Consider the following 115,343-nt stretch of genomic DNA (forward strand, 5'->3'; position numbering starts at 1 on the left):
TGAAAGCCCTACTGGTTGCACAATAGTCGATAAGTTCGTCGGTAAGCAGGTTTGGCTCGATGCTGCTGATACGAAAACGCTGTATACCCTCAACCTGATCGAGTGCCTTAACAAGGTCGATAAAGCGCTCGTTGCCTTCGCCCTTAAACTCACCTATGTTCACACCAGTTAGTACAATCTCTTTTCCGCCCTCGCTGGCTGCGTCTTGTGCTTGCTGAACCAGCGATGAAATGGAGGGGTTTCGAGAAAAGCCACGTGCGAAAGGGATGGTGCAATAGGTACAAAAATAATCGCATCCGTCTTGCACTTTAAGGAAATATCGGGTTCGGTTGCCACGACTACAACTGGGGGCAAAGGTCTTGATATCTTTCGTTTTCACCGAGAAATGGCGGTGTAAAGCACTGCCACGTTGTCCGTCTGCCCATGCATCGTTGAGATATTGTATGAGGTTGGCTTTTTCGTTGCTGCCCAAAACGAGGTCGACACCTTCGATGGCGCTAACCCTTTCGGATTCGAGTTGAGCGTAACATCCTGTTACTACAACAAAAGCTCCTGGGTTTTTGCGCACCATACGGTGAATAATCTGCCTACATTTGTGGTCGGCTACCTCAGTAACTGAACAAGTGTTGATGAGGCAGATGTCTGCGGGCTCACCTTCGTTAGCGGTTCTAACACCCATATCTTGGAGCATTTGTCCGAAAGTAGAGGTTTCCGAAAAGTTTAGTTTGCAACCTAATGTGTAGTAAGCAGCTGTTTTACCCTGAAAAGCTGAACTGTCTATCATATAATATAAGTGAGAGAATGCACCACGGTGGGGTTTTCTCTGCGGTGTTGTTAAAATAGTGTTAATGAATAGAGATATACCACAGATGCTGGTATAGCCATGAATGAAGAGTCGAAACGGTCGAGCATTCCACCATGGCCAGGTAGAATGTTGCCGCTGTCTTTGATGCCGAGTGTACGTTTGAAAAGCGACTCTACAAGGTCGCCCCATGTGCCGAACACCACCACTACAAGGCCTAAGCCTAACCATTGGGGGATGGTGAGGTTGATGGGGGCATCTGATTGGCTTTCAAGATAGCCAATCAGGACTGCAACAAGCAACACAAGAATACCTCCTCCAATGCTCCCTTCCCAACTTTTGGCGGGTGAAACGCGCGGAAAAAGCTTGTGTTTGCCAAAGAGCGAGCCAGAGCAATAGGCCCCAGTGTCGTTGGTCCAAAGGAAGATAAATACGCTAAGGGGAAGCAGATAGTAAAAGTATATCTGGTTATCGGCTTGTCTGAATGCCAGCACATTTATCATTGAGAGGGGTAGGGCGATGTACATTTGCCCAAACATAGTGTATGCCCAGTTGTTGATTGGGTCTTTGGCCTTGGTGTAAAGTTCGCTAACGAAGAGATAGACAATGGTAAGCAGGTAGGGTACGAACACGGCATTGGTGGCAATAAAGCCACTATTAACACCTGCAACGGCCAAGAAGAAGTATGTGCCTGCAACGGTTGATATGAAGCGATTTACGCTAGTGCCCTTGTTCTCGTTAACAAGCCCTGTGTATTCCCAAAGGCTGAGCGACGTTATAAGTGCGAAAACAAACACCATACCCACAGGGCGTAAGAAACAAGTAACCATGATGGCCACGAAAAGAACACCTGTTATGGTTCGCGTAATCAAATTCTTAATCTTTGGAGTCATTGTCTTCTCTTTTTTCGTCGTTATGTAATGGCAACTTTTGAAGTTGTGTTAAGTAATCCTATTCGTTGTATTAGCACTATGGAGCTTACCTTGTTTATTTATGTGAAGAGGAAAAATGCAACAATGTATCGCCATTCATCTGTCTCGCAAGCAAGATAGACGAATGGCGACTGTCATGTTATTGTTCTAGTTCACGCAGTCTGCGATGTTCTTCCTCGGCTGCTTTCACCTCGTCGGGCATGTCTTCCAGCTTCGGTGTGTTGTCTTCTATGATCTCTTCTGACCGACTAACCCATGGTCGTTTGCCGAAAATCTCTTCAACGTCTTCGGCGAAAATCACTTCACGAGAGATAAGCAGGTCGGCCAGCTTGTTATGTCCGTAGCTGTTTTCTTGAAGTATTTTCTTCGCGCGGTCGTATTGTTCGTTCACCATCTTCATCACCTCATCGTCGATAACCTTCGCCGTTGTTTCTGAATATGGTTTTTGGAACTGGTACTCTTGGTTGTTATAGAAGCTGATATTTGGCAATTTGTCGCTCATACCAGCGTATGCCACCATGCCGTATGCACTTTTTGTGGCTCGTTCCAAGTCGTTCATCGCACCTGTTGAGATATGTCCTGTGAACAATTCTTCTGCAGCACGCCCGCCCATCAATGCGCACATCTCGTCAAGCATTTGTTCTTTGGTGGTTATTTGGCGCTCTTCGGGTAGATACCATGCCGCGCCCAAGGCTCGCCCACGTGGCACGATGGATACCTTTACCAAGGGGTCGGCATGTTGGCAGAACCAAGACACGGTGGCGTGTCCTGCTTCGTGCAAAGCGATTGTGCGCTTTTCGGCGACGGTCATTATCTTCGTCTTTTTCTCTAAGCCACCGATGATTCGGTCTACGGCGTCAAGGAAGTCTTGCTTACCCACCGTTCGGCTGTTATGACGTGCTGCGATCAAGGCTGCCTCATTGCAAACATTGGCGATGTCGGCCCCTGAAAAGCCTGGCGTTTGACGCGAAAGGAAGTCGATATCAACGGTAGAGTCCACCTTAACGGGGCGGAGATGAACCTGAAAGATTTCCTTACGCTCGGGTAGGTCGGGTAGATCTACGCTTATTTGTCGGTCGAAACGTCCGGCCCTAAGCAGTGCGCTGTCGAGCATATCGGCACGGTTGGTTGCCGCAAGGATGATAACACCGCTGTTAGTGCCAAATCCGTCCATCTCTGTAAGCAGCGCGTTGAGGGTGTTTTCTCGCTCGTCGTTTCCACCCATTGAGGGGTTTTTGCTCCTGGCACGGCCAACGGCATCGATTTCGTCGATGAAAATGATGCAGGGCGATTTTTCTTTGGCTTGGTGGAAGAGGTCGCGAACACGGCTCGCACCTACACCCACAAACATCTCAACGAAGTCAGAGCCGCTCATGGAGAAGAAAGGTACGCCTGCTTCGCCTGCAACAGCTTTAGCCAAAAGTGTTTTACCCGTTCCTGGAGGTCCAACGAGTAATGCACCCTTGGGGATTTTACCACCAAGGTCGGTATATTTCTGTGGACTTTTAAGGAAATCTACAATCTCTTGAACCTCTTGTTTGGCTCCTTCTTGTCCTGCAACGTCTTTGAAGGTGATGCCTATTTCATTTCCCTTTTCGTACATCTTGGCCTTGCTTTTGCCTACGCTAAACACGCCCGAGCCACCACCAGCTCCGCCACTACCCATTCTGCGCATGATGAAAATCCAAATGGCGATGAGGGCAATGAATGGAACGATTTGGATAAGGATGTCGGTGAAATGTCCACCTTTATCGTTATCGAAAGCAAAGTCTTTGATTTTGCCAGCTTTTTGAACCTCGGTAAGGTATTTTTCGAGCTCGTCGGTCGAGCCGAACTGCACACTAACGTATGGTTTCTCGCCCAATTGCTTCGGATCTTTGCCAAAAACGTCGCGCACGTTAGCAGGCTTAACAAACATCTTAATTGTTCGCTGCTCACTGTTTACCACCACGTTGTTGGCGTAACCCTTGTTCACATACTCCTTAAATTTGGTGTATGTAGCTTCTTGCTTGGCACTTCCAGCCATCATGTTGCCTCCTCCTGTGAAGAAGAGTAAACCCAATGAAAGGATTATCAGTCCGTAAATCCAGTTCATGTTGAAGCGGGGCATCTTAGGCTGCTTATTGTTGTATGGTTGTTTGTTACTCATAATTGAATTGTTGGTGACACGAACATTCCATCAAACGCTGTGCCAATTTTAATCAATGTCAGTGAGGTGAGTTAGTTTTGCATCGGCCCAAAGGTGCTCCAGATCGTAAAAGGATCGCATTTCGGGCATGAAAACGTGCACGATAACATCTACAAAGTCTATTGCTACCCATTGGTTTAGTCCCAGCCCTACGGCACTTGTGGGCTTATCTTTGAGTTCTTTGCGCACGGTTTCGCCAATAGATTCGGCAATGGCCTCTACCTGTGTTGGCGAGTTTCCTTGGCATATAACGAAATAATTGGTTATTGCACCCTCTATTTCCTTTAAGTCGGCTACAACGATATTGCTACCTTTTTTCTCTTGTATTCCTTTAATAATGGTGTTTACCAAATTGTTTGTTCTTGTCATTCTTATGTTGATGTAATAGCTTTTAAGCTACAAAGTTAAGGTTTTTTATTTGATTAGGCGTGTGTTTGCCCTTATATTTGACTTGAAAACGCAAGAATAGAAAAACTTTGGGATAAGCTTTCATCCTTTTTGAGTAAGGTTAGGGTGTAGTAGTTTCGCTTAAAAAAGGATGAAATTTTACCCTAAACTGATGTGCGTATGTTTGTGAAAGTTTAAGCAAATAGCTTGGAGGCGCTTGTGGAGAAAGTCTGGTGAATCACACGGTTACCCCAACCCTGCTGCCATTCTTTCGAGCATAGGTATAATAATGCGACCCCGTTTGAGTTCAATTAGACCTTGTGTTTGCATGTGATTGAGAACTCGCGAGATATTTAGGCGACTGTCGTTCATCTCGTTTGCAAGTTTTTCCATCTTGATTTGCACAAGTTTTGGACCTGCGGGGTGTATGCAATGTGAAGTGAAGAAACGGGCGATGCGGTGTTCAAGGCCATTATAGCAATGACGCCATGGTAAACGTGCTGCCTTTTGAGCTTGTGTGGAGATGGTGTTGAGCAGATTAAATTTAAAGATAATAAAGTCGTCGGCTAGCCTTAAAACTTCTGATTTACTGAGTAGCAGTAGGCTACATGTAGTTTTAGCAACGAAGGTGCGGGTGTAGCGGGGCGATATGCCGAAAAGATTTTCGGGCTGAAGGATGAATGGGGCGCCTATCTCTTCGATGAAGATGTAGCTGTTGTCATCGGCTTGCGATCTCACTTCCATTTGTCCACTGAGCAAGAAACTCAGATGAGCGCATTCGTCTCCCGCGTTTACAATCGTTTCACCTGCCTCCTTTTGTGCAAAGTTGAATCGTGTTTGGCCAATCACGGCCATGAGATCGTCTTTGCTCATGCCTTGAAACATGGGCAATTCCATTAGCTTGCTATATAGTGGAATGTGTTGCATGTTTTATATATTGCTACTATAAGGCTTTTTCTTGCTACATATAGGAATGGCTTGTAGTGAGAGCTTTAGTTTTGTATCTTGTCTTTTAGTGAGGGTGAAAACCACACAGCGTTTTTCCCATTCTTGTCGGAATAGATAAAATAGGCCATAAGTTCAGGATGCCGTTCAAGTACTTTTTGGGCCTTTTCGAGTCCTAATACCATGAAGGCAGTGGCGTATGCATCGGCTTCGGCGCAGTTGTTGGCTAACACAGTCGATGAAAGGATGTTGTGTTGAACGGGATAACCCGTCAGGGGATCGATGGTGTGGGCATATTTTTTACCATTCTTATAATAGAACTTTCGGTAATTTCCGCTCGTTGCCATTGCCTTATTGGTTACATTCAGGATAGTTTGCAGTTCTTGGTTCACATTCAATGAGTCATCCGTAGGTTTTGTTACACCCACTTTCCAAGGTAAGCGCTTTTCGCTGATACCGCGTGTGACGATTTCTCCACCAATCTCTACCATAAAGTTTTCTATGCCTTTGCGTTTTAGTAGGTTAGCAACTACGTCGCTGCCATAACCTTTGGCGATGGCACTAAAGTCGAGCATCAGGCGTGGGTCTTGCTTCTTGATGCGTCCATTAGTGTAGGCTACCTTTTGGTAGCCGCTGAATTGTTTCAAGCTGTCTATGACTTGTGGAGTGGGGAAAGTTCCATTTTTAAAGCCGAAGCCCCACGCGTTGACCAGCGGAGCAACGGTTACATCGAACGCCCCCTGCGTTTCTGTGGATACTTTATTTGCTAGTTGAAAGACGTCGATAAACATCTCGTCGGGTTGCACCTGTTCGTTGAGATTGATTTTGGAGATGATGGAGCCTTTATTATAGGTAGACATAGACTGATCTATGGCGTTAAGGGCGGCCATAATTTCCTTGTTCAGGTTCTCGTTGCTTTGGTAAATGATGCTGTATGTTGTGCCGAAGACTGTTCCGCGATCGTGTTGGTAGGGCGCATCTTGCTGTTGCTTGATGATGTAGATTGTTCCTGTAATCAGGAACAACAGAAAAGGAATCTGCCAAAGAAGGCGCCGTTTTCTACTTGGAGTGGTCATTTGCATTTTTGTTTAGTGCTTATTCTCTTATCTGCCATATTAATATATAGGCGTTATTATGGCGTATCTTGTAGGACTGAAGATGGCAAGCGTGTGACGTAGTTTCTTACCCTTTTATATTGCCAAGAGATGAAATTAGCCTACAAGTTAATGATAATGTTGAACGTCCCACCCAATCGGGAGTTACCTGTTTTACCGAAACCGGGCACATACCATACGTTTCCAGCTTCGCCATCGTTGTGTGTAATACGTCGTCTGTAGCGTGCCGACCATCCCAAATGTATTGGTCCCCATATCTTGGCGTCCACGGCGAACACCAATTCTGCCCAATGGCACGTGGCTGAAGCATTGTTAATCTCAATGTCGGCAGGGTCTTGCCATACGGGGTCGGTCAATGTAGGATTAGCCGCATCGTACTTGAACGAGGTATAGGCATACCTTGCACCTACATAAACGCGATAAATGTCGTGCTTATTCTTCAAGATGTTGAAGTCCATTCCCACCTTGCCGTATGGTGCGGAGGTTTTATAAACCACGTGAGTAACGGGATCGTCTTCATGATTGGCTTTACCATAGCCCAGCTCAAAGATCGGAAAATACTTGTCTTTGAGGTTAATGCGCAGTGCGGCTTCGTACTGCCCATAGTCGCTTACGGCCAGTTGTATCGGTCCGACAGCATCAACCATGACCTGTAAGCCACGGAAAAAGCGTGTAGTGTCGGCATGTTCGGTTTGCGGTTTCAACCCTTGTGCACTGGTCGACAACGCGGCAAAGGCGAGTAAGGCACTAATGACCGCTCTTGAAATAGATGCGGAAATGTGGCGATGAAGTGTCATACGTAACGTTTGGATTGATGAGAACAACGGAGTCGATGGCGTGATGCGACGTGCTAACGGCCGTTATCGTGTGGAAATAAGACATGGCACAATCCACCGATTCGAAGTGTGGGGTGTTCGTTTTGCTTACCCTGATAGTATCGCGAACAGTGCGTCCAAGAGTGTCTTTCAGCAGAATGAACAGTGCGTCTTGGTCGCGCGTATAACTCATGGGTAGGCTGAAGCTCGTTGTTTTTACTCCTTTATTATATATAATGGTGTCTTGTCCGTCGCGTCGGGCCGTAAGAATGGTCAACGTGTCGGTGAGATTGTCGGGTTTAAGGCCTCCACCTTTCATCAATACGTATTGAGAATATACCGTATTATTGAATGGACAGTCTATCGACGAGCATGCTGCCAGCACCGCCAAGACAAATATGAATATGGGAATTAGTCGCCGCATCTTATCTCCTCCTCTATTTGGTAGTCGTTTCTTCCTTGCGAATTGCGGCTGATAAGGTCGCCCAAGAAGCCTGCAAGGAAGAGTTGCGTGCCTATGATCATCGTTGTTAGCGATAGATAGAAGTAGGGCGAATCGGTTATCAGTCGTTGAGGGATGCCTTGGGTAAGGCAATATAGCTTGTCGGCACCCAATAGGCAAGTGGCGATGAAGCCCAAAAGGAACATCAGTGAGCCTAGCAAGCCGAATACGTGCATGGGCTTTTTACCGAAATTGCTAAGGAACCAGAGGGTGATGAGGTCTAGATAACCGTTGAAAAAACGGTTCAGTCCAAACTTGGAACTACCATACTTGCGAGCTTGATGTTGCACCACTTTCTCGCCAATACGGCCGAAGCCGGCATTCTTGGCTAGGTAGGGTATATAGCGGTGCATCTCTCCATACACCTCGATGTTCTTCACCACAGCCTTGCGATAGGCTTTTAGTCCACAGTTAAAATCGTGCAGGTTTTTTATCCCACTTATTTTTCTTGCCGTTGCATTGAATAATTTGGTGGGAATAGTTTTGGAAAGCGGATCGTAGCGTTTCTGTTTGTAGCCCGAAACGAGGTCGTATTTCTCCTCGGTAATCATGCGATAGAGTTCGGGAATTTCATCGGGCGAGTCTTGTAGGTCGGCATCCATGGTGATAACCACGTCGCCTTTTGCCTCCTTGAAACCGCAATAGAGGGCAGGACTTTTACCATAGTTACGTCTGAACTTTATGCCCCGAACATGTTCGGACTGTTTGCTCAGTTCATTTATCACCTCCCACGAGCGGTCGGTAGAGCCATCGTTGATGAAAATCACTTCGAAACTGAAATGGTTGTCGTTCATCACCCGCTTAATCCAAGTATAGAGTTCGGGTAGAGATTCGTCTTCGTTGTATAGGGGTATAACTACAGAAATGTCCATTGTTGCTTGTGTTGTCTTATCTGTTATATTACTTAATCGTTAATTTAGGTGGAAGTGGGGTGTTGAGCTTTTTCTGGCTTTCTTTGCGTAAGCTTTTCTTTCGCTAGCTGTTTTTGTCCTGTAGCAGCTTCCACTTCGTTGCTGATAGACTTAATTTATTGCCTTCGTTTCATTCCAAATGCAGCAATGATGAGACTTAGGAAAAAACCTATCAAGACATTTTGGGTAAAGAAAAGGAATACTAACTCGATGGGCTGAAGTGTGCCAAGAAGTTTTACCGACTCTTGCATCTGGGCTTCATTCATGCCCATTTGCTGATAAGTGGTGCCAAATGATTGTATCGAGTCGCGCATCATGTTAATGAGCGATACAGGGTCGTAGAAACGAATGTAGAGGTATTGAACCAAGGCGAAGATCAGTGAGGCGTAAACGAAGGTGTGCCATGAGTATGCCAGCGCACGTCGATAAGATATTTCACCGTCGAGAGCATTGTTACGGAACGCGCGCAACCGCCACGCCACAACGAATGGCGTGGAAAGTGTAAGGACGTTTCCTACCATGGACTGGGGTAGCTTCATGGTGAACAAGAAGGATACAATCCATACTAATGCCAAGATGGCACCATCTTGGCGCGCAAACGCCTTGAGTTGTTTCAATGATTCTAGAAAGTTCATGTCGTGCAAAATTACGTATTTTTTATTATATATTGCGCGCTACGCGCGGAAAACTAACAAATCTCTTCAAAGTATAATGTTACTCTGCATCATCAAAAAGGCAGGCTGATGTCGCATCAGCCTGCCTTTCATTAAGCTATGAAGTATTATTGATTGATAAAAACGAGTTCATTTCAGTTAAGGTGTCAGTCACCAATGAAAGGTATGCACCCCCATTTCTTTTCGCCATCAGGATGTATGCTTACAACTTAAAGGTGTTTGTAGATAGTAGCCTGTGGTGGAAAATTGCAAGGCTATTCTTTTTTCGACTTCCTTGATTTCTATAAAAATGTTTCAACCTCGCAGCAACAATGTTGGCGTGTCTTCATGCTTATCTGCTGGTTGATGTTTTTATTTCTGTGATTTGTGTCCACAAATGGATAAGAGAGTTGTTAATGACCTTCTCGGAAGCGTATGGCGTGATTGCATCCGCTGATTGATTATATAGTTATGGTTGTTAATGACTAGTTGGGTGATGCGCTCATGATTTTGCTGTGTGAGTTAACGCCCCGTTGGATGGGGATCAAAACGCCTCGTTTATAAACGTAGCGTTTTGAGTTACCCATCTCGAGGCTTCAGGCTAATTTGTTTTCCCCATCATAGTGATGTGAACTAACGTTGTGTATGTCCATGGCATATTAAGGCGTCTTTGCGCTAATGCGCTTCAAGGATGTGTAATGGTATTTTGACGTCGGATAGGTCAAACACATAGGTTGGGAAACATTGCCTTGGTTTTCATGGTTTCGATATATTTATATGGTATTTAGAAATATAAATGTCTTTCTTGTGGGTTTAGTTAATATTAATAAAAGAGGATGGTGAAATAACGTCGAACCTTATAAAGGAGCGTTTCTTAAACTACACCATTTGGGGACGAACAATTTGTTGTCGATTAGCACATTTGCATGTGCCTAACACCTTGTTTACATTTCATCATTTCTCTTTTCATTGGCTTCCAATTTAATTGTTTGATTAAACAATATTCAAAATTCTTTCACGTCCACAGAAATAATTCTGTTTCACTTCGCAAAATTAAACATAATATTTGAACTGTCAAATAAAAAGGACGAAAAATATTAAAAAAAATATTGTTGCATACATGTTTGTCTTCTGTAATCTTATAGGAAATGTTTGTTTTTGACCAATATCGCGATAATGATAAACATAAAATGTGAGGTGTGAGGTTAATAAATGTATGAGAAGTAAAGGGGATTATAAGACGAATTATGCATAAATGGAGGCTGGTTGATGGTTTAGCTGTACTTTTATATCAAGTTTACACATTATTATATATAGGTATGTTTTTAAATAATAGCGCATTGTTGGACAAGATTCTTTTTGTGGGAAACATTCTTCGTTGGCTTTTTCCCTTTATCTAATTAGTTCTCTTTATCTTTCATCTTTCAGAGAGCGTGCCTTCCCGTCATGGCAATGTTGAGGCAAGAAAAACCTTGCTTACTTGCCTTAGCGAAAACATATCCTTTTATTTGGATGCTTCATTGTGTTCTTTTAAAAACTAAGTGAGGTCTGCTTAGATAAAGACTAAGGTCTATTGAATGTCATTAGTAGCACTCAGCTGTGGTGTTTCATCTGGCCTATATAATTTAAGGAGTAGCTCGTAACAATGATACATTTTACACGATCTTTTGCTACAGCACCCTCACTGTATGTCCTCACATAATTGGTACAATTGCCTTTCTACATGTCAGAAATGTAGAATAGTCCGCAATAAATTAAAAAAATCATTGTTCATTCTTTCAAAATCGTTATCTTTGCAGTAACCAATTTTGGAAGAACAATGACAAAAGCTATTATCAGATATCTGTTCCTACTGTTTGTGGCCTTTCTTTGCACCACTGCTGTGGCGCAAAACCTGAAGTGGCGCGACATGTACCAAGTGAAGAAAAAAGACACGATTTTCGGTATCGCGAAGAACTACGGCCTCACGGTGGACGAACTAATCAATGCCAATCCGGAGATGAAAGTGGCAGGATATGAGCTGAAAAAAGGCGACTATATCTTTATTCCATATCCAGCGAATACGGATCCAAAGGCTGCCACGACTAAGGCTGCCACCACCCCGCAACCCCAAACCGTAGCTAAGACTACGCAGAGTCAGCCCACTAAGACTATTAAAGTGGGTGTCGTACTGCCTTTGCACGATGTGGATGGCGATGGGAAACGGATGACCGAATACTATCGTGGCTTTCTTATGGGATGCGATAGCCTGAAGCAACAAGGCTATTCTATCGACGTTCACGCATGGAACGTACCAGCAGACGCAGATATTCGCCCTACGCTTCAAGATGCCAGCATACGCAATTGCGATGTTATCTTTGGCCCGCTGTACACCAAACAGGTGAAGCCACTATCTGATTTTTGTAAAGGAGCGGGCATAAAGCTGGTTATTCCCTTTTCTATCTGGGGCGATGAGGTTAGCCGCAACTCTGAAATATTCCAAGTGTACCAATCGTTAGACGAATTAAACAACGCCTCGATAGATGCTTTTATCAGTCGATTTGGTAACCAGCATCCCGTATTTATCGATTGCAACGACTCCACAAGTAAAAAGGGTATCTTTACCTTTGGACTTCGCAACAGGCTAAACGCTCGTGGTGTAAAGTATAGCATCACAAACTTGAAGTCGAACGAAGAACTTTTTTCCAAAGCGTTCAGTCGCACACAACCCAATGTTGTTGTGTTGAACACGGGGCGTTCGCCAGAGCTGACGGTGGCTATAGCGAAACTTAAGGCACTTGTAGCAAGCAATCCTGGTGTGGTGGTTTCACTTTTCGGCTATACCGAATGGTTGATGTACACCCGAAACAACCTCGACAACTTCTACATGTTTAACACCCATATTCCCTCCACATTCTATTATAATCCGCTTTCGGCGAAAACACAGCATCTGGAAAATGGCTATCGTCGCTGGTTTGGTTTGGAAACGCTCTACGCCTTACCTAAGTTTGCGCTGATGGGCTACGATCATGCCCAATTCTTCATACGCGGGCTATATAAATATGGTAAGGCTTTCAATGGCACTAAGCCCCAAAACGTATACACACCTTTGCAAACACCACTCGACTTCAAGCGTGTTGGCAGTGGTGGAATGCAAAATCGTGCATTCATGTTGGTGCGTTACACCAACGACAAGAAGATAGAATTAATCAATTATTGACGCATGAGAATAAGAGCATTGGCGATTATTGCCACGTGTTTGGCTACCTCCTTAATGTGCAAGGCTCAAATAGGGGCATACCGCAACAATTTCTCAATTGGCTTCAATGGTGGTTATGTGCTGAGCAACGTGGGGTTTAATCCGCGCGTAGACCAAGGCTATCATGGTGGCATTACAGGTGGTTTGTCTTTTCGTTACGTGTCGGAGAAGTACTTCAACACCATTTGCTCCATCTATGCCGAGGTAAACTACGCCTCGCTCGGATGGAAACAAGACATAAGAGACTTGCATGACAACTCCGTAGTGAATGCCACCACGAACTTGCCCGAGGAATATAGTCGCACGATAAACTATGTGCAGGTACCTATTTTTGCACATCTAGCATGGGGTAGGGAAGCGCGCGGCGCTCAGTTTTTCTTCCAGGTGGGCCCACAGATGGGCTTTTACCTCAGTGAAAGTACTAAAACAAATTACGACCCATCTACCCGTAACCTCACCGATAGGGCCAATAAGGTTACCGAACAAGAGTCGATGTCCGTGGAACGGAAGTTCGACTACGGTATAGCTGCAGGTCTAGGAATGGAATATAGCATTCCTCGCGTGGGGCACTTCCTCTTGGGAGCACGTTATTATTACGGACTTGGCAACATCTATGGCGATAGTAAGCGCGACTATTTTGGTCGTTCTAACTTTGGCAATATTGTTGTGAAGATGGCTTATTTGTTCGACTTAACACGCACAGTCAAGTAATGTGCGGCCTAAACATCCCACTGGCCGAGGTTGGATCAATACTCACTTTCCTAGGAAAATACAACAACTAGAATATCATTCATTAAAAACTAAAAATTAACGATTATGTTTGAAGGTCAACCGAAAGGACTTTATGCATTGGCATTAGCCAATACGGGCGAGCGCTTTGGTTATTACACGATGCTTGCCATCTTCACCCTCTTCTTGCAAGCCAAGTTTGGTTACACGGCCACAGAGACGTCTACCATCTTCGCTAGCTTCCTCGGGTTCGTCTATTTCATGCCACTTATTGGCGGTATTTTAGCCGATAAGTTTGGTTATGGCAAGATGGTCACCTCGGGTATCGTCATTATGTTTTTGGGTTACGTGCTGTTAGCCATCCCCACAGGTGCCGATTTCTCTGGTAAAGCTATGATGTTTGGTGCATTGGCACTGATATCGTGTGGTACGGGCTTGTTTAAAGGCAACTTGCAAGTAATTGTTGGTAACCTCTACGACAATCCCCAGCTGAGTTCCAAACGTGACACCGCCTTTAGCCTTTTCTACATGGCCATCAACATTGGTGCACTTTTCGCTCCTACGGCAGCTACCAAAATCACCAACTACGTGTTGGCTGGCTCTAATTTTACCTACGAGCCGCAAATACCTTCATTGGCACACCAGTTCTTGGATGGAACAATCAAGCCCGACGGTAGTGTATTGCTCGAACAATTGAAGGCAGCACAAGGCTATGCTGGCGATATGGCTAGCTTCTGTACCACCTACATCACGGAGCTTTCTCGCGCCTACAACTATGGATTTGGTGTGGCTTGTATCTCGCTTATCGTGTCGATGGCCATTTACATCGTGTTCCGTTCCACCTTCAAGCATGCTGATGTGAACAACAAGCAAAAGGCTGCCAAGGCCGAGAATGGTGCTGCTGCCGAACCCGAATTGAGCCCTGCAGAAACCAAGCAGCGCATCGTTGCCCTGCTGTTGGTGTTCGCTGTGGTTATATTCTTCTGGATGGCTTTCCACCAGAACGGACTTACCATGACCTTCTTTGCCCGCGACTACACCGCCAAGTCGGTTGTTGGACTTAACCGTTTGGGCTTCGATATTCTTAACTTGGTGCTCATTGTGGTGTCTGTTTATAGCGCATTCTCGCTCTTCCAGTCTAAAACTTCCAAGGGTAAGACCATTGCAGCGTTGGTGTTGGTTGGCGCTATTATTGGCATAGTGACTAACTACTCATCGTTAGAGGCCGAAATCAAGATCTTACCTCAGATATTCCAGCAGTTCAATCCTTTCTTCGTTGTGGCTCTCACGCCAGTGTCTTTGGCTGTGTTTGGCTATTTGGCGCGCAAGGGTAAAGAGCCTTCTGCTCCCCGAAAGATTGGTTACGGTATGCTTATCGCAGCTTGTGGCTTCCTTGTTTTGGCCATTGCCTCATTTGGTTTGCCCACTCCAACCGAAGTTAAAAACTCGGGTATCAGCGACAGTCAGCTTGTTTCTCCCGACTGGCTTATATCTACCTACCTTGTACTAACGTTTGCCGAGCTGCTACTTTCGCCAATGGGTATCTCTTTTGTGTCGAAGGTTGCGCCTCCCAAGTATAAGGGCATGATGATGGGTGGCTGGTTCGTAGCTACGGCTATAGGTAACTATCTTGTTGCTATTATTGGCTACCTGTGGGGCGATATGCAACTGTGGATGGTGTGGAGCGTACTTATCGTCTGCTGTGTACTCTCTGCACTGTTTATCTTCTCAATTCTCAAACGTTTGGAGAAGGTTTGCTAAGGTTTTATGCCATATAAATATAGAAAGGGGTGCACCATTTGGTTGCACCCCTTTTTGTTTAGGTATGGTGGCAAACTTAATGTTATTCTCAAACACGAAGGGGCTTACGAATGGTGTAGTAATATATCTCCTGTAATGCACTTCGCGGCCAATTGGCTTACAACATTTCATCCTAGTTTCGCTATTTTCTTTTTTCTAAGCCAGTACAAAGGCCTCTGTAGGGTGACTACAAGCCTTTTGTAGTGCCACTACAGTTTGTTTGTAGTGCCGCTACAACTTGTTTGTAGCCTCCGTACAACTTGTTTGTAGCCACCGTACAGCTGTTTTTGTACTGATACGAATAGTAATACCTATTGACACAATGTGTTTCCGATTATAACATGAACGCTTTCTATACGCTGCTCTTAAACCTTGTTTTCCGCCTTTCTTCGTTAAATATCCTCAAATGCAGAGCGTTTTGAAAGCGGACAGTTATTTGTTGGCTTTTTTTTACTACATTTGCAAATAAACATTTAGCGAAGTATAAGATGAGAGTCGGTTTATTTGTTCCTTGCTATGTAAACGCCTTATATCCTGAGGCAGCGGTGGCAACATACAAGTTGTTAAGGCATCTTGGGGTAGACGTTACTTATCCCTTGAAGCAGACTTGTTGCGGTCAGCCCATGGCCAATGCTGGCTTTGATAAGAAGGCCATACCACTGGCCGAAAAATACGAGAATATGTTTAAGGAGTTCGATTACGTTGTTGCTCCGTCAGCGTCGTGTGCAGCATTCGTAAGAACACATTATCCCCGTTTGCTTAGTGGTGAAAGCCACGCCTGCGAAACGTCTACAAAGACGATGGATATTGTGGAGTTTCTACACGACATCCTTAAAGTAGAGGCGCTTCCTGGACGCTTCCCCTTTGTGGTGAGCGTGCATAACAGCTGCCATGGTGTTAGGGAATTGGGGCTTTCTGCACCGTCTGAATTGAATATTCCCACCTATAACAAGATTGTAGACCTGCTCCATTTGGTAGAGGGAGTTACTGTAAAAGAGCCCGAACGCAAGGACGAATGTTGTGGATTTGGTGGTATGTTCGCCATAGAAGAGCCCGAAGTGTCGGTGAAAATGGCGCACGACAAGATACAACGGCACATTGACACTGGGGCGCAATACGTAACGGGACCCGACAGCTCGTGCTTGATGAACATGGAGGGGGTAGCTAGAAGAGAGAAAAGCCCCATTAAGTTTATTCACATTGCACAAATTTTAGCCGCAGGATTATGAGTACCTTACATTCTAGAAAAGCCGCTTCTGCATTGAAGAACGTGGAAAAGATAACGCGACATGACCAAACTTTTTGGTTGATGCGCGGCAAACGCGACCTCATGGAGTACAAATTGCCCGAATGGGAGAGCCTTAGAGAGCATGCAAGCGAAATAAAACGGCATACGGCTACACATCTGGACCTGTATTTGGAGCAGTTTTCTAAGAACCTAGAAAACAATGGCGTGATTGTGCATTGGGCCGAAGATGCGCGAGAGTTTAATCAAATCGTGCTAGAAATATTAGAGAAACACGGGGCGAAGAAACTGGTGAAAAGCAAGTCGATGCTTACAGAAGAATGCGAGTTGAACCCTTATTTGGAGGCTCAGGGCATCCATGTGGTTGAAACAGATTTGGGCGAACGCATCTTACAATTGCTTGATGAAAAGCCTAGTCATATCGTGGTGCCGGCCATTCACGTTACGCGTGAGGAGGTGGGAGAATTGTTTGAGCGTGAGGGCATAAGCAAAGAGATTGGCAATTACGACCCCACTTACCTCACACAGTGTGCTAGGCACAGCCTGCGTAACGACTTTTTGGATGCCGATGCCGGTTTGACGGGCTGTAACTTTGGTGTTGCCGAAACGGGCGATATTGTGGTTTGTACCAACGAAGGCAATGCCGATATGAGCACATCTATGCCTAAATTGCATATTGCCGTAATGGGATTAGAGAAGGTTATACCCGATTATCGTTCGTTGGCCGTGTTCCAACGTCTGCTATGTCGTAGTGCAACAGGGCAACCTTCAACTACTTACACCTCGCATTTTAGGAAGGCACGTCCAGGAGGAGAAATGCACGTGGTGATTGTTGATAATGGAAGGAGCGACATGATTGCCAACGACGAGCATTGGCAAACATTGAAATGCATCAGGTGTGGTGCCTGTATGAACACGTGCCCAGTGTATCGACGCTCCACAGGTTACTCTTATTCTTACTTCATCCCTGGTCCGATAGGCATCAATTTGGGCATGTTTAAAAGCCCACAACAACATAGTGGTAACCTTTCGGCCTGTTCGCTCTGCCTGTCGTGCGACAACGTGTGTCCCACGAAGGTTGCTCCTGGTTCGCAGGTGTACACTTGGCGGCAGTCGTTAAGTGACTTGGGACTTGCTAGCTCTACCAAAAAGCTTATTTCTAAGGGCATGTGCGTGGTGTATTACAATCCTTCGCTGTTCAGTACATCACTTAAATTTGCCCCCATCGTTAACCATTTGCCGCGTTTTTTGGTATATCACGGGCTGAATGATTGGGGAAAGGGCCGAGAAATGCCCGTGTTTGCCAGCGAGTCGTTTGAACAAATGTGGAAGAAAGGAAAGGTGAAATGAAGAAGGAAGACTTGTTTGAGAAGTTAAAACGCAATACGCATGTGCATTGCGATATGCCCGACATGAACATGACAGGTATTGTTTACGACGACCCCTTAGCACAATTTTGTGAGACGGTGGTCGCTGTTGGCGGTAAGGTTGCCATGTTGGCGGATGGCGAAGATGTGAACGAAGCCATCAAACGGCTATATCCCGATGCCAAGGTTTTTGCCTCTAATTTATCCGAAATAACCATTGCCACGCTAAATCCCGATACCGTAGCCGAGGCACAAGACCTTAATGGTACGGATGTGGGCATACTTCGGGGTGAACTGGGTGTGGCTGAAAATGCTTGTGTTTGGGTTCCGCAAACGATGAAAGAAAAGGCGGTGATGTTTATTAGCGAAGAGTTGGTGTTGTTGCTCGACCGAAAGAAGCTTGTGAACAATATGCACGAGGCCTATACGAAGATAGCGATGAACGACTATGGTTACGGCTGTTTTATTAGCGGACCATCTAAAACGGCCGACATCGAACAAGCTTTGGTGATGGGTGCACAAGCGGCACGTGGCGTGACAGTGTTGTTGACATAGGGTACACTGCCATCTGCTGTACCCTTATAATAAGGTGTTTTCCCTGCGAAGGCGATGGTGTGCGACTCGGCCACATGCTAAATGACTTTTAAAGCACTTGTTTACGTCACGCCATTAGGCACTGAACAAGAAAATCTGGCAGCAAGTTTGGCCTTAACCAAACCGCTGCCAGATTTTATATTTGATAGATGTATGCGGCAAACCGCACACCTATATTATATCAGGTATTGTGAAGAAATACTCTGGTTTGACTCAACTCGGCGAATGGTTTCAGCAAACATATCGGCTACCGACAGCTGTTTTACTTTCGCACAGTTGTTGTTGTAGGGAATAGAATCCGTGAAAACGATTTCTTCTAGTGTTGAGTTTTGCACTCTTTCAGAGGCAGGTCCGCTCATCACGCAGTGCGAAGCGCAGGCTCTAACACTCTTAGCACCAGCGGCAATCATCACGTCGGCAGCCTTTGCAATCGTTCCTGCGGTGTCTACCATGTCGTCGATAAGCACCACGTTTTTGCCTTCTACTTCACCGATAATCTGCATGCTCTCCACCTCGTTGGCGCGTGCGCGGGTCTTGTTACATAGCACCAAGGGACAACCTAGGTACTTAGCATAGGTGTTAGCACGCTTACTGCCGCCCACATCGGGTGAAGCAATAACCAAATTATCGAGTTTAAGGCTTTCCAAATAGGGCAGGATTACGGCCGAAGCGTAAAGGTGGTCGACGGGAATGTCGAAGAAACCCTGAATCTGGTCTGCGTGGAGGTCCATCGTGATCAAACGATTGATACCGGCAACGCGCAGCAAGTCGGCAATAAGCTTAGCCCCAATGCTAACGCGGGGTTTGTCTTTGCGGTCTTGTCTTGCCCATCCGAAGTAGGGGATAACGGCGTTAATGGTTCTTGCCGAAGCCCTCTTGGCAGCGTCAATCATAAGGAGCAACTCCATAAGATTGTCTGAATTGGGGAACGTGCTTTGCACCAAGAACACGTCTCTGCCACGTACTGTCTCTTCGTAAGATACTGCAAACTCGCCGTCTGAGAAGTGTGTCACCACCAGTTTGCCCAAGGGACAACCAAGACTAGCGCATATCTTTTCGGCAAGATACATGCTTTTCGTGCCTGAAAAAATTAAAAAAGAGTTTTCTTCACTCATTTCTTTAATGGTTTTATATGTGATTGATTGTTATCTCTTTGCCTTAATAAATAAGTAAAAGCTATCCTACAACCTTTTGGTAGTTTCGGAAAAGGGCGAGCAAATCGCGAAAGTCGGTGCCATTGTGTATGTCGAAGCGTTTCCAAAGGTCGCTGCATACCACCACACCACCAAAACCCAGTTCCTTAGCCATCCGCACATTGTCGATGTCTATCCCACCTAGGGCATATACTCGCTTGTCTATAAGTCCCTTGTCGGCTGCTTCTTCCAACTGCTTAACCGAGAAACTGGAAGGCTTGTCGGCATCACCCGTACAGCTGAATATACGGCGTAAGAAGACGTAATTGCTGCTTTTCTTCATGTCTTTTAGCAAGCTGAGGTCTTCGCAGGTTCTACTTACTTTCCCCCTGATGCCGTTTGGCACAAATTCCGTTGGTCTATTGAGGTGTATTCCAGCCAAGTCGTATTCGTTTTTTAGCCTAAAATGCTCGTGTACCACAATCTTATCGTGGTATCCTTCGGGTACTAACGATAGTAGCCTTTCCGAGAAAACGAGTTGTGAACCAGGCTTATATAGGTGCAACTTGTCCATTCCCTCGTCGAAAAGGGCAGTAAGTATCTTGTCTTCCTCTACAAAGAATGTAGATTTTGTCATAATTACGAGCTTCATTGCAGCCATTTATTTCACATGCAAAAGTAGGAATTTTATGGCAAACCTGCAATTTAAACAATATAAAAGTTAACTTTGCATTCGCAAATCATTGAGATATGAGAATAAACTTAGATACTTTCGAAGAAGTACGCAGCCCTATGTACATAGTGGAGGAAGCCAAATTGAGGCGCAATTTACAGCTAATTGCCTCGGTGGCGACAAGGGCCGATGTGGAAATTATACTTGCTTTCAAGGCTTTTGCCTTGTGGAAGACCTTCCCCATCTTTAAAGAGTATATCCGTTCTACCACTGCCAGCTCCCTGTCTGAGGCCAAATTGGCCTTCGAAGAGTTTGGTTCGAGGGCGCATACCTATTCTCCGGCATACACCGATGATGAGATTGGAGAGATAGCCAACTGCTCCAGCCATCTCACTTTCAACTCACTGACGCAATATGAACGGTATGCCAAACTGGCAAAAGAACGTAATGAAGATCTGTCTTTTGGTTTGCGCGTCAACCCTGAGTATTCCGAAGTAGAAACAGACTTGTATAACCCGTGTGCTCCAGGTACGAGATTTGGGCTTTCGGCAGAGCGATTGCCAAGCCAATTGCCTGCCGACATCGAGGGCTTTCATTGTCATTGTCATTGCGAAAGCGGTGCCAATGTGTTCGCTAGAACCTTAATGCACATCGAAAGCAAATTTTCTGGGTGGTTTCCTGCATTAAAATGGATTAACTTTGGTGGTGGCCACCTGATGACACGTAAGGATTATGACGTTGAATTGCTTATCAATACGTTGCGTTCGTTTAAGGAACGTTATCCCCATTTGCAGGTAATACTCGAACCCGGCAGTGCTTTCGCATGGCAAACGGGGCCACTTGTGGCACAAGTAGTAGACGTTGTTGAAGATAAGGACATACAAACGGCCATCTTAAACGTAAGCTTTACCTGCCACATGCCCGATTGTTTGGAGATGCCTTACCAACCTGCGGTTCGCAATGCGAGGTCGCTTGAATTGGAGGCAGCTGTGAATGGCTCTTCGAAAAACATTTACCGACTGGGTGGCAACAGTTGCTTGTCGGGCGATTTTATGGGCTCGTGGCAGTTCGACCATGCTTTGGCTATTGGTGAGAATGTGATATTTGAAGACATGATACACTATACCACGGTGAAAACCAATATGTTTAATGGTATTTCTCATCCGTCATTAGCCATTGTTCGTACGTCGGGCGAACTCGAAATACTGCGCACTTACGGCTACAAAGATTATAAAGCACGGATGGATTAAGGTATGTCCTGCACATTTCCAATTGCATTTCAGATATGGATTACCGATTAGGCCTTCGCTAATTCTTGCTTTTATTTGTTGTCTTTTGCGACACTTATTCTATTCCAAAGAGATGTGTATTCCTGTCATGTCAATGCTTTAGAATCGGCTAAAATAGTTTTGTGCACATTGATGTGCATATACCACAACACCCCACTTTAACCCGATAACGGATAAAGTGGGGCGTTGCAGTCGATGTATATAGAATGAGCGGGGTGTACTTGGAATATTCGTTAATGGTGGTTAGACCATTATGGGAGCTCCCTTTACAAACTTAAGCTTCCTCTTCTTTCACCACAACCTTGTCTACAGATACCTGTCTGTCGATAAGAGCGTTAAATGAGATGATGGTTTCGCTACCCGAAAGGCCCAGTGGTTGTAGCTTGTCGTGGATGATTGACATCAAGTGGCGGTTATTGGTGGCATACAACTTGATGAAGAGGTCGTAGTGACCAGTGGGCACATGACATTCAACCACCTCGGGAATTTTCTCTAATGCCTCGGCCACCTTGTCAGAACTGCTGGGATCTTTGAGGTGAAGTCCTACGTAGGCGCACGTTTCGTAACCCACCTTTTCGGGTTCGAGAATAAACCGTGAACCTTTTAACACTCCTTGGTTGAAGAGCTTTTGAATGCGCTGATGTATCGCTGCGCTACTAACTTTGCAGATACGCGCCACTTCTAAGAAAGGAATGCGTGCGTCGGCCGAGATAAGTTGAAGTATTTTCTTATCTAAAAGATCTAAACTATGATGCGACATATTTATTCAATTTATTTGCAAAGGTAATATATAAAAATGAATTTGGCAAATAACGAGTTAATCAGAAAAGTTTTTTTTACTTTTTGTTTAGTTCTATTCAATGTTAATTTTGTTATCCAAATAGCTGTAAGACAGGGGCGTGTACCAATTCGCCCTGTTGTCGATCTTGTTGTGTTAGGCTGCAAAATAGCCTGAAACCACTTCATGCGGAACGAGAGAAAAGAATGCCAAAAGGTATCGGTCGCTGGTAGATATGACGTTTGACGAAACCTTTAACGCTTTTCCTTACTCTGTGTTGCTGTAAAGCTCACGTTATATACTTTGGCCTCGCGTAAGGCTTGTTTCACTTCTGCGATGGTTTTCATCTTTGTGTCTTTGTCCGCTTTTATCGATGCCGTGAGCTCTTTTGCTTCCTCAGGTGTGCACGAGGCACGTTCGGCTGCAACATATTTTCTCAACTCAGATAGGGGAATAACTTTGTCGTTAAACTGCACGATTGTGGCTTGCGTTTTGTCGGCGCGTTGTTTCTCTATCGGTTTACCTATATATATATGCATCGTTGTTGACTTCTTGGCCAGTCTATTCAATTCCTTTCCCTGCGGTACTTGGTAGCGTACCTTCACCGTAACGTTACGCATGTGGGTAACGATCATGAAGAAAAACAACACCGTAAATATCAAGTCGGGCAGCGACGAGGTGTTGAGAGCGGGTATTTCGCGACTTCTTCTGCTTCGGCGTATCATAATTCTGGCGCGTTAGATTTCTTGTTGTCGAACGATTCCACCAAGCGTTGGGGCATCAGTCGGTTTACTTCGTCCTTCTCTTCGGCTGAACATAGTGTGTAAGGATGTCGGTACATCTTTACGGCCAGCTGATTTTTAAGCAGGTTAAAAGTAGATACGATGACGTCTTGAACATGAAAATAAGTGTCGTAATTAGCGTTTTCGCTTGCTTGAAGTTGTATCAGGTGATTTCTTCCCCTGCGTGCCACAAAGCTTTTTAGTTTACTTTTCAGTTCTTCGAGTGTGCTAGGAACATCGTCTACAACAATCTTATTGTCGCCCGTAATGTACACCTTAATGATGTTCTCCTTGTTCACAATGCTTTCTTCTTGCTTATCTTTCTCCATGGGTGGTAGCTTCCGAGCCAACCCCTTGTCAAGATCCATCGATGTGGTAACAAGGAAGAAGATGAGCAACATAAATGAAATGTCGGCCGTTGAGGTGGCATTGAGTTGCGGAACAGTTCTTTTTCGTCGGGCAAACATGGGCTTATCCTCCTTTTATCTTTTGCGATAATAACGCGTGAACCCAAATACAACAGCGGCAAAAGCTACGAAGAGCAAAATGCCGATGGTGTAGATAAACATGTCTGAAAGTTTGAGCATGAGTTTGTTAGAGAACAACGACCCATTGACAACCAACTCGGCAGACGACCCGAAGAGCAAAGTAAGCAACAGAATGACAGCCGTACCCGCGAAAACGGCATAGGAAATGGCACGACTAGGGACGTTATTCACGGTTCCATCGCTTTTTCCTACGGCTTTCACACCCTTAAATGCGCTCCAAAGAGCGCATGTCACAGCTAGAAAGAGAAGCACATACATGGTGTCAATCACCACGCCTGTGAACATGGGTGCATTGAGATCGGGGTTGTAAATGTAAGGTATATCGTAGCCCACCACATAAAACAACCCGAAAACAACGACGCACAAACCCACCAACACGTAGAAAACGCGTTGCGAGAGCCGTTCGGCAGGGATGTTACTGAGGTTTAACTTTCTCATTTCGACAGTTTATGTTTCATGATCGAGTCGAGTAATGTGATAGACGACTCTTCCATCTGGGCCACCAAATGCTCTATTTTAGAGAGTATGTAATTGTAGAACACTTGTAGCACTAATGCCACAATGATACCAAAGATAGTGGTGATAAGGGCTACCTTCATACCGGCAGCCACCACGGGTGCACTGATGTCGCCCGCTTGTTCTATCTGGTCGAAGGCCATTACCATACCGATAACCGTGCCAAGGAAGCCCAGTGAGGGGGCCATCACAATGAAGAGCGTTATCCAAGAGCATCCTTTTTCGAGATTAGCCGATTGAACGGTGCCATAAGAAACGATTGAACGCTCGATGTTGTCTATCGTTTCGCTAATGCGTGCCAATCCTTGGTAGCATATCGAAGCCACAGGTCCGCGTGTATTTCGACATTGTTCCTTAGCTGCTTCGATGTCGCCAGCACTTATCTTGGCGTCAAGGTCGGCCATAAAACGCTTGGCGTTAATCTCCGAAAGACTTAGATAAATGATGCGTTCGATGCAGAAAGCCAGACCCAACACCAACGCCAAGGCCACGAGCGACATAAAGCCAGCGTTACCTTCGATGAATTTCACCTTGAGTGATTGGTGCAATCCCATGCCTTCTTCTGTGTCAGCAAGGTTTAAGTCGGTGCTGGGCAATGGAGCGACAAGCGTGTCTGGCATTGCCTTTGCCGTATCTTTGGCCTGCGCTTGTGTGCTAACAGTATCGGCTGTCTTTGCCGAGCGCGATGGAGGTGCTTGGGTTTTGGCTTGCGCTTGCAGCTCTCCTGTTATCGCAAAGAGCAGCATGGCCGTGAGTAATAAATAGCTTAACTTGTGTTTCATTGATGCTGTCGTTGTTGGTGCGTCATGTCTGGGCACCGTCTTTCTTCTCTTAATGGGGTTTAAATTTATTTGCAAATGTAGTGATTTAAAAGCAATTATTGCTTGTTTCGCCTCGTGTTTCACTTGTTTTTAGCAAGTATTAATCTTTCGTCTTGTGCAAAGGTGTGATGTCGTAGACGAACGAACGGGGCGCAATGGGTTCGTAGCAAAAGACGTTCACTTTTGCGTCATTCGTCTGTTTTGGGTGTCTCTTGCTGATTGTTTTTGACCTTTCTTGGTAGGCCATCTAGGCGAACCTTCCATGTTTCGCCTTGTTTCACCAGTTGCAAGGGGAATGTGGCGCTTTCTTTCAGTCTGCCAGGCTTGCCAATAGAATCGAGGATGAAGAAGTTTTCTACATTCAACGCCACTTCGGCAGCAATGCCTTTCGAATCGCCTTGGGTTATTTCGTAGGAATAAGTGAAGTTCTGGGGCAGGTCTTTCATCTGTTCCAAGTCTTCGGGTTGCACCTGACTGGCTGCGAATTGTAGCCATTTCTTCGAGTCGGGTGTGCAAAAATGGGCGGCTTTGTCGAGTCGCCAATTGAAGAAATAAACGGCGAACGAATCTACACAACCGTTAAATTGGGGCGAAAAGGCAACCTTGCGCACGTCGCAACCAACGAGTAGGGTGGGGAGGAGCAATGCGCACAGGGCGAGGATCTTTTTCATGAGTCTGTCATTTTAGTAAAGACAAAGGTAGGAAAAACTTTGGTTATATCGTGCTTTTTCCCTAATTTTGTGGAAAACTTTAAACACAGGATGTTGAACTTCATTTCGTTGGGCAGCGGTAGCAGCGGCAATTGCTATTACTTATATACAGAAACAGAGGGACTTCTCATAGATGCAGGCGTTGGTATTCGCACCTTAAAGAAACATTTTCGTGAATACGGTCTTTCGCTTGCTCATATACAAAACGTTCTAATCACACACGACCATGCCGACCATGTTAAGTCTGTTGGCAGCCTTAGTCGTGATTATGGGTTGCCAATCTATGCCACCCATCGCGTGCACGTGGGTATTGAGAAGAACTATTGTGTGCGCTGCAAGGTGAGTCCCGAGCGGTTGAAGTTGGTTGAGAAAGGTGTAACGTTCCGTTTGGGCAGCTTCACCATCACGCCGTTTAACGTTCCGCACGATAGTTTAGACAATGTGGGTTACGAAGTGCGTTATGATGACATTGTGTTTTGCCTACTTACCGATGTGGGAGAAGTAACCGACGAGATGAAACCTTTTATCAATGCGGCCAACTATTTGGTGATTGAAGCCAACCATGATGTGGAAATGCTTTCCGATGGACCTTATCCACGTCACCTTAAAGAACGTATCTTGGGCAAAACGGGCCATCTTAGCAATATAGAATGCGCTGAAACCTTGGCGCAAAACGCATCGGAAAAGCTTCGCCACGTTTGGCTTTGCCACCTGAGTGAAGAAAACAACCATCCCGAATTGGCAAAGAAAACTGTGGAACAAACCTTACGCAGCTATGGTATTGTGGCTGGTAAGGACTTCGAATTGGAAGTGTTGAAGCGTAAAAGTCCAACAGGCGTGTATGAGTTAAAATAAAGCCGAGTTCGCTTTGTTATTGTTTTCTTACCTTTGCTACATTATTTGGACACTCTTCGCGCGCGCGTATTAATTAATGAGTAGCTGAGTTTGGTAGAATGGCTAACCGGTTCTCTTTGTGTGATCGTTTGTGTTGTGTATCCCCTTTAACAACCAATAGCGATGCCATTAAATAGGTGTTAGAAAACGTTTCTAGGTTTCTCACCGTGTTACAGCTATTTGGTACGGCTGTTCCATGTCATCTGGAACCGCGTTCCATATCATCTGGAACTCTGTTCCATGTCACATGGAATGGTGTTCCAGATGATATATAACAAATCGTGAGCATAAAAAGTTCGGTTTAAGGGTTGGTTTCGCGATTTGTAAGCGGCGATCTTTAAGCATCTTGTATTTCATTGGTTATGCTCGATAAGTTGTGCAATGCAGCTTTGTCATGTTAGACCTCGACTTTCTCCTTCTTGGCTTTTCCGTTTCGTCATCAACAAATCTCTCCCTGATATGCAATTTTTATGGCATCGATACGTTATACCAAGGATGAACCGTTACGTTATATTGATTTGTGCGACCGTGTTGTCGCTGTTGTCTATGAGCCTGAACGCCCAGACGTTTACGCTGCAAGGGCGCGTCACCGACGAGAAACTGTCGCCCATTGAGCTAGCCACTGTCTCGGTGTTGAGCCAGGGCAAGGTGACGCTTACCTCTTTGAAGGGCGAGTTTAGTCTCACTTTACACTCGGCCGATTCGGTGGTGGTGAAGTTTTCCATGATTGGCTACAAAACCAAAACACGTGTTTTGAGGAATCCGCGAGGAAAACAGACGTTACAAGTGGTGTTGCACGAGGGTGATAACACGTTGGGAGAGGTGAGCATTACTGAAATGCGACGCCAGACGGGACAAACGCAAGAACTGAAAAAGGATGCTAACAAGCTTGCCCCAACAGCTAGCGGGAATGCCGTGGAAGAACTGATACAGGCACAAGCGGGTGTATCTACCCATAACGAACTTTCATCTCAATATAATGTTCGTGGTGGAGCGTTCGACGAAAATAGCGTATATATTAATAATGTAGAGGTGTATCGACCCTTCTTGGTGCGCAGCGGACAACAAGAAGGACTGTCGGTTATCAATCCCGACTTGGTAGAGAAGATCGGGTTTTCTACGGGCGGTTATGCCGCTAAGTATGGCGACAAGATGTCGTCGGCATTAGATATCACCTACAAACGTCCTACACGGTTCGAGGGTTCTTTGGCGTTGAGTCTGCTTGGAGGCTCGGCTTACGTGGCACTGGGCAGCAAAACGTTTTCATGGAGTAATGCCGTGAGATATAAAACAACCAAATATCTGCTTGGCTCGCTTGAAACAAAGGGCGAATATAGTCCCAATTTCTTTGACTATCAAACCTATCTTAGCTATATTCCCAATAAGCGTTGGCAGATAGATTTTATAGGCAACATATCCAACAACCAATTTAATTTTGCGCCTGCCGACCGCGAAACAAAGTTTGGCACGATGCAAAATGTGCGCTCGTTCAAGGTTTATTTCGACGGACAAGAGAAAGACTTGTTCCGCACTTACTTCGGTTCGTTAAGTGTCAAACGTAACTTTGGCGACGCTACATCGCTCGCTTTGGTGGCTTCGGCCTTCCAAACCAAAGAGAAAGAAACCTACGACATACAAGGACAATACTGGTTAACACAGACCGAAACAAGTGAAAACCTAGGCGTTGGTACGTATTTTCAACACGCTCGCAACTTTTTGCAGGCACGTGTAACAAGCTTGAAGTTGGTGTTTGCCCATAAATCGAAGCAACACGAGGTGGAAAGTGGCGTGACGTTAAAGCGCGAACACATCGAGGAACGCAGTCGCGAGTACGAGATGCGCGACTCCAGCGGATACAGCATACCACATACAGGCACCGACTTACACCTTATCTATTCGCTTAGAGCTAGAAACCAGCTTGACGCAAATAGGGTGGAGGCCTACGTTCAAGACACTTACCGCTTTGGAGGCAAAAACGAGAATACGCGTTATACCCTTAATTACGGCGTCAGAATGAGTCATTGGGGCTTTAATAAGGAAACAATCGTCAGTCCGCGCGTGTCTTTGGGCATCGTTCCCGCCTTTAACACCAACCTCACCTTTCGTTTCGCGGCGGGCCTTTATTATCAGGCCCCATTCTTTAAGGAACTGCGTGACACCTCAACAGTGAACAACGAGACTCGCGCCACACTCAATCAAAAGATAAAGAGCCAACGTTCGGTGCACGTCATTGCCGGTATGGACTATCGTTTTAATGTGTCGGGTCGTCCCTTTAAGTTTACGGGCGAGTTGTATTATAAGGCTTTAAGCAACCTTGTGCCTTACAGCGTGAACAACGTGAAGGTGGTTTATTATGGCGATAACCTGAGTAACGGACATGCGGCAGGTATCGACCTGAAACTCTATGGCGAGTTTGTGCCAGGCACCGACTCGTGGATTAGCCTCTCGTTGATGAATACCCGCATGATGCTAAATGGCAAATCGCTGCCTCTTCCTACCGACCAACGCTATTCGTTGAACATGTTTTTCACCGACTATTTTCCAGGAACCGACCGCTGGAAGATGTCGTTGAAGTTGGCTTTTGCCGACGGACTGCCGTTCTCCACTCCGCATCGGCAGTTGGAAAACCACTCGTTCAGGGCTCCCGCCTACAAACGTGCCGACATCGGTATGAGCTATCGCCTACTGAACAATGAACAAAGGGATAGGAAATCGCCCTTTAAAAACGTTTGGTTGGGTGTGGATTGCCTGAACCTTTTCGGTATAAACAACGTAAACAGCTACTTTTGGATAACCGACGTAACCAACCAACAGTATGCTGTACCTAACTATCTTACCGGTAGATTGATAAATGTGCGTGCGCTTTTCGAGTTCTAACGAAGCTTTGGAAAACCGCTAATGCTTGTCTGACAAGCAGAAAAATATACTGGGCAAAACATGTAAAGGACAACAAAAGGGGCATAAAATTAGATTATTACATTCCTTTTGTCTAACTTTGCAGATATTTTTGAGAATAAGGAAACAATTAAATAACTTATGAGCAGACAAATAGAAAAAATCAAGGAGCTTATCGCCAAGCGCGAGCAAGCCCGTCTTGGTGGTGGCGAGAAAGCTATCGAAAAACAACACGCACGTGGCAAATACACCGCTCGCGAGCGTATAGACATGCTTGTAGACGAAGGTAGCTTCGAAGAATACGACATGTTTAAGCTGCACCGCTGCCACAACTTCGGTATGGAAAAGAAACAATACCTTGGCGACGGCGTGGTTGCTGGCTCGGCAACTGTTGACGGAAGGCTCGTGTATGTATATGCGCAAGACTTCACGGTGAATGGTGGTTCGCTCTCAGAAACAATGTCGCAGAAGATTTGTAAGATAATGGACATGGCTATGACCATGGGTGCACCCGTTATTTGCATGAACGACTCGGGAGGCGCACGCATACAGGAAGGCATCAACGCACTTGCTGGCTATGGCGAAATTTTTGAACGCAACATCCTTGCAAGTGGTGTAATACCCCAAATTTCGGGTATTTTCGGTCCGTGTGCAGGTGGTGCCGTGTATTCGCCAGCACTTACAGACTTCACCCTAATGATGGAAAACACGTCGTATATGTTCCTTACTGGCCCCAAGGTGGTTAAGTCGGTGACTGGCGAAGATGTGGATTCGGAGAACCTTGGTGGAGCTTCGGTACACGCAACGAAGAGTGGTGTAACACACTTCACGGCCAAAACCGAAGAGGAAGCCATGGATATGATAAAGAAGCTGTTGAGCTATATCCCCTCGAATAACACCGAAGAGGCTCCGCGCGTGGCTTGCGACGACCCCATCAACCGCATGGATGACAGTCTGAACGACATCCTTCCCGACGACCCCAATAAGGCTTACGATATGTATAAGGTGATTACGGCTATCACCGACAACGGCGAATTCTTCGAGGTTCAACCTAAGTTTGCCAAGAATATCATCACTGGCTTTGCTCGTTTCAATGGCCAAAGCGTGGGTATTGTGGCTAATCAGCCCTCCGCTTACGCAGGTGTGCTAGACGTGAATGCATCTAGAAAGGGTGCACGCTTCGTGAGATATTGCGACGCTTTCAACATTCCTATCGTTAGTTTGGTAGACGTTCCGGGCTTCCTTCCTGGTACAGGACAGGAATACAACGCTGTTATCTTGCATGGTGCACAGCTACTTTACGCCTACGGAGAGGCTACTGTGCCTAAGATTACTATCAACTTGCGTAAGAGTTATGGTGGTAGCCACATCGTTATGGGCTGTAAGCAACTTCGCGCCGACCTTAACTTTGCTTGGCCAACAGCTGAAATCGCCGTTATGGGTGCATCTGGTGCCGTGGCCGTTCTTTGTGCAAAGGAAGCTAAGGATAAGAAAGATGCGGGCGAAGATGTAAAGGCTTTCTTGGCCGAGAAGGAAGAAGAGTACACCGAGATGTTTGCCAATCCGTACCAAGCGGCACAATATGGCTACATCGACGACGTTATCGAACCACGCAACACGCGTTTTCGCATTTGCCGTGGCTTGGCCCAACTCGCAACCAAACGTCAGAGCTTACCCGCTAAGAAGCATGGTTGCATGCCGATGTAATAGGCAAGGCAAGTTGCAATAATTATTTATCATTATCAAGTTATGGCTACGAAAGACAAGAACATCTATGCTGCCATCGCACTGGCACTTCACGAGTTCAAGGGCAATAACGTGCACGACAAAGAGCCTGGCTTCATCACAATCAAGAAGCGAGACACCCTTTGGAATGCCAAGTTCCTTTCAATGACACAAAAACCATAAAGCAAAGTATGAAAGAATACAAATATACCATCGATGGAAAAGAATATAAGGTGGCCATCGGTGACATCGAAGAGAATATCGCAGAGGTAACGGTTAACGGCGAAAGTTTCAAGGTTGAGATGGAGCCAGAGGCCGAACCCGAGAAGAAAAAGGTGGTTTTGGGTGCACCCGCAGCATCAGCTGCCACCGAAGAGAGTGCTGCTCCTGCCGCTAATGTTAATACGGCCAATGCCATTAAGGCTCCTCTGCCTGGCGTAATCACCGAAATTAAGGTGGCCGTTGGCGACACTGTTGCCGCTGGCGACACGCTCGTTGTGCTCGAAGCGATGAAGATGGCCAACAACATCGAGGCTGAAAAGGCTGGTAAAGTTACAGCCGTTTGTGTTAAGCAAGGCGAAAGCGTGCTTGAAGATACTCCGCTTGTTGTGGTGGAATAAACGGCAAATGTTTGCTTTTGCGTCATCAAACGCAAAGGCAGACTAAAAAAGATGAGCATGCAAAAGGTTTAAGTACAACCTTATTTGCAAGCTCATCTTTTTTATGTAGTTAGAAAAAGGCGGCCACTTTCCTATTGATGGGCATTGGCCAACGTCGCTATTATCTGCTATTTGGATACCTTATTGTTTTCGGGAAACACCACGGTGGGCTTAAAAAGCTTTGCCTCTTCAAAGTCCATGAGGGCATAAGACATGATGATAACCGTGTCGCCCACCAATACCTTACGAGCAGCTGCTCCGTTAAGGCATATCTCGCCACTGCCACGTTCGCCCTTAATGATGTAGGTTTCAAACCTCTCGCCATTATTGTTGTCTACAATCTGCACCTTTTCGCCTGCAATCATGTTGGCAGCATCCAGCAAATCTTCGTCTATGGTGATGCTACCCATGTAATTGATGTTGGCCTCGGTAACCGTCACACAGTGCAGCTTTGATTTCAACACTTCGATAAGCATATTCTTTTATCCTTTATATTTAATGTGGTCAATTAATCGAATGGGTGTTTCGCCACAATAAACGGTGATGCAACCAACCACGTATGGGCTGTCGTTCCAATTATCGAGGTCGGTCAGTGTTAGGCCATCAACGATGGAGAAGTATTCCACTTCCAGTCCCTCGTGTGCGTTTATGTCGCTTATAACCCAGTTTCGCGTTTCTTCAAGCGTAAGGGTCTTAGCCTTGTCAAGGCTTTCCCTTAATGTTTTGTAGATGTTGGCGGCCAGCTTGCGCTCATTGGCGGTAAGCCTTTCGTTCCTCGAACTCATCGCTAAGCCACTTTCTTCTCTCACGATTGGGCATTCAACGATCTCGATGCTGCTACCCACAAACTCCACTAAACGTTTTATCACGGCAATCTGTTGCCAATCTTTCTCACCGAAATAAGCTTTGTCGGGCTGCACGATTTCGAACAAACGACTCACCACCTGACATACGCCGTTGAAATGTCCTGGGCGTTTTGCGCCCTCCATCACCGTTGTTACGGGTGGAAAATCAAACACGCGCGTATCGGGAGTTGGGTAAATCTCGTCCACCGAAGGAGCAAACACGTAGTCGGCACCCATCTTCTCGAGCATCTCACAGTCGGCCTCCAAGGTTTGGGGGTAATGTTCAAGGTCGCTTTTGTCGTTAAACTGTGTGGGGTTAAGGAAAATGCTAACGACAGTAACGTCGTTATCTTTCACCGAACGCTCCACCAATGACGCATGTCCAGCATGCAAAGCACCCATCGTAGGTACGAAACCGATGGTGGAATGTTGTTTCCTATCCCAAGACAAGGCATCTTGCAGGTCTACAATCTTTGTAAAAACTTTCATTGCTATGTATCTTCTAAGCGCATGCAAAATAACTGCTTTTTTCTTAAATAAGAAAGAATATCATTAAAAATATACCAAAAAGCAATGCCATGAACTTCAAATAGCAAGCGTTTCGCCCTGTTTCTCAATGTTTTTTTGTACCTTTGTAGTCGGTTTTAAGAAGTGGGATGCAAGCCATCCTATCAAAACAAAGTCAAGTATGTCAAAAAAAATCTTATTCATTAATCAGGAGATAACCCCGTATGTTCCCGAAACGGAAATGTCTCTAATGGGCTACAATGTGCCACTTAACGTCCAAGAAGCGGGCTACGAGATACGTACGTTCATGCCTAAGTGGGGAAACATCAACGAACGACGCGGACAACTCCACGAGGTAATACGCCTTTCGGGTGTTAATCTCATTATCGACGAAACCGATCACCCACTTATTATCAAGGTGGCGTCTATTCCCTCGACAAGGATTCAGGTGTATTTCATTGACAACGATGACTATTTCATGAAGCGCCAGATGGCTCTCGACGAAAACGGAGCACCTTATGCCGATAACGGACAACGTGCTATCTTCTTCGCCAGAGGTGTCTTGGAGACCGTTAAAAAACTGCGTTGGAACCCCGACATCATTCATTGCCAAGGCTGGATGGCTGCATATATCCCTGTGCTTATCAAGAAGGCGTTCAAAGACGAACCCGCTTTCGCCAATACAAAAGTAGTGACCTCGCTATTCAACCATGGTTTGGAAGGACAGCTAGGGCAAAACTTTAAGAAGACATTGGAGTATAAGTCGATAAAGGGAACTGCGCTATCAGAGTTTAACAGCGAGTTTGATTACTGTGAACTGGAAAAGTTGGCCATCGCTTTTAGCGACGGTGTGATTGAAGGCAGCGAGGGAATAAAGCAGACTTTGCTAGATTTTGCCGACCAGAAGGGCATTCCCGTGTTGAAATATCCTGGTCAAGACTTTACCGGACCTTATCAAAAGTTTTACGAGGCGATTTATCCCGAAAAGTGATGTATGCCTCTTCCCATTCTATACACTGAACGAACATGAACTTAAAAGCAATTATTCCTATCGCCTTCATGGCGCTTGCCATCGTAGGTTGCGACGATAACACCGGCACATTGGGCAACTCGCTCATCAAGGATGGCAGCTTTATGGTAGCCACCGACTCGTTTGCGGTAGCTAGTAGCACTGTGGCTGTTGACTCGGTGCTATCTAAAAACACCATCGCTTATCTTGGATATGTGCGTGATCCTGAAACAGGTTCGTACATAACTGGTGACGGAATGATACAGTTGCACAGCTTAGCCGACCTTGGTTTGCCTGTAAAAGACAGCATCGTTAGCAGGCTAGGCCGTGATATTATTGCCGATTCGTGCGAGCTGTTCTTGCCTCTTGCCAAGTCGTATGGCGACTCAACGAGGGTGATGACATTCAATTTGCATGAGTTGCAGAAGCCTATGCTTGAGACAAGGGCCTTTTATACCAACTTCGACCCTGAGGCTAATGGCTATCTACGCACCACTAATGCAATTAATAAGGACGTGAGCTACACGCTAACATCTAAGGCAGGTAAGTCTAAAGGCATTCTTATTCGTATGAACGAAGAGTACGTGGCCAAAGACGGAACGCCTTACAACAACTTCGGTTCGTACATATTGCAGACCTATTATAAGCATCCTGAGTATTTCAAGAATACTTATAGCTTCCTCACCAATGTGCTTCCCGGCTTTTATCTCAAGCATAAGGGTGGGCTAGGAGCAATGGCACATGTGGAAGGTAGCTTGCTCAACGTGTTCTATCGTTCGAAGATTAAGGGCAAGGACTCTACCACTTGGGTATCGTTTGCTGGTACCGAAGAGGTTTTACAGCATACCAAGATAACCAATACGGCGGCTAATGCCACTTTGCTTGCCGATAGCAAGTACACTTATCTGAAAACGCCTGCGGGCTTCTTCACGCAACTTACCATCCCCGTAGAGGAGTTGGAGCGTGGCCATCATGGCGAAAACATCAACTTGGTGAAGCTATCGGTACCACGTGTCAATAACTCTACACAAAGCGAAAACGCTCTTGATGCAGCTACAAACGTGTTGCTGTTGCCTGTAGACAGTGTGGACAGCTTCTTTAAGCAAGACATATTGATGGACAATAAGGTGTCGTTCTTGGGATCGCTAGTGGCCAATACCTACACGTTTAACAATATCGCCAATGTGATAAACGTGATGAAGAAAGCCGATCGCAATAATCCCAACTGGAATAAGCTGATGATTGTGCCCGTAACCGTTTCTACGGTCACGCGTCGTTCGCAGTCGGGTGGCAACGAAACGGTAATCACAAAGATTGTGCATAACATGTCGCTAACCAGCACCAAGCTGCTTAAAGGCACTAGTGCACAGGATAGTCCCATCAAACTTAGCGTGATTTACACCAAGGTTCAATAACCCAAAGGTGTTCAGGGATGGCCGACAATTTTATAGAGAACAAGAATCAAGAATACGAGGAGCGAAAAAAGAAATGGCTGAAAAGCCAACAACGTTATCCCGTAAACTTGCCTGGAAACAGGAAGAAGACATAACTCAGGCTGTATTTTCAAAGCGAGTGGTGTTTCAAATGCCTCATTTAGGAAATACGCCTACGTAAAAAGGAGGATCGAATTATGCGTTTCCTCCTTTTTACGTTTATCATTTAAGAAGGAAATAAACACAATGGCAGTATCGTCTGTGCAACTAGACTTGATGGAGTTTGTAGAACAAAACATCCTTCCACGTTATAATCAGTTCGACCGCGCGCACAACATGGCTCATGTTATGCGAGTGATAAAACGTGCGTTGGTATTGGCCCAGAAGATTGGAGCTGATGTCAACATGGCATACGTGGCTGCTGCCTACCACGATTTGGGCCTTGAAGGTCCGCGGGCAATACACCACATCACCAGTGGAAAGATATTAATGGCCGACCAACGCTTGCGTAAATGGTTTACCAAAGAGCAACTCGTTACGATGAAAGAGGCCGTTGAAGACCATCGAGCATCTAGTTCGCGTTCGCCTCGAAGTATCTATGGTAGGATAACTGCCGAGGCCGATAGGGACTTAGAACCAGAAGTGGTGTTCAGACGAACCGTACAATATGGCCTAACCCATTATCCCGAATTGGGAAAAGAGGCACAGTGGGAACGCTTCGACCGACATCTTACAGAGAAATATTCTAACTCTGGCTATATCAAATTGTGGATACCAGGGTCGATAAACGAGCAATATCTCAACGAAATTCGCAATATCTTGCCCAACAAAATACTGTTACGCCAATGGTTCGACCGTCTATTTGAAGACGAAACACATTGAGAGATGATATTAAGGCTTGTTTTAAAAACTGCCTAAAAAGTTATTCCTTGCGTGCTATATATCAATGTGCTGTGGTCGATGAAATAGTGAATTACCCACGAAAAGCAATAGCAAGCCTACATCGTTAAGGCTTCTAATACCCAGGTTTTACATATTTCCTAAGCCCATTTTTCATACTTTGTTAGGGCGAAATTCGTTACGCGTTTCGCTACAAAAGGGCTTGTAGTCACGCTACAGACAAGTTGTACTGACACTACAAACAAATTGTAGCCACACTACAAGCAAATTGTAGCTACACTACAAGCAAATTGTAGCTACACTACAAGCAAATTGTAGTGACACTACAAAAGGTTTGTAGCCGCCCTACCAACTCTTTGGTAGGCAGCGTTATGTCTGTTTTTACCATTTTTTTAGGTCGTAATTTGCCCAGCGATTATTTGGTAATATCGCTGAAAACGCTTACCTTTGCACTGCAAAAAGAGACAGATATGGGGGTTGTATCGATTTGATTGGGGTACTCTTCAAAATAAAATCGAAAACCGAGAAGAATTCTTTTGCTAATGGCGGGCCACGACCTTCGGGTTAGCTGTAAAGCCGGTGGATTACAAAGGCGGGGAACTCTCAAATCATGTATAGCTCAGAGTTTTCATCACATCATCGGTACGACCCTTTTTTATATTAGGCAGGAGTTTCTTCCTGCCTATTTTTTTGAAGCTCGCGATTTATTATTATACGATTACCAATTAAAGAACTTGCAATATGTTTTCAGGCATAGTAGAAGAGATGGCTACGTTGGTGGCTATGAAACGATATGAAGAGAATATCGACTTTACGTTTAAGTCTACCTTCACCCATGAGTTGAAGATAGACCAAAGCGTTGCGCACAATGGCGTGTGCCTAACGGTTATTGAGTTGGATGGCGACAACTACACGGTTACGGCTATGAAAGAAACCTTGATTAAGTCGAACCTCAGACTGCTGGAGGTGGGAGACAAGGTGAACATTGAGCGTTCGATGAAAATGAATGGCCGACTAGACGGACACATCGTGCAGGGACATGTGGACACCACGGCAACATGTATAGCAATGGAAGACGCGGAAGGCTCAACCTATTTTACCTTCGAATATGCTTTTAATCCCGAACAAGTAGGCCGCGGATATTTCACGGTAGATAAGGGTTCGGTTACTGTTAATGGCGTGTCGCTTACGGTGGTGAGTCCCACCGAATGTACGTTTAAGGTGGCCATTATACCTTACACGAGAGAAAACACCAACTTTTGCGACATCAAAGTTGGGTCGGTGGTGAACTTAGAGTTTGATATCTTGGGCAAGTACATCGCCCGCATGCAAAGCCTTTCAGGAAAATAATCAAGTGTTTACTGCTCGGCACGAGCCGTAATGGCACATTTTCCCTTATCTTATGTCCGTGTTCGAGTCTCGAAAGAAACGCCCTTATTTCTTCTTTCGGGGCTTGGGCTCGGGTAAATCTTTGTAGGTTTCCTTCACAATTTCGGCTAAAACCTCGTGGTCTTCAAGGTCGGAAATGTAGAAATAATCTTTTGCGCCTGGATAGGGAGGACGTAAATCAATGGATTTAAGTTTCTTTTTACCGGCCTCGGTGGGTTTGATGTAGAGACAATCATCACACAATAGACCGAAGATTTTGCCGTTGCAATAGATGCCATATTCGCCAAACATCTTCTTAATCGTAATATCTCCTGCCGTAGAACATTGGTCTACGACGTATTGAACAAAGTCTGTGGTACAAGCCATGTGTGGTTTTGTTTTTAGTTATTGTGGGTGATGATGCCTTATTTACCAGCTGGCGTGTTGACAAGTTGAAGAGAGAATGGCCCTTATCAAGAACTCAGAGCACTCTTCTTTATATTATATGCACTTGTCAACACGTCAATCAGAACGTTTACTCTTGTTGTATTGCTCGTCAATTTTGCCGCTCGCCGTTAAGATATACCTCGCGAATAACAGGCGTGGTATAGGCGTAGGGAATAAATGCAATAGAGGGAATGGGGTGGGTAATGTAGAAGTTTGCTACCTTGCCAATGGCAATTGACCCATAATCGGCACTTAGGCCCATAGCGTATGCACCGTTGATGGTGGCCGCATTAAACGCCTCTTCGGGTAGAAGTCGCATCTTGATGCAAGCCAACGATACAACAAACTTCATGTCGCCCGATGGTGTTGACCCTGGATTATAGTCGCTTGCGATGGCAGGACCAAGGCCTGCGCTAATCATTTTGCGCATAGGCGCAAAGGGAATGTTGAGGAAGAACGAGGTGCCAGGCAATGCCGTAGGCGACGTTTCGGTGCCAATCATCATGGCAATGTCTTCGTCGGTCATACTCTCTAAATGGTCAACGGAGAGGGCGTTGTGTTTAAGTGCTACCTCAACACCGCCACTTGGTGCCAATTCTTGTCCGTGTATCTTGCCACGCATGCCATGTCTTGCAGCGGCTTGCAGTATGCGTCCCGTCTCTTCGGGCGTGAAAAAGCCCTCGTCGCAGAACACGTCTACAAAGTCCGCAAGCCCTTCTGCTGCCACGGCGGGTATCATTTCGTTCACCACGAGGTCTACATAAGCACTTTGTTGGCCTGCATACGCCCTGCCCACAGCATGTGCACCAAGGAAATTTGATACCACTTTAAGTGGCGAGGTTTGTTTGATACGGCGTATAACGCGGAGCATTTTCAGTTCGTCTTCGGTGTTCAGGCCATATCCGCTCTTTATTTCCACACAGCCTGTGCCTTTGAGCATCACTTCGTGAACGCGTTTCATCGACTGTTCGAATAGTTCGTCTTCGCTCATCTCGTGCAGTTTGTCAGCACTGTTGAGGATGCCGCCGCCCCGTTTGGCAATCTCGGCATACGACAAGCCATTGATTTTGTCGACAAACTCATTTTCTCTGCTGCCTGCATTGACAATGTGCGTGTGCGAATCGCAGAACGATGGCATCACCGTTCCACCTTCGGCATCTATCCTTTTCACATCGGCTGCAAGCTGTGGTAAGCTTTCCATCGAACCAAAGTCGGCAATCCTACCATCTTTTATAAGTAAATAGGCGTTGTCTAACGTTTCGAACTGAGCCATTTCTTTACCTTGCAGGCGCAAGCGACCCTTGCGGTCGATGCCGCCAAGGGTCGCTATGTTGTAGATTAATGTGGTTGCCATCGGCTTTTATTTACGTAAGAACTGGATGGACTCTTCGATGTGGGGGTACATCACCACATCTACATCAATGAATGGAACAACCTTTCGATAGGCCTCGTGTACCTTCATTAGTTCGGGCGAAGACACAAGCGGGCGACGGAAGTCGAGTGCTTGGGCTGCATTGAATAGCTCGATAGCCAGCACGCGCTCGGTATTGGCCACTACCTTGCGTAGCTTAATGGCTGCATTTGCACCCATACTAACAAGGTCTTCCTGGTCTTGGCACGAGGGAATGTTGTCGATAGACGACGGTACAGCGTACGACTTGTTAAGGCTTACCACCGAGGCGGCCGTGTATTGGGCAATCATAAAGCCGCTGCTAAGGCCTGGTTTAGCCACGAGGAAACTAGGTAAGTCGCGCAAACCTGACACTAAACGATAGATGCGGCGTTCGCTGATATTGGCCAATTCGCTCATGGCAATGGAGAGATAATCCATAGGCAGGGCGATGGGTTCGCCGTGGAAGTTGCCAGCCGAGATAATAAGGTCTTCGTCGGGACAAACGGTGGGGTTGTCGGTAGCCGAATTTATCTCTGTGTCTATCACCGAATAGACGTAGCGCAAGGTATCTTTTACTGTGCCATGAACTTGTGGCACGCAACGGAAAGAGTAGGGGTCTTGCACGTGTTGCTTGGGGCGCGCAATGAGTTGGCTACCTTCGAGCAATTGGCGGAAGCGTGCAGCCGTCTCAATTTGTCCTTGATGGGGACGTACTGCATGCACAGCGTGGGTGAAAGGCTCAATGCGACCATCGAATGCATCGAGCGACATGGCGGCGATAACGTCGGCCCATTCGCTCAAACGCTGTGCATTAAGTAATGCCCAAACGGCTTGGGCACTCATGTTCTGTGTACCATTGAGCAGGGCAAGTCCCTCTTTGCTGGCTAACTCGATAGGTTTCCAGTTCATTCGACGATTCATTTCCTCGCCCGAAACTACTTCGCCGTTCATCTCCACTTCGCCTAGACCAACCAAAGGAAGGCTCATGTGTGCCAGAGGAACGAGGTCGCCCGATGCACCTAGTGAGCCTTGCTCGAGTATTATAGGGTAGATGTTGTTGTTGAACATGTCGACAAGCCTTTCAACGGTGTCGAGTTTGCAGCCAGAGAAACCATAGCTTAACGACTGAACTTTAAGCAGGAGCATCATCTTAATGATGTCATTGGGCAAGCGTTCGCCCACTCCGCAGGCGTGCGACTTAATAAGGTTGACCTGCAACTGCGACAATTGGTCTTTGCTAATCGACACGTTGCACAACGAACCGAAGCCTGTTGTTACGCCATAGATGGGATTTTCTTCTTTGGCAATTCGTGCGTCAAGATATTCGCGACTTTTAATGATGCGTTTGCGTACATCATCACTCAATTCAATTTTGTGGTTGTTATAGATAATTTCGCCGATTTTCTCTATCGTTAGATGGTCGGCAGAGATTTGATGTGTCATGATGTTGGTCGTGATATGGTGTTTAAAAATGAATGTTGTCAATCAATTCGTCGTCTACAAGGTTGGGCAATGTGACCTTGAAGTGGGGTGTGCGCTCCATTTCGCGGCTGATAGCGTCCATCGAGCCTTTGTTTCTTGCCCACGAGCGGCGGGTTATACCATTGTTGACATCCCAGAACAGCATCTGCCTGATGCGCTGATCGCAGGCCTCGCTACCATCAAGTACCATGCCGAAACCGCCATTGATAACTTCGCCCCAGCCAACGCCGCCACCATTGTGAAGGCTTACCCATGTGGCACCACGGAACGAATCGCCGATAACATTCTGTACGGCCATGTCGGCACAGAACTGCGAACCGTCATAGATGTTACTTGTTTCGCGGAATGGTGAGTCGGTTCCCGAGACGTCATGATGATCGCGCCCTAGTACGATGGGTGCGCTAATGCGGCCTTCGCGTATGGCTTTGTTGAAAGCTAAGGCAATGCGTATGCGCCCCTCGGAGTCGGCATAGAGTATCCGCGCTTGCGAACCAACAACCAATTTGTTGCGTCCTGCCTCGCGAATCCAATGAAGGTTGTCGGCTAGCTGTCCGTGTATGTCTTCTGTTGCCTTGTCCATCAGTTCGGTTAACACCTCGGTTGCAAGTTGGTCGGTTAGTTCGAGGTCGGCGGGCAAGCACGAAGTGCAGGCCCATCTGAATGGTCCAAAGCCGTAATCGAAGAACATTGGTCCCATGATGTCTTGCACGTACGAGGGATAACGGAAGTGTTGGGCGTCTTTCATGATGTCGGCTCCTGCACGGCTAGACATCAATAGGAAGGCATTACCATAATCGAAGAAGTACATGCCTTGCGCCGTTAGCTTGTTAATGGCTGCCACTTGTCGGCGAAGCGAGTCGAAAACGCGCTCTTTAAACCTATCAGGGTCTTCGGCCATCATCTTGTTTGATTCTTCTAGCGAAATGCCAACGGGATAGTATCCGCCTGCATAGGGATTGTGCAAAGAAGTTTGGTCGCTACCTAAGTCTACCTGCACGTTATCTTTTGCAAGGCGTTCCCAAAGGTCAACCACGTTGCCAACGTATGCCATAGAAACCACGCGGCGTTCTTCCACAGCTTTCTTAACGGCAGAAATCAGTTCGTCGAGGTTGTAATGCAGTTCGTCTACCCATCCTTGCGCATGGCGTTTCTCTGCCGCATGAGGATTAATCTCGGCTACAACACTTACAACGCCGGCGATGTTTCCTGCCTTTGGTTGAGCACCAGACATGCCACCAAGACCTGATGACACAAAGAGTGGCATCTTGTGGTCTTTCTCTTTGCCGAACACCTTGCGGGCTGCGTTAAGTACGGTGATGGTTGTTCCGTGCACGATGCCCTGCGGACCGATATACATATAACTGCCAGCCGTCATTTGTCCGTATTGACTTACGCCCAGCGCATTGAACCTTTCCCAATCGTCGGGCTTAGAATAGTTGGGGATAACTATGCCGTTTGTTACCACAACGCGCGGTGCGTTGGGGTGTGAGGGGAATAAGCCTAAGGGATGTCCGCTATACATCACGAGCGTTTGCTGGTCAGTCATCTCACTAAGATACTGCATAGTGAGACGATATTGTGCCCAGTTTTGGAATACGGCACCATTACCTCCGTAAGTGATAAGCTCGTGCGGATGTTGCGCCACAGCTGGATCGAGGTTGTTTTGTATCATCATCATGATAGCAGCAGCCTGCGTGCTATTGTGCGGGTAATCGTTTATGGGACGAGCGTGCATGGCATAACGCGGACGTAGCCTATACATATAAATGCGGCCATAGTCTTTCAACTCTTGCGTAAATTCGGGCAGCAGCTGTGCGTGTAGTTCTTTGGGGAAGTAGCGCAACGCATTTCTCAGCGCCAATTTCTTTTCTTCTGCCGAAAGGATGTCCTTTCTTTTTGGGGCATGACTTACGCTATTGTCGTAAGCTTGTAGTTCGGGCAGTACGTGGGGAATACCACCACGGATGTCTGCTTGAAATTCTTGAAGGGTCATAGTGGTTGGTTAGTTTTATTCTTACCTACTTATATATAAGGTGTAGCGGTTACACCTTGCGCACCGTTTAGCGCATAAAGGCGAGATGCAGGCAGGCAAAAAGCCTACCTGCAAACGCATTATAGTTTTGATTCTACGATGGCAACAATCTCCGATTCGGCAGCATTGGCTTTTGCTATGAGCTCGTTTGCCTCGGCAATAAGTTTGTTGCTCACCTCTTTGTCGATAAGTGAACCGGCATTAATTTTCACGTTCATGCCAGCTCCCAGTACGGCAGCGCGGGCTGCTAAGGCTCCAACGCCAGCGTCAGATACGCTATTGGGGTTGCCCGTTTCGGCCATAGCCTTGCACAACTCGAACACACGGAACGACTCTTTCATCGTTTGCAATGGCACTTGTGCAGCATAAAGCGTGGCGGCTTGTATGGCATCGGTACGCGCTTGCTTGTCGGCATCGGTCTTTTTTGGTAGGCCGAAGGCTGCCATAATGCGGTTGAAGGCCTCCGTGTCTTCGTCTACAAGGTGCAACAAGTTGCGCATCATCTCCTGTCCTTTGTCTGCCCAGTGGCTAAACTCTTCCCAACGGTCGTCCCATCCGGGCTTATGACTCGAAAGATTGGCTACCATTGCGCCCAGAGCTGCACCCAAAACACCCATGTAAGCAGAGATAGTTCCGCCACCAGGAGCAGGCGATTCGCGCGAGGTTTCTTTGGCAAAGCCCTCAACAGTGAGGTCTACTAGCTTTTTGTTGCCTTCTTCTTCGCAAAGGTATTCAATCACTTTCTCGCGTGGATTGAAAGGTTTGAGGTCATCTAGTCCCATTGACTTAACGGCAATCTTGATAACATCTTCTTCGGGAATGCCGGTAGAACGATTTTGTTTTTCCAAGAAATAGCGGCCGGCTTCAATAAGCGTGCGCTTCGGTATCAGGCCAACAATTTCGGTTCCTGTAACCCTTACCCCGCGATTTTGTGCGCAACGGCACACTTCATCGAAAGCAACGTGGAGTGGGGTAACGTCGATATTGGTAATGTTCATCGACACTTGGGCGATACCGTACTCGTCGATAAACCAGCCAATGGCCTTTGTTGCTTTAAGCGTTCCTGGCTGGTTGATAGTTTTTCCGTTCTCGTCTTTCTTTATTTTTCCCGTTATAGGGTTTCCCTCTCTTACGGGTCTACCTTTCTCGCGCACGTCGAATGCAATGGCATTGGCACGACGTGTGGAGGTTGTGTTCAGGTTAAAGTTGGTAGCGATGAGGAAATTACGCGCTCCAACTGCTGTCATACCTGTACGTTGAACACGTTCGTCAACGGGGCGAGCGCCAAAGTCGGGCTGCTTTCCTTCTGTAGTAAGTTTCTCGGCAAGCGCTTCGTATTCACCTTGTCGGCACACGGCAAGGTTCTGTCTTTCTAGTGTAAAGGCAGCTGCCTCATAGCAGTAACAGGGTATTTGTAGTTCGTCGGCAATACGTTTGGCCAATTTGCGTGCCAGTTCGGCACATTCTTCAAGCGTTATGCCAGCCACAGGGATGATCGGTAGTACGTCGGTGGCACCCATTCGTGGGTGTGCACCATGGTGTTGACGCATGTCTATTAGTTCTCCCGCTTTCTTAACGGCTAAAAATGCGGCCTCAACCACCACGTCGGGGCAACCCACAAAGGTTACCACTGTTCTGTTTGTGGCTTCTCCTGGGTCGACATCGAGCAGTTTAACACCTTTAACCTCTTTGATAACATTGGTTATCTGGTTAATGATTTCCATGTTGCGGCCTTCGCTAAAATTAGGCACACACTCTACAAGTTGTTTCACATTGTTCATGTTAGAATGTATCTGTTAAACGTTAGTATCAATATCGGTATTTTGTAAGACTAGCACAAATATATGAATTTATTTACTAATGCGTGCTTTTTTCTAATATTTATTTACCCATAAAGAGTGCGACTGTATACAGCCGCACTTTTCTTATTGTTATTTAGCCTGCCTGGGACGCGTCGTTCTGTCTTATATTCGGTTTTCAATCAATCGTTTTGCTTTGCTATATGCTTTGTGGTGTTCAAAATGATATGTGATGAAAAACGCTATTTAAACGACCATTCTCTGTTTGATTGTTACTTATTTGGGTTCGTTTATACGTTCAAGTGTAACGAGCATCAATTCTAGTTTATTGGCATTGCCATTTTTCCTTATGTGGAATGTAATGCTGTTGGTTTGGCTAGTCAGGTTTATGTCGCCTACGTGTACTTCTCGTTTCTCTTCATTCTTGTCACCTTTTGTTGAGAACCAGTCGGTAATAAGTTTCTGTCTTTGCCATATTTGCACATCGGCTCCATGATTGTTCGACTTGTAATTGAGAAGTAACCTATACTTTCCTTCGGGCACATCGTCTAGTGAAAGCTTAACGGTTCCGCTGCTAGGTGTGTCTAAGGCTAAGCCTTTACCAAACACACAGACAACACCTTGTCCCAGCGTGATGTTGAATTGTTGGGGAAAATACACATGCCTGGTCGGTGAGTATACCGTTCGGGCTTCTTCAGTGGGTATCATCCGTTCGCTAGGTGGTGTAGAAGAATAGTAGAAAGCCAATGAAGTGTAGTTTACGGGAAAGTCATTGTTTTGTGGTCCATGCTCCATACCATGGTAAATATGATGTTCGAAAGGCATCTTGTCGTTGAGAAACCATCTGTATCCACCTGTTCGGGCCATAGGAAGTGAATAATCGAGTGAACCATGTAGAGGTAGGCTGACACCTCGATCCCATCGGTCGAGTTGTGCATACCATCCACCATTGAAGTAATCCTCAGAGCCAGTACCATGTATCCGCATCTTTCCATCAATATAAGTGCTGTCGTCGCCTTCGAAAAATAGTGTCATTCCAGGTCGAAGGCCTTGTGCAGAGAGAATGGTTCCTACGTAATGTCCCTTGCCTTCTGCCTTTAGGAATGTATGGTATACACCTAGCGGAGTTTTCTCATTTCGCCAAATACAATATAGCTTTCCTTCCCTTTGAGGATTTCGCTTGGTGCTGGTGAAGTACACCTTTATGCGCGCGGTGATGGGAGATTGTTGGCTATCACGCTTTTTGTAAACCAAACTAAGTTTGGCAGACTTGTCGTATGGCATAGGAAGATAGCAATAGTTGATTGTTTGTTGCCTGCCTGCTAGTAGACTCCGCATAGCTGGTTTGCCGAAAGCATAACCGAAGAAGTCAGCCAATGGGGCATAAATGGCCTCTAATACTTCGTCGTCCCACTTTGCCGACAAGATGATGTCTTTGTTCTTGCCTTCGAAAGCTGTTCCTGCATCTATATCGAAACCAACAATTCGGCCTCCTTGACTTTTCTCAAAGAAGGTTTTGGTTTCACCTGGTTGAATGGTGATGGTTTGTTCTTTGGTTTCAAAACCCGCCGAAGCACCCGATGCAAAGAGGGTGGGAGAGTATGAAGAGGCCGACCAAAGGTTACCCACAGCGAGCACTTGTTCTAATTCTGCCTTCGAATTTGCTCGTTGCATGAATGTTTCCACCTTCATACCATCTAGTTTGCGGTATTCCACTTGAATGAATTCCAACTTTGGTCCATCGTATAGAATCTTGCACGACTTGGCATAGGTGATAGGGATATAGCAATAATAGCCACCAATTTCATTACCGCAAATGGGCTTGACAAAAGGGAAAACCTTTCCTGAAAATAAGTCGGAGAACTTTATTGATATGCTAGGCTTCTTTTGCCCATCAAAATAAAAGTATAACATATTATCGTTAGGGGTGGGTGTCCAGATGCGTTCGATAACGCCAGGGCCATTCATCTCTGCGATAACAAGTTTGCCGTTCTCCTTACGAAGATAAGAATAGGTACCATCGAATCCGTCATCGTTGCCGTGTTTCCTATCATAACTCGAAAAGCTTTCAACATAAGTACCTGTTCGATACTCAGGAAGTAGGTCAATTCGTTTAAGCAAATTTAATTCGTCTGTCCATTGATAAGGCTTTTGCGACCATATCCCAATGATGGGGAACAGTGTCATTAGAGCCAATATCGTTGTTTTAATCTTTATCATAAAGTGATGGTTGGGTTTTAATGATGTAACTTGTTGTTGGTTGTTTTCTGCGATGGGGTTTGTAAATGAATATCCCTCAGCGTCCTTTTTTTATAATTAGGAAGGAGCGATGAAATGATGTTGACCCCGTAGCTCTTATCTTAGACGATGCCCTTCAGGAGTGATAATCATGGCGTTTATGCCGAAGAACCCCGCCCAATGGGTATTGGTAGACCCCATTGACAGCTCAATGTCAATTGTTCCATCGTCTTTGGGCTCTATCCCTGATACAACAGCCATCTTATCTGTATTGAAATCGTTTACAAGTTCAGCTTCGCCTTCGTTCTTTCCTACGACTTTGTATTTCGTGCAAGTTTTGCGATCGTTGATTGAACCATAAAAGTAGAAGGTATACTTCATGCCCTTGTTGAGATATGAGAGTTTGAAAGCGCCTTTTGGAAGCTTTTTGCCGTCACACCAGAACATATCGATGCATGCTGTTTTAGGTAGACCTAGGGTGTTGGTCAGTTCTCTTCTTACCAGATTTTCTTCGGGTTTTGAGAAGTGTGTGGTCACTGCGAGGTTGAAATACGTACTGTTCCCAGCCGAATCTAGAAGGTTGGCTAGGGGTGCATCGTAGTTATGTTTGTAGTTATTGAATGGGGCAGGCGTCTCAATAGGCCCGAAATCGATATAGATTGGACACTTCAATACAAATTCGTTAGGTCCTTTTTCTTTGAACTCAGTAAGCTCTGTTACCTCTTGCATATTGAGGACGGCTGCGTGGGCAGCTGTCTTAGCCAGCTTATTGTCGTATTGTGAGAGTGAGGGGTTGAGGTAGCTCATTGTAGTTACATCTGTAGAGAATAGTGTTTCGTACCAGCATAGGGCTGCAATATAGCGTCCTGTTATGGGGTCTAGATTGAGATCGCCTTTCAAGATGTTATCTCCTAGGTACGAAGTACGCCCGTTTTGTATCGCCGTTCCTGTGGGTATTACTTTGTCTACATGAACTTTCCCCTGCATTACAGCGTTGGTGATGCTGTCGAACATCTTCTTTTGGTCGTTGCCGAAAGAGGCAAAGGTGGGGTTGCGTGCCGTTTTGGTGTATGCCCAAGTTTGATGCAACAGCACCTTGACGTTTGGATTGGTGGCTAATACCTTGATTTTCTGCACCAGTTGAGGTAAAAGCGTCTGATACCCATTGGCTATTCCCGCCATCTCGGTTGCTTCTTCGAGTACGATGAAGTCCCAATTCTCTTCTTCAATAACCTTCCGCAAACCTTTGTCTTTCTGAGTGTTGGTGCTTCCGTCTGTTGAAACACGTTGATAAGCATAGCTGCTTGTTTCTTGTTTAATATTGTGTAGGTGCGTTTTGAAGCTTGCTTGTGGAATAGAAAGGTTGCAAATAACGAGCTTTTTTCCTGTGGCTGTTGCCATTTGGCTAAGTAAGAGGGAGTCGGCATCTGTTGCTCGTCCACATCCAATTGTCAATAGCCTTACTGGAGCTTCACCTTCAGACACGTTCACATCAGCGTAGTATTTTAGTCGATGATCAGTTGTCTCAACTTTTACTACTGTTTTTCCTGGGGAAAGCCCCTTAATGAGAGCTTCTCGTTCTGTCTTTTGCTCCACTTGTGCCACTTGATTATTCTCAACATTCCATATTAGGTTATAGGTTTGGCCGTCATTGGCATCAACCAATGCCTTTATGGTGGTGGTTTCTCCTACATTCAAATTGAAGGATGGTTGGCTAATGCGCACGTAGTGGCTTATGTTGGGTCGCACCTCTTCTTTGTCGGCGCATCCCGCAAGCAAGGTTACGGCAAGATATAATGCTTGCAATATAATGGCTTCGTATCGTTTCATTGCTTCTTGTTTTTAATATCCAGTGGGTTGTCTTAGCTTCACGTTGATGTCTATTTGCTTTTGAGGGATAGGCATTAAGTACATCTTTTTAGTAAAGGTACGAGGTTTCCAAAGCGTTCTCTTATAATACGAGTTTGGGTTATTGGCGTCGTCGGTGGCCATTGTTCCATTCCTGTTCATACCCCAATAACTTTGGTTGAGATACATTTCTGCCAATTTCCATCGGCGAAGGTCGTTTAGGCGAATACCTTCGCAGTTAAACTCTATGCGTCGCTCTTGTTGAATGGCTGCTCGCATCTGCTCTTTACTTAGTCCTTGGGCCAAGTTGGGAAGGCCAGCCCTTTGTCTGATGAGGTTCACATAATGATAAACGTTTTCGTTAGGACTGTCTTGCGACTCGTTTAAGGCCTCTGCATACCCAAGGTATGCTTCTGCGAGTCGATACAAAATGCCTGGTTGATAGCTGTATTTGTTGTCTCGTGGAAACACGTCAAGCGATATTTGTTTACGCACGTTGTATCCCGTCCATGGCGCATCGAACGATTTACTGGCGTCTTCGCCCACTCCCTGAAGATTGTTAACGCGCCTGTTGGCCACATTGAGCCATTCGTTGTTGAAGATAACCGACACGTAGAAACGAGGCTCGCGGTTGCAATACATCTTGAAAGTTCCTGGAAGGGTTACAGGACGGTTGCCATTTGTGTTGTCGTAGGTAGATGCAGGACCACCGCCAGGCCATTTGGTGTGTCGCATCTCGTTTTCCGACGAAAACCCTTTCTCCGCATATCCAGAGCTTTCGTTAATGATAGGTGATCCGTCTTGCCCATAACCGCTGATGGGTATTTCTCCGTTAGCCATGAAGAATGCGTCAACCAACTCCTGCGTGATGCCTAGTGCACCATTGCCGCCTATGCCTTTGGGTAGATGATGACGTTGCCAGTTTTCGAGATCCTTATTATGCGCACGCCCGAAGATAATTTCCTTGTTGCCGTCTGAGAACCTTTTGAGCGACATGTTGTAGTAAGACATAAAGGGATCTATCGTTCCGTCGTCGTTATATTCGTAATATAACTTGTGTCCTGCTGCTTCGGCGGCCTTAATCAGTTCGGCATGTGCTGCGGCTGCACGTTCCCATTTTTCTTTTGAGAAGTTCTGATTGACGAGGTTTTGCCCGCTAACGTTTTTCCATTGCGCATAATCGGTGTTTCCATTAAACAACGGACTGGCTGCTAACAACAATGTTTTTGCCCTCACGGCTAAAGCCATTATAGATGTGGCGCGCCCCCAATCCTGGTTGTTCTCATAAACAGCGGGAAGATGTTTAGACACATCGAGCAATTCTTTATCTATCCAATCCACCACATTGTCTACGGGTGTTTGTTCCAACATCATCTCATTTGCAGGTTCGGTTGGCGCAACGAGTCTACTTGGCGCAAAGGGTATCGCACCATAGGCCTCTACCATCAACGAGTAATAATAGGCATTAAGAAATCTCACCTCGTTCTTCATCTGCTCCACATAGTCTTGTGTAAGTCCTTCACTTGGTATCACACGCACATTGTTAAGGAATATAAGCCCTGTGCGTATGCGCTTAGGCATCTCCACCCAATAGTTGGCATTCCAGGTTGACGAGGGGTTCCAGTTGCCCGTTGTGTAGGCATAGGCCTCGTTCCATCCATAAGGCGACCATTCAATAGGAATCACCATGTCGTCGCTCATAATGTTGTAGCCTTGATTAGTCATGTAACCCCACATAGGACTAGGTATTCCTGCATAAACGCTTGCTAGCCAGTCTTCAGTGCGTATCTTATCTGAGAATACCATTTCCAATGTCAATTGGTCATCAGGGCTCTTGTCTAAGAAGTCACAACTAGTCAAGCTGATGAGTGAACAACCCACAACCGCAGTCGCTATGATTTGTTTAAAGGTTTTCATATTTGGAGCTTTAATTGTTGAAATTGAAAGAAACACCGAGCGACACCGATTTCATAACGGGGTATTTAAGTCCGTCGTTACTACCGATTTCGGGGTCCCACATATTAAATTTAGAGAACGTGAGGATGTTATTGCCTCGCAAGAAAATCCTACACTCACGTATCTTAGCAGCATGTGTCCATTGTTCGGGTAGTGTAACGCCCACTTCGATGTTCTTTAATCTGAGGAAACTCATGTCTTTAAGCCACCATGTTGATGGCTGTTCATTATTCTTATATGTCGTTGTGCTCATCCTAGGCCAGAAAACATCTTGTTGTGGGTTGGCTTCTGTCCATCTACTGTCAATGTTCGACCAGATGTTTCCTGCGCCTATCGACGAAGCTGGTAGCCATGTCTCACCGCCAAGTATGCGATGTGTTTTGCCTACACCCGAAAAGAACAAGCCGAAATCGAACATCTTGTACCTTAATGTTGCGCCAAAACCATATACTAGTTGTGGATCAACGGTTCCACCGATGGCAGTTTGGTCCAAGTCGTTTATCTCGCCGTCGTTGTTTAGGTCTGAGTATTTGATGTCGCCTGGCCTAAGACTACTTTCGGCACTATATCTTTGAGTGGCAATACCTTGTTTAAGCTTGCCGTCTGCATCGAAGTCGTCTTTCGTGAAAAGCCTTTCAGCCACCAATCCAAAGAGTTGAGAAACTGGTCTACCTGTTTTCGAACGATATGTCCCCTTCACGGCATCAGCTTCGTCAATCTCTACAATCTTGTTATGTGCATAGGTAAAGTTGGCTAAGGCAGATACTTCCCAATCCTTACCAAAACGTCTGCGGAAGTTTAACGACATGTCCACACCGCTATTATCCACCTTTCCATAGTTAGACCACGCGGCATTGATGAAACCTGCTTCGGCAGGAACATTTGTTCGCTTCATAAAAATGTCGCTACGCCTTTCTTTAAAGAGGTCTACGCTAAACGTAATACTGTTTGCGAACAGACCTACATCAACACCTAAGTTCACTTTTGTAACCTTTTCCCAGGTCAGGTCGGGAACTCCCACGTCGCCCTCGGCACGTCCTACGCGATGAAGCAACCTATCACTTCCAAAGTAGTATTCACCATTGTTGGCAATAGTAGAGAGGTAGGCGAAGCGTCTACCGTTAATGTTGCTGTTTCCGGCTAGTCCCCAGCTGGCGCGTATTTTAAACAACGAAAGCACGTTGGTTAGCCTTTGCATAAACTTTTCTTGTGTTACTATCCAGCCTACTGCTACAGCAGGAAAGAAACCAAATCGTTTTCCTGGCGCAAAATTCTCAGAACCATTATACCCAAAGTTGAACTCGGCTACATAGCGGTCATCGTAGGTGTATGATGTCCTGCCTGCAAATCCTTGTGTTCGGAAAGGTAAGAACGAACCGTCGTCAAAGTTCTTGTGGTTGTACAATAGCATGGCGTTTACGGCATGCTTGTTGCCGAATGTCCGGTTATAGTTCATCGTTGCCTCCACATACACGCTTTGGTTGCCCCATTTGGCATCTTTGGCATACCCTAAGAAGTCTTCCCCGTTGGCTTGAATGCTCGTTATCAGATTGCCTTCGTAATCTCTACCCGTCGCTGGATGGTAATAGTCGGGGTTCTTAGCTCGAGTTACGCTGTTGGCCGAGAATTTATCAAAGGCATAGGTCAGCTTCAAACGCAGGCCTGGAGTAACAAACTTCAAATCTTGTTCTATTGAAGTAAGTGCCTCTATATTGCTATGGTTCAAGCGTTCGTATCCTCTTTGGGTAAGACTAGCCCATGGGTTGGCCTTGTTTATTATCCTAGGAATTTTCCCATCGGCATATATTGCAGGGTGAATGTAGGGTGGGATGCGCATGGCATTGTAGAAAGCGCGATGGTCGGTTATGTCGCCTGGTGGCGCATTACGCGATTGCAGGTAGCCACCGATATTGATGCGAAGAACAGTAGAGCTTGTTATGTTGATGTCTACGTTTGATCTTACGGTGTACCTATCCACCTTCAGCGACGAGTCCCATGCTTTAGTTTTGTCTCTAGCTAAAATGCCATTCTCATTATAATATCCTGCAACAAAGGCATATCTAAGTACATTAGAACCGCCATTCACGCTTAAGGTGGCGCGCGTATTGTCGGCATGGTCCTTCGATATAACGTCCCACCAATTTACATCGGGATATAGTTCTGGATCGGTTTTGTCGCGGTAGTTCCTCAACGTTGCTTCGCTAACGTATGGAGCTATCCCATCTTGGCTGTACATTTCGTTGACGAGCTCTAGGTATTTCACACTCCCTACATATTGTGGAATGCGAACAGGTTGGCTTAGGGCATGTTCGAAGCGCACGCTCACTTGTGGTTTGCCTATGCTTCCTCGTTTAGTCTCGACCATAATCACACCGTTAGCACCTCTCACGCCATATACAGCACTAGCAGCTGCGTCTTTCAGCACAGAGAACGACGCCACTTCATCGGGGTCGATGTCGTTAATCGAACGCTCTATGCCATCGATAAGCACCAACGGTTGTGTGTTTCCAGCAAAGCTACTAATACCTCTAATCCAAAAGTCAGAGTTGTTATTCCATGGGTCACCACTTCTCTGAACGGCGATAACGCCAGGAACCATTCCCGCAAATCCATTACTCATCGAGCGAGATGATACAAGGTTTAGTTTTGAAGGCTCCAAATTGTTGATGGCGCCTACAACAGAAGCTTTCTTTTGTGTGCCGTAGCCCACCACAACCACTTCGTTCAAGGCCGACACGTTCTCTTCCAATGCCACATCTATAAGGGCAGATTTGGTTACGCGAACGGTTTTCTCCTTAAACCCCATGTAAGCAAACCGCAACGTAACGCCTGTTGCTGGAAGTTGAATGGTATAGGTTCCGTTAACGTCCGTAACAGTAGCCACTTGTGGATTATCTGCCAGAGAAACCGTAACCCCAATGAGGGCGTCTCCCTTTGCATCGAAAACACGTCCTGTTACCTTTATTCCACTTTGGGCGAGGAGTGGGGATTGCATCAGGATGATGCAAAGTAACAAGAGCAATTGTCGTTTCGACGCATGTCTGAACACTTTAATTGTCATATCGTTAGGTTTTTAATCGTCTCTTTTTTGTTGTTCTGTACTTAGATAAAATGTTGGGCTTAGAGTGGGGAAGCGAACTTGTTGCCGAATAGGGAGGATATAAAGCTCGCTTCGTTAAGGTTGTTATAAGTTTTCTTCTTTTCGTGGCGTGAGTGGATACAACCTAGAGTATATGGTTTTGGATACGGCCTTGGCTTTTTCAGTATTTCTCTATGAGTTTTCCCCGTATCAATGCAGACGATGCCTGTTTTTTGTCGATAATGGCTTTTAGGGCAGTTAGCGAAGCGTCTACAAGTTGCTCCAAAGGTTGCTGAATATAGGTTATGGGGCAGTCGAAAAAGTCAAAGGCTGGAGTGCCGTCAAATCCAACAAGCTTTATGTCTTTCGTTGGGCAGCCTAGTTCGCGTAATGCATACATCCCCGATAGGGTGATAAGGTTTGTGGTAAATATAAATCCGTCAGTACCTTTCTCCATACTATCTTTCAAAAGGGCGGCCATATCCTTCGTCGAGATGTCGGGTGCGATGCGGATAATGTGTCCCTTAGCATTTGTTCCCTTGTCAGCCAAACCCTGTTCGAAGCCTCGAACCCGCTCCTGCATGTGTACAAGATCTAGGTCGTAGGCCACTATGGTGGGGTGTTTGCTGCCTCTGTTCAGGATGTAAGTTGTGGCTTGGCGCGTAGCTTCAAAGTTATCGAGTGCCACATAGTTGATATCTTGATTGGGGAAATACCTATCGAGCAACACCAATGGAATTCCACGTGGTGCGAGCGAGGTAATAAATGCTTCCGATTTTTCGCATGGAACGATAATTAAACCGTCTACACCGCGGGCAATCAGATTGCTGATAACTTGCTGCATCTTGTCCGCCTTTTCGTCAGAACTACCAAAAAATACCGTGTATCCAATCTTTGCGGCTTCGTCTTCATATAGTCGTGCAAGTGAAGCGAAGAAGGGATTGGAAATATCTGATACTACAATGCCCAGTATTTTAGAACAGCCGTCGCGCAGGCTAATTGCAGTGAAATTGGGATTGTACTGCATTCGCTCGGCCATCTCCCAAACACGTTTGGCCGTTGCTTCACCAATGTGATACTCGTTAGCCTTACCATTGAGCACAAACGATACCGTTGTCTTAGAAAGTCCTAAAGCGTCGGCGATGTCTTTTAATGAAGTTCGTTTGAAAAGTGCCATAACTATATCGGTTTAGTATTTGTTTTGCAAATGTATGGAATTATTATTGAAAGTCCAATCTTTTAATAATAAAAATTTCATTCGCCGCTAAATTTAACATTTGAAATGTGTTCTTTTTTATTAAAAGATATGTCCAAACGTGTTGTTTTCTGCCTTGTATCAGGCAAAATTTTAATAGGGTGGAGGACACACTGCTTGCTAGTGACGTCATGCTTATTTGTTGATGGCTGCATTTATGGCTCAATTCCATTCTTTTCTTATGCTAACGCCAAGATAAAGTAGTAAGGAATAACAGTGCATTGTCAGACCTTTGGAAAGCTAATAAAAATGCTTTTAGAAGGTGTTAAAGTATAAAGTGTATCGTTACCATTCATTAGTTACTCTGTTATCACAACCTATCACCGTCACCAACTCACACGTCCTACCTCCAGACGCCATCTTTCACGCCTCACCCGATAAGCCCTTGTAGTGAGCTTTTTCAGTTCTCGCTTTGGTACAGCTAAGTTGGACTCCTGTTCCAGATAAGTTGGAACGTGGTTCCAGCTAAACTGGAACAGCATTCCAGATGACATGGAACAGGCGTCCAAAACATATTTAACATGGCGTTTAATGTAATAATGCATCATCAGGGCTTAGAAGGCGCATTCCCTGAACGATGAAAATACGAACGAGGGAGGGGCTAATTGGCGAGTTTGAGATAAGAAACCATGCCCCTCTGAACAAGATTGGCCTGGTAAAGAAATGACTTTCACGCTAGCTAGTGCTACGCTACAGGATACATAACGATTGTGTTTTATCCCGAACTCGCGTATCTTTAACATGTGGATGCTATATGTTTAGAGGTGCTTGGTTGATGCAAAGGTGGAGGTAGGCTGTCCATTTTGTGCGCATCTTGAACTTGGAGAAACTCTAATTGGTGTGTTGTTAATAAATGTTTAATCCGTTGGGAAACCTAAATAAATGTAATACCTTTGTGAAAAAGGAGATAATCATGGAACGAATAACACTTGAGAACTTTGACGCTACTTACGTAGACCCCATTGAAGAAGAGCGTATCGATAAATTTGTCTGTGATGAAATGAGCCGCCAAATTCATCGATATATAAAAGGGATGTCGGGCAGTAAAGGCATTATGAACAAGTTTGAGGCGCAGCTTTCTACCTTGTCGGTTTCAGAAAAAGAAGTGGCCATTGCCAGATATATTGACTTAAACAGGAAGGTTACAAGCGGACTGGACTTCAAAATTGTGCTAACAAGGGCTATGGCCAACTATTGCGACACTTTCGATTACTTGCTCACGCTGGTGAACGACAGGCGCAAGATGGTGTATTACCTTAACCGTATTAAGTCGAAATACTTGCGCTACCACGAGGTGGTGGAAGTTAATGGTAAGTTCGGCATTAACGATGGCGATGGTAATGTGCTTGTTTCGCCCAAGTACGATTTCTTACGACGCTACTATACTTATGTAGACGATTTGTGCATGATGCCTATCATTGCCCAGAAAGATGGGAAGATGGGGCTGATTTTGCCCGATGGGAACGACACGGTGGTGGCCGATTTCGTTTACGATGACATCAGTCTGCGCGACGAATATCCATATTTTGAAGCACGCCAAGGAAAGAAGAAAATATTGTTGGAAACGAAATAGGGGAGCTTACATGCTGAATTTACCCACCAACTTATAAAAAAGAAGACGAGCCGACAAAGAATTTCAAAGCCTTTATAGCATCCCTTGTGTCCACTTTTGTGGTTGGACCGAGGAATAAAAGGTAGATGTGAAGAAATTCTTTTTCGGCTCGAATTTATTTTGTAACCATGCTTATGGGTTAGAGTCTAACCTTGAGTATTTCCCTCTTCTGCTGTTATTGCCCTGGGAAAGATTATAGTATCCTCAATAAGTATATGCTCTTCTAATGCCTCCTTAAACTCTTTCAGTCTGTCTAGTACGGCTTGATATTCGGTTTCTGCGCCCTCGGGTGCTGTAAACTGATGGGTAAGGTAGGCAATGTGTTCATGTCTTGCAGTTTCTCCCTCGTGATCGGACATCATCACGGCTATGGGATTTTGAACCGATCCACAGTGAAAACCTTGTTGCGCCCTTTGTTGGCTGTTGGCTTCCATTATCTCATAGATAAATGGAAAGAGAATATTCTCTTCCTTCATCAAGTGTTCATCGAGGTCGCTAAGCGACTCGCCAAACTGCTGCGCCACCTCAATCAGTTCGGTATGTTTGGCTGCTAATGTGTTCAGACGGGCCAAAGTTTCTGGTCCTTCTTCGCGAATGCCCCTATGATGAATCTTCAATGCATAGTCAATCAGTAAGTCTGTTGGCCACTTTTCAAAATCTAATCTTGTCTTCATATTCCTTTTAAACGTTCTTGTATATATGTTTTAGCACGCCGTGCATAGGTTTGCTGGCGTGAATGTTCTTATATATAATAATGTGTATTCTTAAATTTCGCTTCCAATACTTAGCCCGCCTTGTGCACCTTTTTGCACTTACCCGAGAATTGTAACATCTCAATCTTAATGATTTCAGTACGATGGAATGAGGCTTGTGTGTATTTTTCGCCCAACTGTTTATATTCGGGCGAAAGTTTGTCGATGAGTAAATGCAGTGCCTTCATGCGTTCTTCTTCATCCAAACCAATTCGGGCAAGGCCGCGTATCACAACGCTTTCGTACTCGGTGGTAAACTTCGAGGGTAGCAAATTTACGTCGCCCACAATGCAGAGACACACGTTGGGGTTCTTGACAATGGCTCTCAGCTTCTTACCTTCAGGTGCGCAATGTATGTATAGACTGTCTTCACCGTCCCAAACGTGGTTCACGGGGATGGCGTAAGGCAGTCCGTCTTCGTCAATCATCGAGAGAACGCCATACTCGGCTATTCTTATCAGCTCCGTAGCACGTTGTTCAGACAAAAGCCTGTCGCGTCTTCTCACATCATCGTTATTATATTTCATTGCCTAGCATTTTGTGGCAAAATTAAGTTTTTTTGCCTCAATAGTGGGTAACATTTGTTACTTTGAGTGGTTAAAGTGGGTTAAAAGCCTTAACTTTGCGGTTGGTTAAGTTGCGTGTAGGATATACTGTGAGTGCAGATTATCCCTTATCCATGCGCCAAAATATTGTACACAAATGACAGAGATTTACCCCATAGCCCATTTTCGTTCGCCTTTCAGCTCGAAGTTTGGCATACCTAAACAAAGCGGATTGGTAAAGAACGTGCGCGGACAAATAGTTTTCGAACCTGCTTATCGATCGAAAGACGCCCTTAGAGGTATCGATGAGTTTGACTATCTTTGGCTAATTTGGCACTTCTCAGCCAACAAACATGCGCCAAATAGCCTGGTTGTTCGACCACCTTTGCTTGGTGGTAACACAAAGATGGGGGTGTTTGCCACACGTTCACCTTTCCGGCCAAACGGATTAGGCCTATCTTCGGTGCAGTTGGAACGAATTGAATGGGAAACTAACGAAGGGCCCGTGATACATGTTCTTGGTGCCGACTTGATGGATGGAACACCCATTTTCGACATCAAGCCTTACATCGTGTACGCCGATTGCCATGTGGGCGCTCGTAGTGGTTTTGTAGACCGTACGTCGATTACACGACTTGAGGTGCACATCCCTGAAAGTTTTCAAGCCATTTTCCCACCCGAGATCTTGCAAACACTGTATGAGGTGTTGGCACTCGACCCGCGACCACACTATCAAGACGATCCCCATAAAGTATATGGCATGCCCTTTATGGGTAGGGATGTGCGCTTTACGGTTTCTTCCGAAGGGAAGTTGCTGGTGATAGACGTTGTATAGATTGATTTGAAGAAGAATGAATGCTTCGCCATTTATTATGCAACGACGTGATGTTATGCGGCATCAAACACCCCCATTTGTAGCCTTACTCATCTCGTGAATTTGATAAAATGGTTAATTTACCCTCTTTAAAGGTTCTCGTTTTTACATTGGAGGTCTCGCTTTGATAAATTAGTTTACGATTATTTGCTTGTTTAAGAAAAACATTATACCTTTGCCTTCAAAGACTAAAAACGCTAAACCATGTCACTACAACATGTGGAGCACACCTTTTTAATGATTTCCGCCTAACGCGGTTATTGCCATTCGAATCGCTAACCCCGCATTTGTAAAGACACATCTAAAACGAAACTAACGATAAAAACAATTTTAAAACAAAACAAATGAGAAAATTTTCTACTTTAATCTTGGGAGCGGCATTGTCGTTTTCCACATTTTCTGCCATGAGGGCACAAAACTATTGCGAACCAAATAAAAGCAGTGGTGGTAGCAAGTGGGCACATGCTAACTCGCAGTCGTTTTACAGTTTGAAGGTTTCTTCAGACGGTAATGAAATCTATACGTTCATCGATGATGTAGGCAGCAAACAGTACAACTGGCTTCAAGACACAGAGGGCTTTTCTGTATCTACAGGCAAGTCGATTGTGTTAGATGTACGTTCTGGTATATGGACTTGGGACATTCAAGTGGGTTTTGACTGGGATGGAGATGGCGACTTTGAAGACCTGCAACGCGCTTTCTCAACCGTGGGAAAGAAACCAACGGATAAAGAAACCTCGTGGAACCCCAAATACAAGGACACATATGCTAGTGCTGACTGGAGAAAGGCCGAACAAACTCGCTTGGGACACCGAGGGGTGATTCGTCATCAGTTTACTTTCGCGGTACCTGCAAATGCTAAGATCGGTAAGACACGTATGCGTATATTGTGCGATGGCGATGGAGGTACTGCTGATTTCGAGATGTGTATGCCCGTGGGATATGCTGGTTCGATGCACGATTTTGGGGTAACGGTGGTTGGAGAAAACGTTACCGCTAAGCCAGTCTTCAGTGTTGCAAACGGAACTTACAAGACCGATCAGACGGTTACCATAACTTCGGCAACGCCAGATGCCAAGATTTACTACACGCTGGATGGCAAAGAACCCACGATTGCTAGTGGAATGTTGTATGATGGCCCTGTAAAGGTGAGGGTTCCCGAAGAAACTACGGCACAAGTAATGTTGAAAGCCATTGCAGTGAAAGACGGAATGCAAAACAGCAATGTAGCAACGGCCAACTATACCATACAAAAGGCATGGAGTATTGTTACAGGAACTGTTCATGCGACCGAAGACCGATATATCACTTCGGCTACAACCGAAAACGCAAAGCAAAACTTGAATTTCACACAAACCACAAAACCTTCGATGGTTTATATCAATACAGGTAGCGCTTTCACAGTAACTGCTGGCAGCAGCTTTGATCTCCACGTTCAATGTTCTGCCGATATGAAGTGGAATCACGCCATTGTGTTTGTTGATTGGAATCATAATTATAGCTTTGATGATGAAGGAGAGCAGCTGTTTAAGGTTGGCGAAGAGTCGAAAGGCAACGATGAGGTGGTTGATTTCACTCGTAGCATCTCCGTTCCAGCCAGCGCTAACGTCGGTGCAACTCGTATGCGCGTTCAATTTACTGATGCTTGGCATAAGAAAAGCGAACCTAACCACACCCATAGCGCCGAAGATGTGATAGATAAAGGCGGTGTTTACGACTTTGTTGTGAATGTTGAAAAAGCCATAGTAAACGCTATCGAGGGTGTTTCGACCGACAAAGCTGAAAGCGTTGTGTATACGCTTGAAGGCTTGAAGCTTAACAAAAAGGTTGCAGAATTGCCTAAGGGCGTTTATATCGTCAACGGAAAGAAAGTGGTTATTAGGTAAAAGTGTGTTCGAAAAGTCACTTATCGAGTTGTCTATTCCCATGTGTAAGTTTCTTTTTCCTTAGAACAATGCGGTGAATATCTCGATAAGCCAATGAACGCAATTCAATATCCCCAGTGCATTGTTGTACTGGGGATTTTTTCTTTTTAGGCGAAGGTGTATAAAGGAAAGTTGTTTTGGTGTTTGAAAAGCGGGATGAATGAACATTCGGACATTTCTGCGTGCGATTTATTAATGGTTCACTTCTCATAGTGCAGCCTTGCTTTATCGTGTGATTCATGCGAGATGTTCAATGCGCCCCTAAGCCTTTTCAATACGTCTACAATGCCATTACGAACCGCATTTTCATTAATTATCCAGTACAAAGGCCTTGGTATTGGGACTACAAACCTTTTGTAGCCACACTACCGCTTTTTTGTAGTGTCACTACCAGCCTTTTGTAGTGTCACTACCGACCTTTTGTAGCCATGCTACAAGGCAGTTGGTACTCCTGCCTATACACAAAACGCCAAACGAACTCATTGCTATTTGTCCACATCTGTTGATGTTTTCAGGTCTTTGTTTTACCTTCTACTTCTCTTGATGTTCTGCCTGTTGCAGGTGTCTTCATAGCACATAGATAGCGACAGATGTAATTTGTAACTTCAATATTTTGCGAAACTGCGTGTTTTTTAGTAATTTTGCGCATTATTTGGGTATACAAAACAACTTTATATAAATGAACATTTCATACAAATGGCTGAAAGAGTATGTCGATTTCGACCTTACACCGCAGAAGACGGCAGAGGTATTGACATCCTGCGGCCTTGAAGTAGACTCTTTGGAAGAGGTTCAAACCATCAAGGGCGGTTTGAAAGGATTGTATGTGGGCGAAGTGCTTACATGCGAAGTGCATCCAAACTCCGATCACTTACACATCACAACGGTTGACTTGGGTAAGGGCGAGCCTTCCCAAATCGTATGTGGCGCGCCTAATGTGGCCGCTGGACAGAAGGTCATTGTGGCCGATGTGGGCGCTGTGCTTTATGATGGCGACAACGAATTTGTCATCAAGAAATCGAAATTGCGTGGCGTAGAGAGCTTCGGTATGATATGTGCGGAAGACGAAATTGGCGTGGGAACATCTCACGATGGTATCATCGTGTTGCCCGCCGACGCAAAGGTAGGACAACCTGCTGCCGAATATTACCAATTGGAAAGCGACTGGCTTATCGAGATTGACATAACAGCCAATCATGCCGATGCGTTAAGTCACTATGGCGTGGCACGTGACTTGTATGCTTGGTTGGTGCAGAATGGTTATAAAACTGAGCTGAAACGTCCTAGCTGCGATGCCTTTGTTGTTGACAATAACGATCTGCCCATAGCAGTAACCATCGAAAATAAGGATGCTTGCAAACGCTACGCCTGTGTGTCGATTACAGATTGCGAGGTGAAAGAAAGTCCTGAATGGTTGCAAAACAAGTTGCGCACCATCGGCTTGCGCCCCATCAATAACATTGTAGACATCACTAATTATATTATGATGGCTTATGGACAACCCATGCACTGCTTTGATGCCGACATGGTTAAAGGCCATCATATCATTGTAAAGACTCAACCCGAGGGCACGAAATTCGTCACGCTTGATGGCGAAGAACATACGCTTGGCTCGTCAGATCTTAGTATCTGCAACGCTGAAGAACCCATGTGTATTGCTGGTGTGTTTGGCGGTAAGGGTAGCGGAACATACGAAACGACACGTAATGTTGTGCTTGAAAGTGCATATTTCCATCCCACATGGATAAGGAAAAGCGCACGCCGACATGGACTTAGCACTGATTCAAGCTATCGTTTCGAACGTGGAATCGACCCCAACGGCACGGTATACGCCCTAAAACAGGCTGCCATTCTCTGCAAAGAATTAGCCGGGGGAAAAATATCAATGGAGGTTAAGGATGTTTATCCCGAACCAATTGAAGACTTCGATGTAAACTTGAAGTACGCCTATGTAACGCAAGTGATTGGCAAAGAGATTGGAAATGATGTTATCAAGCGCATTGTGACGAGTCTTGGTATGCAGGTGGTTGAAGAGACGAACGAAGCTTTGCAGCTGAAAGTGCCTGCCTATCGTGTAGACGTTCAACGTCCTTGCGACGTGGTTGAAGACATTCTTCGTATCTATGGGTATAACAATGTTGAAATCCCCACTCAGCTTAAAAGTTCGCTAACAGTATTGGGCGACGAAGATAAGGAGCACAAATTGGAAACGATTGTGGGCGAACAGCTTGTTGGAAGCGGATTTAACGAAATCCTGAACAACTCGTTAACGAAGGTGGCTTATTATGACGGACTGAACAACTACACGCAAGAAACCTGCGTGAAGCTGATTAATCCGCTCAGTGCCGACCTAGGTATGATGCGCCAAACACTGTTGTTCGGTGGACTGGAAAGCGTATCGCGCAATGTCAATAGGCAAAACCAGAACCTGCGCTTCTTCGAATTTGGCAACTGTTACCACTATAATCCCGATAAGGCAAACGATGAAAGTCCCATAAAAGCTTACTCGGAAGAGAAGCATTTAGGCCTGTGGCTTACCGGTAAGCGCGTAGAAGGTTCGTGGATTCATCCCGACGAGCAATCGTCTTTCTATGAATTGAACGGCTATGTGCAAAATATCTTCGCCCGTCTTGGCATTCCTGTTGGTCTGTTGGTTTACGAAACGAGTGAGAACAACATCTTCACTTATGCCCTTAAAGTGATGAACAGGGGCGGAAAGGTTGTTGCAGAGCTGGGTTATGTGGCTGATGGCATCCGTAAGAACTTTGGTTTGACTAGCGAGGTGTTCTTCGCCGACCTGAATTGGACGGCTATTATGAAGCTGGTAAGCAAGAAAGATGTTGAGTTTAAGGAGATAAGCAAGTTCCCAGCTGTAAGTCGCGACCTCGCCTTGTTGCTCGATAAGGAGGTGTTGTTTAAGGATGTGGTGGCCGTGGCAACGCAAACGGAGAAGAAATTGCTGAAGAAGGTTGAACTGTTCGACGTTTACGAGGGCAAGAACTTACCGCAAGGAAAGAAGAGCTACGCTGTAAACTTCATCTTGCAAGACGAGAACGCAACACTCAAAGATAAGCAGATTGAGGCTATTATGCAAAAGCTGATTGCCAACCTTAAAGGCAAACTTGGAGCAGAATTGCGCTAGAAAAATTGCATTAATGGGTGTTGACAGCCATAGTTAAATAGAGAAGTAACGAATAAAAGATAATAAAATAGGGTGGGGAATAAGTTACCTTGACTTGTTGCGAAGTTAAATCGTGCAAGAATAGATAGGTCACAACCCACTTATAAACGCACAATCCAATGGGAAGAGCATTTGAATATCGCAAAGCTGCGAAACTGAAAAGATGGGGTCACATGGCCCGTACGTTTACAAAAATAGGTAAACAAATTGCCATTGCCGTAAAGGCGGGAGGTCCAGAACCCGAGAATAACCCCACGCTTAGGGCTATTATCGCCAACGCGAAGCGCGAAAACATGCCTAAGGACAATATCGAAAGGGCTATCAAGAACGCTATGGGTAAGGACCAAAGCGAATTTAAAGTGGTGACATACGAGGGCTATGGACCTCATGGTGTTGCCGTATTCGTAGACACCCTCACCGATAACACCACGCGTACTGTGGGCGATGTTCGTTCGGTTTTCAACAAATTCAATGGAAACTTGGGTACATCGGGATCGCTTTCATTCCTTTTCGACCATAAGTCGGTATTTACTTTCAAGAAGAAAGAAGGGCTGGATATGGACGAATTGATACTCGATCTTATCGATTATGGGGTAGAAGACGAGTACGATGAGGATGATGAAACGAACGAAATAACCATCTATGGTGCTCCAACAAGCTTTGGCGAAATACAGAAACACCTTGAGGCCGAAGGGTTTGAAGTTACTGGCGCCGAGTTCACTTACATTCCGAATGACTTAAAGGAGGTAACCGACGAAGAGCGCGAAACTATCGACAAGATGGTTGAAAAGCTCGAAGATTTCGACGATGTACAAACGGTTTACACCAATATGAAGTAAACCAAAGGTTGTATTACCTATATGGTGAAGGGGCTTTGAACATTCTTTTCAAACCTCGTATCTATAAAATAAAGGCTTTAAAGGTTGCGCGGAATGGGGGATAACCCTAACTCGCGCAACCTTTTTGTTATATGTTTCCTTAGTTCAAAACATCTTTCTTTCCACCGTAGATGTCTTGTCGGGGGTGAGAGCACACGTTCCGTGGTTTATCTCACGATGACTTTCTTACCATCTATGATGTATATTCCTGCGGGTAGAGCCCCTATTTTCCTTACCACCTTTTGTCCATTAAGGTTATAGATGGTGGGCGATTGGGAGTCGGGATCGGTATCGATAGCCATTTGTTGAATGTCGTTCGTGACATTATTAATGACAATTGATTTACCCTCGGCATTGTCGACATTGTAAAAATAGGCCTTAAACGCCTTGATTTGTTGGTTGCCGAAGAACGCTTGCAACTTAGATTGCCTGTTGATATAGTAGCTTCCTGCTGGCGGAGTTGTTACATTGAGTGTCCCCACAAATTGGCTATTGGTGTCTGCTTTGGGCGAACGAACTTGTGTTTGGGCAATAAATATCTCCTGCATGTCGGCTTGTGGCTTTACCAAATAAGCTTCTCCAGCAGTCATTCCTTCTGTCGTTTGTTCGAAAACAATTGATTGCGCTTCTGCGCGAGCAAACTTTGCAACAACCGCAGCTTGTCCGAAGATGGCCTTAACGTCTGCCGCGGTAAGCGAAATGGGTAAAGTGAGCGTGTTGAACACCCCTTGTTTCAGTGCATGTTCTATGTGCACGTTTACGTTTTGTGCTTCTCCATACGTGTTTGGCTTATCGTCGAAGTAGTTGATGGTCACATCTTGTGAGGCGATAGGGTAGAGTAAGAGGGTTGAACCTCGTGGAACAACAATGGCATCACATTCTATTTCAGCCCCATCGTATGCTTTACAATCCACGCCAGCCCTTGAATTGGCCAGTCGTAGCTGCTTATTGTTGATGAATGTGGTGTGAACCCATTTGTAAGCATGTTGCGATAGCTCGTCGGCAGGGATGTTTTGGGGTGACGCTTTCTTGCTCGAAATCTTCTTGATATTAATTTTCTCAACCCCCTTGATGGTTGGCAACCCGTCCTTATCTTCGTAAACGCCTCGTACTTCGCCTGTAATAACATCGCCCTTTTGCCACGAAGTAGTCTCTGAAAGCGATAGGCGGATAAGGCCTGTATGGTCTTGAATAAACAATTCTGCATCGTTACAGCCCAACACTATTGCCTTGTTTAGGCTCAAAGTGGCAGGTTTGCCCAACTCGGTTTGTTTGAAGCTGGCGATGTCGGGTAGTGTTTTCTCCGTGTTAGGCTTGTCTTCACCAGGCTTTATTGTTGGTGGATCGTTGCCGTCATCGTATTCTAACTCCACCTTTACCAGTGCAAAGGTGTTGCCTCGGGGTGGATAGAAGGTGTAGACAAGCTGATCTGAGCTACCTTGCCACACGTTATCATTGTCTAGTGTGCCGTTAGATACAGTCATTTCTCCTGTCTCAGGTATTACTTCCTTACCTGTTTTAAGGAAGTGGCAAGTTATTTTTCGTACTCTTTTCTCTGCATTTACGCTCATGAAATTGCCTTTGTATAGGCGTACATAGCCGTAATTTGAGGGAGTGGTTTTACCCTCACCTCTGCTGAAAATAAGTGAAACGTGTTCGCCAGAAACAGTTGTGATGGGTCTTCCCATGTTACTTTTACCCTGTGGCAAAAGCTGCACAATGTCTATAACCTCTGCATGCATGGCGAAAATGCTGTAAACACAGGCAAATAAAAATACAATGGCTCTTTTATATAGATGTTCCATGGTTTTAGTTTGGTGTTTGTTCAATGGTATTGCAAATGTAATTATTTTATAAAAAGTTACAAGTTGTATAGCAGATAAATGTCGTAAAATAAGCAAAGTTTAACACAATAAAGGTGTTTAGGAGTGGTAATAGTGTGTTTTCGGACAATTTAAAGCTTAAAGCTGTTGTGAGTAAATACAACACTTCCTCGCTTTCCGGAGTATAAAAGCGATGCGAACGAGAAATTACTGATAATGAAAGAAAGTCTTAAAGGTATGAAACGTGGAAAGGAACAATTAACGTTGTTTACATCGTTTATAGAGTTCGGCCAATTCGGCACGTGCAACCCCCATTTTCGTAAGCAGGTTAAGCTCTTGCAAAGCCTCGTCAAATCGCTTTAAGGCGATAAGCGTTTCTACCTTATATATATGGTATTCGGCATTCTGGTTATCTCTTTTTATTGCTTGTTCGTAATCGTATAGCGCCAGTTCAAGCATACCTCGTTCGTGTTCAATACCGGCTCGTACAGCGTAAGCCAATGCCTTATCGGGGTGTTGGTTTACCAATCTGTTGGCTTGGTCGAGTGCTTCAGTGTGGCGTTTCATCTTTTGGTTGAGCAGGGCAACGGCCAACAGCGCCTCGAAATTACCAGGAATGTGGGCGAGTATCTTATCATAATCGGCCTTAGCTAGGTCGTAACGACGCATCCGTTCGTATGCAAAGGCTCTAAAATATAATGCCGTGGCGTTGTTGGGAAATAGCGTTAGGATGTTGTCATATTCTTCCTTGGCATATTGCCATTGCTCCAATTGCAGGTTCAGGGCCGCTTTACGTAAACGTAATTCGATGGAGTCGGGGTGCATATCGGCCTCTCTGGCAAGCACAGCAAGGCTGTCGCGCAGTTCTTTCTTTGTCTGTGCGCCAACATTGAAGGATATCGTGGCGGCCAATATGGCCATGAATATTTTTCGCTTCATGTAGGAATGGTTATGAATGGGGTATGTTTCTGTTTGCCAATTTCGTTGTCCCCATATGCCTCTAGAAGAGCAAGAGCTCTTGATGGGGTGTTAGAAGGGCATGGGTTCGTCGTTCATTCGCGAGCCAATCAGTCCACCTCCATCGTCGGGTAAACTTGGTTGCGACGACGTAGCCTCGGGGTTTTCAAACCTGGTATATTGTCCTTTGAAGGTGAGCAGCACGTCGCCCGTAGCACCTTTACGGTGTTTGGCGATGATGATTTGTGCCATTCCATGCAGGTCGTTGCCCTTATCGTCTTCAAAAATGTGGTAGTATTCGGGACGATGCACGAAAAGCACCATGTCGGCATCTTGCTCAATGGCTCCCGACTCGCGTAAGTCGCTTAGCTGTGGGCGTTTTCCTTCAAGTCCTTCGCGGTTTTCTACGTTACGACTAAGCTGTGAGAGGGCGATAACAGGGATGTTCAATTCCTTGGCTAAGCCCTTCAATGATCGGCTGATAGTTGACACCTCTTCTTGTCTGCTGCCGAATTTCATGCCGTTGGCGTTCATCAGCTGCAAATAGTCTATCATGATAACGCCCACACCTTTTTCCCTAACCAGTCGGCGTGCTTTTGTTCGCAGTTCGAAGACAGATAGGCCTGGGGTGTCGTCTACATACACTTGTGCGCCTTGTAGGTTGCGCAGTCGTTTGTCTAGTCGGTCCCATTCATCGGGTGTTAGCTGTCCGTTAAGTATCTTGCTACCTACAATCTCGCACACGTTGGATATAAGGCGGTTAACCAACTGTACGTTATTCATTTCGAGCGAGAAAAATCCGATGGGCACTTGTGCGTCTACAGCTATGTTCTTAGCTAAGCTTAGTGCAAACGATGTTTTACCCATGGCGGGTCGACCTGCAATAATAATGAGGTCGGAGGGTTGCCAACCCGACGTGATTTCGTCTAGTTTGGTGTAGCCCGTAGGAACTCCCGTCATACCACCGCTATTTGCCGAGGCCTTTTGTAGAATGTCTATGGCCTGCTTTATCACGGGGTCGATCTGCGTAAAGTCCTGTCGCATGTTCTTTTGTGATAGCTCAAAGAGTGCGCCCTCTGCCTCTTGCATCAGGTTTTCAACGTCTATACTCTCGTCAAAAGCCTTGGTTTCGATATTGCTAGCAAAAGAAATGAGCTGGCGAGCTAAGAATTTGTGGGCAAGTATGGCTGCATGGTATTCGATATGAGCCGAAGAAGCCACCTGCGAGCTAAGCTCTACCACGTATGGTGCACCGCCAACGTCGTCGATAGTGCCGTCGCGCTTCAGCTGCTCGGTAACGGTCATAATGTCAACAGGCTTTTCGTCCATGTTGAGCGATCTGATGGCAGTGTATATCTTTTGGTGTCGGGGCTCGTAAAACGTTTCGGGATGGAGCAGTTCGCTTACCACCGCAAAAGCGTCTTTATCTATCATCAGTGCGCCCAACACCACTTTTTCCAGATCAATGGCTTGTGGTGGCAGGTGCCCGTAGGTGTTATCAACGGGTGTAGATTTTTTTGTTCTCCTATTTGTATTGCTTGTTTCGGCCATGTTTAAATATTTATTTGGTACATCGTCCCCGCGTTGTTAGGGTGTTGTTTCAGCTTATCGTATGTCAGTTCGCTATGCGTCTGACTACTTGGTTCAATCGTGCTATCTAACGCGTAAACGTCGTGTAGCAAGTATATGTAGGTGTAGAATTGCGCCATGGGAGGCTTGTTTGATTATGCTCGTTGTGAGATATGCGCCTTGTTCCAAAGCGAACATGGGTACAAATGTAGCAAAAAAAATGCGAATATTGCTGTTCGTTTGCTAAAACCTATCACCTGTCATCGCACACTTTAATTTTATTTCGTGGTTTTAAAGCCATTGCACAAAAATGTGTTACCTTTGCAATGTAAACAATCAAGACAACTTATGATTACATTCCCTTGCGCAAAAATAAATCTAGGACTAAATATTGTAGCCAAACGAGATGATGGTTATCACGACCTAGAAACCGTTTTCTACCCCGTTCCACTTACCGATGCATTGGAAGTGAAGTTGATGGACGAGCAATTTCCTTCGGAGGTGGCGTGCGACTTGAAGGTGACGGGCAACGCCATTGCAGGCGATGAACAGCAAAACCTTGTGTGTAAGGCGTACAATTTGTTGGCTCGCGACTTCTCTATGCCACGTGTTCATGCGCATCTTTATAAGCGCATACCTTCGCAAGCTGGACTTGGGGGCGGATCGAGTGATGCTGCGTTTATGATCAGGTTGCTTGACGAACGGTTTCGGCTGAACATCGGTAATGCCGAAATGGAACGTTATGCTGCCCAACTTGGTGCTGATTGCGCCTTTTTCATCACTGCAGAGCCTTCGTTTGCAACAGGAAAGGGAGAAATTCTTGCGCCTGTAGATACCCCACAGCATAATCTCAGTGGGTATTTTCTGGCTATCGTGAAACCACCAGTTGCGGTTTCCACTGCCGATGCCTTTAAGAACATTGTGCCTAAAAAGCCTGCTAAGTGTTGTCGTGACATTGTTAGGCAACCCATAGCAACGTGGAAAGAGGAACTGACAAATGATTTTGAGCAATCGGTGTTTGCCGTTTATCCCGAGTTAGGTGACATTAAGCGCACACTTTATGCGCAAGGTGCGTTATATGCGCAGATGTCGGGTAGTGGTAGTTCTATCTTCGGACTATTTAAGCAACGGCCCGACGAGTTGGAAAAGTTGTTTCCTGATGCCTTTGTTTACGTTGCCCAGCTGTAGCCGAACAAAAATCTTAAGTATTAGTCGCCTGTTGTTTGTGGCTGTGTAGCTATATTTGTTGTACCACTGACTTAGCCAATGGTGCGCCATTTACGTGAAGGACGAGACGTGTATACGCCTAAATGGCAAACAACTAAGTATAAATAGCGAAGCCCTCGCCATCTTCTGTACACGAGAATATTTGTATCCTTAAGACCATTCTGTAAACTTTATGATAGCATTTGTTTACGTTTTGAATTGTCTGAATTATTATGCGGCTTGGTTAGCATTTAATTGGAACAACGTTCCACCTCATCTGGAATAGTGTTCCATATCATCTGGAACAACATTCCATATCATCTGGAACGCGGTTCCAGTTAAACTGTACCAAATCATAAGGTGAAAGAGTTGGGTACAAACGCTTGTTTAGTGGTTTGTAAGCGCTAAACTTTAAGAGCCTTGCTGCTTATTTTTCGGCTAGCAACAATTTTGGTTTGCTTTTGCTGGCACACAAACATTAGCCCCACATCCTTGCTAAGTGCAAAGGTGTGGGGCATGATATTTTATTGAGAAGCGATGTCTTTAAAAGCGAGACTCCTTATTACATGGAGCACGCCGAAAGTGGCGTGGCCTAGACTATTGCAGCACCTTAACCATGTTTAGCTCTGTAATCTTCCCATCGGGATTAACTTTTGCCTTGATGCGATAGTTGGCTTCGGTCTCTTTATCATCGTCTTCGCGTTCAATTTTCTGTTTTGCAGAGAAGTCAACGGTGTATTCGTATTCGTCGATACCAATTTCACGCTTCGAGATTTTCATGTCGTTGTTAGCTCGCCACTCCATTGCCGTGATGTCGTCTTTGTATATCTTGTTAAGGAATGCGATGACATCGCTCTTTGAGGCATTGCTCTTTCCCAAGAACGAGCTAAGGAAATCGCTAAAGTTGGAAGTTAAAGCCTCGTCGTCGCGGTCGTTTATGCTACGGAACATGCTGCGGAAAACCAAAGCGAGCATTTCTTTTTCTTTCGGCGTAATGTTTTTAGCTTTGGCCACATTCAGGCTATTGTTGGCCTCGTCGATGTGGTCGCCATTGGGATGCTCTGTGATATAGAGGTTATAGGCCTCTGTTGTGTTGGCCGACTTAGCCGCAACCCAGTCTAGCGAATCAATCTTACGCTCGGCCTCACCTTTATGAATGCTGTTGGGATATTTGTTTAGATACTCGGCCAAGGCAGACTTCGAGCCACTTACCATGGTGTTGGTCCAATCCTGTTCGGCCTGCTTCAGTTGTGCCAATTGTTGGCTTATCTTGTCGATGTGTTCGGGGGAGGCATCCCTATAATTGTTCAGATACGACTCGAGCACTGCAGGGTCGTTGCTGTTGAGGGCATATTCGTATTCTTGCTGCTCCTTTCCTCGAGACGAGCCAGAGAAAACGTACACACCAAAACCAACCAACAAGAATCCAATTACCACAATGAGTACAATCGTAGTGATGTTCTTGTTGCGCTGTTGTGGTGTTGTTGGGGGAGGTGTCTGTGGTGGTACTTGGCCGTAAGGAGGCTGTTGAGCACCGCCCGATTGTGGCTGAACGCCACTTGTGGGTTGCGCTGTGGACTGACCCTGATAGGCATTTTGCTGCTGCGAAGTCTGTGTCGGCTGACCTTGATAACCGCTTTGTTGCTGTTGTGTAGGCTGAACAGCTTGCGTTTGGTATGCATTATAGGGTGGTTGGTTGGGTTGCGACTGCACATTTTGGGTGCTTTCGCCCGCATGTTGTTGTGGTTGACCTACATTCGCATTTGTAGTAGGGTACGTCGATGCATTGTTGTAAGGTTGCTGTGGAGTGTCTCCCTGAACAGGGTTTGCAGAAGAAGCGGGTGGGGTAGAGGGCATGGTATTTTGTGCATGCTCTTGTTCCGTATTTAAGTCGTTTGTCGCGCGATGGTGACAATGTGGGCATTCGGCCTGTTCTTTAAAGTAAACATCTCCACAAACGGGGCATTTGATAACCTCGTTTTCAATTTTAACGCCACACGAGGGGCATGAAGGTGCTCTGTCACTAATCTCGCGACCGCACTCGGGACATTTAATCATTGCCATATTGATTCTTTATTTTATGTTCTACTTGAGGATTATTGGTTAGTGATGAAAACGTATTTCGCGCAGGCCATGGTTTTTAAGAAACCTGCTTTTATCTACGAACCCGTTGATACCGTTAATTCTTCCCTTACCCGTATATTGCCATAGGGTGATGTCGCGACCATCTTTCAGTTCTGGTTCGATACCGTTGTATTGGGCAATCATTAGCGGATAGCCATCCACCACTCCTTGCAAGTGGGCGTTGTAGAAGTTGGTGAAGGTATAGATGAGGGGCTTTTGCTTGTAAGCCTCTTCCACAAGCGTGATAAATTTGATAAGCGAATCGCAAAATTCTGCCGTTGGTAGTCCGCTCTTCGTTTCGACATCAATCATCGGAATAAGGTCTTGATCGCCTGGCCTACATTGCATTTTGAAGTTCTCCAACTGTTTAGTGAGGTTCGTTTTGGGTCTGAAGAAATGGTACGAGCCAACTTTCAGCCCATATTGGTGAGCTAAATCGATGTTGCGTTCGTATTTTGGGTCGATGCGGTCGCCCCCTTCGGTGGCCTTGATATATACGTAGGCCATCTTCGAATTTTCGCCGAGAACTTCCCAAAACACTTGCCCTTGGTAATGACTAATATCGATGCCGTGTACGTGGTTGCAAGTATCCTCGCATTGTATGTAGTATCCCTCTTGGGCATGAGCCAAAAATGGACATAATGTGCATGCCAAAATGATAAGTAATTTCTTCATGGTTGCAAAGTTACAAAAAGTCGTTAGAGTCGCCTTACTATCTGCTCATTATTCTTCTAATTCTGATAGATTTTTAGCAAATTTATAGGTCAAATTGCTAATTGTCTCTATCGGTGCATAAAAAACATAGTGTAGGCTGCGCCTCATGCTCTGTTTTATCGCGCTGGAATTGGCATGTATCCACAGCGATTTATTTTGTTTGAAGTCCCATTTGTCGCTTGTGTCTTTCTCAGTACGTTCTACCGACTTGAGCGTAACTTTCTTCGCATCGGACATAGTACGCTTCGTGAAGGGTACTTCATTTGCTTCGAACCCTAAAAGTTGAATAAGGATGCTGCCTTGAAACTGCGCCAAGGTTTCGATATGTAGCTTGGATAGCCAGTTTTCAAGCTTCACGAAGTCTACTTTATGCCCCATTGTGCGGAGATAGACCCCCAAATCAACTACGCCCCTTAACACCACGCCCTTGTTAAGCATCTCTTCTACATTGTGCACGATGATGTTGAGTGCATGTAAGCTCTCTATAGAGGCATCCATAGCATGGGGCTCGTTCTCGCGAATGCTGTTTAAGCGCTTGTTCAGAAACTTGTTTGAGAGTGCAGAGTTGGCGTATTTGTCACCAAAAGATGACTGCGGGCGAGAATGTAGGTCGTTGATGATGGGTTGAGGAATGTGTCGTACGTTTGGATATTGCTGCTTATCGTAACCTGCCAAGGCATACTGTAACACATCGTGAACACCCAATACGGCAAAAAGCTTTCGCCATTTGTAGGCCGACATAGGTTCAACATAGTGCATCTCGCCGAATGCGCCAGTTCTAAGTAACGCGAAAAAGTTTCTCTTTACAACGTCCATTTTCTGTTAGCTATACTTCTTTGGGTATCTGAAAACAATGGCCAGGATGGTTACGAGACCAATGGCGAAAGGGTAATAAAGGTATGGCACGATGTGCGCAGGGTTGATTTTAGCTAACCCCGCGGCCATAAGTAGCTGTGCACCGTAGGGTATAATGCCCTGAATACAGCACGACATGGTGTCGAGAATGCTTGCACTCTTGCGACTGTCTATGTCATACCGTTGGGATATGTCTTTGGCAATGCCACCCACAGTTAGGATTGCTACGGTGTTGTTTGCGGTGCAAATATCTACTAATGAAACGAGTAGGGCGATGGTTCCTTCTGCTCCACGCTTACCATTGATGCGCGCCGTAAGTTTGTTGATAACATAATCCACGCCACCGTTCATGCGTATAATTTCCAGTAGTCCACCTGCCAGCATTGTGATAATGATGAGTTCGCCCATACCCACGATGCCGTTGCCCATAGAGTGGAACCATCCAAAGAGGTCGTAGGCTCCATTCCAAATGCCGATAATGCCCGTCATGGCAATGCCGATTGTGAGAACGGCCATCACGTTCATTCCAAAAATAGCTGTAACGATAACCAATATGTAGGGCAGGATGTTAAGATACTGTATGGCGGAGGGATTGTGTGTGCTTGCAACGCCAAAGCCTAGGAATGTGTAGATAGCAATGATGGCAATGGCAGCAGGTAAAACAATGTAGATGTTTACAAGGAACTTATCTTTCATTCGGCAACCTTGCGTGTTGGTAGCAGCCACAGTGGTGTCGGAAATAAATGATAGGTTGTCGCCGAAAAACGAGCCACCCACGACTATTCCCGCCATAAGTGGAAGACTAACGCCCGTGTTTTGGGCAATGCCTACAGCTATGGGGATGAGGGCGACAATGGTTCCGACACTCGTTCCGATAGAGAGCGATATAAGGCAGGCTGCAAGGAAAATGCCAGGAAGTAAAAGATTGCTTGGCAAAGCATTGAGCGTGAAGTTCACCATGGCATCAATGCTCCCCATCTCTTTGGCAGAATTGGCAAAGGCTCCTGCTAAAACGAATATCCATAGCATTAGCATCATGTTGTTGGTGCTGGCCCCTTTGCTGAATACGTTTATGCGTTCGGCCAAGGGCTTGCCTGTCGACGTGGCGATGGCGTACATGCTAGACATCATGAAAGCCACGGTGATGGGTATCTTATAGAAGTCGCCCGCTACAATTGATGTGACGAGATACATCACGATAAACACGATTAGCGGACTTAAAGCCAATAATCCTTTCTTGTTTGAGATATGGTGCATGTGTTGTTGTTTGGTCTGATGCAACGGCGTTGGCGTGCATCTCTTGTCGTTTTGTTATCCTGCTGTCTGTTTGCGGCTGTGTTGTTGGATGATGACGTGCAGCTGTTTCAGAGTGAAAAGTGCTGCGACTAGGGTGGGGTAATGAGGCTGTTCAAGTTTACCCTCCTGTATTTGCCACGCTTTGTTATCCGTTTTATGGTTATGGTAAACCCCACATTGCTGTTTGTTTTTTGGTAAATGTGGGCATTGGGTTCACTCTTTCTTTACTTTAGCACGTTTTCCTAGCGATGCGTTTTCGTGCTGTAATAGTGGTGGAATGGTGACCGTGGTTTATCCCAATGCGTTTGGAAGCTTTGCCAGTTGGTTTGTCTTAAAGCTGCGTTCGGCGATAAAACTCAACGTTCTCTTTGGTAAGAAGCTCGATTGGCATGTAGTTTATGGGATCGACCTTCTTTTTAAGTACGATGGCTTGAAACAGTGTTTCAACACAAGCATATCCTTGCATGTAAGCATGTTGAGCAATAAGGAACGAGATACTGCCCTGCCTAAGACATTCGGCATTTTTACCTACCATGTCGTAGCCCATTATCTGCACGTTGCGCCTATTGGTTTGAAGAAGGAAATTACCTACAATATGCGCCTTTGAATTAAAGGTGATACAATGGTGTATTTGTGGGTTTTGGGCGAAGAAATCTTCCAAGATGTCGGTATACTCATGCTTATCGGCTTCCAAAGGCAGGTTTACGTCAGTGATCTTTATTTGTGGAAAATGGTCTTGCATGTAGGTCCTGAATCCCATTTCGCGGTTTTCTTGCTGCTTGCTCACCACTTTTCCGTCTTTGGTTTGCTTCAAAATCATGATTTCTTTCTCGCCACTGGCAATCATCATGAGCATTTTTGCAGCGAAATATCCACTTGCCAGTGAGTCTTGACCATAGAAGGAGAGTGGTTGTAGGTCGGGCATGTACGAGTCGAGCATCACAAAGGGGATGTTACGTTCATGCAGCTGGTCGGTGAATGGTCGAGTAATGTCTAGTTGCGAAGGTACAACAATCACTCCATCAGGGTTGAGTGCTAGGCAGTGGTTGGTTTGTTTGATGAACGCTTCAGAGTTAAAACGGTTGTAGTATATTATCTCCACGTTCACATGGAAGTCGCGTCTAACTTCGGCCGCCTTCAATGCGCCCTCTTCAATCTCTTCCCAATAAGCTTCTGATTCGTGTTGGGGAACGACAAGATAAAACGTGTATGACTTGTTATAGGCCAAGGCACTGGCATACATGTTGGGTTGGTAGTTAATGCGTTCCAGAACCTTTTCCACCTTTTCTCTTGCTGTTTTCGATATGTTGGGTCGGTCGTGAAGTACCCTGTCTACTGTTCCAACCGATACACCAGCCATCTCTGCGATATCCTTAATCCTTATTTTGCTACTCATGTGATATGTTGTTACCGAAGACAAAAATACAAAATATCTTCTTAATAGTCAATAGTGTAAACGTTTTTTCGCTATCAATGTTTTGAAGAGGGTATGTAATGGATAAATATTTGGAAAATATGAACGTTTTCGTTAAGCTAATTGGTCAATGATAACTTCATTTGTGCATTGGCCAAACAAAAACGCACACTTTCTAAGAAACAACAAGAGGGTGATCTAGATAAGTGTTGAATGGAGGTTTTCATTGTACAACCATAATAGAAAAGAGGACACATCTGTATGTGTCCTCTTTTCTTATGGATTGTGATTTGTTATTTCACTTTGTCTACAATAGCTTTGAAAGCCTGGGGATTGTTAACTGCTAGGTCGGCAAGAACCTTACGGTTGATTTCGATACCGGCCTTGTGCAATGCGCCCATAAGGGTAGAATAGGTCATATTCTCCAAGCGAGCGGCAGCGTTGATACGTTGAATCCACAGTGCGCGGAAGGTACGTTTCTTATTACGACGGTCGCGATAAGCGTAGGTAAGACCTTTTTCCCAAGTATTTTTGGCTACAGTCCAAACATTCTTTCTGGCACCATAGTAACCCTTTGTAAGCTTTAAAATTCTAGTTCTCTTTGCTTTAGAAGCAACATGATTGACTGATCTTGGCATACTTTCTTCTTAACTTAAAAATGTTTGACTAATGTTTAACGCAAGCAAAGCAAGTCGCGAACCTGCTTCATGTCTGAACGATCAACGAGAGTTGAGTGAACCAAGTTTCTCTTTTGCTTCTTTGTCTTCTTAGTCAAGATGTGACTGTGGTAAGCATGTTTTCTTTTGATCTTACCTGTACCGGTGAAACGAAATCTCTTCTTTGCGCCGGAATTTGTCTTTACTTTAGGCATTTTTTTGTTGTTTATTTGTTATTTATATATGGTGGCAACGCATATACCCGGCGTTACGCACCTCTTTTCTCATCTTTAATTGTAGCCAAAGCTATGGCTTACTTATTCGGCTTGTAGCTTTTTGAGCACGTCTTCACCATTTTTAGCGTTGGCAAACAGACCATTATCTGTACTAGTGGCTTCAGCCTCCATGCTCTTTGCTTCGCTTTCGCGCTTTTCGCGATCCATCTTTTGCTGGCTTTTCTTTACCGTCCCTGCTTTCTTGGGAGCGATGTAAAGGAACATTTTCTTGCCTTCAAGTGCAGGCATCTGTTCTACCTTGCCGTATTCTTCCAAGTCGTTGGCAAAACGCAGGAGCAGAACTTCACCTTGTTCTTTAAAGAGGATTGAGCGTCCGCGGAAGAAAACGTAAGCCCTAACCTTGTTGCCTGCATCCAAAAACTCTTTGGCATGCTTGAGCTTGAAGTTGTAGTCGTGCTCATCGGTTTGCGGTCCAAACCTAATTTCCTTCACTTCTACCTTCACTTGCTTGGCCTTCATTTCCTTTGCGTGCTTCTTTTGCTGATAAAGGAATTTGGAATAGTCGATGATGCGACAAACGGGAGGTTGTGCGTTGGGTGAAATTTCCACTAAGTCCACTCCTTGGCTACGGGCCATGTCGAGAGCTTGACGTGTGGGCATGACAGTGGAACCGCCTTCATTTACGATGCGTACTTCCTTCGCGCGTATCTGCTCGTTTATGCGATACTGGTTCTTTATTCTTTCATTCTTCATTCAACAATATTATAATAAGCGGCTGCAAAAGTACGATTTTTCGCGCAACAAGCAAAATAATTCATTGATTATTTTACAGATACGTGTTCTTTTTCCTTCTACTTAAAGTACTTTCACAATGCGAAGACCAAGGAGAGGCGAAGTCTAGGAAAGTAAAACCGACTTATGGGCGCAACATCCGCAGACATTTTTGCGGAGTCTCGACCATAAGTCGGTTGTGTATATAAAGCCCTCTTGCGCTAGTTGACAAGCTAACGAGTTAACGAATTGACAAGTTGTTAAGCCTGTTCTTGTAGCTCATTTGGCCTAAGTTGATTGAGCTGATTGGCCCAAGTGTCGTGAGAAAACTGCTGATAAAGTAGTTGAATACACGTAATTGGGCTTTTTTAGGCTCGCCTTAATCGTTTGGATGGATGTCGGTAGCAGCCAGTTGAGTTGCCACTTCATCGTTGATACGTTTGGCAAATTCTTCCATTGTCATGGTAGCTTGTTCGCCTCCGCCTTGTTTTCTCATCGAAACAAGTCCTTCTTCGGCCTCTTTTTCGCCAACAATAACCATGTAGGGCACACGCTTAATCTCGTTGTCGCGTATCTTACGGCCGATTTTCTCGTTGCGAACGTCGAGCGTTGCACGAACGCCAACGCTGTCTAAGTACTTGGCCACGCGCTGTGCGTAGTCGTTGTACTTCTCCGATATGGGCAGAATGGCCACTTGGTCGGGGATGAGCCACAAGGGGAAGTGCCCTGCTGTGTGTTCAATAAGAACAGCCGTGAAACGTTCCATCGAACCGAAAGGTGCGCGGTGAACCATCACAGGCGTTTTCTTTGTGTTGTCTTCGGCTGTATATTCCAACTTAAAGCGTTCGGGCAAGTTGTAGTCTACTTGGATAGTACCCAACTGCCAGCGACGTCCGATGGCGTCTTTCACCATAAAGTCGAGCTTCGGACCATAGAAAGCGGCCTCACCGTAGGCTATCTTTGCGTCGAGTCCTTTCTCCTTGCAAGCGTCGATAATGGCTTGTTCGCTCTCTTCCCAAACCTCGTCAGAACCAATATACTTCGTGGTGTTATTTGGATCGCGCAAGCTAATCTGCGCCTCGAAGTTGTCGAACTGGAAGATTTTGAATACTGCCTGGATGATGTCCATTACGCGCAGGAATTCGTTTTTAACCTGTTCGGGACGGCAGAAAATATGCGCATCGTCTTGCGTAAACGAACGAACACGGGTTAGTCCATGCAATTCTCCACTCTTTTCGTAGCGATAAACCGTACCAAACTCAGCGATACGCAGAGGCAGGTCTTTATACGAGCGGGGCTTCCATGCAAATACCTCACAGTGATGTGGGCAGTTCATGGGTTTCAACATGTACTCTTCGTCTTCTTCGGGCGTATGTATGGGTTGGAATGAATCCTTGCCATAATGTGCGTAATGCCCCGAAGTGACATACAAGTTCTTGCTACCGATGTGTGGGGTGATAACCTCTTGATATCCAAAACGCTTCTGTATTTTGCGCAACATGTCCTGTAAGCGTAGGCGAAGTTCCGTTCCCTTGGGCAACCAAATTGGCAAGCCCTTGCCCACACGCTCAGAGAACATGAATAACTCCATCTCTTTTCCAATCTTACGATGGTCGCGTTTCTTGGCCTCTTCAAGCATGACGAGATACTCGTCAAGCATCTTTTTCTTGGGGAACGTGATACCGTAGATACGTGTTAGCTGATCTTTCTCAGCGTCACCACGCCAAAATGCGCCAGCAACACTTGTAAGTTTGATGGCCTTAATAGGACCGGTAGTCATAAGGTGAGGGCCTCGGCAGAGATCGGTAAACGCTCCTTGCGAATAGGTAGAGATAGTTCCGTCTTCCAAGTCGAGGTCTATATGCTCGCACTTGTATTCCTGTCCGTCGGCCTTAAATTCTTTCAGCGCATCAGCCTTCGATACTTCACGACGCACGATAGCCTCGTCTCTCTTGGCAAATTCGCGCATCTTCTCTTCTATTTTAGGGAAGTCGTTCTCGCTGATGGGTGTTCCGTCTTTGGTCATTACATCGTAGAAGAAACCGTTTTCTACGGCTGGACCGAAACCGAACTGTATGCCAGGGTAGAGTGCTTGCAGGGCTTCGGCTAGTAGGTGAGCCGATGAATGCCAGAACGTGTGTTTCCCTTCTTCGTCTTCCCACTTGTAAAGCGCAATCGTTGCGTCTTCGTTTATGGGACGATTAAGCTCGGTAGTTTTGCCATTTACGCCAATCGAAAGCACATCGCGTGCTAGGGCTGGCGAGATGCTTTTTGCTATTTCCAAGCCGGTAATGCCTTTTTCGTACTCGCGGATGGAACCATCCGGAAATGTTATTTTTATCATATACCTTTTTATTTATTGTCGTTTTGATTGCAAAAATACGATTTTCTTTTTACATTGCGTTGATATTTTGGCAAAATATACCACACTTCGGGCACGTTATAGGGTTGACTGAAAGCGTGTCGAAGCCTAAAATTCGCTTGTGAAATGAAACTTGATATGTTCGAAATCTTGTTGTGCCATGCTCAGGACATAGCCCGAATCGGCTAAGAAAACGTCGCGTCCATCGCGGTCTTTAGCCATATACTGATACTTTCTTTTTTTGAAATTTTCTAGCTCTTTGGGGTCGTCAGACTCTATCCAGCAGGCCTTATGTAGGTGAACGGGTTCCCAACGACACTTTGCATTGTATTCGTTTTGAAGGCGATATTCGATAACTTCGAATTGAAGTTGCCCTACTGTGCCGATGATTTTTCGTCCATTGAACTGGTTAACGAAAAGTTGTGCCACACCTTCGTCCATTAATTGCTCGATACCTTTATTCAGTTGCTTAGCCTTCATTGGATCGTCGTTCTCGATATACTTGAACATCTCGGGCGAGAACGATGGCAAACCGCGGAAGTGTAGTAGTTCCCCTTCGGTCAAAGTATCACCAATCTTGAAGATTCCACTATCAGGTAAGCCGATGATGTCGCCTGGATAAGCCTCGTCAATGGTGCTTTTGCGTTGCGCCATGAACTGTGTTGGACTGCTGAAGCGCAATGTCTTGTCGAGTCGAACATGTCGATAGGGTTGGTTTCTCACAAACTTGCCACTGCATATCTTGCAAAATGCAATGCAAGAGCGGTGGTTGGGATCGATGTTTGCGGTTATCTTGAAGATAAAACCTGTGAACTTGGGTTCGGTGGGTTGCACTTCACGCTCTTCGGCCATTGTAGGCTTGGGGCTTGGGGCTATCTCCACGAAACAGTTGAGCAGTTCTTGAACACCGAAATTATTGAGCGCACTACCGAAGAACACGGGTGCGACATGTCCTGCACGATATGTTTCGACATCGAATTCAGGGTAAACGCCGTCTACCAGTTCCAAGTCGTCACGAAGTTTCTGTGCGTCTTGCTCGCCGATATGTTCGTTCAGTTCGTCGCTATTTACATCTACCTCCACCTTTTCAGTAACGCGTTGCTTGTCGGGAGTGAACAGTTGCAGTTGGTTTTCGTAGATATTGAACACCCCTTTGAAGCGTTCGCCTTGGTTGATGGGCCACGATAAGGGCCTAACCTTTATTTGCAGTTCCTCTTCTAGCTCGTCGAGCAGGTCGAAAGGGTCGCGTCCTTCACGGTCCATCTTATTGATAAAGATAATCACGGGAGTGCTTCGCATTCGGCAAACTTCCATAAGCTTGCGTGTTTGGGTTTCTACACCCTTGGCCGAATCTACAACGATGATGGCCGAGTCCACGGCTGTAAGCGTGCGGTAGGTATCTTCGGCGAAGTCTTGGTGTCCTGGTGTGTCCAGTATGTTCACCTTATATCCTTCGTAATCGAACTCCATAACCGAGGTGGAAACCGATATACCACGTTGCTTTTCGATGTCCATCCAGTCGGATGTAGCCGTCTTTCTTATCTTGTTGCTCTTTACTGCTCCCGCCACTTGTATCTGTCCACCGAACAGCAAAAACTTTTCGGTGAGTGTGGTCTTACCCGCATCGGGGTGAGAGATGATGGCGAAGGTTCGTCTTCTTTCTATTTCAGTCATTCTTTACTATTTTCTTATTCAATTTGGCAGGCTGACGGTTTAACGAGTTGACAAGTCCGTTATTCCCTTAACCATGTTAATTCGTGATTAAAGCTTGGCAATACACTTGGCCAATGACTCTTCCCAGTGGGGTATCTCGATACCATAAGTAGTCTTAACCTTTGTCTTATCAAGCACACTATATGCAGGGCGATTGGCTGGGGTGGGGTATTCTACCGTATGTAAGGGAGATACTTTGCAGGTGGTAATTCCCGATAGGCGATGTATGCTCTTAGTAAAATCGTACCAGCTTGTTACACCCTCGTTTGAGAAATGGTAAACTCCAGGTTTGATGCCCTTGTCAATAGCTGTCATTATCACAGTGGCAAGGTCGTGGGCGTAGGTAGGTGTGCCCACTTGGTCGAAGATAACGCCCAGTTGTTCGCGTTCTTTTCCTAGACGTATCATCGTTTTCACAAAGTTATTACCAAACTCGCTGTACAGCCAAGCCGTTCTTATAATCATTGAGTTAGAGCAAAATTTGGCCACAGCTTGTTCGCCTTCAAGCTTTGTTTGACCATAAACGCTGTTGGGGCAAGGTTCGTCGCTTTCTACGTATGGCGTGTGCTTGGTGCCGTCGAATACATAATCGGTAGACACCTGTACCATCCATCCACCACGTTTGGCTACGGCCTCAGCCAGAAAGGCGGGAGCGTCGGCATTTAGTTTCCTGGCCAATAGCAGGTCGCTTTCAGCTTTGTCTACGGCCGTATAGGCTGCACAGTTCACAATACCGCCAATCTCGTTAGCCTCAACAAAGCGTTCAATGGCTGCCTTGTCGGTAATGTCTAGTTCGTTAACGTCGGTGTTGAACCATGTATGTTGTGCAGACATCGCTTGCAGCAGCTTAATCTCGTTTCCTAGTTGGCCGTTGCAGCCTGTAATCAAGATATTCATTTATGCGGTGGTTTTGTTTATTCGTCTTCGAAAATTAGGCCCTCGGTCTTGTCCTTCTGATAATAATCGGCGAGCATACCCACAAAGGTGGTGATCTCTTTGATGGCAGTCATCGTATCAGGAGTTATCTCCTTTTGCTTCAATCTCAGTAGCATCACGCCGTAAAGTGCGTCAAGGCAGGTCTCAATTTCATTAACATGCTTATCGCCCTTGTTGCGAAGCTCTACGATAAAGGGCAGAACCTTGTAATATTCAGCATTATAAAAGGGGAACTTCGTGCTTTGTATCAGCTGGTTGTGCAGGTCCATCAGGTCGTCAACGATGATGGCGTTGATTTGCAGATGTCCTCGTTCGCGTTTCCCTTCTTGGTTCATCATGCGCACAAGGTTACCATACCAGTCGAGCATCTCTTCCTTTTGTTCGGCCGTATAGTCAAATTTGTCTATGTATTCGTGCCTGATGCGCTGCAACGAACAGCCGTAAGCGCGTATCAAGTCTTCTATTTGCCACATATATAATATGTATTCGGCAATGCTCTTTTCTCTCAGTTGTTTGGCAATGTACATTTAATGATGTTTTGCTAGGGGTGAATGTGGGGTACTCCTTATTATATAATAGGAGCACAAAAAGTGATGACTGGCGATGTACGTCAGTATTCGAAAGTGTAGAGGTTAAATATTGTGCCAATAAGAAATATCACCGAGAAGATGATAACCACGCTACCAATAATCTTGTTGATGAGTACAATGCCGCCACTGTCGAACTTTCCGCGCACCTTATCGATAAGCCAAGTTAGTCCAAACCACCACAGCAATGCCCCCAAAACGATACCCGTATATCCGCCAACCATGAGCCAAGGTCTGTTGGGAACAACAAAGGCAAACTGGGCAAAGGTGGCCATGAAGAGAAAGATGATAAGCGGATTGGAGAAGGTAACGAGAAAAGCCGTTATGCCATTGTGTATCAATGTGCCCTTGGCCTTACCGCTGAAATGCACCTTTTTGGTAGGATTAGACTTGAAACAGTAAATTCCAAAGAACATCAGCAGTATGCTGCCCAATATCTTAAGGGCAAAAAGTGTGCGCGGGGCAGTGATGAGGTCCATAATGAAACTCATGCCATAACCCGTAACTAAGGCATAAATCATATCGCTTACAGCCGCTCCTATGCCGGTAATGAAGCCATACCATCTGCCCTTGTTCAGTGTTCGCTGTACGCAAAGCACCCCTACGGGACCCATGGGAGCAGAGGCAATAAGACCTATGAGTATTCCTTTGAATACGATGTCTACAATATCTATATGAAAAGGTAAGGGCATAACGGGTGCAAAATTGCAAAAAATATGCGGATTGAGCAAATTTTCAACTTATAAGTTTGTGTTATTCCATATTTTTCATAACTTTGTCTACGCTTATTTTAAGGCCTTATTATGGGTCACGGGTCAAAAGGTGGCACAATCATGTCACAACTTAGGGTTAGCCTTTGAGGGCTATATTGGCACAAGCAAACAATTATTACTAAACTAAAAATAAAGACACAACATGAGTGTAATAGAAGAATTGAAACCATACGTGATTGGTTTAGACTTGGGTGGAACGAACTCTGTATTCGGTATTGTTGATAGCCGAGGCGAGATTAAGGCTACAACGGCCATTAAGACGCAAGCCTATACCAACGTGGAAGACTATGTTAAGGCTTCTCTCGACGCACTGCACGTTATCATTGAGCAAGTTGGCGGCATGGAAAATATCAAGGCAATGGGCATTGGAGCACCTAACGGCAACTACTATAAAGGTACAATAGAGTTTGCTCCGAACTTGGCTTGGGGACATGATGGTGTAGTTCCACTTGCAGATATGTTTTCAAAAGGACTTGGTGGCATACCTGTGGCACTAACCAACGATGCGAATGCTGCCGCCATTGGTGAAATGATATACGGCGTTGCACGTGGTATGAAGAACTTTATCGTTATCACTTTGGGTACGGGCGTTGGTTCGGGCATCGTGATTAATGGACAAGTTGTGTATGGTAGCGACGGATTTGCAGGCGAATTGGGACACGTTATTGCCCAGAAAGAAGGCGGACGTAGCTGTGGATGTGGCCGTTTTGGCTGCTTGGAAACCTACTGCTCGGCAACAGGCGTGGCGCGTTCGGCACGCGAATTTTTGGAGAAAACAACGACTCCTTCTGTACTTCGCGAATTGAAACCCGAAGAAATCACGTCACTAGACGTGTCGCTTGCAGCCGCTAAGGGTGACAAGTTGGCTATCGACGTTTATGAGTTCACTGGCAAAATGCTTGGTGAGGCTTGTGCTGACTTCGCTGCTTTCTCATCACCAGAGGCATTTATCTTCTTTGGCGGACTGACAAAGGCAGGCGACTTGCTGATGAAGCCACTTAAGAAAGCATACGATGAGAATGTGCTGAAGATTTTCAAAGACAAGGCAAAGTTCCTCATTAGTGGTCTTGAAGGTTCTTCGGCTGCGGTTCTTGGAGCAAGTGCCGTGGGATGGGAGTTGTAATAAGCCCCGTTCATAACAGATATAGAAAGGCGCCACGGAAACGATAACCGTGGCGCTTTTCGTGTTTTTTGCTAGGACTGGGCTGACCTTTACCGCAATCCACATAAAAATACTTGCTTTCAAATCTCTACATATATTGCAATGAATAGATATACTTGGATGTGAAGAGCAAAAAGGTTTGGGTGTATTTACGTATGTTGGGCACTCCTTCTGTGTACAATGTGCAAATCCATTAAATACGTATAGCGTAGTGTTTTGAAAGTTCTGGAACATCACTTTTTCAACTTCTGCGTCTGTCTCACGTATTTGTACTGTTGTTATCAATTAGTTGGAACACTGTTCCATGTGATATGTAACATCATTCCAGTTGACAAGTAACGGTGTTCCACCATAGTGGTAAGAAAGCAGGAGCTATAAAAGCTGTGTTTTTGGGTTCACCAAATGTCTTTTCAAAGTTTGTTTATTGGCCTTACTTCTGTTAATACCATCTTTATTGATGTTGGCAATTGGTGATGCTATAGCTAATATGCTTTATTGAATAGGGCTGATTATAACAAGGTCTAATCCATTTGGTAAAGCTTTATTTCAACTCTTCGAATCTGCCTTCCGAGTTGATGTGATAGTATCTTACACGATGCTTTATCTTCCCTTTTTCTCGTTTTTCCCCCTTTAAACACACGATATGGTTTGGAAGTATTTGAAAATTAATCCTACTGTAATCAGCGGTTTCTTCGCTTTCTGCTCCCCAATCATCCCATACGTAATGAATGCACAATTTCTGAGTCTTGCCATTTATAACCCCTTTGTCTGATATGCACATTTCCCAGCATTCGGTGTCGCCATATTCAAAGCGTATTATAAACACATCGAGCCCTTGATGGCTAGGCAATGGATATATCCCATTCCCGCACGAATTTATGTAATCCTTGAATGGCATATTTTTACCATCGATAATAATGGTTTTTACTTTATCCGTGGTTTCTTCTAGTTTTCCTTCTAGCAAAGAATTTTCATCGAGTATTATTTTAGTTGTGTCAATCTTCAGTTTATTCATGTCAACGTCCTTCCCTTTAAAGAAATCGTCGTTATTTATTTCTGCATCTGGCGTGGAATTTTCGTCGTTGAAATCGTCACTTTTGTCAATCGTATAGGCCTGATTTGTTTCTTTGGATTGCTTAGTTGCTTTTTCGGCGTTTGCAATAGCATTGGAGTGTTGTGGGTTTCCATGTTTACAGCTATATGTGGCATTGAGAAATGCCAATAATAGTAATAGCGATGGTATCTTTCTCATAAGTGTTACTTGGTTTTGTTATTGACTGTCAATGAGGATATTAAGGCAGAAACCCCACTGAAAGATACGTTTCAATGGGGTTTCTTTATTGTTTTAGAAAAGTTCGTATTGCCTTTCCACTTCGCTAAAAGCTCCGTGCTAGCGATTTCAAATTTTCGCCATGGCAATGTCTAAACATGCATGCCATTGTACATTTGGCTTAACGAAAACTTCCCTAATGACTGGCACAACAATGTTATGGATGAACATGTTGCAATCGTTTTCTACTATTTCTTTACCGGAGCATTTGCAGGAGCGGGCGTGCTAGGAGTGGCAGTACCTTGCGATCCTGCACCAAAGCCTGGCGTGGTGTTGGGGTTTGTGGTCTGTGTTTCTGTTGCTGCGTTTTCAAGAACACTTGTGTCGGTAACCGATTTAGGTGCCACGTATGCGCATACAACGCTAAATACAACCATGGCAATAGCTAATCCCCATGTGGCTTTCTCAACAACGTCGGTAGTTTTGCGTACACCCATGATAGAGTTTGACGAAGAGAATTGCGACGAAAGGCCTCCACCTTTCGACTCTTGAATGAGTACGATGGCAATCATCAGCAAGGCTGCGATGACGATAAGTACTACAAAAAGACTGTAAATCATTTTTCTATTTGTTTTTTGTTATTTATTATCAATTTCTCTAAGAAACGTATTTGGTCTGCAAAGTAAACATTTTTTTTTGGATAATTCAAATTTAGTTGCCTAATAATTTCAAGCGCTTTCTCAAATTTTCCTTGTCTAATGTATATCTTTGCCAATGTTTCCGTGAAGTATCCATCCGTTCCTTGAGCTGTCTCGGCTGTCGTGTTGTCTTCAACAACGGGCATAAATTCGGGGTCGTCTTTCAGTTGAATCTTTCCCCCTTCATTATAAATGAAGTTGTCTATAAGCATTTGGCCCTTCAATTGTGGGGCTTCTTGTGGCTCTATATGTTCTTCCGACTCAATCTCGAGCAAATAAGATACATAGTCAATCGCTGCATCAGCCGGTGTGGGTTTGCGATGGCTTTTCTGCGTTTCCTGTTCGGTATCGGTCGGTAACGACTCTAAGAAGTTGTCGATAAGTGATATTGTTCGACTCTCGTTACCATCCGTTTGCTCTTGTCGCTTTGCTCGACGATCTTCTGTCTTTAGCTTATAGTGAGAGGCTTCAATCATATCGAATACCACATTGCGGTTGGTGAGATAGACTGAGGCTCGCTTCAACTCCTCATCAAAGGTAGGATCGTGCAGTATATATAGGTTTTGCAGCATCATCAACCTAGCTGGTTGATAATACGGATGGAGCGCAACAATGCTGCGGAGATCGTAAAGCGTCTCCTTGTCTAGTAGTTCGGGGTGATTGATAAGTTGCGTTAAATTCATCATCTGTGTAGTTAGTTCCACGGCTTTTACCAATTAGCCACGGTGGCATTGAATATTTGGTCTGTCAAATCTTTTACCATTTCCCTCACCAATCGTTCTTGAACGGCACTCAAAGGTAAGGTTGTTTCGTAGGTTGCGCTAGCCGTGAACTGGCGTTCGAAGTCTTCCTTGTGGTTCTTTGTATTGGTGAAGCGCACGTTAACCGTAATGGATAGTTCCGTTTGTGCCGAATAACCTTCACTCGACACCGACTTATTGCGCTGTGAATATTGCAATATCTCGCCGTCTATGCGTAGATCGCCATTTCGTTTTACTTGCGTTAGGCGGGTATGATTGGCGAAAATGTCCTTCAACTGGTTGTTGAACATGGGTGCCATAGGTCCCCATACGTAACTACTTCTGTTGGGAAACTCGGCAATCTGAATGGTTTTCGTTTTGCTGTAATCGATGCTGGCTCCGTTGAACTTATACGAAACGGAGCATGCCCACAGCACGCAAGTGCCGAGTATGAGGGTTATTGCCAGCCTATTTACTGCTTTCCAATCCATACTGCTTTATTCTCCTATACAATGTGCGGTCTGATATACCAAGCTCAATGGCAGCTTTCTTCCTGTTTCCCGCATTTCTTTCCAAGGCCTTTTCCACCATCTGTCGTCCTAAATCGTTTAGGTTCAGACTTTCGTTGTCTGCCTCGTTTATTTCTTCAGCCTCAACAAACCCATTCGAGATGGGTGCTTGTTGCACTGGCTGAATGGATGCTAGGGTGGGGGGAGTGTCGTAATTCTTCGTGTTTAAGGCAGCGATAGACGATGAGTATCCAGGCAATTCTGTACCCATGGGAACACTGTCGTCCAATCGTTTTCTTAGTCCCGATACTTCTCTGCGTAAGTCGCTCACGTTGCCACGAAGCTCGTAGAGAATCTTATAAAGTAGTTCGCGTTCGCTTTCATACGAATGTGAGCCTCCCGAAGATACAGGAGCAAGCTGTGTGCTCTCTGGGTCTTGTGGGATGAACTTCTGCAAGTGAACTGCGTCTATCTCGCGTTCACGACTTAAAATCGATATTTGCTCGGTAATATTTTTAAGCTGACGCACATTCCCTGGCCATTTATATTTCAGCATCAAGGCCTTAGCGTCTTCTGTTAAAGATATTCTGGGTAGCTTATATTTCTCTGCCATCTGCATCGCAAACAAGCGGAAAAGCAGAATAATGTCGTTTCCGCGGTCGCGTAAAGGTGGCATTTGTATGGGGATGGTGTTCAAACGATAGAACAAGTCTTCCCTAAATCGCCCCTCGCTGATGGCTTTTCGCATGTTCACATTGGTTGCGGCAACGATGCGCACGTTGGTTTTCATGATGCGTTGACCACCAACCCTGATGTATTCGCCCGTTTCGAGCACACGGAGAAGTCTCGCCTGCGTGGCCATAGGCAACTCACCCACCTCGTCGAGGAATATCGTACCGTTGTTGGCGACGCCAAAATAGCCTTCGCTTTCACCGATAGCACCCGTAAACGAGCCTTTTTCGTGACCGAATAGTTCACTGTCGATGGTGCCTTCGGGTATCGAACCGCAGTTAATCGCAAAATATTTCTCGCGTCTTCTAGGTGAGTTGTCGTGAATAACACGGGGAATTATCTCCTTTCCAACACCGCTTTCGCCTATGATTAGTACCGACAAATCTGTTGGCGCAACCTGCATGGCAACGTCTAAGGCATGGTTCAAGGCGTCGCAGTTGCCCACGATGTTGTACCGTTGTTTTATCTTTTGTAGTTCCGTCGTATTCATAGGAGCAACAAAGTTACAAAAAAATAGCCGAAGAAAGGGCAGAAATATGGAAGATTAACGAATTTCGGCATTAATGATTTAAGTTTTGTGCCTGTGATTTTTTCTGCTTTTGCTCTCATAAAACCTTCAAAGGTCTTCAAGTGTCTATGAGTCTGTGAACATTCATTTAGATTCTATAATCGTTAAAACGCACGAAATCAGGCTGATAAGGATTTGGGTGAGTTTGGGATAATACACAATAGTTATGCCTGCTACCACATAACACTAGTTGGCGGAATAATCATTTCTTTACTTGGCCTTTCTTGTTAAAATGGCATGGTATCTTATCCCCGAACTCGCCAATCAACCTTTCCGTCGTTCGCATTTTCATAGTACAGAAAATGCGCTTGCTAAGCTCTGATTATGCATTATTACATTAATCGCCGCGTTAAATGTATTTTGGACCGCTGTTCCAGTTTATCTGGAATGCTGTTCCAGTTGATTTGGACTCCTGTTCCAACTTAGCTGGAACAGGGGTCCAACTTAACTGTAACAAGGTGGGAGCTTTAAAAGCTCACTACAAGAGCTTATAGGGTGGGGTATGAAAGATGAGGTTTGGAGCTAGGAAGGGGTGTTGGTGGTGGGGATAGACTGTGGAACGAACCGCCTAGATAGTGCTAAGCTAGTATCATGCGTTATGTGAATTCGGAATAATATACGATGCTTTCTTGAGCAAGATTAGAAAGATAACGAATGATTATCTCACCAACTAGCGCCACGCGGTAATTGTTATAACGATTGTGTTTTATCCCGAACTCCCATAATGCTTTAAGTTTTTGCGCCTATGAGTTTGTAAGCTTTTGGGTTCTTGAAGCCTGCATATCTTCAAGTGTCTATATGCTCGGAACATTCATTTCGGGTTTATAATCGTTAAACGCACGAAATCAAGCTGATAAGAAGTTGCAATAACTTTGCGAATAGACCTATTGGGGAAGGTCGGCATTGGGCGTTGAACGGTCGAACTTAATTAAAAGAAGTCCTAAACCCGTAAATATCAATTCCCTTATACGCACAATTAACGCAACAAATATACCTGAACTGGATGCAATTCCTAGACCTGAAGCCGACATAAGGAAGCCTCCCTCGCGTCCACCTAGCTGCAATGGAATGAAGAAAAGCAGGTTGGCAAAAAGGCTGGTGAAGGCTAATATCAATATGCACTGTATGTAGTTGACATCGGGCATGATAACTAAGAGGATAAAATAAATCTCTAATGCTGAGAGGATACGACAACTTAGTTCCAGCAAAACGGCTGTAACGAAAGTGGTACGATTCTGTTTGTGTAGGGCGGAAATCTGTTGGTCTATGGTGTCTAGCTGTGTTTTGTTCTTCTCGATGAATGATAAAGCCCAGCGTTTAACGAATGGAATGTGGCTAAGTAGCCGCATTGCCCTGAACGCAAGCCCTTTGCGGTAGCCTATCATAAAGAACCAAAGCCCCAAAAAGCAAAATATGCCACTGGCCAAAACAATGATGAGATGTCCCAAAGTTAGTGGTTGGGTAAAGAAAAACAAAGCGATGGAGACAAGCCAGAACCAAAAATGGCTGAAAATGTGCGTCATGGCGTAGAGTATAACCGAAGAGGAAGCTCGCTCGGTACCAATCTTTGGGGCAAGCGACATAATGCGATAGGGTTCTCCCCCCATAAGTCCGCCAGGCGTGGCGTAGTTTAATGCGAAGCCCGAAACAGTTACTTTGTACAGCCACCAGAAGTTAATGCGTTTGCCGTTTGTCGTTGAATTTGTCGTTTCTTGTCCTTGTCCAGCCTTGATAATGATATACCATGCCGAGGTGTTGAGCGTATAAAGCGCCATCCAAAGCGCCAAAACGGCAAAGAACCAATAGCCCGTGTGTTGCAAGCCACGCCATACTTCGGCGAAATCTAGTTGCGTAACCATAATGCCGAGCAACACTAGGCCGAAGATGAAAAAGCCATTTTGATATTTCTTCTTCATCTCTTGTTATTTGGGTTGCTGCTCTTCGTTGTTCTCTTTCTTTTTTGTCACGTTGAAACGCACCTTGTCGCTCTCATCCCTTTTCTCGTGATAAAGCTTTTTCAGTGGGTTCTTGTAGGGTAGGTCGTATGCTTTCCTATTCCTAGACACGTCTAAGGCCAAGTAGATGGCATGTCTGAAAGCCATCTCGTCAGCAACACCTTGTCCGGCCTTTCCGTCCAACGCTTCATCGTCGGTTGAAGTGATGACTGCTGAAAGCCCAGTGATAAACCTTACGCCACCCTCACACGACAGCGCCTTGAATGGTATCATGGCTTGGTCGTGATACATAGCCAGTACGGCATCAAATGTGTCGAACTCCCTATCGCCAAAGAAACTGTCGGCTTGGTAAGGACCAAATGCCGTGTATCCATCAGCAATTAGCTGTTTTACAGCTGGTGCAATCATCTCTTGTTCTTCCTTACATGGTCCGTCTTCTAATGTGGGGTTCAGTGCCAAGACGGCTACTCGTGGTATGGAAACCATGAAATCGCGTCGCAAAGAATGGTGCAATAGACGCACGGCGCTTTCTATTCGCTCTTTCGTTATTTCGTTGGCCACGTCTTTTATGGCCAATTCGCCCGAAAGGGTAGTGATACGCAGGCATTCGTTGAGCGACATTTCTAACACCTCGTTTGTTTCTCCTAGTTGCTTGGCAATGTATTGCGACAGGCTAACGGGCTGTTCTTGGGCGGTGAAAAAATGCTTTTCGCTTATTGGGGCGTTAACTATTGCCCCCACAACACCTGCCTTGCAGTCGGCAACGGCCCTATCTATGGCTTTGCGCGCTAATGTTGCAGCATCTTCGTTGGGTGTTCCAAACTCTATTTTTACATCTTCGTCGGCGATCGCTAACAAGTTAAGTCGTTCGGGTTTGGCTTCAGCCACATCTTGAATGATGCTGAAATTAACGTCAAGGTTGAGTGCCTTCTTATGATAAGCCGCAACTTTGGGTGACCCATAGACAATGGGTGTGCAAAGTTCGAACATTTCTGGCGAGGCAAATGTCTTGAAAATAAGTTCCATGCCAATGCCGTTGGCATCGCCTTGGGTTATAGCAATACGAAGTTTATTATCGTCCATACGTTTTTACTTAGTTCTTTATTGATAGGTTTTCGTCGCTGTTCTCTCTACCTGCAATCTGTTTGGCGGTGCTGAGAAGTCCGCAAGCGGCGAATATGTCTTGTCCTCTGCTGGCCCTAATGGTGGTGAACACACCATGGTTGGTAAGATAATCCCTGAACGTTTCCATACGTTTCTCGTCTGAATTGTTCAGGTTTACGTTGGGTATTTGGTGAAATCGGATGAGGTTTACCCTGCAATCCAATCCTTCTACAAGCTTAACCAGCTGGCGCGCATGAAGTGGCGTGTCGTTTAAGCCACCAAACATGATGTACTCGAACGAGAGACGGCGCTGGTGGGTGAAGTCATATTGCTTCAAAAGCTGTACAATTTCTTCTATCGACAGGCCTTTTTCTGCGGGCATGATGCTAGCGCGCTGTTCGGGAATGGGGGTATGCATGCTGATGGCCACATGGCAATCGCTTTCATCAAGAAAACGTTTGAGTTTACCTTTCACACCCACACTGCTCACCGTTATTCGTTTTGGACTCCAAGCATAACCGTAATCGGCAGTAAGTATCTGCGTTACTTTCAGCACGTTATCAAGGTTATCCATGGGCTCTCCCTGACCCATAAACACGATGTTGGTTAGCTTTTGTCGTTCGGGTAGGGCGTAAATCTGGTTGAGGATGTCTCTCGCGGTGAGGTTTCCCTCAAACCCTTGCTTGCCCGTTTGACAAAAAAGGCAGTTCATTTTACAACCCACTTGGCATGAAACGCACAGTGTGGCGCGGTCGCGGTCGGGTATATACACGGTCTCCACAAACTTACCACTCTCTGTTGGGAACAGATATTTTATGGTTCCATCCTTAGAATATTGCGCATCGATAAACTTCGCGGCTCCTATTTCGTAGTGTTGTGCAAGTTTTTCTCTATTTGCTTTCGAAATGTTTGTCATCTCTTCGATGGTGTCCACATGCTTGTCGTAGAGCCAAACAGCCATTTGCTTACCTGCAAAGGCAGGGAGGCCGTTGTCTACAGCAATGGCTTTCAGCTCGTCGAGCGTATGCCCCAGAAGTGGAATTTTGTGGTTATCCATTTATATATTGATGTATAATATGCTGCGATAATTAAAAAAACGTCATGCAAAGTTACTACAAATTATTGGGATAAGCATGTTGGATGGCACGTTTTCTTGCCTCGTGTGACGTGCGTCTTTTGGATGGACAGCTTTCGTTAAGTCCATATTTTGGCTGCTGGTTACTAACAAAATTGTCCCAACCAATGGTCTATCAGCTTGCGGGCAAGACTAAGTTTTTCGGGTATTTGCGGCAATTTGTCGCGATGAAACCAGCCTCCTGCCGACAATTCCTCTTCTTGCAAGCACAGACTTCCGCTTTTGTAGCGTGCAGTGAAACCAACCATCAGACCAATAGGGTAGGGCCATGGCTGACTGCCAAAGTAGCTCGGACTCTCTATTTCCAATCCTGTTTCTTCTCTCACTTCCCTCACTACGGCCTCCTCGAGCGACTCTCCTGTCTCTACGAAGCCTGCTATCAGACCATAGAAGTTGCCTTTAAAGTTCTTGGCATGTACCAACAAAACCTCATCGCCCTTATGAATCAGCACAATGATGGCCGTAGCTAGCTGTGGCCAAACTTCGTTTCCGCAGTGCGTACAACGTTTAGAGATGTTGGTGTGCAGCTTCATCGTACCGCCACACACACCACAAAACTTGGTGTGAACGTCCCAATAGTTAATCTCCCGACACTTCCCAGCCATAAGATAAAGGTTGTTAGGAAGCTTATAATACGACTGCCTTAAATCGCAGAAGGTAAAAGTGGCGGGAATGTTTGTCGCTTCGTCTATTGCATAGGTTTTGATGGCGACTCCCTCGGGCGTGGCTTCCAACTCATGAACTTCCTGCCCTTCGTTGATTGTTGTTGGCGGATTTTCAGCTAAGGGAATGCCGAAAGTATGGTCGTCAAGCTGTTCGAGCAGTAAGTCTGATTGTTTAAATACAAACCACAGGCTTTTCATTGGCTTTGAATTTATGAGTTGGTGAGTTTATAAGTTGTTGAGTTCGTGAGTTTGTAGTCTTTTGAGTTGTTGGCATGAATTTATGAGTTGTTGGGCTCGCGAGCTGTTGGGGTTCTCAACAACACGTAAACTTAACAACTCATAAACTTACAAACTCACAAGCTTTAATTACCGAAAATCAGTTTTCTGTCTCGCTCGATGGCTGGCTTGGTCCACTCTTCGGGCACGAATTTCCAATTGTTATGTGCCTGCGGGTTCATCACGCCAGCCTTCTCAATCTCGTTCATCAGGTAGAAGCGTTGGTCTTTCTCACTTTCAAACACAATTCTACTTTTCAATTCTGCGCGTGGAATACCAGCCCCTTTGGTAAGCAATTCGCCACCACCATTACCTCGATAGCTGTTCATAGCCACCTTATACCAGCGATTTTCGTCGAAAGGTGTACCGTCGGCCATGCTCAATATCCTCACCTTTTGCCCATCAGGCTTGGTCACATCCACTTCGTAGATGATGCCAGCAGCACTATCGAAGTTAAAGGCAAGGTTCTTAAAGCCAAACCGTTGACGGTCTTGCTTGGCCCATTCACTTATCTGCATGATGTGGTCGTCGGGCGATTTCATCGTGTTTACCCATAGGTCGTAACTCATTTCCAAATGGTTGCGTATCTCTTTGCCCGTCATTTTAAGCACGTATATTTGGTTCTCGTATTTATATAGGTTGAACATGTCGCTCACGTACACGTCACCCTTATTGATACGGGCATCAAATGATAGCGGTGCATTAAACGAGATGTCAGCCCCAGTTATCTTTAATTGCAGATCGTGTATAAAGTCGGTAAAGGCCGCGCTGCCAAAATAACAGTCGCGTGTGTAGATAGCGTTTTCAAAGCGTCCAATTTTTCTGTTCACAAAGGCATTTACACTGTCAATGTCTGCCTTGAAGTGTTGCATGTACTTCTCGTTGATAGGTTGGTCCGTGATGTCTATCACATCGCCCGTTATTTTTTTGCTTACTACTTTTCCTTTCGCCTTACGTATGTTAATTGTGGCATCGCTAACCATGTAAGCATCGCACGAAGGGTCAAGGCACAACACTTCTTTTCCTGCTTTGTTCTTTACCCATCCTGAATATCGGGTGTGGTCGTGCCCGAAAAGGATAATGTCAAAGCCCTCCACTTCATGAGCTATCGTCAGCGAAGCATCCTCATCGTATTCGGATGTGTGTATTCCGCCTTCACGTCCACTATGAAAAAGACCGATAATTACATCGGGTTTCTCCTTCATTTGGATATGTTTCACCCAGTATTTTGCCGATGTAACCATGTTGTCGAACCGCAATCCCGTCCACAAGCTTTCTTTTAACCAGTTGGGAATTGCGGGAGTGAGCATGCCTAAAACGGCCACTTTAACGCCATCGCGCTTAATGATGGTGTAAGGGTGAACATAGGGTTTGTTTGTTCGAGTGTCGATAATATTGGCTCCTAAGATAGGGCAATTCACCTCTTTTATCCATTTGTCGTATACGGGATGCCCCGTCTCGATGTCGTGGTTACCAACCGTTTGCGCATCATACTTCAAATAGTTCACCACCGAAGCAGCCAAGTTGGGCATCGAGGGCTTAACAAAGTTGCAATAATAGCACGTGGGCTGGCCTTGAAGAATGTCGCCATTGTCTAGTAAGATAACGTTCTTACCATATTTTTTGCGCATGGCGTTGACGTAAGAACTTACCCTCGCTAGCGAGCCTTTCCTGTCGCGACGATTGATAAAGTCGTATGGAAAGAAGCTTCCGTGTACGTCACTGGTTTGAATTACCTTGATTTGCACATTTTGCGCCTGCGTATATTGGGAAAGACTTAAACCTGTTAGGAGCATAAATAATATTTTTCTCATCTGTTTAAACATTTAATAGCCGAATTGCAAAAGTACAAAATCTAATTAAATTTCGCGACAAATATGGGGTAAATGTTGGCACGGAAGCGACAATATTTTTATGTCAATGCAGAAAAGAAACAAGTATCATGTCTTGCCGTGTGAATAGAACGTTCTTCGCGCGCGCGTATTATATCTAATGAGTATACGTCATTAAACGGGTAAGTAATAGGAAGGATTGGGGCTCTCGCCCATGATATGACCTTTAATTAGTAACCAAATGAAGTTTTATTGCAGGGCTTTGAAAAGCATGTTTTTATGTTTTTGGGGCGTTATTAATGGCTTGTACGACTGTTCCATGTAAGAAGGAACCTTGTTCCACATGACATGGAACACTATTCCACATGACATGGAACGAGGTTCCATCTTAGCTATAACAAGGTAAGAGGTTAGAAAGTTCAATACTAACTCTAAATAATTGTCTTGCGAGTGGTGATATCGTATTCTCCATTAGTATGTAGGTTGTCTACCTACAACGTTGGATGGTTATGATGTGTAAGTAGGTTTTAAGCGAAAGGCACAAACGACCTTAGATCGTATTGAGTGTTGCGCATATCATGTAAATAACAAGGCGTAGTCTCGGCGAAATGGGATAAAACATAATTTTGACCCTTCCTCAATAATACCAACTGTTTGTTGTATTCCCTGCAAGCAAATGTCACTTACATTGCTCGTGGTTTGTTGTTTGGAGGTTTGTTGCTGTATGGTGCGTCAAAAACTGGTAAAAACTCCATATTTATTAACACAAGGGGCTGATTTTGCAATAAAAGCACTCGAAATTTCATGTTTTTTAGCAATAAGTTTGCATTATAAAAGAAAAATTAGTAAATTCGCAACGAGAAATCGATAAATAAGTAACGACGTGAAGGTATTGTCATTTATACTCATGTTATATTCCATCATGTTTGTTGGCTGCGAATGGAAGATGTGGCGCAACGTGAATAACGATTATTGCGATTGCATAAAGGTGCAACGCTATGATCGTCTGGAAAGTCGTTATCTTACCACTGGCGATTACTCGGCACTGCAACAAATGAACACCGATTATCCCACAGAAACGCGCACGCTCATAGAAAAGGTGCTGCAATTGGGCACTATCGAAGATTCGGAAATACACCATCGTTTTTTGCATTATTATCAAGACACCACCCTGCAAAGGCTTATCACTGACGTAGAGGCCGAGTTTAACAATATTAGTGATGTTAACGAGCAGTTTTGTAGAGCTTTTAGCAGGCTGAGTAAGTGGTTCCCCAACCTGCCCCAACCTAAGATTTACACACAAATAAGTTCTTTCGACCAAAGTATTATCGTTGGTAACGGCACCATAGGTGTGTCGCTAGACAAGTATATGGGTGAAGATTATTCGCTCTACAAACGCTTTTATACACCCGAACAAACCAAAACCATGTATCGTGGATACATCGTTCCCGATGCCCTGAGTTTCTACTTGCTGGCTCAATATTCGCTTGATGGTTATGACACTCGTTCGCAAATAGACCGCGACTTGCACATGGCCAAAATATGGTGGGTGGTGAATAAGGCCACGGCTAAGCAAAGTTATCAAAACTGGTTTGTAGACTGCGTTGACAGATATATGCATGCCCATCCCAACGTTACCTACGAAGAGCTTATATCTAGCGATAATTATAAGGCCATGATGCCCTAAAGTATTTTCTGAAAGTTCTCTACATTGGGTACAGGCTTGCTTTATTTGGTTTGCTTTTCAATGGCATTTAGCTTTTCAATGTATCTTTTAGTTGTTTGTTTTTCAGTTAACAAGTTCACGGGACAGTAAGTTGACAAGTCAGTGTGCCTATCTGCATATTAGCCATTGACTTAACGAAAACGTTGATTGAGCCGTATTCTTGGTTTTCCTTTTTCAAAAAACAAGTAAAGGTATTCATGGATAAAAGCCAAAATACAATGAAGGTAATTATTATGCTTCACCTTGTTTTATATTCTCGTCTATCATCTTGCGAACCAGCAAATTTGTAAATTCGTAGTTTTTTAGTCCCCATTTGGGTGCTATAAGTAAGCCTTCGGGCGACTGGCTGACGAACCTTTCGAGTACAAGGTCTTTACGAAGCCGTTTCACGTATTCGCAAATCACATTCAGATATTCGTCTACCGTGTATAGGTGGAAAGGCTGTTCCATATATTCTTTGGCCAATAACGTTCCCCTTATTATCTGCATCTGATGTATTTTCAGTATGTTTATGGGCAAGCTGGAAATGATGCTTGCTTGCCGAATGCTTTCTTCTGCATCTTCGCCAGGCAAGCCAATGATGACGTGCGCACCCGTACGTATTCCGCACTGTTGCGTTCGTTCGATGGTTTCGCGACTACATTCGAAGGTGTGGCCGCGTTTAATGCGCTCTAACGTCTGGTTGTTGGCACTTTCAACGCCATATTCCACAATGAGAAAGGTATGCTTGTTCAGCTCCTCTAGGTAGTGGAGTAGGGCGTCGGGCATGCAGTCGGGGCGCGTACCGATAACCAATCCCACCACGTCCTCCACCATTAGCGCCTCTTCGTACATGGCTTTAAGGCGGTCGATGGTGTCGTAAGTACTGGTGTAAGCCTGAAAATAGGCTAAGTATTTCATGTTGGGATACTTGCGCGCGAAGAACTTTTTACCTGCCTCCAACTGCTGGCTAACCGTCTGTTGTGGTTCGCAATAAGAGGGATTGAAACTGCGATTGTTGCAATATGTACACCCCCCAAAGCCCGTATGTCCATCGCGCGTGGGGCAAGTGAAGCCCGCGTTGACCGACAGTTTTTGTACCTTGAAGGGGAATTGCGAGCGCATCCAGTTCCCAAAATCGTTATATGGTAGTTGCATTGTTCGTCTTTTTGTAATGGTAAGCAACAACAATTGCCTGCTTATGGTTTGCAAAAGTACAGATTTTTAATTATCTTTGTCCGCATTATGACTAAAAACATTCAATCATGAAAAAAGTGATCATATCGTGTATGGCATTTTTCTTGTCAGCAGCTAGTGTCTCGGCGGGTGACAACCTTGATTTGAAGAAAGTTACAGACGGAACTTTCTCGGCCGAATACATTAGCGGAATTAAACCCATTGAGGGTACCGACCTCTACGCACGCATAAGCGACGACGGGCAACGCATCGTGCGTTACTCGTTCAAGACAGGCAAACAGGTAGACGTTTTGTTCGACGTGAACGACACACAAGGCCAAAAGGTGAAGTCGTTTGACAGTTACATACTTTCGCCCGACGGAACGCGCATACTTATTTGTACCAATTCGCAAAAGATATATAGGCGCACCTTTAAGGCCACCTATTATATATATACGGTGGCATCGCGCCGACTAGACAAACTATCTGACGGTGGACCGCAGCAAAATCCCACATGGTCGCCCGACAGTAGGCAAGTGGCTTTCGTACGCGATAATAACATCTTTCTGGTAAAACTGCTTTATGATAACGCTGAAAGTCAGGTAACCAAGGATGGAAAGCAAAACGAAGTGATTAACGGAGTGCCCGATTGGGTTAACGAAGAAGAGTTTGGCACCAGCAGCTCGTTAGTGTTCAATGCTGACGGAACCATGATTTGCTGGGTGCGCTACGATGAAAAGGACGTGAAAACCTTTTCTTTGCAGATGTATAAGGGCCTATTACCCGCCCACGATCAGAACGAAATCTACCCTTCGCTCTTTTCTTATAAGTACCCTAAAGCTGGAGAAGCTAATGCCAAAGTCTCTGTTTGGAGCTTTGATATCAAGTCGCGACAAACCAGAAAGCTGGATGTGCCACTGGATGCTGACGGCTATATACCACGTATCAAGACCACCAACAATGCCGACATGATATTGGTTTACACCATGAATCGCCACCAAGATGTGTTGAATGTATATACGGTGAACCCACGAAGCACTGTAGCCCAACTGCTGGTAAGGGAGAAAAGTGACAAGTATGTGAAGGAAGAGGCCATCGCCAACATATCGGTTTACAATAACAGCATTTTGCTCCCAAGCGATCGTGATGGCTATATGCACCTCTATCTATACGATATGGGCGGAAAGCAAATACGTAAAATAGGTGATGGCAACTATGATATCACGCAGGTTTACGGATACGATGAACAAACGGGCGACGTGTTTTACCAAGCTGCAGTGCCCACAGCGCACGACAGACAGGTGTTTGTGAACCATAAAAACGGCAAAACCGAGTGTCTAACAAAGCAAGAGGGCTGGAACAGCGCTATCTTTTCGGGCGACCTAAAATATTTTATCAATACGTGGAGCAATGCCACAACGCCCTATACCTTTAATCTCTGCGACGCTCGCGGTAAAGTGATTTCTACGCTGTTAGATAACAAACAACTCGCCGCAAGATACAAGCAAGAAGGACTTTCGGCACCCGAATTCTTCTCGTTTACAACTAACGATGGTGTAAAACTTGATGGTTGGATGGTTAAACCCGCCAATTTCTCTCCCTCAAAGAAATATCCCGTCATCATGTTCCAGTATAGCGGCCCGGGCAGTCAGCAGGTGGTTAACTCGTGGGGCATCGGTTCGATGGGCCAAGGGGCATTGTTTGACAGGTACTTGGCACAAGAAGGCTTCATCGTTGTATGTGTGGATGGTCGCGGAACAGGCGGAAGAGGTTCGGCTTTCGAGAAGTCCATCTATCTGCAATTGGGTAAGTTGGAGTCGCAAGACCAAGTGGCTACTGCGCGTTATCTTGCCTCCTTGCCTTACGTAGACGGTAATAACATCGGCATTTGGGGTTGGAGCTTCGGTGGATTTAACACCCTTATGAGCATGAGTACGGGCGACAAGGTCTTCAAAGCAGGCGTTTCGGTGGCTCCACCCACCTCATTCCGCTACTACGACACCATTTACACCGAGCGATACATGCGTACGCCCAAGGAGAATGGTAAAGGTTACGACGACAATGCAATGACACGCGCCCACAATTTACACGGCGCCTTGCTTATCTGTCATGGTTTAGCTGACGACAATGTGCATCCCCAAAACACCTTTGAATATGCCGAAGCACTTGTACAAGCCGATAAAGACTTCAAGGAATTGTATTATACTAACCGCAACCATGGTATCTATGGTGGCAACACACGTAACCACCTGTTGCGCCAGATAACCAATTTCTTTAAAGATCAATTGAAGTAATTATTTTGATTCACATTTTATTAAGAGCCCCAAGCCTATTCTTTTAAGGAAGGGCTTGGGGCTTTATTAGTGATGGGGAATGCTTAAATAGCGTGAGTGCATAAAGAAGAAAGAGATGCAGATTAGGATATTGGGTTTAATTTGCTTGCTTTGGACGAACCCGTTGGCCGTTACGTTCGCGCAAAATGACGTTGTTAAGTACTACATAAATGAGAAAGATACCTCTATATACCATGATACGGTCTATGTGTTTGACGAACTTAGGCTGAGGGAAGTTGATGCCAGTTTTCGATATGTCATCAAACAGTTATCTGCAAACAAACATTCTGAGATGTATGTTCTTAGGCTTACTTCTCATAGGAATAAGAACTTTATCATTATTCAAAATTGGAAATATTGTGGACTGAACAAATTAGGACATGGGAAGATATATGGTATGTATAGAAGTATAGCATCCAAAGATTTTCTTGTTTGCTATGATAGTGGGAACAACATAAGGTATTTGCGGGCCCTCTTCTGTAAAACGAACAAGAAAAATAAGTGCCCAATAAAGATAGAGACTATACCCAACGATGTGCATATACTCTTCGATGACATTAGCACATACTATGTGGGGAAGCTAGTTGATAATCGGTTGGAAACACAAAAGTTTATTTTAAACAATAGATTGATAGGAGGGAAGGAAACCCTAGAGTGATGGGGCTCTCCATAAAGTTTATGTGTTAGACTTATAAAAATGAAGGTTTATCTGCTGATGGATGTAAGGTGTTTGTGCTATTGATAAAGCTGTAGAAACCACCCCAATGTTATGGCAAGGCCAAGATAGGGAAGAAGCTGATCAAGCTGCACCTTAAAATATATTAACAAGAAAGTTTTTTATGATCAAAACACTTGTAATATAATTTTTTTTACGTACTTTTGCACAGAAATTCGAAGCGTTTCTGTTCTTGAAGCGCTTTTATTACAATCAACAACTTATTGCATTAAGATATACAAATATGTATAGCAAAGAAGAACTATTATCAAAAGAAGTGTCTGAATTGGAGGACATTGCGAAAACACTTGGTGCTGAATACGACGGCAACAATATAGAAGAATTAGTCTATTCAATATTAGATAAACAAGCAATTGACGAGGGAACGAAGAACCCTTTGGGACAAAAGAAGAAAAGAACGAGGATTGTTAAGAAAGACACAGATAGAGTATATTCGGTAAAAGGGAAAGATGGAGAGAATTTTGATGTGAAAAACAACAAGATGACTCCTAGCGAACAGCCTTCACTATTTAAAGAGGTGGAAGAGCCTACAGCTGACAACGCTGTCGAAGAGTCTGCTAAACCCAAGAAGAGAGGACGCAAATCAAAGAAAGAAAAAGAAGCTGAAGCCGCTGCTTTGGCCGAGGCTGAAGGCCTGGCTAAGGAAGCAGAAGAGCAAAAAGCAAAAGATACAGCAGAAGAGAACAAAGCTGAAGTGGTTGCAACGGTCGATAACGAACAACTCGAAGCAGCAACGCCATTGGTTGATGAAATGCAACCGAGTGACGTTGACATGAGCGAGATACCTGTTCCCGAAGCCAATTTCTTGCCCGAAGCCAATGAAATGACAGAAGGTCAAGATGCACCCGATAGCGGTCTTTTGGCTCAACTGCAAGCCAAGATCAATGCTCGCAACGAAAGTGCAAACGATAGACCCGATCCAATAAGAGAAGGTTATTGGGAAGGAGACCCTGGAGATGGAACTGACTTTATCACTGTGGTAGACCTACCTATCGAAGATCAAGGTGCATTGCCTAACTTCGACATGTTTGATAATCCTACTAGTGGGATGCCTAATGCGGGCTATCAACAGCAAGACGCGATGCAACCGATGGCGACAGCCTACGATTTCTCGGATTTGATAACGGCTGACGGTGTGTTAGAAATCATGCCCGACGGGTACGGCTTCCTGCGTTCGAGCGACTATAACTATCTATCGTCGCCCGATGACGTATATGTTTCGACACAGCAGGTGAAGAAATATGGTCTGAAAACGGGTGATGTGGTGCAGAGTAGGGTGCGTCCTCCACGCGAAGGTGAGAAATATTTCCCGCTGACAAGCATCGACATGATTAACGGTAGAGTGCCTGATGAAATTAGAGATCGCGTTCCATTCGAACACCTTACACCGCTGTTCCCCGACGAGAAGTTTAATCTCTGTGGCAATCCTGCAACAACTAACCTCTCAACGCGTATTGTAGACTTGTTCTCGCCTATAGGTAAGGGGCAGCGTGCACTTATCGTGGCACAGCCTAAGACGGGTAAAACCATCTTGATGAAGAATATTGCGAACGCCATCGCAGCCAATCATCCAGAGGCATATCTCATGATGTTGCTCATCGATGAACGTCCTGAGGAGGTTACCGACATGGCTCGCACCGTAAACGCAGAGGTTATTGCCTCTACATTCGATGAGCCTGCAGAGCGTCATGTCAAAATTGCTGGTATCGTACTTGAAAAGGCTAAACGCCTAGTTGAATCGGGACATGACGTGGTTATCTTCCTAGATTCTATCACACGTTTGGCTCGTGCATACAACACCGTTAGTCCCGCAAGTGGAAAGGTGCTAACTGGTGGTGTTGATGCGAATGCCTTGCAAAAGCCAAAACGTTTCTTCGGTGCTGCTCGTAATGTTGAAAACGGTGGCTCGCTCACCATCATTGCAACGGCACTAATCGATACTGGTAGCAAGATGGACGAAGTGATATTCGAAGAATTCAAAGGAACGGGCAACATGGAGTTGCAACTCGACCGCTCGCTCAGCAACAAGCGTATCTTCCCTGCAGTGAATTTGGTGGCTTCGAGCACACGGCGCGACGACTTGTTGCAAGACAAGACCACCCTCGACAGAATGTGGGTGCTGCGTAAATACATATCGGACATGAACCCGATAGAGGCAATGAATTCTATCCACGACCGCTTGAATATAACCAAAGACAACGACGAATTCTTGCTGTCAATGAACGCTTAGCGGTGTGGGGCAGGCCACATAGTCCCCACTCGCACAATAAATTTGGGCAGGTTAGGCTAAAAATATAGCTTGGCCTGCTCCTCACCGCCAAACGAAGTATGGTAAAATTAGCTGAAAGACATTGTTAATCGGCCATTTTCAAAAAAGTATGGCTAACACTGTTGAACAAGCATCGCTTTTAGAAAGTAAAACGACTAGAGCATGTAAACATAGATGAACCTTGAATGTAAACAAGGCCAAATCTTCAAAAAACAGCATATTGCCATCTCCAAACAGCAAAATATACATATAAATAAGCCTATAAGAGCAATTTTATAAACAAAACATCAAAAAAAAGTAACATTATTGTTGTATTAATAAAATAATGTGTATATTTGCACCATCAGTAGGCATTTAGTTTTTATAGTATGGTACAGTTAGTAGAAACAAAAGGTAAAAAGAGAGATTCGCAAATCTTCATCAATCCCCAATTAATGGGTACGTTGGCAAAAAACATTTGCCAGGAGATTTCAGTAAATCAAAAGTACAAGGACAAAACTTACTCTGCAAAGCAACTTGCAAAGGATTTGGGTACGAACACGAGATATATCTCGACTGTTATTAACAGGCAATTCAATACCAACTACACATCCTTCGTTAACAAGTTCCGCATCCAAGAAGCCATGAAACTGTTGAAAGACAAACGTAAGGCTCATCTCACAATCGAGGATGTATCGGATGCTGTGGGGTTCTCTACACGTCAGTCGTTCTATACCTCATTTAAGAGGTTCACAGGAATGACACCTCGGGAGTATCGAATTTCTCCTGAATCTGACAGGTAAACAATTTTATCTCCACGCATTTGCTTGCGTGGAGATAATTTTTTATGTATGCTCAAGAAAATGAAGATCATGAAAGAAACAGACACATTTATATATACTGACGAGCGATTTGCTGATTTGCAGATGCTTCGTTACAAACTACCACAGTTCGAAAAACTTTCGCTGCAACAAAAGATATATATCTATTACCTATCGCAAGCTACATTATGCGGTAGGGATATCACTATCGACCAGTTCGGAAAATATAACCTCCGTATAAGGAAAACACTAGAAACACTCTATACAGAATTCAAAGCTAGTGCCGACGAAGAGAATTTCGAGAAGTTGGCTTTGTACCTAAAGCGCGTTTGGTTTTCAAACGGCATCTACCACCATTATGCCAACGATAAGATACAACCTGACTTTTCGGAGGCGTTTTTCCGTTCTGCTGTCAAACAGGTGCCAATAGACAAGTTGCCCATGGCAGGTTATTCTTCAGTCGATGAGCTATGCGATGAGATCTGTCCCGTGATGTTCAATCCTGAAATACTACCCAAAAGGGTAAATAAAGCCGATGGAGTGGACTTGGTGAAGACGTCGGCTTGTAACTATTATGAGGGTGTAAGCCAACAAGAAGCAGAAAACTTCTACAATGAGAAGAAAGTAGACGCTGGCGACAATTCGCCTTCGTGGGGTTTGAATACAAAGCTTGTAAAGGGTGAAAATGGGCTTGAAGAGAGAGTTTGGAGCGAAAATGGCGAGTATGGTGAGGCAATTCGTCACATCATTTATTGGTTGGAGCAAGCAAAAAACGTTGCTGAGAACTCTCAACAGCAGCTTGTTATCGATTTGTTAATAAGATATTATCGTACAGGTGATCTACATCTGTTTGACGAATACTCGATAGAATGGCTCAAAGAGCAAGATGGAAACGTGGATTTCATCAACGGATTTATCGAGGTTTATGGCGATCCGTTGGGCATTAAAGCTTCGTGGGAGGGTATAGTAGAGTATAAAGACTTGGACGCAACACGCCGAACACGCCTAATAAGCGACAACGCGCAATGGTTTGAAGATCATTCGCCCGTTGATCAACGATTTAAAAAGGCTGTAGTACGTGGCGTTACGGCCAATGTCGTTTGTGCGGCAATGCTTGGTGGAGACGAATATCCCTCTACCGCTATCGGCATTAACCTGCCCAACGCCGATTGGATTAGGGCGCAACATGGATCGAAAAGTGTAACCATCAGCAATATAACTGATGCGTACAACAAAGCGGCGAAAAACAATGGATTTAAAGAAGAGTTCGTAATTGATGCTGAAACGCTTAACATGGTATCGCTTTACGGCGACATTTGTGATGATCTTCACACAGATTTACACGAATGCTTGGGACATGGAAGTGGTCAATTATTGCCAGGAGTCAGTCCCGACGCCCTGAAAGCCTATGGGAACACCATTGAAGAAGCTCGTGCCGATCTCTTCGGCTTATATTATATGGCCGACGATAAGTTGTTGGAGTTGGGCTTGCTGCCTGATAACGAGGCTTTCCATTCTCAATATTATACCTATATGATGAATGGATTGATGACCCAACTAACCCGCATTGAACAAGGCAAAGACATCGAAGAGGCACACATGCGTAACAGGGCACTCATCGCACACTGGGTTCTTGACCACGGAAAGGGTGCTGTTGAACTGGTGAAGCACGAAGGCAAGACATACGTTCGGATAAATGACTATGGGCAATTGCGCCATTTATTTGGTGAACTGTTGGCAGAAGTGCAACGCATTAAGAGCGAGGGCGATTTTAACGCTGCCCGCAATTTAGTTGAAAATTACGCTGTTAAGGTAGATAAGACACTTCATGCCGAAGTGCTTGAACGTTTTGCTAAGCTAGATATTGCTCCTTATAAGGGTTTCATTAACCCTGTATACAAACTCGTTTACAACAGTCAGGGCGACATTGTAGACGTAGAAGTAGACTACTCGGAGGCCTACGATGCGCAAATGTTACGCTATTCTAGTGAGTTCGGCTTCCTTGTTTAGCGATTGAAAGAAAAGTAAAGCAATATAACATACACAAAGGGTAGGGGAGTAAGGCTTGTAATTTGAGTAAGAAAAATGACTCAGCAAGGTGGTTGCACATCTTCCTTTCTCTTCAAAATAACAATTTGATATAAATGATAAGCGAAGATACACACAGCAAGTTAATGGCGATAAAGCAGTCGTTTCGCCTCTTTATGGATGGAACAACATCACGCTCTATGGCTCAAAAGGGTATGGGATATAAGATAAACTGGGGAGTCCCGTTCCACGAGTTACGTAAGATGGCCGCACCATATACGCCCGATTACGAACTAGCCATTGAACTTTGGAAAGAGAATATACGCGAATGTAAGATAATGGCAACTTTAATTATGCCGCCCGAACGTATGTCGCCCGAACTGGCTGACGTGTGGACAGATCTGCCTATACAGCAAGAGTTGGCCGAAATGTTGGCCTTCAACCTGCTGCAACATGTAGATTTTGCACCCGCACTGGCCTATCAGTGGATGGCTAGCGACCGAACAGACCGGCAGATATGTGCTTATCAACTTCTGGCGCGTCTCTTTATGAACGGAAATGAGCCCAATGAGCGTGGTTTAGATGAGTATTTAGATCAGGTAAGCATCGCGCTGCAAAACGAGAACCTCGGCGTTCGCCATGCTGCAAATGCTAGTTTGCAGAAACTAGCGATGCTGGGCGACAACTACGAACAACGGGTTGACAAGCTGTTAGCTGGTCTCCAAAACTCTTAACGAATTGGAAACGACTGTCGCTCTTGCATACGAAGATCATGGTCAAGTTACATTTTTATGATGAAGCGCGTGCTTTTCGGATATTTATAGTAACTTTGTAGGGCTGACAAAGAAAAGCAAAATGAAACAAGACAGCAAAAGACAGGCCCGAAAAATACTCGACCACTATCTGGAAACGAACAATTATAGGCGAACGTCTGAGCGTTACGCCATTCTCGATGCGGTGTTTAGCATAAAGGGCCACTTCTCGCTCGATCAGCTAAACGAGCACATAAAGAATGACAACTTCAAGGTGAGTAGGGCAACACTTTACAATACTTTGCGGTTGTTTATTAAGCTAAGGCTAGTTGTTAGGCACAAACTCATTGACGGAACCAAGTATGAAGCCCGTACAGAAAATGACAATCATTGTCACCAAGTATGCACAATGTGTGGCGAGGTAACTGAGTTAAATCTTCCAGATATAACAAGCGCATTGGGTCAAGTGTACCTTAAAGGCTTTAAAAGTGATGGCTTTGCCTTGTATCTTTATGGCGTGTGCAGTGCTTGCCAAAAGAAAATGAAGTAAGGCTTGCTGGAAATAAACAATATACATATTAATATATGAAGACAGGAAAAGTTGACGTTCTTCTGGGATTACAGTGGGGCGACGAAGGCAAAGGTAAGGTTGTGGACGTGTTAACGCCACAGTATGATGTCGTTGCACGCTTTCAAGGTGGTCCCAACGCTGGTCATACATTAGAGTTCAATGGCCAAAAGTTCGTCTTGCGGAGTATTCCTTCTGGCATATTCCAAGGCGGAAAGACCAATATTATCGGTAATGGCGTGGTGCTTGCTCCCGACTTGTTTATGGCTGAAGCAAAGGATTTGGAGAAAAGTGGGCACGATTTGAAGAAATGTCTGCACATCTCTAAGCGTGCGCACCTTATCATGCCGACCCACCGGGTGTTAGATGCTGCCTACGAAGCATTGAAAGGCGACAAGAAAGTTGGCACAACTGGTAAGGGAATAGGACCAACCTATACCGACAAAATCTCACGTTCGGGACTGCGTGTAGGTGATATCTTCGATGGATTCGAGGAAAAATACGCCCAGCATAAAGAGCGACACCTCAATATCTTGCGAAGTATGAATTATACGGACTTCGACATTTCTGAAGCCGAAAAAAACTGGATGGAGGGCATTGAATATATGCGCCAGTTCAATATCGTTGACAGCGAGTTCGAACTTAACAGCCTTTTAAACGAAGGGAAAGCCATTCTATGCGAAGGTGCACAAGGAACGATGCTTGACGTAGACTTTGGCAGCTACCCATACGTAACCTCTTCGAACACTATTACTGCTGGTGCATGTGCCGGTTTAGGCATTGGACCTAATAAAATAGGTGATGTTTACGGTATCATGAAAGCTTATTGCACCCGAGTTGGGGCAGGTCCGTTCCCCACAGAACTATTCGATGAAACGGGGAAAAAACTTCGCGATCTAGGTCATGAGTATGGTGCGGTAACTGGTAGGGAACGCAGATGTGGATGGATTGACTTGGTTGCGTTGCGCTATTCCATTATGATTAATGGCGTAACCCAACTCATCATGATGAAAAGTGACGTGCTAGATACGTTCGAAACCATTAAGGCGTGTGTGGCTTACGAAAAGGATGGTCAACGAATAGACCATTTCCCATTCGATATTGAGCATGGAATTACACCTGTTTACGAAGAACTGAAAGGTTGGAAAACCGATATGACGAAGTTCACCAGCGAGGAACAATTCCCCGAAGCTTTCAAGAATTACATTGATTTCTTGGAAAAACAGCTGCAAACACCCATCAAAATTATCTCTATCGGACCTGATAGAAGTCAAACAATTGTTAGGAAGAAGTAATGAATAAACCATCCATACCCAAGGGAACAAGGGACTTTTCACCGGCCGAAATGGCCAAAAGAAACTATATTTTCGACACCATCAAGGATGTTTACGCACTTTATGGCTATCAACAAATAGAGACGCCCTCCATGGAAACGTTGCAAACGCTCATGGGGAAGTATGGTGAAGAAGGGGATAAACTGTTGTTTAAAATTCTTAATTCAGGCGATTTCATCGGTAAATTGCCTGCCAACGAGTTTGTAAGCGATAACGTACTGAAACTGGCAGCCAATATTTGCGAGAAGGGATTACGCTATGATCTCACCGTTCCCTTTGCTCGCTATGTGGTGATGCATCGCGACGAGTTGCAAATGCCATTTAAACGTTATCAAATTCAACCAGTTTGGCGAGCCGACCGTCCACAAAAGGGTAGGTATAGGGAGTTTTATCAATGCGATGCCGACGTTGTTGGGTCCGACTCTTTGCTTAACGAAGTGGAACTGGTGCAAATTATCGACACCGTGTTTACCAAGTTTGGCATCAATGTGCAGATAAAGCTTAACAATCGAAAGATACTTGCAGGCATAGCAGAATATATCGGACAACCCGATAAAATCGTCGATATCACCGTGGCAATCGACAAGCTAGACAAAATTGGCGTTGAAGCGGTGAATGCTGAAATGCTGGCCAATGGGATTACTCAAGACGCTGTAGACAAGCTGCAACCGATACTTACCATGTCGGGAACTAATGTCGAGAAACTCGAAACCATAGCTCAAACCATCGGCACGTCTGAAATTGGCCTGAAAGGAGTAGAGGAGACGCGTTTTATATTGGAGAAGATTGAAGCCGTTGGACTGAAAAATGAACTGCAACTTGACCTAACCTTGGCGCGTGGATTGAACTATTATACAGGAGCGATCTTTGAAGTGAAGGCTAAAGACGTGGCTATTGGTAGTATAACAGGTGGTGGACGTTACGATAACCTTACAGGTATCTTTGGTATGCCCGGCCTTAGTGGTGTGGGTATCAGCTTTGGCGCCGATCGGATTTATGATGTGCTGAATACGCTAGACCTATATCCACAGAATGCTATACAAGCTACCCAAGTGCTGTTTATTAACTTTGGTGAGGCTGAAGCCGATTATTGTTTACCGATAGTAGGCCAAATTCGTGCTGCGGGCATCTCGGTAGAGCTTTATCCTGATTGTGCGAAGATGAAAAAACAGATGGCATACGCCAATGCTAAGGGGATTCCTTTTGTGGTTTTAGCTGGCGAAAGCGAGATAAATCAAGGTAAGGTTACGCTGAAAAATATGCTTACTGGTGACCAGCAACTGGTTTCGGCAGAAGAACTTATCGCCATCATCACATCAAAGAACACTTAAAATCATCAGGATATGGAGATGGACGTTTATCATAATTTGCTCAAAAACGGAATAAGGCCGTCTACACAACGGCTCGCCATCATGAATTATTTGCTTACACATCCAACACATCCCACAGTAGACGAGGTGTATCAAGGATTGTGCAATGAAATAAAGACATTGAGCCGAACCACTGTTTACAATACGTTAAGGATGTTTGCCGAGAAAAATTTAGCGCAAATGATAACCATCAACGAGCATCATGTGTGCTATGATGGTTGTACACGTCCGCACAAACATTTTTATTGTAATAGATGTGGCCATGTTTTCGACATCTTCGACGAAACGTCCGTAAACCAATCTGTGTCTATGAACATTGATGGGCACCAAGTTCTGGAAACGCAAGTTTACTATCGGGGCTTCTGCAAAAACTGTTTGAATAGTAACATTAAACAGGGTAACAACTAAAACTAGCACAACGTTTATCGTAATTTGGCATAATTTTCATAATCGCATTTTGGTTGTAGGCAACCGCCTATTAACCAATCGATTATAAAACCATAATGCCAATTATGATAAATAACGTACGTATACAACTCCCCTAAGTGTTAAAAGTGTGCTAAAATACAAATGAATTATACCTTTGGTGTACGCTAATTGCTTGTATTTTAGTATCTTTGCAGCGTTTTTCAAACAACATAAAGTCTAACTTTATTAATTTACTTTATTTATTATTTATGTCTAATTTAAAAAATGTACAGCCGCTGAGCGATTTCAACTGGCAAGAATTTGAGAACGGCAGCCCTGTAGAAGTAAGCAAGGATGCTCTTGAAAAGGCTTACGATGAAACCCTTAACAAGGTTTCTGAGCATCAAGTTGTTGATGGTTCTGTTATCTCCATCGACAAGAAGGAAGTTATTGTTAACATCGGTTACAAGAGCGACGGTGTTATTCCTGCTTCCGAATTCAGATACAATCCCGACCTAAAGGTTGGCGACACTGTTGAAGTTTACATCGAAAATCAGGAAGACAAAAAAGGTCAACTGATTCTTTCGCACAAGAAGGCACGTCTTAGCAAGAGCTGGGAACGTGTTAACGCCGCTCTTGAAAACGAAGAAGTTATTCAAGGTTACATTAAGTGTCGCACCAAAGGTGGCATGATTGTAGACGTCTTCGGCATCGAAGCCTTCCTTCCTGGAAGCCAAATCGACGTACATCCTATCAGAGACTACGACGTATTTGTTGGCAAAACCATGGAATTCAAGGTGGTTAAGATCAATCAAGAGTTCCGCAATGTGGTTGTATCGCACAAGGCTCTTATCGAAGAAGAACTTGAAGCACAGAAGAAAGAAATCATTTCCAAGCTCGAAAAAGGTCAAATCCTCGAGGGTACGGTTAAGAACATCACCACCTATGGTGTATTCGTTGACCTCGGTGGTGTTGACGGACTTATCCACATTACCGACCTTTCTTGGGGCCGCGTAAGCGATCCGCACGAAGTGGTTAGCTTGGATCAGAAGATAAATGTGGTTATTCTCGACTTCGACGACGAGAAACGCCGCATTGCATTGGGTCTCAAGCAGCTTACTCCTCATCCATGGGATGCGCTCGACCAAAGCCTCAATGTGGGCGACCACGTTAAGGGTAAGGTTGTCGTTATCGCAGATTATGGAGCATTCGTTGAGATTGCACCGGGTGTAGAAGGCCTGATCCACGTTTCTGAAATGTCGTGGAGCCAACACCTAAGAAGTGCTCAAGACTTCATGCACGTTGGTGACGAGGTTGAGGCAGTTATCCTTACACTCGACAGAGACGAACGTAAGATGTCGCTTGGCATCAAGCAGTTGAAGGACGACCCATGGGAAACCATCGAGGTTAAATATCCTGTTGGCAGCAAGCACACCTCTAAGGTTAGAAACTTCACTAACTTCGGTATTTTCGTTGAGCTAGAAGAAGGTGTAGACGGACTTATCCACATCAGCGACCTTTCTTGGACTAAGAAGGTGAAACACCCCTCTGAATTCACTCAAGTTGGTGCTGAAATCGAGGTTGTTGTACTCGAAATAGACAAAGAGAACAGACGTTTGAGCTTGGGTCATAAGCAACTCGAAGAGAATCCTTGGGATACTTACGAAACGCTTTACACTCCCGGAAGTGTTCATCGTGGAAAGATTTCCGAGATGATGGATAAGGGTGCAGTTATCACTCTTAACGAAGGTGGCGAAGGTTTTGCTACTCCCAAGCACCTTGTGAAGGAAGATGGCACACAAGCTCAACAAGGAGAAGAACTCGACTTCAAGGTTATCGAGTTTGTGAAGGATACCAAACGTATCATTCTGTCGCACAGCCGCACCTTCGAAGAAGGCAAGGACGACGTGAAGCCCGCAAGGAAGCAACACGCAGCTAAGAAGTCCGACGCTTCTGTTCAAATCAACAATGTTGCAGCAGGTACCACCCTTGGCGACATCGATGTTTTGGCAGACTTGAAGGCTAAGCTTGAAAAAGGAAAATAAAACTTTTGCCCTTCGGGGCTAATTCCTTCTATAAATAAGATGCGCACCTTGGAAATTACTCAAGCGTGCGCATTTTTTGTATCCCCACTGCAAGATATTTGCAAGCTAGGTGATAAGCCATTACATGCCGTTTTCAAAGATATAAGACACAGTTTTCACATCTCCCATTCTGCTCC

General features: G+C 45.1%; 94 protein-coding genes (1 of these 94 running past the window's edge). 34 read left to right on the top strand and 60 right to left on the bottom strand.

The window, feature by feature from the left end; translation table 11 throughout:
• The 10 genes from mtaB to F453_RS0100715 form a co-directional block, all read right to left on the bottom strand.
• Window positions 1-784, bottom strand: partial view of a tRNA (N(6)-L-threonylcarbamoyladenosine(37)-C(2))-methylthiotransferase MtaB gene (gene mtaB, locus F453_RS0100670; RefSeq protein WP_018966266.1) — the 5' portion only. 557 nt of this gene lie to the left of the window's left edge; the window shows 784 of its 1,341 coding nt (coding positions 1-784); the start codon lies at window positions 782-784; the stop codon falls past the left edge of the window.
• A 50-nt stretch (window positions 785-834) separates the two neighbouring features.
• Complete coding sequence (locus F453_RS0100675; protein WP_018966267.1) at window positions 835-1,695, bottom strand: phosphatidate cytidylyltransferase; 861 nt, start codon at window positions 1,693-1,695, stop codon at window positions 835-837.
• 178 nt (window positions 1,696-1,873) lie between these two features.
• Entirely contained in the window at window positions 1,874-3,883 is a 2,010-nt protein-coding gene (gene ftsH, locus F453_RS0100680; protein WP_018966268.1) for an ATP-dependent zinc metalloprotease FtsH, read from the bottom strand.
• Between the two features lie 48 nt (window positions 3,884-3,931).
• Window positions 3,932-4,291, bottom strand: a complete 360-nt coding sequence (gene rsfS, locus F453_RS0100685; protein WP_009235315.1) for a ribosome silencing factor — start codon at window positions 4,289-4,291, stop codon at window positions 3,932-3,934.
• A 264-nt stretch (window positions 4,292-4,555) separates the two neighbouring features.
• Complete coding sequence (locus tag F453_RS0100690) at window positions 4,556-5,236, bottom strand: Crp/Fnr family transcriptional regulator (protein ID WP_018966269.1); 681 nt, start codon at window positions 5,234-5,236, stop codon at window positions 4,556-4,558.
• A gap of 65 nt (window positions 5,237-5,301) precedes the next feature.
• Window positions 5,302-6,330 carry an FAD:protein FMN transferase gene (locus tag F453_RS0100695; RefSeq protein ID WP_025789836.1) on the bottom strand — a complete coding sequence of 343 codons (1,029 nt, stop codon included), beginning with the start codon at window positions 6,328-6,330 and terminating at the stop codon, window positions 5,302-5,304.
• A gap of 140 nt (window positions 6,331-6,470) precedes the next feature.
• Window positions 6,471-7,166, bottom strand: coding sequence for a DUF6048 family protein (locus F453_RS0100700; RefSeq protein ID WP_026292399.1), 696 nt, complete (start codon window positions 7,164-7,166; stop codon window positions 6,471-6,473).
• Entirely contained in the window at window positions 7,117-7,608 is a 492-nt protein-coding gene (locus F453_RS0100705) for a DUF6452 family protein (RefSeq protein WP_025789835.1), read from the bottom strand. The genes F453_RS0100700 and F453_RS0100705 overlap by 50 nt, the downstream gene beginning before the upstream one ends.
• The gene (locus F453_RS0100710) at window positions 7,596-8,558 is read right to left on the bottom strand and encodes a glycosyltransferase family 2 protein (RefSeq protein WP_018966273.1); all 963 of its coding nucleotides are present in this window, start codon (window positions 8,556-8,558) and stop codon (window positions 7,596-7,598) included. The genes F453_RS0100705 and F453_RS0100710 overlap by 13 nt, the downstream gene beginning before the upstream one ends.
• 155 nt (window positions 8,559-8,713) lie before the next feature.
• Window positions 8,714-9,232 (bottom strand): DUF4199 domain-containing protein, encoded by a 519-nt coding sequence (locus F453_RS0100715; protein ID WP_018966274.1) that lies wholly within the window; start codon window positions 9,230-9,232, stop codon window positions 8,714-8,716.
• A gap of 1,837 nt (window positions 9,233-11,069) precedes the next feature.
• Between F453_RS0100715 and F453_RS0100720 the strand changes: the two genes are divergently transcribed.
• The 6 genes from F453_RS0100720 to F453_RS0100745 all read left to right on the top strand — a co-directional run bounded on the left by F453_RS0100720 (window position 11,070) and on the right by F453_RS0100745 (window position 18,185).
• Window positions 11,070-12,449: a LysM peptidoglycan-binding domain-containing protein gene (locus tag F453_RS0100720; protein ID WP_018966275.1), complete on the top strand. Its 1,380-nt coding sequence runs from the start codon at window positions 11,070-11,072 to the stop codon at window positions 12,447-12,449.
• A gap of 3 nt (window positions 12,450-12,452) precedes the next feature.
• Window positions 12,453-13,199: a porin family protein gene (locus F453_RS0100725; RefSeq protein ID WP_025789834.1), complete on the top strand. Its 747-nt coding sequence runs from the start codon at window positions 12,453-12,455 to the stop codon at window positions 13,197-13,199.
• 105 nt (window positions 13,200-13,304) lie between these two features.
• On the top strand, window positions 13,305-14,978 hold the full coding sequence (locus F453_RS0100730) for a peptide MFS transporter (protein ID WP_018966277.1): 1,674 nt from the start codon (window positions 13,305-13,307) through the stop codon (window positions 14,976-14,978).
• 527 nt (window positions 14,979-15,505) lie between these two features.
• Entirely contained in the window at window positions 15,506-16,246 is a 741-nt protein-coding gene (locus F453_RS0100735; RefSeq protein WP_018966278.1) for a (Fe-S)-binding protein, read from the top strand.
• Window positions 16,243-17,613 carry a lactate utilization protein B gene (locus F453_RS0100740; protein WP_018966279.1) on the top strand — a complete coding sequence of 457 codons (1,371 nt, stop codon included), beginning with the start codon at window positions 16,243-16,245 and terminating at the stop codon, window positions 17,611-17,613. The genes F453_RS0100735 and F453_RS0100740 overlap by 4 nt, the downstream gene beginning before the upstream one ends.
• Window positions 17,610-18,185, top strand: coding sequence for a LutC/YkgG family protein (locus F453_RS0100745; protein ID WP_018966280.1), 576 nt, complete (start codon window positions 17,610-17,612; stop codon window positions 18,183-18,185). The genes F453_RS0100740 and F453_RS0100745 overlap by 4 nt, the downstream gene beginning before the upstream one ends.
• A gap of 215 nt (window positions 18,186-18,400) precedes the next feature.
• Here F453_RS0100745 and F453_RS0100750 read toward each other — a convergent pair whose 3' ends face one another.
• Window positions 18,401-19,339 carry a ribose-phosphate pyrophosphokinase gene (locus F453_RS0100750; RefSeq protein WP_009235332.1) on the bottom strand — a complete coding sequence of 313 codons (939 nt, stop codon included), beginning with the start codon at window positions 19,337-19,339 and terminating at the stop codon, window positions 18,401-18,403.
• Window positions 19,340-19,400: 61 nt separating this feature from the next.
• Window positions 19,401-20,018, bottom strand: a complete 618-nt coding sequence (locus F453_RS0100755; protein WP_018966282.1) for a thiamine phosphate synthase — start codon at window positions 20,016-20,018, stop codon at window positions 19,401-19,403.
• A gap of 89 nt (window positions 20,019-20,107) precedes the next feature.
• Here F453_RS0100755 and nspC point away from each other — a divergent pair, with 89 nt between their 5' ends.
• Complete coding sequence (nspC, locus tag F453_RS0100760) at window positions 20,108-21,280, top strand: carboxynorspermidine decarboxylase (protein ID WP_018966283.1); 1,173 nt, start codon at window positions 20,108-20,110, stop codon at window positions 21,278-21,280.
• 313 nt (window positions 21,281-21,593) lie between these two features.
• On the opposite strand, the gene F453_RS0100765 is transcribed toward nspC, so the two are convergent.
• The 6 genes from F453_RS0100765 to F453_RS0100790 form a co-directional block, all read right to left on the bottom strand.
• On the bottom strand, window positions 21,594-22,079 hold the full coding sequence (locus F453_RS0100765) for an Lrp/AsnC family transcriptional regulator (protein WP_018966284.1): 486 nt from the start codon (window positions 22,077-22,079) through the stop codon (window positions 21,594-21,596).
• Window positions 22,080-22,351: 272 nt separating this feature from the next.
• Complete coding sequence (locus F453_RS0100770) at window positions 22,352-22,822, bottom strand: ExbD/TolR family protein (RefSeq protein WP_018966286.1); 471 nt, start codon at window positions 22,820-22,822, stop codon at window positions 22,352-22,354.
• A complete protein-coding gene (locus F453_RS0100775; protein ID WP_018966287.1) occupies window positions 22,819-23,346 on the bottom strand; it encodes an ExbD/TolR family protein in 528 nt (175 codons plus the stop codon). Before F453_RS0100775 ends, F453_RS0100770 begins: the two co-directional genes overlap by 4 nt.
• A gap of 15 nt (window positions 23,347-23,361) precedes the next feature.
• Entirely contained in the window at window positions 23,362-23,865 is a 504-nt protein-coding gene (locus F453_RS0100780) for a hypothetical protein (protein WP_018966288.1), read from the bottom strand.
• Complete coding sequence (locus F453_RS0100785; RefSeq protein WP_026292400.1) at window positions 23,862-24,725, bottom strand: MotA/TolQ/ExbB proton channel family protein; 864 nt, start codon at window positions 24,723-24,725, stop codon at window positions 23,862-23,864. Before F453_RS0100785 ends, F453_RS0100780 begins: the two co-directional genes overlap by 4 nt.
• A gap of 227 nt (window positions 24,726-24,952) precedes the next feature.
• Window positions 24,953-25,435 (bottom strand): hypothetical protein, encoded by a 483-nt coding sequence (locus F453_RS0100790; RefSeq protein ID WP_018966290.1) that lies wholly within the window; start codon window positions 25,433-25,435, stop codon window positions 24,953-24,955.
• A 90-nt stretch (window positions 25,436-25,525) separates the two neighbouring features.
• Between F453_RS0100790 and F453_RS0100795 the strand changes: the two genes are divergently transcribed.
• The 5 genes from F453_RS0100795 to F453_RS0100815 all read left to right on the top strand — a co-directional run bounded on the left by F453_RS0100795 (window position 25,526) and on the right by F453_RS0100815 (window position 31,608).
• On the top strand, window positions 25,526-26,329 hold the full coding sequence (locus F453_RS0100795; protein ID WP_018966291.1) for an MBL fold metallo-hydrolase: 804 nt from the start codon (window positions 25,526-25,528) through the stop codon (window positions 26,327-26,329).
• 534 nt (window positions 26,330-26,863) lie between these two features.
• Entirely contained in the window at window positions 26,864-29,245 is a 2,382-nt protein-coding gene (locus F453_RS0100800) for a TonB-dependent receptor (RefSeq protein ID WP_018966292.1), read from the top strand.
• Window positions 29,246-29,404: 159 nt separating this feature from the next.
• Window positions 29,405-30,970: an acyl-CoA carboxylase subunit beta gene (locus F453_RS0100805; protein WP_018966293.1), complete on the top strand. Its 1,566-nt coding sequence runs from the start codon at window positions 29,405-29,407 to the stop codon at window positions 30,968-30,970.
• Between the two features lie 42 nt (window positions 30,971-31,012).
• Window positions 31,013-31,171, top strand: coding sequence for a hypothetical protein (locus F453_RS15775; protein ID WP_009229805.1), 159 nt, complete (start codon window positions 31,013-31,015; stop codon window positions 31,169-31,171).
• 8 nt (window positions 31,172-31,179) lie between these two features.
• Complete coding sequence (locus F453_RS0100815; protein ID WP_009235345.1) at window positions 31,180-31,608, top strand: biotin/lipoyl-containing protein; 429 nt, start codon at window positions 31,180-31,182, stop codon at window positions 31,606-31,608.
• Between the two features lie 167 nt (window positions 31,609-31,775).
• On the opposite strand, the gene panD is transcribed toward F453_RS0100815, so the two are convergent.
• Window positions 31,776-32,123 carry an aspartate 1-decarboxylase gene (gene panD / locus F453_RS0100820; RefSeq protein ID WP_009235346.1) on the bottom strand — a complete coding sequence of 116 codons (348 nt, stop codon included), beginning with the start codon at window positions 32,121-32,123 and terminating at the stop codon, window positions 31,776-31,778.
• 6 nt (window positions 32,124-32,129) lie between these two features.
• Window positions 32,130-32,981, bottom strand: coding sequence for a pantoate--beta-alanine ligase (gene panC, locus F453_RS0100825; protein WP_018966294.1), 852 nt, complete (start codon window positions 32,979-32,981; stop codon window positions 32,130-32,132).
• A gap of 199 nt (window positions 32,982-33,180) precedes the next feature.
• Here panC and F453_RS0100835 point away from each other — a divergent pair, with 199 nt between their 5' ends.
• From F453_RS0100835 to F453_RS0100860, 4 genes are all read left to right on the top strand, one after another.
• Window positions 33,181-33,990 carry a glycogen/starch synthase gene (locus F453_RS0100835; protein WP_025789832.1) on the top strand — a complete coding sequence of 270 codons (810 nt, stop codon included), beginning with the start codon at window positions 33,181-33,183 and terminating at the stop codon, window positions 33,988-33,990.
• Between the two features lie 35 nt (window positions 33,991-34,025).
• The gene (locus F453_RS0100840) at window positions 34,026-35,423 is read left to right on the top strand and encodes a DUF4270 domain-containing protein (protein WP_009235349.1); all 1,398 of its coding nucleotides are present in this window, start codon (window positions 34,026-34,028) and stop codon (window positions 35,421-35,423) included.
• A gap of 264 nt (window positions 35,424-35,687) precedes the next feature.
• The gene (locus F453_RS0100850) at window positions 35,688-36,323 is read left to right on the top strand and encodes an HD domain-containing protein (protein ID WP_018966298.1); all 636 of its coding nucleotides are present in this window, start codon (window positions 35,688-35,690) and stop codon (window positions 36,321-36,323) included.
• Window positions 36,324-37,082: 759 nt separating this feature from the next.
• Window positions 37,083-37,691: a riboflavin synthase gene (locus F453_RS0100860; protein WP_018966299.1), complete on the top strand. Its 609-nt coding sequence runs from the start codon at window positions 37,083-37,085 to the stop codon at window positions 37,689-37,691.
• Window positions 37,692-37,775: 84 nt separating this feature from the next.
• Here F453_RS0100860 and F453_RS0100865 read toward each other — a convergent pair whose 3' ends face one another.
• The 11 genes from F453_RS0100865 to F453_RS15960 all read right to left on the bottom strand — a co-directional run bounded on the left by F453_RS0100865 (window position 37,776) and on the right by F453_RS15960 (window position 55,786).
• Complete coding sequence (locus F453_RS0100865) at window positions 37,776-38,096, bottom strand: TfoX/Sxy family protein (protein ID WP_018966300.1); 321 nt, start codon at window positions 38,094-38,096, stop codon at window positions 37,776-37,778.
• Between the two features lie 169 nt (window positions 38,097-38,265).
• On the bottom strand, window positions 38,266-39,510 hold the full coding sequence (hutI, locus tag F453_RS0100870) for an imidazolonepropionase (RefSeq protein ID WP_018966301.1): 1,245 nt from the start codon (window positions 39,508-39,510) through the stop codon (window positions 38,266-38,268).
• 6 nt (window positions 39,511-39,516) lie between these two features.
• Window positions 39,517-40,992: a histidine ammonia-lyase gene (gene hutH / locus F453_RS0100875; RefSeq protein ID WP_018966302.1), complete on the bottom strand. Its 1,476-nt coding sequence runs from the start codon at window positions 40,990-40,992 to the stop codon at window positions 39,517-39,519.
• Window positions 40,993-41,014: 22 nt separating this feature from the next.
• Window positions 41,015-43,024, bottom strand: coding sequence for a urocanate hydratase (gene hutU, locus F453_RS0100880; protein WP_018966303.1), 2,010 nt, complete (start codon window positions 43,022-43,024; stop codon window positions 41,015-41,017).
• Between the two features lie 119 nt (window positions 43,025-43,143).
• On the bottom strand, window positions 43,144-44,844 hold the full coding sequence (gene ftcD, locus F453_RS0100885; RefSeq protein ID WP_018966304.1) for a glutamate formimidoyltransferase: 1,701 nt from the start codon (window positions 44,842-44,844) through the stop codon (window positions 43,144-43,146).
• Between the two features lie 294 nt (window positions 44,845-45,138).
• A complete protein-coding gene (locus F453_RS0100890; RefSeq protein ID WP_025789831.1) occupies window positions 45,139-47,082 on the bottom strand; it encodes a glycoside hydrolase family 172 protein in 1,944 nt (647 codons plus the stop codon).
• 135 nt (window positions 47,083-47,217) lie between these two features.
• The gene (locus F453_RS0100895) at window positions 47,218-48,930 is read right to left on the bottom strand and encodes a DUF4886 domain-containing protein (RefSeq protein WP_018966306.1); all 1,713 of its coding nucleotides are present in this window, start codon (window positions 48,928-48,930) and stop codon (window positions 47,218-47,220) included.
• Between the two features lie 12 nt (window positions 48,931-48,942).
• The gene (locus F453_RS0100900) at window positions 48,943-50,865 is read right to left on the bottom strand and encodes a RagB/SusD family nutrient uptake outer membrane protein (RefSeq protein WP_018966307.1); all 1,923 of its coding nucleotides are present in this window, start codon (window positions 50,863-50,865) and stop codon (window positions 48,943-48,945) included.
• Between the two features lie 10 nt (window positions 50,866-50,875).
• Window positions 50,876-53,965, bottom strand: a complete 3,090-nt coding sequence (locus F453_RS0100905; protein ID WP_026292401.1) for a SusC/RagA family TonB-linked outer membrane protein — start codon at window positions 53,963-53,965, stop codon at window positions 50,876-50,878.
• Window positions 53,966-54,164: 199 nt separating this feature from the next.
• Window positions 54,165-55,160: a LacI family DNA-binding transcriptional regulator gene (locus F453_RS0100910; RefSeq protein WP_018966309.1), complete on the bottom strand. Its 996-nt coding sequence runs from the start codon at window positions 55,158-55,160 to the stop codon at window positions 54,165-54,167.
• Window positions 55,161-55,564: 404 nt separating this feature from the next.
• Window positions 55,565-55,786 carry a hypothetical protein gene (locus tag F453_RS15960; RefSeq protein WP_081619091.1) on the bottom strand — a complete coding sequence of 74 codons (222 nt, stop codon included), beginning with the start codon at window positions 55,784-55,786 and terminating at the stop codon, window positions 55,565-55,567.
• 365 nt (window positions 55,787-56,151) lie between these two features.
• Between F453_RS15960 and F453_RS0100920 the strand changes: the two genes are divergently transcribed.
• Window positions 56,152-56,811, top strand: coding sequence for a hypothetical protein (locus F453_RS0100920; protein ID WP_025789830.1), 660 nt, complete (start codon window positions 56,152-56,154; stop codon window positions 56,809-56,811).
• A 185-nt stretch (window positions 56,812-56,996) separates the two neighbouring features.
• Here F453_RS0100920 and F453_RS0100925 read toward each other — a convergent pair whose 3' ends face one another.
• Both F453_RS0100925 and F453_RS0100930 read right to left on the bottom strand, forming a co-directional pair.
• A complete protein-coding gene (locus F453_RS0100925) occupies window positions 56,997-57,524 on the bottom strand; it encodes a hemerythrin domain-containing protein (RefSeq protein ID WP_018966311.1) in 528 nt (175 codons plus the stop codon).
• Window positions 57,525-57,634: 110 nt separating this feature from the next.
• A complete protein-coding gene (locus F453_RS0100930) occupies window positions 57,635-58,129 on the bottom strand; it encodes a pyridoxamine 5'-phosphate oxidase family protein (RefSeq protein WP_018966312.1) in 495 nt (164 codons plus the stop codon).
• 175 nt (window positions 58,130-58,304) lie between these two features.
• On the opposite strand from F453_RS0100930, the gene tsaA reads away from it, so the two are divergent.
• The 4 genes from tsaA (at window position 58,305) to F453_RS0100950 (ending at window position 64,966) form a co-directional block, all read left to right on the top strand.
• Window positions 58,305-58,982 (top strand): tRNA (N6-threonylcarbamoyladenosine(37)-N6)-methyltransferase TrmO, encoded by a 678-nt coding sequence (gene tsaA / locus F453_RS0100935; protein ID WP_018966313.1) that lies wholly within the window; start codon window positions 58,305-58,307, stop codon window positions 58,980-58,982.
• Between the two features lie 383 nt (window positions 58,983-59,365).
• Window positions 59,366-60,907, top strand: coding sequence for a chitobiase/beta-hexosaminidase C-terminal domain-containing protein (locus tag F453_RS0100940; RefSeq protein WP_025789829.1), 1,542 nt, complete (start codon window positions 59,366-59,368; stop codon window positions 60,905-60,907).
• A gap of 718 nt (window positions 60,908-61,625) precedes the next feature.
• Entirely contained in the window at window positions 61,626-64,088 is a 2,463-nt protein-coding gene (pheT, locus tag F453_RS0100945) for a phenylalanine--tRNA ligase subunit beta (protein ID WP_018966315.1), read from the top strand.
• A 158-nt stretch (window positions 64,089-64,246) separates the two neighbouring features.
• The gene (locus F453_RS0100950) at window positions 64,247-64,966 is read left to right on the top strand and encodes a YebC/PmpR family DNA-binding transcriptional regulator (protein WP_009235369.1); all 720 of its coding nucleotides are present in this window, start codon (window positions 64,247-64,249) and stop codon (window positions 64,964-64,966) included.
• A 206-nt stretch (window positions 64,967-65,172) separates the two neighbouring features.
• Here F453_RS0100950 and F453_RS0100955 read toward each other — a convergent pair whose 3' ends face one another.
• From F453_RS0100955 to dnaB, 3 genes are all read right to left on the bottom strand, one after another.
• Window positions 65,173-66,810 (bottom strand): hypothetical protein, encoded by a 1,638-nt coding sequence (locus F453_RS0100955; protein WP_018966316.1) that lies wholly within the window; start codon window positions 66,808-66,810, stop codon window positions 65,173-65,175.
• Between the two features lie 276 nt (window positions 66,811-67,086).
• The gene (locus F453_RS0100960; RefSeq protein WP_018966317.1) at window positions 67,087-67,767 is read right to left on the bottom strand and encodes a tetratricopeptide repeat protein; all 681 of its coding nucleotides are present in this window, start codon (window positions 67,765-67,767) and stop codon (window positions 67,087-67,089) included.
• Between the two features lie 90 nt (window positions 67,768-67,857).
• Window positions 67,858-69,336, bottom strand: coding sequence for a replicative DNA helicase (gene dnaB / locus F453_RS0100965; protein ID WP_018966318.1), 1,479 nt, complete (start codon window positions 69,334-69,336; stop codon window positions 67,858-67,860).
• 366 nt (window positions 69,337-69,702) lie between these two features.
• Here dnaB and ispE point away from each other — a divergent pair, with 366 nt between their 5' ends.
• Entirely contained in the window at window positions 69,703-70,542 is an 840-nt protein-coding gene (gene ispE / locus F453_RS0100970) for a 4-(cytidine 5'-diphospho)-2-C-methyl-D-erythritol kinase (protein WP_018966319.1), read from the top strand.
• A 615-nt stretch (window positions 70,543-71,157) separates the two neighbouring features.
• Here ispE and F453_RS0100975 read toward each other — a convergent pair.
• The 13 genes from F453_RS0100975 to F453_RS0101030 form a co-directional block, all read right to left on the bottom strand.
• Complete coding sequence (locus F453_RS0100975) at window positions 71,158-72,624, bottom strand: zinc ribbon domain-containing protein (RefSeq protein WP_018966320.1); 1,467 nt, start codon at window positions 72,622-72,624, stop codon at window positions 71,158-71,160.
• A gap of 39 nt (window positions 72,625-72,663) precedes the next feature.
• Window positions 72,664-73,359 (bottom strand): glycoside hydrolase family 25 protein, encoded by a 696-nt coding sequence (locus tag F453_RS0100980; protein WP_018966321.1) that lies wholly within the window; start codon window positions 73,357-73,359, stop codon window positions 72,664-72,666.
• 48 nt (window positions 73,360-73,407) lie between these two features.
• Window positions 73,408-74,214: a hypothetical protein gene (locus tag F453_RS0100985; RefSeq protein WP_018966322.1), complete on the bottom strand. Its 807-nt coding sequence runs from the start codon at window positions 74,212-74,214 to the stop codon at window positions 73,408-73,410.
• A 6-nt stretch (window positions 74,215-74,220) separates the two neighbouring features.
• Entirely contained in the window at window positions 74,221-75,510 is a 1,290-nt protein-coding gene (locus tag F453_RS0100990; protein ID WP_018966323.1) for a Na+/H+ antiporter NhaC family protein, read from the bottom strand.
• Window positions 75,511-75,880: 370 nt separating this feature from the next.
• Entirely contained in the window at window positions 75,881-76,945 is a 1,065-nt protein-coding gene (locus tag F453_RS0100995; protein ID WP_018966324.1) for a LacI family DNA-binding transcriptional regulator, read from the bottom strand.
• Between the two features lie 311 nt (window positions 76,946-77,256).
• Window positions 77,257-77,601, bottom strand: coding sequence for a 50S ribosomal protein L20 (gene rplT / locus F453_RS0101000; RefSeq protein WP_009235381.1), 345 nt, complete (start codon window positions 77,599-77,601; stop codon window positions 77,257-77,259).
• 35 nt (window positions 77,602-77,636) lie between these two features.
• Window positions 77,637-77,834, bottom strand: a complete 198-nt coding sequence (gene rpmI / locus F453_RS13980) for a 50S ribosomal protein L35 (protein ID WP_009235382.1) — start codon at window positions 77,832-77,834, stop codon at window positions 77,637-77,639.
• A 102-nt stretch (window positions 77,835-77,936) separates the two neighbouring features.
• Entirely contained in the window at window positions 77,937-78,608 is a 672-nt protein-coding gene (infC, locus tag F453_RS0101005; RefSeq protein ID WP_018966325.1) for a translation initiation factor IF-3, read from the bottom strand.
• 397 nt (window positions 78,609-79,005) lie between these two features.
• Window positions 79,006-80,970, bottom strand: coding sequence for a threonine--tRNA ligase (gene thrS / locus F453_RS0101010; protein WP_018966326.1), 1,965 nt, complete (start codon window positions 80,968-80,970; stop codon window positions 79,006-79,008).
• A 126-nt stretch (window positions 80,971-81,096) separates the two neighbouring features.
• The gene (locus F453_RS0101015) at window positions 81,097-82,662 is read right to left on the bottom strand and encodes a peptide chain release factor 3 (protein WP_018966327.1); all 1,566 of its coding nucleotides are present in this window, start codon (window positions 82,660-82,662) and stop codon (window positions 81,097-81,099) included.
• An 87-nt stretch (window positions 82,663-82,749) separates the two neighbouring features.
• A complete protein-coding gene (gene rfbD / locus F453_RS0101020; RefSeq protein WP_018966328.1) occupies window positions 82,750-83,598 on the bottom strand; it encodes a dTDP-4-dehydrorhamnose reductase in 849 nt (282 codons plus the stop codon).
• Window positions 83,599-83,615: 17 nt separating this feature from the next.
• Window positions 83,616-84,164: a DUF4924 family protein gene (locus F453_RS0101025; protein WP_018966329.1), complete on the bottom strand. Its 549-nt coding sequence runs from the start codon at window positions 84,162-84,164 to the stop codon at window positions 83,616-83,618.
• A gap of 83 nt (window positions 84,165-84,247) precedes the next feature.
• Window positions 84,248-84,916, bottom strand: coding sequence for a LysE family translocator (locus tag F453_RS0101030; protein WP_009235388.1), 669 nt, complete (start codon window positions 84,914-84,916; stop codon window positions 84,248-84,250).
• Window positions 84,917-85,139: 223 nt separating this feature from the next.
• Between F453_RS0101030 and F453_RS0101035 the strand changes: the two genes are divergently transcribed.
• Entirely contained in the window at window positions 85,140-86,120 is a 981-nt protein-coding gene (locus F453_RS0101035; protein WP_018966330.1) for an ROK family protein, read from the top strand.
• 580 nt (window positions 86,121-86,700) lie between these two features.
• Here the strand turns inward: F453_RS0101035 and F453_RS0101040 are convergent.
• The 10 genes from F453_RS0101040 to F453_RS0101085 all read right to left on the bottom strand — a co-directional run bounded on the left by F453_RS0101040 (window position 86,701) and on the right by F453_RS0101085 (window position 97,625).
• The gene (locus tag F453_RS0101040; protein ID WP_018966331.1) at window positions 86,701-87,411 is read right to left on the bottom strand and encodes a hypothetical protein; all 711 of its coding nucleotides are present in this window, start codon (window positions 87,409-87,411) and stop codon (window positions 86,701-86,703) included.
• A 266-nt stretch (window positions 87,412-87,677) separates the two neighbouring features.
• Window positions 87,678-88,049, bottom strand: a complete 372-nt coding sequence (gene secG / locus F453_RS0101045) for a preprotein translocase subunit SecG (RefSeq protein ID WP_025789827.1) — start codon at window positions 88,047-88,049, stop codon at window positions 87,678-87,680.
• A complete protein-coding gene (locus F453_RS0101050; protein ID WP_025789826.1) occupies window positions 88,046-88,810 on the bottom strand; it encodes a DUF8458 domain-containing protein in 765 nt (254 codons plus the stop codon). Before F453_RS0101050 ends, secG begins: the two co-directional genes overlap by 4 nt.
• A 26-nt stretch (window positions 88,811-88,836) precedes the next feature.
• On the bottom strand, window positions 88,837-89,358 hold the full coding sequence (lptE, locus tag F453_RS0101055) for an LPS assembly lipoprotein LptE (RefSeq protein ID WP_009235394.1): 522 nt from the start codon (window positions 89,356-89,358) through the stop codon (window positions 88,837-88,839).
• Window positions 89,336-90,598 (bottom strand): sigma-54 interaction domain-containing protein, encoded by a 1,263-nt coding sequence (locus F453_RS0101060; RefSeq protein ID WP_018966334.1) that lies wholly within the window; start codon window positions 90,596-90,598, stop codon window positions 89,336-89,338. Before F453_RS0101060 ends, lptE begins: the two co-directional genes overlap by 23 nt.
• Window positions 90,599-91,560: 962 nt before the next feature.
• A complete protein-coding gene (locus F453_RS0101065) occupies window positions 91,561-92,592 on the bottom strand; it encodes a lysylphosphatidylglycerol synthase transmembrane domain-containing protein (RefSeq protein WP_018966335.1) in 1,032 nt (343 codons plus the stop codon).
• Between the two features lie 6 nt (window positions 92,593-92,598).
• Entirely contained in the window at window positions 92,599-93,714 is a 1,116-nt protein-coding gene (locus F453_RS0101070; protein ID WP_018966336.1) for a PdxA family dehydrogenase, read from the bottom strand.
• 10 nt (window positions 93,715-93,724) lie between these two features.
• Complete coding sequence (gene rlmN / locus F453_RS0101075; RefSeq protein ID WP_018966337.1) at window positions 93,725-94,792, bottom strand: dual-specificity RNA methyltransferase RlmN; 1,068 nt, start codon at window positions 94,790-94,792, stop codon at window positions 93,725-93,727.
• 164 nt (window positions 94,793-94,956) lie between these two features.
• Window positions 94,957-95,733 (bottom strand): NAD(+) diphosphatase, encoded by a 777-nt coding sequence (gene nudC, locus F453_RS0101080; RefSeq protein ID WP_018966338.1) that lies wholly within the window; start codon window positions 95,731-95,733, stop codon window positions 94,957-94,959.
• 164 nt (window positions 95,734-95,897) lie between these two features.
• Window positions 95,898-97,625 carry a bifunctional metallophosphatase/5'-nucleotidase gene (locus F453_RS0101085; protein ID WP_025789822.1) on the bottom strand — a complete coding sequence of 576 codons (1,728 nt, stop codon included), beginning with the start codon at window positions 97,623-97,625 and terminating at the stop codon, window positions 95,898-95,900.
• Window positions 97,626-98,526: 901 nt separating this feature from the next.
• Here F453_RS0101085 and F453_RS0101090 point away from each other — a divergent pair.
• Window positions 98,527-99,330, top strand: a complete 804-nt coding sequence (locus F453_RS0101090; RefSeq protein WP_445236352.1) for a gliding motility protein GldB-related protein — start codon at window positions 98,527-98,529, stop codon at window positions 99,328-99,330.
• Window positions 99,331-99,600: 270 nt separating this feature from the next.
• On the opposite strand, the gene mnmL is transcribed toward F453_RS0101090, so the two are convergent.
• Complete coding sequence (gene mnmL, locus F453_RS0101095; protein WP_025789821.1) at window positions 99,601-100,506, bottom strand: tRNA modification radical SAM protein MnmL/YtqA; 906 nt, start codon at window positions 100,504-100,506, stop codon at window positions 99,601-99,603.
• A gap of 107 nt (window positions 100,507-100,613) precedes the next feature.
• Between mnmL and F453_RS0101100 the strand changes: the two genes are divergently transcribed.
• The 10 genes from F453_RS0101100 to rpsA all read left to right on the top strand — a co-directional run bounded on the left by F453_RS0101100 (window position 100,614) and on the right by rpsA (window position 115,167).
• Window positions 100,614-102,818: a S9 family peptidase gene (locus F453_RS0101100; RefSeq protein ID WP_018966342.1), complete on the top strand. Its 2,205-nt coding sequence runs from the start codon at window positions 100,614-100,616 to the stop codon at window positions 102,816-102,818.
• A gap of 998 nt (window positions 102,819-103,816) precedes the next feature.
• Window positions 103,817-105,823, top strand: a complete 2,007-nt coding sequence (gene rho, locus F453_RS0101110) for a transcription termination factor Rho (RefSeq protein ID WP_018966344.1) — start codon at window positions 103,817-103,819, stop codon at window positions 105,821-105,823.
• 407 nt (window positions 105,824-106,230) lie between these two features.
• Window positions 106,231-106,644, top strand: a complete 414-nt coding sequence (locus tag F453_RS0101115) for a helix-turn-helix domain-containing protein (RefSeq protein WP_009235408.1) — start codon at window positions 106,231-106,233, stop codon at window positions 106,642-106,644.
• A 48-nt stretch (window positions 106,645-106,692) separates the two neighbouring features.
• On the top strand, window positions 106,693-108,672 hold the full coding sequence (locus tag F453_RS0101120; RefSeq protein WP_018966345.1) for a dipeptidyl-peptidase 3 family protein: 1,980 nt from the start codon (window positions 106,693-106,695) through the stop codon (window positions 108,670-108,672).
• 134 nt (window positions 108,673-108,806) lie between these two features.
• Complete coding sequence (locus tag F453_RS0101125; RefSeq protein WP_018966346.1) at window positions 108,807-109,424, top strand: DNA alkylation repair protein; 618 nt, start codon at window positions 108,807-108,809, stop codon at window positions 109,422-109,424.
• 121 nt (window positions 109,425-109,545) lie between these two features.
• Window positions 109,546-109,992 (top strand): Fur family transcriptional regulator, encoded by a 447-nt coding sequence (locus tag F453_RS0101130; protein WP_018966347.1) that lies wholly within the window; start codon window positions 109,546-109,548, stop codon window positions 109,990-109,992.
• A gap of 35 nt (window positions 109,993-110,027) precedes the next feature.
• Complete coding sequence (locus F453_RS0101135; RefSeq protein ID WP_018966348.1) at window positions 110,028-111,305, top strand: adenylosuccinate synthase; 1,278 nt, start codon at window positions 110,028-110,030, stop codon at window positions 111,303-111,305.
• Window positions 111,305-112,675, top strand: a complete 1,371-nt coding sequence (gene hisS, locus F453_RS0101140) for a histidine--tRNA ligase (protein WP_025789818.1) — start codon at window positions 111,305-111,307, stop codon at window positions 112,673-112,675. Before F453_RS0101135 ends, hisS begins: the two co-directional genes overlap by 1 nt.
• 12 nt (window positions 112,676-112,687) lie before the next feature.
• Window positions 112,688-113,122 carry a Fur family transcriptional regulator gene (locus F453_RS0101145; protein ID WP_025789817.1) on the top strand — a complete coding sequence of 145 codons (435 nt, stop codon included), beginning with the start codon at window positions 112,688-112,690 and terminating at the stop codon, window positions 113,120-113,122.
• 269 nt (window positions 113,123-113,391) lie between these two features.
• Window positions 113,392-115,167, top strand: a complete 1,776-nt coding sequence (gene rpsA / locus F453_RS0101150; protein WP_018966351.1) for a 30S ribosomal protein S1 — start codon at window positions 113,392-113,394, stop codon at window positions 115,165-115,167.
• Window positions 115,168-115,343 lie beyond the last annotated feature (176 nt).

It is taken from the genome of Hoylesella loescheii DSM 19665 = JCM 12249 = ATCC 15930, assembly GCF_000378085.1.
GTDB lineage: Bacteria > Bacteroidota > Bacteroidia > Bacteroidales > Bacteroidaceae > Prevotella > Prevotella loescheii.

Excerpts from the sequence above, each read along its gene's own strand:
- F453_RS0100675 (WP_018966267.1), bottom strand. The coding sequence starts at position 1,695 with ATGACTCCAAAGATTAAGAATTTGATTACGCGAACCATAACAGGTGTT.
- ftsH (WP_018966268.1), bottom strand. The coding sequence starts at position 3,883 with ATGAGTAACAAACAACCATACAACAATAAGCAGCCTAAGATGCCCCGC.
- rsfS (WP_009235315.1), bottom strand. The coding sequence starts at position 4,291 with ATGACAAGAACAAACAATTTGGTAAACACCATTATTAAAGGAATACAA.
- F453_RS0100690 (WP_018966269.1), bottom strand. The coding sequence starts at position 5,236 with ATGCAACACATTCCACTATATAGCAAGCTAATGGAATTGCCCATGTTT.
- F453_RS0100695 (WP_025789836.1), bottom strand. The coding sequence starts at position 6,330 with ATGACCACTCCAAGTAGAAAACGGCGCCTTCTTTGGCAGATTCCTTTT.
- F453_RS0100700 (WP_026292399.1), bottom strand. The coding sequence starts at position 7,166 with ATGACACTTCATCGCCACATTTCCGCATCTATTTCAAGAGCGGTCATT.
- F453_RS0100705 (WP_025789835.1), bottom strand. The coding sequence starts at position 7,608 with ATGCGGCGACTAATTCCCATATTCATATTTGTCTTGGCGGTGCTGGCA.
- F453_RS0100710 (WP_018966273.1), bottom strand. The coding sequence starts at position 8,558 with ATGGACATTTCTGTAGTTATACCCCTATACAACGAAGACGAATCTCTA.
- F453_RS0100715 (WP_018966274.1), bottom strand. The coding sequence starts at position 9,232 with ATGAACTTTCTAGAATCATTGAAACAACTCAAGGCGTTTGCGCGCCAA.
- F453_RS0100720 (WP_018966275.1), top strand. The coding sequence starts at position 11,070 with ATGACAAAAGCTATTATCAGATATCTGTTCCTACTGTTTGTGGCCTTT.
- F453_RS0100725 (WP_025789834.1), top strand. The coding sequence starts at position 12,453 with ATGAGAATAAGAGCATTGGCGATTATTGCCACGTGTTTGGCTACCTCC.
- F453_RS0100730 (WP_018966277.1), top strand. The coding sequence starts at position 13,305 with ATGTTTGAAGGTCAACCGAAAGGACTTTATGCATTGGCATTAGCCAAT.
- F453_RS0100735 (WP_018966278.1), top strand. The coding sequence starts at position 15,506 with ATGAGAGTCGGTTTATTTGTTCCTTGCTATGTAAACGCCTTATATCCT.
- F453_RS0100740 (WP_018966279.1), top strand. The coding sequence starts at position 16,243 with ATGAGTACCTTACATTCTAGAAAAGCCGCTTCTGCATTGAAGAACGTG.
- F453_RS0100745 (WP_018966280.1), top strand. The coding sequence starts at position 17,610 with ATGAAGAAGGAAGACTTGTTTGAGAAGTTAAAACGCAATACGCATGTG.
- F453_RS0100750 (WP_009235332.1), bottom strand. The coding sequence starts at position 19,339 with ATGAGTGAAGAAAACTCTTTTTTAATTTTTTCAGGCACGAAAAGCATG.
- F453_RS0100755 (WP_018966282.1), bottom strand. The coding sequence starts at position 20,018 with ATGGCTGCAATGAAGCTCGTAATTATGACAAAATCTACATTCTTTGTA.
- nspC (WP_018966283.1), top strand. The coding sequence starts at position 20,108 with ATGAGAATAAACTTAGATACTTTCGAAGAAGTACGCAGCCCTATGTAC.
- F453_RS0100765 (WP_018966284.1), bottom strand. The coding sequence starts at position 22,079 with ATGTCGCATCATAGTTTAGATCTTTTAGATAAGAAAATACTTCAACTT.
- F453_RS0100770 (WP_018966286.1), bottom strand. The coding sequence starts at position 22,822 with ATGATACGCCGAAGCAGAAGAAGTCGCGAAATACCCGCTCTCAACACC.
- F453_RS0100775 (WP_018966287.1), bottom strand. The coding sequence starts at position 23,346 with ATGTTTGCCCGACGAAAAAGAACTGTTCCGCAACTCAATGCCACCTCA.
- F453_RS0100780 (WP_018966288.1), bottom strand. The coding sequence starts at position 23,865 with ATGAGAAAGTTAAACCTCAGTAACATCCCTGCCGAACGGCTCTCGCAA.
- F453_RS0100785 (WP_026292400.1), bottom strand. The coding sequence starts at position 24,725 with ATGAAACACAAGTTAAGCTATTTATTACTCACGGCCATGCTGCTCTTT.
- F453_RS0100790 (WP_018966290.1), bottom strand. The coding sequence starts at position 25,435 with ATGAAAAAGATCCTCGCCCTGTGCGCATTGCTCCTCCCCACCCTACTC.
- F453_RS0100795 (WP_018966291.1), top strand. The coding sequence starts at position 25,526 with ATGTTGAACTTCATTTCGTTGGGCAGCGGTAGCAGCGGCAATTGCTAT.
- F453_RS0100800 (WP_018966292.1), top strand. The coding sequence starts at position 26,864 with ATGAACCGTTACGTTATATTGATTTGTGCGACCGTGTTGTCGCTGTTG.
- F453_RS0100805 (WP_018966293.1), top strand. The coding sequence starts at position 29,405 with ATGAGCAGACAAATAGAAAAAATCAAGGAGCTTATCGCCAAGCGCGAG.
- F453_RS15775 (WP_009229805.1), top strand. The coding sequence starts at position 31,013 with ATGGCTACGAAAGACAAGAACATCTATGCTGCCATCGCACTGGCACTT.
- F453_RS0100815 (WP_009235345.1), top strand. The coding sequence starts at position 31,180 with ATGAAAGAATACAAATATACCATCGATGGAAAAGAATATAAGGTGGCC.
- panD (WP_009235346.1), bottom strand. The coding sequence starts at position 32,123 with ATGCTTATCGAAGTGTTGAAATCAAAGCTGCACTGTGTGACGGTTACC.
- panC (WP_018966294.1), bottom strand. The coding sequence starts at position 32,981 with ATGAAAGTTTTTACAAAGATTGTAGACCTGCAAGATGCCTTGTCTTGG.
- F453_RS0100835 (WP_025789832.1), top strand. The coding sequence starts at position 33,181 with ATGTCAAAAAAAATCTTATTCATTAATCAGGAGATAACCCCGTATGTT.
- F453_RS0100840 (WP_009235349.1), top strand. The coding sequence starts at position 34,026 with ATGAACTTAAAAGCAATTATTCCTATCGCCTTCATGGCGCTTGCCATC.
- F453_RS0100850 (WP_018966298.1), top strand. The coding sequence starts at position 35,688 with ATGGCAGTATCGTCTGTGCAACTAGACTTGATGGAGTTTGTAGAACAA.
- F453_RS0100860 (WP_018966299.1), top strand. The coding sequence starts at position 37,083 with ATGTTTTCAGGCATAGTAGAAGAGATGGCTACGTTGGTGGCTATGAAA.
- F453_RS0100865 (WP_018966300.1), bottom strand. The coding sequence starts at position 38,096 with ATGGCTTGTACCACAGACTTTGTTCAATACGTCGTAGACCAATGTTCT.
- hutI (WP_018966301.1), bottom strand. The coding sequence starts at position 39,510 with ATGGCAACCACATTAATCTACAACATAGCGACCCTTGGCGGCATCGAC.
- hutH (WP_018966302.1), bottom strand. The coding sequence starts at position 40,992 with ATGACACATCAAATCTCTGCCGACCATCTAACGATAGAGAAAATCGGC.
- hutU (WP_018966303.1), bottom strand. The coding sequence starts at position 43,024 with ATGACCCTTCAAGAATTTCAAGCAGACATCCGTGGTGGTATTCCCCAC.
- ftcD (WP_018966304.1), bottom strand. The coding sequence starts at position 44,844 with ATGAACAATGTGAAACAACTTGTAGAGTGTGTGCCTAATTTTAGCGAA.
- F453_RS0100890 (WP_025789831.1), bottom strand. The coding sequence starts at position 47,082 with ATGATAAAGATTAAAACAACGATATTGGCTCTAATGACACTGTTCCCC.
- F453_RS0100895 (WP_018966306.1), bottom strand. The coding sequence starts at position 48,930 with ATGAAACGATACGAAGCCATTATATTGCAAGCATTATATCTTGCCGTA.
- F453_RS0100900 (WP_018966307.1), bottom strand. The coding sequence starts at position 50,865 with ATGAAAACCTTTAAACAAATCATAGCGACTGCGGTTGTGGGTTGTTCA.
- F453_RS0100905 (WP_026292401.1), bottom strand. The coding sequence starts at position 53,965 with ATGACAATTAAAGTGTTCAGACATGCGTCGAAACGACAATTGCTCTTG.
- F453_RS0100910 (WP_018966309.1), bottom strand. The coding sequence starts at position 55,160 with ATGGCACTTTTCAAACGAACTTCATTAAAAGACATCGCCGACGCTTTA.
- F453_RS15960 (WP_081619091.1), bottom strand. The coding sequence starts at position 55,786 with ATGATGCATTATTACATTAAACGCCATGTTAAATATGTTTTGGACGCC.
- F453_RS0100920 (WP_025789830.1), top strand. The coding sequence starts at position 56,152 with ATGGAACGAATAACACTTGAGAACTTTGACGCTACTTACGTAGACCCC.
- F453_RS0100925 (WP_018966311.1), bottom strand. The coding sequence starts at position 57,524 with ATGAAGACAAGATTAGATTTTGAAAAGTGGCCAACAGACTTACTGATT.
- F453_RS0100930 (WP_018966312.1), bottom strand. The coding sequence starts at position 58,129 with ATGAAATATAATAACGATGATGTGAGAAGACGCGACAGGCTTTTGTCT.
- tsaA (WP_018966313.1), top strand. The coding sequence starts at position 58,305 with ATGACAGAGATTTACCCCATAGCCCATTTTCGTTCGCCTTTCAGCTCG.
- F453_RS0100940 (WP_025789829.1), top strand. The coding sequence starts at position 59,366 with ATGAGAAAATTTTCTACTTTAATCTTGGGAGCGGCATTGTCGTTTTCC.
- pheT (WP_018966315.1), top strand. The coding sequence starts at position 61,626 with ATGAACATTTCATACAAATGGCTGAAAGAGTATGTCGATTTCGACCTT.
- F453_RS0100950 (WP_009235369.1), top strand. The coding sequence starts at position 64,247 with ATGGGAAGAGCATTTGAATATCGCAAAGCTGCGAAACTGAAAAGATGG.
- F453_RS0100955 (WP_018966316.1), bottom strand. The coding sequence starts at position 66,810 with ATGGAACATCTATATAAAAGAGCCATTGTATTTTTATTTGCCTGTGTT.
- F453_RS0100960 (WP_018966317.1), bottom strand. The coding sequence starts at position 67,767 with ATGAAGCGAAAAATATTCATGGCCATATTGGCCGCCACGATATCCTTC.
- dnaB (WP_018966318.1), bottom strand. The coding sequence starts at position 69,336 with ATGGCCGAAACAAGCAATACAAATAGGAGAACAAAAAAATCTACACCC.
- ispE (WP_018966319.1), top strand. The coding sequence starts at position 69,703 with ATGATTACATTCCCTTGCGCAAAAATAAATCTAGGACTAAATATTGTA.
- F453_RS0100975 (WP_018966320.1), bottom strand. The coding sequence starts at position 72,624 with ATGGCAATGATTAAATGTCCCGAGTGCGGTCGCGAGATTAGTGACAGA.
- F453_RS0100980 (WP_018966321.1), bottom strand. The coding sequence starts at position 73,359 with ATGAAGAAATTACTTATCATTTTGGCATGCACATTATGTCCATTTTTG.
- F453_RS0100985 (WP_018966322.1), bottom strand. The coding sequence starts at position 74,214 with ATGGACGTTGTAAAGAGAAACTTTTTCGCGTTACTTAGAACTGGCGCA.
- F453_RS0100990 (WP_018966323.1), bottom strand. The coding sequence starts at position 75,510 with ATGCACCATATCTCAAACAAGAAAGGATTATTGGCTTTAAGTCCGCTA.
- F453_RS0100995 (WP_018966324.1), bottom strand. The coding sequence starts at position 76,945 with ATGAGTAGCAAAATAAGGATTAAGGATATCGCAGAGATGGCTGGTGTA.
- rplT (WP_009235381.1), bottom strand. The coding sequence starts at position 77,601 with ATGCCAAGATCAGTCAATCATGTTGCTTCTAAAGCAAAGAGAACTAGA.
- rpmI (WP_009235382.1), bottom strand. The coding sequence starts at position 77,834 with ATGCCTAAAGTAAAGACAAATTCCGGCGCAAAGAAGAGATTTCGTTTC.
- infC (WP_018966325.1), bottom strand. The coding sequence starts at position 78,608 with ATGAAGAATGAAAGAATAAAGAACCAGTATCGCATAAACGAGCAGATA.
- thrS (WP_018966326.1), bottom strand. The coding sequence starts at position 80,970 with ATGATAAAAATAACATTTCCGGATGGTTCCATCCGCGAGTACGAAAAA.
- F453_RS0101015 (WP_018966327.1), bottom strand. The coding sequence starts at position 82,662 with ATGACTGAAATAGAAAGAAGACGAACCTTCGCCATCATCTCTCACCCC.
- rfbD (WP_018966328.1), bottom strand. The coding sequence starts at position 83,598 with ATGAATATCTTGATTACAGGCTGCAACGGCCAACTAGGAAACGAGATT.
- F453_RS0101025 (WP_018966329.1), bottom strand. The coding sequence starts at position 84,164 with ATGTACATTGCCAAACAACTGAGAGAAAAGAGCATTGCCGAATACATA.
- F453_RS0101030 (WP_009235388.1), bottom strand. The coding sequence starts at position 84,916 with ATGCCCTTACCTTTTCATATAGATATTGTAGACATCGTATTCAAAGGA.
- F453_RS0101035 (WP_018966330.1), top strand. The coding sequence starts at position 85,140 with ATGAGTGTAATAGAAGAATTGAAACCATACGTGATTGGTTTAGACTTG.
- F453_RS0101040 (WP_018966331.1), bottom strand. The coding sequence starts at position 87,411 with ATGAGAAAGATACCATCGCTATTACTATTATTGGCATTTCTCAATGCC.
- secG (WP_025789827.1), bottom strand. The coding sequence starts at position 88,049 with ATGATTTACAGTCTTTTTGTAGTACTTATCGTCATCGCAGCCTTGCTG.
- F453_RS0101050 (WP_025789826.1), bottom strand. The coding sequence starts at position 88,810 with ATGAATTTAACGCAACTTATCAATCACCCCGAACTACTAGACAAGGAG.
- lptE (WP_009235394.1), bottom strand. The coding sequence starts at position 89,358 with ATGGATTGGAAAGCAGTAAATAGGCTGGCAATAACCCTCATACTCGGC.
- F453_RS0101060 (WP_018966334.1), bottom strand. The coding sequence starts at position 90,598 with ATGAATACGACGGAACTACAAAAGATAAAACAACGGTACAACATCGTG.
- F453_RS0101065 (WP_018966335.1), bottom strand. The coding sequence starts at position 92,592 with ATGAAGAAGAAATATCAAAATGGCTTTTTCATCTTCGGCCTAGTGTTG.
- F453_RS0101070 (WP_018966336.1), bottom strand. The coding sequence starts at position 93,714 with ATGGACGATAATAAACTTCGTATTGCTATAACCCAAGGCGATGCCAAC.
- rlmN (WP_018966337.1), bottom strand. The coding sequence starts at position 94,792 with ATGGATAACCACAAAATTCCACTTCTGGGGCATACGCTCGACGAGCTG.
- nudC (WP_018966338.1), bottom strand. The coding sequence starts at position 95,733 with ATGAAAAGCCTGTGGTTTGTATTTAAACAATCAGACTTACTGCTCGAA.
- F453_RS0101085 (WP_025789822.1), bottom strand. The coding sequence starts at position 97,625 with ATGAGAAAAATATTATTTATGCTCCTAACAGGTTTAAGTCTTTCCCAA.
- mnmL (WP_025789821.1), bottom strand. The coding sequence starts at position 100,506 with ATGCAACTACCATATAACGATTTTGGGAACTGGATGCGCTCGCAATTC.
- F453_RS0101100 (WP_018966342.1), top strand. The coding sequence starts at position 100,614 with ATGAAAAAAGTGATCATATCGTGTATGGCATTTTTCTTGTCAGCAGCT.
- rho (WP_018966344.1), top strand. The coding sequence starts at position 103,817 with ATGTATAGCAAAGAAGAACTATTATCAAAAGAAGTGTCTGAATTGGAG.
- F453_RS0101115 (WP_009235408.1), top strand. The coding sequence starts at position 106,231 with ATGGTACAGTTAGTAGAAACAAAAGGTAAAAAGAGAGATTCGCAAATC.
- F453_RS0101120 (WP_018966345.1), top strand. The coding sequence starts at position 106,693 with ATGCTCAAGAAAATGAAGATCATGAAAGAAACAGACACATTTATATAT.
- F453_RS0101125 (WP_018966346.1), top strand. The coding sequence starts at position 108,807 with ATGATAAGCGAAGATACACACAGCAAGTTAATGGCGATAAAGCAGTCG.
- F453_RS0101130 (WP_018966347.1), top strand. The coding sequence starts at position 109,546 with ATGAAACAAGACAGCAAAAGACAGGCCCGAAAAATACTCGACCACTAT.
- F453_RS0101135 (WP_018966348.1), top strand. The coding sequence starts at position 110,028 with ATGAAGACAGGAAAAGTTGACGTTCTTCTGGGATTACAGTGGGGCGAC.
- hisS (WP_025789818.1), top strand. The coding sequence starts at position 111,305 with ATGAATAAACCATCCATACCCAAGGGAACAAGGGACTTTTCACCGGCC.
- F453_RS0101145 (WP_025789817.1), top strand. The coding sequence starts at position 112,688 with ATGGAGATGGACGTTTATCATAATTTGCTCAAAAACGGAATAAGGCCG.
- rpsA (WP_018966351.1), top strand. The coding sequence starts at position 113,392 with ATGTCTAATTTAAAAAATGTACAGCCGCTGAGCGATTTCAACTGGCAA.